Here is a 112,676-nt window from a genome sequence, read left to right on the forward strand (position 1 = left end):
GGCGCCGCACATCCGGACGCATGACGGCCGCAAGCTGACACCGCTGGTAGGCAACTGACCTTCGGCCGGGGATCCCGACCTGTTACAGGTTTCTCTACCTCATCAAGGGCCCGCGCAAGCGCGGGCTGGCCCCTTGGGCCTGGCCCCTCTGCGCCTTCGGCGCCGGGGCCTGGCCCCTGGGGCCGCAAGCATGTTACGGCCCGGACGGTAGAGCCCTAGACGGGCAAGCCACGGTCAAGACGGATGCCTCCGGCGGGGGATCGGCCGGCACCGGGGTGGAGGGGGCGCCGTACGCGACTGCGGGTTCGTAGTGGCGTACGCGGTAGGGCTTCCATCCCGTCCACCATCGACCCAGGCAGAGCCGAGCAGACGCGGCCCATGGCGTCCAGGTCGTTCGTACAGTGGCGCGCTCCACCTGGACGCCATGAACCACGCCCGCTCCACGGTGTGTGGGTCGACGGCGGACGGGATGGAAGCTGGGGTGAGTGGTGGGTGTTATGGGTGGCCTGTACCGCGGGGAGTAGGGACGCGGCACAGGCCCATGGTTCTCAGTGGTGGTGATTCCACCAGTAGAGCGCCAGCGCTCCGATCCCACTCAGACTGGCCTTCACGCCGACGCGCATGAGTTCATCCGTAGCGGAGTTCATGAGGCGGCGGAAATGATGTCGTGCCGACCGTTGTTCCAGTTCAGCCCGTATGCGCCTTCGCGAGCGGGCAGGCTGAAGAGCCTTCGCAGTGGGGCATTGTCGGACCCGGCACCTACACTTCCTGTAGCTGGGAATCGTGGCCTCCTTTGGTTGACGTCCCAGATGGTGATGGCGGCCTCCTGCGTAGGACCAGGGGGCCGCCGCCATTTCTGACGGAGGCCTGTGACCGCGCTAGAACAGTCTGACGCACGGCACTGACAGTAGGAGGCTCTAGGGGTCAAGCCAGTTCGCACAATTGTGCATGTACTGGATGAAGCGCGACAGGCGACTTGGGCCTCGGGCACTGCACCTCTGCCCTTGACGTCGATCCTCTTGGCCTTCCCTGCTAGGTCCACCACGACGGATATGACTGCGTCAGGGAGAGCCTTTGTACGAGTCGAGGCACAGCAACTTCTGCCTTGAATTTGCCGCTAGCGTGCAGTTCGGTCATGGCTACGTCAGTGCAGAACAGGAGGTCGACTCCTTGTTCGCGAGGAACTGGATGTCGTCGACGGGGAAGATGCCCATCTCGCGGTACCGCTTGCGGAAGCTGTCGCCCTTGCCGTCGTGGATGGAGTTGGCGAACTCGTTGGTGAACTCCTCCTGGCTAGCTTTGTGTTCGACGATGACCGACATGCTTGACCTGAGGTTCTCGTCGTCGGAGTTGTCGATGATCTCCCACAGGCAGTGCAGCAGGACAGGGACGCCGTTGCCCTCACTGGCCAGCTCCCTCGAGTCGGCACGCACCGCGAAGGCCTGGAGGCCTTGACTAGGCGCAATCGAATGGATGTTTCACGTGAAACACGACTCGGAGATGCGGCGGACGGTGATCGCTTCGATCTCGTGCAGGACCCAGTCGAAGAGGTACGTGAAGTGCTCGTTACACACAGTCTTCGTGCCGTCAAGCGGCTCACTGGTGTCTGACATCAGAGGCTGACACCAACAGGGACGGACAGGCGCGCAACGAGACGGACTCCGGCAACCAGTCCGACGCGGCCCGGCTGCGGCCTTATAGGTGCACCGGACGGCAGGGATCGACCTGATAAGGATGAGGCCACAGGTTCAAATCCTGTTAGCCCCACAGACAAAGATCGAGAAGTCGGGTGTCTCCCCAGTGGGAGGCACCCGTTCTTCGTTGTGGCAGCAGCAAGATGACCCCCCGGTCGATAAAGACCGGGGGGTTTCGCTTGTCTGTACGTCCATGCAGCGGGCGGGTACGCAAGTTCGCCGTTACATCGGGGAAGGGACGGCGCCGTCAGCGCTGGAGGGGTGTGGCCGGCTCTGCGGCCGAGTCGTCACAGGGGGGCGTGGCCCCCTCGGCCCCCTCGGCGTCCTCCGTGTCCGTGGGCGGGCGGTGGCGGCAGCTGGGGGTCTTGCCGTGGGCCTCGGCTCGGATGCGCTGCTTCATCGTGGGGGGCAGGGCCCTGGTGGCGGACCAGGGCCAGAGGGATGGCGCCGGTGTCTTGGCCTCGGTGCTGCTGTTGCGGGTCGGCTCGGTCTGCGGTACGGCCGCGGCGGCGGTCGTGGTGATGAGTCCGAGCGTCGTGCACAGCGCCAGGAGGGCGGTGACGATGGCGGTCCACAGGTTCATGACCTTGTTCTGGGCCATGGCCCCTCACTTTCGGGTTGGGCGATTTGCGTACTTTCCTCATGATGTGTATGGGGGCGGCGAAATCATGGACCGACGCCCGTGGCGCGTCGATGTTCAGATGAACACCACTCGGATGGGTGCAAGAACCCTGAAAAGTGGAGGAGAGTGGAGGAGAAGGCTCAAAGTGACCGTCCGTGGAGGTGTGATCACCCTCCGATCGGAGTGGTGTCATCCGCTTCTACTGCGGTGTCCAGGGCGGAAGTTGAGGGGCTGACGCAGGTCACCGATCGGTATCGGTCGGTGTGTATAGTCGGGCGCCAGAGGTCCCCTACGTCAAGGAAAGACGAGGTCGCACGGTGAAGAAGCTTCTCCTGGTCGCACTGGCCGCCATCGGCGGGCTCCTCGTGTACCGCCAGATCCAGGCGGATCGCGCCGAGCAGGATCTGTGGACGGAGGCGACCGACTCCGTGCCCACGGGTTCGTGAGTACCGACATTCGGTTCTGAACAGACCCCGGCCGCCTCGCGGTCGGGGTTTTGTGTTGCGCGAGACGCAGCCGGGCAGGATGAGCCACGATCAGGCGACGGCGAGGGGTGGCGCGTGATGGGGCGGCGTACGGTGCGGTGGCGCGGCGTGTGCGCGGCTGTCGTGGGAATGGCCCTGGCCGCCCTGCTGCCGGGACAGACGGCCCTCGCCGCGAGCACGCCCACTCCCTCGTATGCGTTCGCCCCCGACGCCCGGCCGGTCACTGGCTCCGCGACCTCCTCGGACGCCGAGTCCCTCGACATCGGCGAGACGTACCGGAGCACCCTCCCCGCGGGCGGCAAGCTCTACTACCGCCTCGTACTCGACAAGACGTCGGACACGTACGTCTCCGTCACGGCCGTCCCGCGCGCGGGCACGACGGTCTCCACCGGCGGCGGCATCAGGGTGTCCCTGCAGGACGCCGACAGCCGCTCCTGCTCCTTCGAGAGCGCCTACTTCAAAGCGAGCCGCAGTCCGCGGCCGATCGTCGCCTGGGGAGCGAGAGAGGCCTTCTCCCAGCGCGCCCTGTGCAAGGGTGCCGGCGTGTACTACGTGCGCGTGGAGCGCATCGACGGCACGGACGTATCGCCCGGCGAATGGGAGCTGGAGCTCGCTCCGGTGTCGGAGCCGGGCCTGGAGCGGGCCGAGGGGACGAGCGCGCCGCAGAGCTGGAACTCCACGCCCCCACAGCCCCCGACCGGTCAGGCCGTACGACGTCCGGGCGGCGCGGGCTTCGACGAGGCCGTGCCGGTGAAGGAGGGGGTCTGGAGCGCCGATGTGGCGCCCGGGCAGACGCTCTTCTACAAAGTGCCGGTCGACTGGGGGCAGCAGCTCCACGTCACCGCCGAACTGGGCAGCACGACTCGCGGCCGTTATGTGGCCGGCGCGCTCATCACGTCGCTGTACAACCCCGCACGCATGCCCGTCGACGACGTGGCCATCGGCTACAACGGCACCCAGAAGACGGACTCCCTCGACCCCTTGGCGCCGGTCGACTACACCAACCGCTACGACTCCTCCCGCCAGGTCAGAGCGATGCGGTTCGCCGGCTCGTACTACCTCGCCCTCCATCTCTCGTCGGCGATGGCCGAGAAGTACGGCGACAAGCCGTTCGGCGTGACGCTGCGGGTGGGGATCGACGGCACGGCCGAGACGGCACCCGCCTACGCGGCGCCGTCCAAGCCGCAGGGCCTCTTCGAGGTGTCGGCACAGGACCGGGCGGCAGCGGCAGCGGGCGGGGGCGCGGGAGGCGACGCGCTGATGAAGGTGGTCGCCGTGGCGGGCATCGGAGGCGGGAGCCTGGTGCTGGTGGTACTGGGGGCGTGGACGGTGGTGGCCCGGCGGAGGGCGGCCGGGCTCGTCGGGTAGGAGCGGAGGTTCTGGTGCCCGTGGGTGCTCAGATCCGGGTCAGTGCCCAGAAGCCCACGGCGTAGCAGGCCAGCGCGAGAAGCAGCATCGGGACGACCACCTTGGCCGGAAGGCCGGGACGCCGCCGCGCCCTGCGCGCTCCTCTGCCTGCGCGGTGCCGCGAAGTTTCCTGGGCCGGAGGTGGAACCTGCGGGACCTGAGCGGTGTACGAAGCAGTAGAGGCATCGGCGCGATGGAGCGGCGGTGACGCCAGGGGCCGCGTCGGGTAGGGCGGCGCCTGCGGCCGGGGGGAGGGCAGGACATGCGTGGCGTCGTCGGGGGAGACGTGGGAGGGCTGCTGCTGCGCGCCCTGCTGTGTCTGTGGCGGTGTCTGGCCGTCCGGGGGACGCACTTGAGGAGAGGAGCCAGTGGCCTGCGGGGGCGGCAGCGGGAAGCTGCCGGTGTCCGACATGCCGGTCGACCGCGCACCACCGGAGGACTCGGAGAGGTACGCCGCCGGCTGCGGCCCGGTGCTCTGACGGGGATCGGGTGGTACGGAGTCGGTGCCGGGCCATGCGGAGGCGGAGGCGCCGTCCCGCGCGGACTGCGGGAAGCCGGTACTCGGTTCCGGAGTGTCCGAGAGCCCCGCCCGCACCCCCGGCGCGGGCTTGAGCGGCCCTGCTGGGCCGAACCCCGGTGGCAGTGGCCCCAGTTGGTCGAAGATCTCGATCAGCTCGTCGTCGGGGCCCGGCTCCGGCAGAAGCTCCGCGGCCGCGGCGAGCGCCTTGCGCGCCCCGGTGGCGGTGCGGAACCGCGCCTGCGGATCCGGCTGCACCAGCGTCGCCACGACCTGCCACAGCGGCTCGGGAATGCCCTTGGGCGCACTCGGGGTGCCATGCGCCGCGAAGTACTGGACGAGAGCCTTGGCGTCCGGCTTGGCGCCCTCCAGGAGATACAGCGCGACCAGGCCGACGGCGAACAGATCGGCGGGAAAGTCCGGCTCCGAGCCCATCATCTGCTCGGGCGAGATGTAACCCGGCGTCCCCACCACGAGGTTGGTCTCCGTCAGCCGCGGCTCGCCCAGCCGCATCGCGATGCCGAAGTCGGACAGCCGCAGCCGGGGCCGAGCGGTGCCGGTGGCCTCCAGCAGCACGTTGGCGGGCTTGATGTCCCGGTGCACCACACCCTCCGCGTGCACCGCCGCCAGCCCCGACAGGAGTTGGTCGAGGAGCGTGCACACGAAGGGCGGTGGCAGGGGACCGTAGTCCCCGATCAGATGGGCCAGCGAACCTCCGCCGACCAGATCCATGGTGAACAGGACCTTGTCGTCGTCGGCGGCCCAGCTGGCGGGCGCGAGCACATGGGGGTGGTCGATCCGCAGCGCCTGTTCGCGGACGAAGCGCAGCAGCGAGTGCGCGTCGCTCTGCTGCAGCACCTTGGCGGCGACATACCGACGGCGGCGGTGGTCCCAGGCGCGCCATACGGCGCCGACACCTCCGCGCCCGATCGGATCGACGAGTTCGTACCGGCCGGCGAAGACCTCACCCATGGCAGTGCGTCGCTCCTCCCCCTGCGGTCTCCCCCCTTGCCTCCCCCTCCACGAGCGATACGACTCCCGCCGCACCGCTCCAGGATGAGTGACACCCCTCGCACCGCTCCCCGGCGAGCGACACGGCCCGTCTCCCGGCCGGTGAGTGACACGCCCCCACGTGTCCCTCCCCGGATGAGTGACGACTCCCGTGCCCTCTCCAGCGGCACGACTCCCCCGTGCCTCCTCGGCCGTCGTCCCGGCTGCCGAACCCCCTTCGGTGACCGGGCCGCGGAGTCAGCTCTGGTGGGACTGGTAGTGCGCGACCGCGTCGGAGGTGCGGCCCGCGCCGTAGACCCGGAGGAACTCTGCCAGTTCCGGATGGGTCGGGGCGAGGGTGTCCGCCGCCTCGATGATGTCCCCCGCGGCCGCGACCGACCGGAGCAGTGACTGGATCTCACGGACGACCCGCTTGACCGTCGGCGCTCCCGAACTGCTGGTCGTGGTCGTGGCGTTGCTGAGCACCGAGCCCCCTTGCGACTTCTTGATCTCGTCCATCCGCTCGGTCGCCTCGGCCGCGCTGACGCTGCCGTCCGCGACCTGCCTCGCCAGATCCTGCAGCAACTGCACCCGCTGGACCACGGCCGGATTGCCGATCTTCGCCCGCTGACCGCTCATCAGCTGCGACAGCATCGGTGCCGACAGTCCCAGTACCCCCGCGAGACGAGCCTGGTTGAGACCAAGATCGTCTATGAGCTTACGGAAGAGCGCCCCCAGCGGCTCCCCGTACCAGTTCCGCTGCAGTTCCCGCGCTCTCGCGGTCGCTTCCTGCTGTGCGGCGTCCATTGCGTCTCCCCATCGCTTCCCCAAATACCGCGGTTCGCTGTAGCGAACCACGCCGAGCATCTTACGGAGAGTGGTCGTTCATCGGGACCCCCAATCTTTTTGCGAGATACCGGGGGCGACCCGGTACTCTGGTCTGCGACGCCCACCGGTATGAGTCACTTCCGGTTGGACGCTCCCCTCCCGGGGCCTTAGCTCAGTTGGTAGAGCGCTGTCTTTGCATGGCAGATGTCAGGGGTTCGACTCCCCTAGGCTCCACACCTCGGACCGGTCAGACGCCCTTCACGGCGGCTGGCCGGTTCTTGCATGTGCGGGTTTTTCACGTCACGGATCCACGCGGGCGCCAGGTGTGGACGGAGAAGGTCCTCCGGGGTGACGTGCGTCACTCGACGGCATCTGAGCCGTTGCAGATATTTGCGCAAACGCGATAGCCGCAGGGTGCCCGAACCCGTCGTGTGAGTAGCCGACCAGCTGCCGGAGTCGATGATTCCGCTGGTGGAGGCCTTGTGGGGACTGGTGGGAACGTGTGCTCGTAACCAGGGCGATGCTCTCCGTCAGCGCAGTCTGGGCGGAACTTGCACACCTGAACCGTTGCAAACGTCATCGTGGGTGCAGAGGGCAAGCATCCGCCGTTCCACGTGAAACATCGCTGTGGGGCAGGAGACCCTCAAGTCTCCTGCCCCACAGCGATGTTCGCAGTGCCGGACGTCAGTGCCGGACGTCAGTGTCGTTCGTCGCGGTGCGCGGCCTCTTCCTCGGCTTCCTTGACCTGCACCTCCGGGTCGAGCACGGACTGACCGCTGCCGTCGACCGACGTCAGCCGAGTCGACTCCGGGACCTCCGTCGCGGCGGGCGGCTCGACCAGCCAGTCGGGGTTGGCCTGCTTGTCCCACCACTTCCAGGCGGCGTAGGCGCCGCCCGCGACGACGCCCGCAACCGCCAGCGCCTTGGCGAGACGGCCTACCCTCGCCCGACGTTCCTGCTTACGGACCAGCTTCTCGATCTGCTTGGCCGAGACCTGACCGCGCAGCGCGAGCAGCGCGGCCGTACCGCGGGATGCGGCCTCGTCCCTCACGGGCCCGGCCGCGGCCACGGCCTGCTCGATCTTCGGACGTGAATAGTCGGCGGCCTGCCGGGCAGCCTTGCGGGTGCGGACGGCGGCCTCGTGGGCGGCCTGGTCGACCTTCGGCGGCACATGCGTCAGGGCCTGTTCCAGACGCGGCGCGAGATGCGCGTCGTACTGGACGCGGGCCTGCTCGGCCGCCTGTGACACCTTCGGCGCGAGCCGTACGCGTGCCTCGTGTGTGTAGTGAGCGGCCCTGTCCTTGGCCGTGTCGGCGTAGGGCGCCACCACTTCCGCGGCGTGCAGCACGCTGTCCTTCGCCGAACCGGTCGCGGCGCGCACGCTGTCGATGCGGGTCACGGGAATCCTCCTCCTCGGTGGCGTACGGTAATTCGACTTTCCACCCTTTTACGGATCATGCCTGCCAACGGGCACCTGGGCATGTGTGGGCAGGCATCCGGGTCATGGGCGGTGACTCCGGACGATCTCCGATCAAGCGCTGCTGAAGGATCGATCACATGCAATAGCGGATGAATACGGGCAACGGGAGCTTGTCGTCGACAATGCCACGGATCGTCGGCGAACGCCCCCGGCCCGGAACTACTCGACCGGTTTTCTGCAGACGACAGCCCGCAACGGACACCCGGAGAAGGGCGACGGGGTCGGATCGCGTCGACCGTGCAAGGATCGGGGGAGTTACAGAAACAACGGAAGGCACATCGTGGCCGAGCAGCTCTACGCCACCCTCAGGACCAACCACGGCGACATCGAGGTCCAGCTCTTCCCGAATCACGCGCCGATGACGGTCAAGAACTTCGTCGAGCTCGCCACCGGCCGACGCGAGTGGACCAACCCCACCACCGGCGAGAAGTCCACGGCCAGGCTCTACGACGGCACAGTCTTCCACCGGGTCATCAGCGGCTTCATGATCCAGGGCGGCGACCCGCTGGGCAACGGCACCGGCGGCCCCGGCTACCAGTTCAAGGACGAGTTCCACCCGGACCTCTCCTTCGACAGGCCCTATCTGCTGGCCATGGCCAACGCCGGACCGGGTACCAACGGCTCGCAGTTCTTCCTCACCGTCGGCACCACGGCATGGCTGAACCGCAAGCACACCATCTTCGGCGAGGTCACCGACCCGGCCAGCCAGAAGGTCGTCGACGCCATCGCGGGCACGGAGATCCACCCGCGCACCTCCCGCCCGCTCAACGACGTCGTCATCGAGTCGGTCTTCGTCGAGACCCGCAAGGGCTGATCACCGAGCCGGGCAGGGCCGAGGCGAACGCCCCGGTCCGTCGGCGCCGGGCCCACCAGGGAACCAAACGCCCCGCTCGTCCGTAAGGATGGGCGGGGCGGTTTCATTGCATACGACGACTTAGGGGACCCCGATGGACCAGGCGCCAGGCAGCCCACAGGGCCCGGAGGAGCAGGGACCCCAGCAAGCCGAGGGCCTGCCCGGCTGCTACCGCCACCCCGACCGCGAGACCGCCATCCGCTGCACCCGCTGCGAACGCCCGATCTGCCCCGAGTGCATGGTCAGCGCCTCCGTCGGCTTCCAGTGCCCCGACTGCGTCCGCGGCGGCTCCGGTACCGGCCACCGCCCCGACGCCGCCATCCCCCGCACGATCGCAGGCGGCACGATCGCGGCCGACCCCCGGCTGGTCACCAAGATTCTCATCGGGATCAACCTCGCCGTGTTCATCGCCGTCCGGGCCTCGGACTCACTGCTCAGCGATCTGGTCCTCATCGGCGCCTGGCCGCCGGCCCCCTTCACGGCCACCGAGGGCGTCGCGGACGGCCAGTGGTACCGCATGGTCACCTCGATGTTCACGCACCAGGAGATCTGGCACATCGCCTTCAACATGCTGAGCCTGTGGTGGCTCGGCGGACCGCTGGAGGCGGCCCTCGGCCGGGCCCGCTACCTCGCGCTCTACCTGGTGTCCGGCCTCGTCGGCAGCGTCCTGGCCTATCTGCTGGAGTCCCCGACCACGGCCACGCTCGGCGCCTCCGGCGCCATCTTCGGCCTGTTCGGCGCCACCGCCGTCCTGATGCGCCGGCTCAACTACGACATGCGTCCGATCATCGCGCTCCTGGTGATCAACATGATCTTCACCTTCAACCCGGCGTTCGACATCTCCTGGCAGGCCCACATCGGCGGCCTCGTCGGCGGCGTGGTCATCGGCTACGCCATGGTGCACGCCCCGCGCGAACGACGGGCCCTGATCCAGTACGGCACGTGCGCCCTGGTCCTCGCCCTGGTCGTCGTATTGACGCTGGTGAGGACGGCTCAGCTCACCTGAGCGGGAGCAGTTGTCCACAGCGAGTGGCGAATCTTGTGCATAGTGTGCGCGAACAAGCGTGCCCCCTGTCGCTGACCTGTGTTTCCGCAGGTCGGACAGGGGGCGAACATGCTTTCGGGTGACCGGTAGTTCCGTCACACCGGCGTCAACGCTGGATGAGTTATCCACAGATCGTCGTTCTTTTTCCCCACTGTGGAAAACGCTGTGGATAACTCAGCGGATAGCCCTGGGCAGAGCTGTGTTCACCGCGAAGCAGTCACTACTTCCACTGCGTGGAGACGCCGAAGCCCGCGGCGATGAAGCCGAAGCCCACCACGATGTTCCAGTTGTCGAGCGAGTCGATGGGCAGCGAGCCGTCCGTCACATAGAAGACGACGATCCAGGCCAGCCCGATGACGAACAGGGCCAACATGACGGGTGCGACCCAGGCGCGGTTGGTCAGCTTGATGCTGGTCGCCTGCTTCGCAGGCGGCGGCGTGTAATCGGCCTTCTTGCGGATACGTGACTTCGGCACGAGGGTCTCTCCTGTCGATGCGCTGCGTGGCCGCGCAGGTAACTAGGTCGGGCTCGGGGCAGCGTACAAGGGGACACTGAGTGCTCCCCCGGGCGTCCGTTAGCGTAGTGCTTCCGCGGCGCCGAAGGAGATAAGGGTACGTTGAGCAATTCTGCCGACTCCCCCCAGGCCGGATCCAGCCCTGTCCGCGGACGGAGATTCCGGCCCGTGCGGCTGCTCACGGTGGCCGTCTTCGCTCTCGCGGGCCTCATCTTCTTCACCAGCTTCAATACGGCCAAGGGCACCAATATCCGTACGGATGCCTCACTGCTGAAGCTCTCCGACCTCATCCTGGAGCGCAGCCACAAGAACGGTCAGCTGGATGAGACCACCGGGACGCTCAGGGACGACGTCGAGGCGCTGGCCGAGCGGGACGACGGCAGCACCAAGGCCGAGGACGACAAGCTGGCGGCGCTGGAGAAGAAGGCGGGGACGCAGAAGCTGAGGGGCGAGGCGATCTCCGTCACGCTCAACGACGCCCCGCCGGACGCCACCGCCAAGCTCCCCGGCTATCCCGAGCCGCAGCCCGATTACCTGGTCATCCACCAGCAGGACCTGCAGGCCGTGGTGAACGCGATGTGGCAGGCCGGCGCCCAGGGCATCAAGGTCATGGACCAGCGGCTGATCTCCACCAGCGCCGTGCGCTGCGTGGGCAACACGCTCATCCTCCAGGGCCGGGTCTACTCACCGCCGTACAAGATCACGGCGATCGGGGACCCGGAGAAGCTGCGCACGTCGCTCGCGGCGAGCCCGGCGATCCAGAACTACATGGTCTACGTCAACGTCTACGGACTCGGCTGGAAAGTCGAGAACGAAGGGACGGTGACTCTGCCCGGCTACTCGGGCACAGTGGATCTGCAGTACGCCAAGCCTGTGGAGTAGGCCTTCTGGAGCCGCCGGTGCGTGTTGTCGTCAGGACCGTCAGCGAACTCTGCATCACCGTCGGCACCGTCATCGTGCTCTTCGTCGTCTACGTGCTGTTCTGGACCGGCGTGAAGGCCGACGACGTCATGGGCGAGCAGATCGACCAGTTGCAGGACCAGTGGTCGAGGGGGAGCGTGCGGCAGCCGACGGGGGGCGCCTCGTCCGGAACGCCGGAGCCGACGGCGTACAAGAGCGGCAAGCCCTTCGCGATCATGTACATCCCCCGGCTTGGTTTCACGTGGAACAAGCCCGTGCTGGAGGGGACGGCCGTCGGCACCCTGAAGAAGGGGCTCGGGCACTACGCGCGGACCGCGCGGCTCGGGGAGAAGGGCAACTTCTCGGTGGCCGGTCACCGGCGTACGTACGGCGACCCCTTCAAGGACTTTCCCAAGCTGCGGCGCGGGGACGCGGTGGTGCTGACGGACGGGACCACCTGGTTCACGTATCGGATCGACAAAGGCCCCTACAAAACCGTGCCCACGGACGTTGAGGTGATCGATCCTGTGCCACGTAAGTCGGGGTATACGCGCTCGGGCCGCTATCTCACCCTGACCACGTGCGATCCGGAGTGGGGGCACAGTCACCGGCTGATCGTGTGGGCGCATCTGGACTCCACACAGCCTGTGGAGAAAGGGAAGCCGACGGCCCTGCGCCGTTAGTCTGGTGCGGTACGGCGTGAGTCTGGTGCCGTGGTGCGACGGAAGGGACGGCATGTACGGCTGGATCTGGCGGCATCTGCCAGGGAACGCGTGGGTGAGGGCTTTCATCTCACTCGTGCTGGTGCTTGCTGTGGTCTACGTCCTTTTCCAGTATGTCTTCCCGTGGGCCGAACCGCTGCTGCCCTTCAACGATGTGACGGTGGACAACCAGTGAGTGCGCGGATTCTCGTCGTCGACAACTACGACAGCTTCGTCTTCAACCTGGTGCAGTACCTGTACCAGCTGGGCGCCGAGTGCGAGGTGCTGCGCAACGACGAGGTGTCGACGGCGCACGCCCAGGACGGCTTCGACGGTGTGCTGCTGTCGCCGGGCCCGGGAACGCCGGAGGAGGCGGGCGTCTGCATCGAGATGGTCCGCCACTGCGCGGCCACCGGGGTGCCCGTCTTCGGTGTGTGCCTGGGGATGCAGTCGATGCAGGTGGCGTACGGCGGTGTCGTGGACCGGGCGCCGGAGCTGCTGCACGGCAAGACGTCGTTGGTGGAGCACGAGGGCAAGGGTGTCTTCGCGGGTCTGCCGACGCCCTTCACGGCGACCCGCTATCACTCCCTCGCTGCCGAGCCGAAGACGGTGCCGGCCGAGCTGGAGGTGACCGCGCGGACCCACGACGGGATCATCATGGGGCTGCGCCACCGTGAACTGCGGGTCGAGGGTGTGCAGTTCCACCCCGAGTCGGTGCTGACGGAACACGGGCACCGGATGCTGGCCAACTGGCTGGTGGAGTGCGGCGACCAGGGTGCGGTGGCGCGAAGCGCGGGGCTGGCCCCGGTGGTGGGCAGGGCCTCGGCGTGACCGCACTGCGCCCCGAGCGCGAGTCCGGGACCTCGTACGGGAAGCAGTCGTACGAGGATGCCGGTGCGCTTGGGGACTGGTACGGCAGCGCGTCGTACGGCACGGGCGGCGGGGCGGGTGTGGATGAGCCCTGGGTGCCGCCTGCCGACGACGAGACGGTGGCGCTGCGGATACCGGAGCCGCCGCCGACGCGAATAGACGGGTCCGTACCGGCGTCTGGACCGGTGTCTGACGCCTCGTCCGCCACAGGAGCCCCTGGATCCCCTGCGGGGGGCCGTGCGGCCCGGAGAAAGGCCGCCAAGCGCCGTGGTGGGCGTCATGGGGGTGGAGCGAGGCCTTCCGTGGAGTCGGCGGAGGCGTCGGACGACGGGAAGTCGTCGGCTCCGCTCTCCCGTGTCGAGGCCCGGCGGCAGGCGCGGGCGAGCAAGCCCGGTCCGGCGGTGCTGGCGAGCCGGGCGGTCGGTGAGGTGTTCATCACGACCGGCGTCCTGATGCTCCTGTTCGTCACCTACCAGTTGTGGTGGACGAACGTGCGGGCGCACGCGCAGGCCGGCAGGGAGGCGAGCTCGCTTCAGAACGAGTGGGCGAGCGGGAAGCGGGCGCCGGGCGAGTTCGAGCCGGGACAGGGGTTCGCGCTGCTGCACATTCCCAAGCTGGACGTGGTCGTGCCGATAGCGGAGGGCGTCAGCAACAAGAAGGTGCTCGACCGCGGCATGGTCGGGCACTACTCCGAGGGTGCGCTGAAGACGGCGATGCCGAGCGCGAAGTCCGGGAACTTCGGGCTCGCGGGACACCGGAACACCCATGGCGAGCCGTTCCGGTACATCAACAAGCTCAGCGCGGGCGACGAGATCGTCGTGGAGACGCAGGACGACTACTTCGTCTACAAGATGACGTCGTCGCTGCCGGTGACGGCGCCGAGCAACACCAGTGTGCTCAATCCGGTTCCTCCGCAGTCGGGTTTCACCGAGCCGGGCCGCTACATCACCCTGACGACCTGCACGCCGGAGTTCACCAGCAAGTACCGGTTGATCGTCTGGGGCAAGATGGTCGAGGAACGGCCGCGCAGCAAGGGCAAGCCGGATGCGCTCGTCCAGTAAGGGCAGATGAACAGTGGCAGCGACCGCGGAGCAGCAAGAGGTCACCGACACCACCCACGCCCCGCGCCGCCGCGGCATGGGCCCGATCGCCACGGCGGTCAGTGTCTTCGGTGAACTCCTTATCACGGCGGGTCTGATCCTCGGCCTGTTCGTCGTCTACTCGCTGTGGTGGACGAACGTCATCGCCGACCGCGCGGCGGGCAAACAGGCCGACAAGGTCCGCGACAACTGGGCCCAGGACAGGGGGCCGGGCGCGCTGAACACGAGGAACGGCATCGGCTTCCTGCATGTCCCCGCGATGGGCGGCGGCGAGGTCCTGGTGGAGAAGGGCACGTCGTCGAAGCAGCTCAACGACGGTGTCGCCGGCTACTACACCGACCCGGTCAAGGCGACGCTGCCGATGTCCGGCAAGGACGGCAACTTCTCCCTCGCGGCCCACCGCGACGGCCACGGCGCCAAGTTCCACAACATCGACAAGATCGACAAGGGCGACGCGATCGTCTTCGAGACGAAGGACAAATGGTACGTCTACAAGACGTACGCGATCCTTCCGGAGACCTCGAAGTACAACGTCAAGGTGCTCGGCGCGATCCCCAAGGAGTCGGGGAAGAAGAAGGCCGGCAAGTACATCACCCTGACGACCTGCACGCCGGTGTACACGTCCCGGTATCGGTATGTGGTGTGGGGGGAGCTGGTGCGCGTGGAGAAGGTGGACAGCGAGCGGACACCGCCGAAGGAACTGCGCTGACCTGCGTCCTCAAAGGACGTCGTAAAAGGCTTAGCTGCCCTTACGAGCAATGGAACGCGCCGGAATTGTACTGCGCAAAACTTCCGTACACTCTGGGGCTCAGAAGCGTACATACGCTGGCCGGTGAGGTTTGCGTACACTTTTCGATGCTGACGCTCGTGTACGTGGAGGTGCCGTACCCGCCCGTCGATGAGTCGTAGTAGAGGTACGCCGTGCCGAACGTGGTCCCGCCGCTCGTTTTGACGGCGTAGGCGCCGATCTGCGACCCGCTGCACCCGTAGTCGGCAGCGCTGGCCGCTCCCTTTATGAGGGTCCCCTATTGATGCGCGTGGAGCATGCCACTCCCGTTGATCACGGGATAGCTTTTTCCGATTCCTGGAATTCCGGTTCTATTTCGCTATTCGTGGAATTGTGTGAGCAAAAAGGACGCGCCCCGTATGTTCGAGGCGCGTCCATTTTTGTATTGATGCTGGTGGCGCGTTCTGCTAACCGGTAGTGCCGCCGAAGAAGCCGCCGCCGTTGTTGCCGCCGTTGTTGTTCTGTTGGGCAATGGCGGTCAGATTGACCGTGGTGCCCTTGGGGACCGTGGTGCCGGGCTGCTGGTCCTGGGCGAGGACGATGGCGTTGTCGTCCTGGGCGCCCGTGACGTTGACCGACAGACCGAGGTCCTGGAGGGCCTTCCGAGCGTCCTTCAGCGTCTGCTGCGTCACCGACGGCACCTGGACCTGCTCCTCGGCCTTCTTCTTGCCCAGGTGGATCTTCACCGTCGAGTCCTTGTCGACCGAGGCGCCGATCTGCGGGTCGGTGCTGATGACCTTGTCGACCAGGTTGTCGTCCTCGGTCTCCGTGTCGGTGACGCAGTTGCCGGTGAGGTTGTTCTGCGTCATCAACGCCTTGGCCTCGTCACACGTCTTGCCCGTGACGTCCGGGACCGTGGACTTCGCGATTGCCTTGGCCACGGTGAGGGTGATCGTCGTGCCCTTTTCCTTCTCTGTGCCGCCCTCGGGGTCCTGGCCGGTGACGACGCCCGGGGTCCGGTCGGATTCCTCAGTCTTCTGCTCAACCCTGAAGCCCTTGTCCTCGAGATCGGACTTGGCCTGCTCGAACTGGATGCCCTCGACATCGGGCACGGTGACCTTCGGGGCGCCCGTCGAGACCACCAGGTTGACGGTGGACTGCTTCTCGACCTCAATGCCTGGCTTGGGGTCCTGCGTGCAGACGTTGCCCTTGGGCTGGTTCTCGCACTCCTTCTTGGTGACCGACACCTTCAGATCGCTGTTGGTCGCCATCTTCTCGGCGTTTTCCTGCTTCTCGCCGATGAAGGTCGGCACCTGCACCTTGTCGTCCGCGCTGTTGTTCCCGCTGAACGCCCACTTCCCGATCAGGATCGCGCCGATCAGGACCAGCACCGCCGCGACGACCAGCAGGATCGTCGAGGTGTTGTTCTTCTTCTGCTGGCGGCGGCGGTCGGGGCGGTCGTCGTAGCCGCCGTAGCCCGGGTCGTCCGGGTTCATGGGCGGGAGCATCGACGTGGCGCCGGCGTCCGTGGAGCGCAGGGCGGTGGTCGGCTGGTCGTCCGGGTAGGCGCCGTAGCCGACCGAACCCATCGCCGCGGTGGCCGCCACCGGCTGGCCGTCCAGGCACGCCTCGATGTCGATGCGCATCTCGTCGGCGGACTGGTAGCGGTAGTTCGGGTCCTTGACCAGGGCCTTGAGGACGATCGCGTCCATCTCGGGCGTGAGCTCGGGGTCGAAGACCGACGGGGGCTGCGGCTCCTCGCGGACGTGCTGGTAGGCCACGGCCACGGGGGAGTCGCCCACGAACGGCGGGCGTACCGTCAGGAGCTCGTAGAGGAGACAGCCCGTCGAGTAGAGGTCGGAACGCTGGTCGACCTGCTCGCCCTTCGCCTGCTCCGGCGAGAGGTACTGGGCCGTGCCGATGACCGCCGAGGTCTGGGTCATCGTCATGCCGGAGTCGCCCATGGCGCGGGCGATGCCGAAGTCCATGACCTTGACCTGGCCGTTGCGCGTGAGCATGACGTTGGCCGGCTTGATGTCACGGTGGACGATGCCGGCCCGGTGCGAGTACTCCAGGGCCTGGAGGATGCCGATCGTCATCTCCAGCGTGCGCTCCGGCAGCAGCCGGCGGCCGGAGTGCAGCAGCTCACGGAGCGTGGAGCCGTCGACGTACTCCATCACGATGTACGGGATCGAGACCCCGTCGATGTAGTCCTCACCCGTGTCGTAGACCGCGACGATCGCGGGATGGTTGAGCGAGGCGGCCGACTGGGCCTCCCGGCGGAACCGGGCCTGGAAGGACGGGTCGCGTGCGAGGTCCGCGCGCAGCGTCTTCACCGCCACGGTGCGGCCGAGCCGGGTGTCATGCGCGAGGTAGACCTCCGCCATGCCACCACGGCCGAGCACCTGGCCCAGCTCGTACCGGCCGCCGAGGCGACGCGGCTCTTCCATAGCTACCTACCAGCCCTCTCCGTCGGTCCCGACCGGCACTGGTGTGCGGTCGGGGGCTGCCGTCCGGGCCTACCGTACCCGGCTGGCTTTGTGTGACCTGGCCAAGCCCGTCACCCGATACAGGACCGGTATCGCAACGTGCACCGATGTGAAGGGGACGTGATCGGGGTCACTTGTTGGAGTTGATGACGGCCTCCATCACGCTCTTGGCGATGGGTGCCGCGAGGCCGCTGCCGGAGATGTTCTCGCGGACCGCGTTCTCGTCCTCGACGACCACGGCCACGGCGACCGGCTTGCTGCCGTCGCCGAGCTTGGCGTACGAGATGAACCAGGCGTAAGGGTTCTTGCTGTTGTTCTCACCGTGCTGGGCGGTACCGGTCTTGCCGCCGACCGTGACGTCGCCGCCGATCTGGGCCGTCTTGCCGGTGCCCTTCTCGACGACCGTCTCCATCATCGACTGGAGGATCTGCGCGTTCTTCGCCGACAGCGGCTGGCTGTACTCCTCCGGGTCGGTCTTCTCGATGACGTCGACATTGCTGGCCTGGAGTTCGTCGACCATGTACGGCTTCATGAGGGTGCCGTCGTTGGCGACCGCGGAGGCGACCATGGCCATCTGCAGCGGGGTCGCGGCGGTGTTGAACTGGCCGATGGAGGACAGGGCGACCTGCGAGGGCTCCATGTTGTCCGAGAAGACGGAGGCGCTGGAGCGGACCGGCGTGAACTGCTCCTCGGTGAAGCCGAACTTCTTGGCCTCTTCCAGCATCTTCTCGTTCTTGAGGTCAGCGCCGATCTTGCCGAAGACGGTGTTGCAGGACCACTGCAGAGCGACGCGCAGGGTGGCGTTCTTGCAGGGGATGTTGCCCTCGTTCTTCAGCTCCGTCGTCGTGCCCGTCATGACCCAGGGCAGCGGAGAGTCCGTCTTTTCGTCGGCGTCGCCGTACAGGCCGTTCTCCAGCGCGGCGGCCGCGGTGACGACCTTGAAGGTGGAGCCGGGCGGGTAGACCTCGCGCAGGGCCCGGTTGAGCATCGGGTCGGCCGGGTTGTTCTTCTTGTCGAGGGCCTTCCAGGCCTTCTCGTCCGACTCGCCGCCGCCGGCGATCGTCCCGGGGTCGTACGACGGGTAGGAGGCCATCGCCAGGATCTTGCCGGTGGACGGCTCGAGAGCGACGACCGCACCCTTGCCGCGCTGCTTGAGGCCGTCGTACGCGGCCTTCTGGGCGGCGGCGTTGAGGGTGGTGACGACGTTGCCGCCTTCCTTCGGCTTGCCCGTGATCATGTCCAGGGTGTTGCGGAAGAAGAGCCGGTCGTCGTTGCCGGTGAGGATGCCGTCCTCGAGGTTCTCCAGCTGGTTGGCGCCGTAGGCCTGCGAGACGAAGCCCGTGACGGGCGCCCACATGGCGCCGTCCTTGTAGGTGCGCTTGAACTTGAAGTCGCCGCTGGTGGTCTCGGTGTGGCCGGTGATGGCCTTGCCGTCGACGATTATGTCGCCGCGCGGGGTGGCGTACCGCTCGATGGCGACCCGGCGGTTGTCGCTGTCGGTCCTCAGCTCGTCGGCCTTGACGTACTGGAGCCAGTTGTCACGGATGAGCAGGGCCATGACGAGGAGGCCGCAGAAGATCGCGATCCGGCGCAGGGGCTTGTTCATGACGGGCGGACCACCTGGGTCATCTCGGCGTCGGGGCTGGGGGCGGGCGCGGGCGCCGGACGGCGTGCGGTGTCGCTGATGCGCAGCAGGATGCCGATCAGGGCCCAGTTGGCGATGACGGACGAACCGCCGTAGGCCACGAACGGGAGCGTCATACCGGTCAGCGGGATGAGGCCCATGACACCGCCGGCCACGACGAAGACCTGGAGGGCGAAGGCGCCGGACAGGCCGACGGCCAGCAGCTTGCCGAACGGGTCGCGGGCCGCGAGGGCCGTACGCACACCGCGCTCGACGATCAGCCCGTAGAGCAGCAGGATCGCCATGACGCCTGCCAGGCCCAGTTCCTCGCCGAACGTGGCGAGGATGAAGTCGGAGTTGGCGGCGAAGCCGATGAGGTCGGAGTTGCCCTGCCCGAGACCGGTGCCGAGGGTGCCGCCGGAGCCGAAGGCCCAGAGGGCCTGCATGGACTGTTCGGTGTGGCCCCCGACGCCCTGACGGGAGAGCGTGTACTCCTTCATCGGGTCGAGCCAGGCCTGGACGCGCTGCTGGACGTGCGGTTCGAAGCTGGCCACGCCGACCGCGCCGGCCGCGGACATCAGCAGACCGAAGACGATCCAGCTGGTCCGCTCGGTGGCGACGTACAGCATGATGATGAACATCCCGAAGAACAGCAGGGATGTACCGAGGTCGGTCTCGAAGACCAGGATGAGGATCGAGATCATCCAGACGACGATGATCGGGCCGAGGTCGCGGCCGCGGGGCAGGTACAGGCCCATGAAGCGGCGGCTGGCCAGCGCCAGGGCGTCTCTCTTGACCATGAGATAGCCGGCGAAGAACACCGCCAGGGCGATTTTCGCGAACTCACCGGGCTGGACCGTGCCGAGGCCCGGAATCTTGATCCAGATCTTGGCGCCGTAGATGTTCGCGCCGAGTCCCGGCACGAGCGGCAGGACCAGCAGGAACAGCGCGCCGGCCATGGAGATGTAGGTGTAGCGCTGCAGGACGCGATGGTCCTTCAGGAAGACGAGCACGGCCACCAACAGGGCGACGCCCAGTGCGGAGTAGAGCAGCTGGCGCGGCGCGGCCTCGACGTAGAGGGGGCTCCGCTGGAGCCGCTTCGACTGGTCCAGACGCCAGATGACGACCAGACCGAGCCCGTTCAGCAAGGTGGCCAGCGGCAGCATCAGCGGGTCCGCGTACGGCGCGAATTTCCGTACGACGAGATGACCGACGCCCGCGAGCAGGGCGAGGCCCAGGCCGTAGCCCAGGAGGCCGGTGGGCATCTCGTCGTTGATGGCGAGGCCTACGTTGGCGTAGGCGAACACCGGGATGACCACGGCGAACACCAGCAGCGCGAGCTCGGTGTTGCGTCGGCTCGGTGTGCCGATCGAGCCGATCGTGGACGTGTGGTGCGTCGACGTGTTGGAAGTACTGCTCATCGTGTGACAGGGCCTCTCACGGCTTGCCTACTGCGTACCGCACTGCCCGACGACCTGCTTCTCTTCGTCCGAGAGGGTGGGGCCGGGGGTGGGAGTGGGCGCGGTCGGGGAGGCGGAAGCGTTCGGGGACGGTGAGGTCGAGGTGGACGGGGTCGGTGAGGCCTTGGACGTGAGGGAGGTCTTGGTGGTTCCCGTGGTGCCTCCGGCCTCGCCCTCGCCGGTCTTGGAGTTCTGCTCGCTCTCGACGGCCTGCTGTTCGGCGCGCTTCTTGCACGCGGAGGCCTGCAGCGAGAGTTCGTCGATCTTCTTCTGGGCGGTCTTGAGGTCGCCTTCGGCGATGGTGCCCTCGACGAGCTTCTGCTGGTACGGCGGCAGGTACTTGAGTTCGATCTCGGGGTGGTCCTTCTCCACCTTCGACAACGACACCCAGGCCAGGTCCTGGCTGATGCCCCGGTACAGCGCCACGTGCTCGTCGTTGGCGGCCACGTAGTACTGCGTCTGGGTCCAGCGCCAGCCGCCGTAGAGGCCGCCGCCGACGACGGCGAGCGTGAGGGCGATGTAGAAGGATCTCTTCAGCCACTTGCGGCCCTTGCGGGGCTTGACGAAGTCCTCGTCGCTGTAGTCGCCGAAGCCGTCGGTGGGGATGAAGCCGGTGACGTCGCCGGAGCCGGGCGGGCCGAACTGTCCGCCCCCGCCCTGTCCGGGCACCTGGCGGCCGAGCCCGGAGGCGCGGCCGGCGGGGGTCTGCATGATGCCGTTGTCGTGCAGTGGGTGCTGCTGGTTCTCGGCGACCGCGCCGACGACGACCGGGGTGTCGGAGAGCTGCCCGGCGAGGGTGTCCCCGGTGTCCAGGTCCAGTACGTCGGCGACGATGACCGTGATGTTGTCGGGGCCGCCGCCGCGCAGCGCGAGCTGGATCAGCTCCTGCACGGTCTCCTGGGGGCCCTGGTAGCTGGCGAGGGTGTCCTCGAGCGTCTGGTGGGAGACGACCCCGGACAGCCCGTCGGAGCAGATCAGGTAGCGGTCGCCGGCGCGGACCTCGCGGATGGAGAGGTCGGGCTCGACGTGCTCGCCGCTGCCCAGCGCGCGCATCAGCAGGGAGCGCTGCGGGTGGGTGGTGGCCTCTTCCTCGGTGATGCGGCCCTCGTCGACCAGGCGCTGCACCCAGGTGTGGTCCTGTGTGATCTGGGTGAGGACGCCGTCGCGCAGCAGGTACGCGCGCGAGTCGCCGACATGGACGAGGCCGAGGCGCTGGCCGGTCCACAGCAGGGCGGTGAGCGTGGTGCCCATGCCCTCGAGCTGGGGGTCCTCCTCGACCAGGGAGCGCAGCTGGTCGTTGGCGCGCTGGACCGCGGTGCCGAGGGAGGTGAGGACGTCGGAGCCGGGGACGTCGTCGTCGAGGGCGACGATCGTGGAGATGGCCTCGGAGGAGGCGACCTCACCGGCGGCGGCGCCGCCCATGCCGTCGGCGATGGCGAGCAGGCGCGGACCGGCGTATCCGGAGTCCTCGTTGCCCTCCCGGATCATGCCTTTGTGCGATCCGGCGGCGAAGCGCAGTGACAGACTCATGCGCACCTCGCCCGTCGGCTCCGGATACATCCGCACGGTGCCCACCCTCCGGTCGGGAGCGCGCCGGGGCCCGGGGTGGGGGCCCACTCCGCGTGCTCGCTCCGCTCGCGCCTATTCATGATGTAGCACTACTTCCGCAGCTCGATGACGGTCTTGCCGATGCGGATCGGCGCGCCCAGCGGAATCGGTGTGGGGGTCGTCAGCCGACTCCGGTCCAGATAGGTGCCGTTGGTGGATCCGAGGTCCTCGACGATCCACTGGCCGTCCCGGTCCGGGTAGATCCTGGCGTGCCTGCTGGAGGCGTAGTCGTCGTCCAGCACGATGGTGCTGTCGTGCGCCCGGCCCAGCGTGATGGTCTGGCCCTGGAGCGCGACGGTGGTGCCCGTGAGGGTGCCCTCGCTGACGACCAGCTTGCTGGGGGCGTTACGGCCGCGACGGCCGGCGGCGGGCTGCTGGCGCTGCTGCGGGGGCGCCTGTTGGCGCTGGGCCTGCTGCGGCCGGGCGGCCTCTCGCCTGGCCCCGCGCTGGGTGACACGCGTACCGAACAGATCGCTGCGGATGACCTGCACGGCCACGATCACGAACAGCCACAGTACGGCTAGGAAACCCAGCCGCATGACCGTGAGGGTCAGCTCTGACATTGCCCCCGCTTCACCCTTCGGCTTGCCGGTAAATGATGGTGGTGTTGCCCACGACGATCCGCGAGCCGTCGCGGAGCGTAGCGCGGGTGGTGTGCTGTCCGTCCACCACGATGCCGTTGGTGGACCCCAGATCCTGGACGGTCGAGGGCGTTCCGGTCCGGATCTCACAGTGCCGGCGGGAGACGCCGGGGTCGTCGATCCGCACGTCGGCCTCGGTGCTGCGGCCCAGCACCAGCGTCGCGCGGGAGATCTGATGGCGGGCGCCGTTGATCTCGATCCAGTGGCGGGTGCGTCCGCCTGCCGCGGCTGCGGGAGCGGGTGCGACAGGGGGCCGCTGACCGCTCGCGGGCTGCGGGTATCCGTAGCCGCCGGGGCGGCCGCCGGGCGGCGGCGCGGCCGGCATGGGCGGGGCGCCCGGGGCTCCGGCGGGAGCCGCGGCCGGCGGGTATCCGTAGCCGCCGGGGGCCGCGGGCCGGCCCGCCGGGGCGGCCGCGCCGGGGGCCTGCTGGTCGGTGGAGGAGGCGAGCGTGCGGCTGCGCACCCGGTACAGGCCGGTGTCGAGGTCGTCGGCCTTCTCCAGGTGGACCTTGATGGGGCCCATGAAGGTGTAGCGCTGCTGCTTGGCGTAGTCGCGCACCATGCCGGCGAGTTCGTCGCCGAGCTGGCCGGAGTACGGGCTCAGGCGCTCGAAGTCCGGTGTGCTCAACTCCACGATGAAGTCGTTGGGGACGACCGTGCGGTCGCGGTTCCAGATGGTCGCGTTGTTGTCGCACTCGCGCTGGAGTGCTCCCGCGATCTCCACGGGCTGTACCTCGGACTTGAACACCTTGGCGAAGGTGCCGTTGACCAGACCTTCGAGGCGCTGCTCGAACTTCTTCAGGACTCCCATGGGGCACCTCCTCCGTAGCTGCTGCCGTCCTGCACCCCGCAGAGCGGGTACTGCCTTACCTGGTACTGCTTACTGATCGTATCCACGCGCCGGTCAATCGGCTGGTTCCCCCTGTCGGCCTCGTCGACGGGTGTCGACGCCTCCGAGGTTCCCTGTGGAGCTCCTCTTCGAACTCCCCCGGCCGACTCCTCCTGTCAAGGATCGTAGAGGCGGCCGCAGACAAGTGTCCCGCACCTGACTGTGCACCCTGACCGGCTCCTGGGGAGACGGGCGGTACCGGTACGAGGTTGATACGTGAACAGACACGTGTTGATACGTAGCCGGAAGGACGGCGGGTCGGTGCGGGATGTCTACGGCCCTGGTGAGCGGCTGCCCCTGGATAAGGGATGTGAACCCACCCCTGCCCGCGTGCTAATGTTCTGGGTGTCGGAAGGCGCCAGCCCCTAGGGGAAACAGCCCGAAGACACACCCAATGCGCGGGTGGCGGAATAGGCAGACGCGCTGGATTCAGGTTCCAGTGCCCGAAAGGGCGTGGGGGTTCAACTCCCCCCTCGCGCACAGCTGAAAGCCCCGCAGGTCTCAGACCTGCGGGGCTTTTGCGTTGTCCTCCGGCGCTGTCCGCCGTGAGGACAATCACACGGCGTCGTCCCGGCCGTGGGCTTACGCGGCCACGCGCTGGGCGAGGTGCTTCGCCCTGGTCTCCGCGTCCTGGTGGGCACGCGCGCGGGAGGCCTCGTAGAGGGGGACCAGTTCGGTCATCGCCGGGTTCTGCGGGGCCATGGTCAGCTCCGGGACGATGAACTCGAGGTCCAGGCCGAGGGAGTCGCCGAGTGCCGCCTGCAGGTAGTTCTGCACGTACTCGAAGCCCTCGCGCGGCGTGCCCGGCGCGTAGGAGCCGCCGCGGCTGGCGACGACGGTGACCGGGGTGCCGGTGATCTTCGAGTCCTCGGTCATGAAGGTGCGGCCGACGAGCATCACGTTGTCCAGCCAGGCCTTGAGGGTCGAGGGGATCGCGAAGTTGTACATAGGGGCGCCGATCAGCACGGCGTCCGCCCCCTCCAGCTCCTCGATCAGCTGCACGCGCGCGTGGAAGGCGGCGGCCTGCTCAGGCGTGTGCGTCGCGGGATCGGTGAAGCCGGCGAGGTGGGCGTCGGCGGTGATGTGCGGCACGGGGTCCGTGGCGAGGTCGCGGTAGATCACCGTGCCTTCGGGGTGCTGCTCCTCCCAGGTCCTGCGGAAGGCGTCCGTGACGGAGCGGGACGAGGAGGCGCCGTGGGGGAACACGGAGGAGTCGATGTGCAGCAGCGTGGCCATGGGGGTCTCCTGACGAGCGGTGCGTGGCTAATAGTTCGTACACGGCTATTGATAACACAGCTACTTACTTTTTTTCACCCCCATACGTGAGCGCAGTACTCTGAAAGGCATGACGGTCGAGGCGAAGCACGGCACGGAGGCCTGCAAGCAGGTGGACGACGGGATCACCCGTGTCTTCCAGCTGCTCGGGAAGCGCTGGACCGGGCCGATCGTGGCCGTCCTGACCCCCGGACCGGCGTACTTCGTCGACCTGCGCCGGGCGATTCCCGGCATCAGCGAGCGGATGCTGTCCGACCGTCTGACCGAGCTCGCCGCCGCGGGGCTCGTGCTGCGCGAGGTCGACGAGGGGCCGCCGCTGCGGGTGTCGTACCGGCTGACGGCGGCGGGGGCCGCGCTGGAGCCGGCGTTCGCGGAACTGAAGAAGTGGGCGCAGCGGCACCTGCCGGAAGTGCCCGGGGGCAGCTGCTGAGGGACTCCGGCGCGGGGCGGGTGCCGAGGAGGGCGGCTGCGGGGCCGGTTTTCCACAGGCGCGCGGTTGTCCACAGGGTCTGACGCGTTTCGGCCACCGGCTGTACGGTCTGCACGAGTTGATGTTCGGGCGGATGCTGGTTCGGGAAGGCGGTCGCGATGACCGAGGTCGGGGTGGAGGCTTCCGCCGAGGTTTCCGCAGGCGCGGGGCGCAGGCTGCCGCGGGTGCGGGGCTTCGCCGAGTGGCCGGTGCAGGGGTCTCCCAAGCGGGAGGGCAAGGCGCTGCGCAAGCGGGTCCCACGTGGTGCGCACACCGCGCTCGACCTGGACGGTTCGCGGCCCGACGCGGTGAGCGCGGTCGAGGAGTCCAACCGCGACCGCATCCCCGGACTCACCCCGCTGCGCGTCGGTCGGATGGCGGCCACGCCCTTCGCCTTCCTGCGCGGCTCGGCGGGCCTCATGGCCTACGACCTGGCGCGCACCCCCATGACCGGGATCCGCGCCCAGATCTGCGGCGACGCCCACGCGGCCAACTTCGGTCTGTACGGGGACGCGCGCGGCGATCTGGTCATCGATCTCAACGACTTCGACGAGACGGCCCAGGGCCCCTGGGAGTGGGACCTCAAGCGGCTCGCGGCCTCGTTGGTGCTCGCCGGCCGGGAGGCGGGCGCGGACGAGGACACCTGCCGCAGTGCGGCGCACGGCGCGGTGGGCGCCTACCGCCGCACCATGCGGCTGCTGGCCGGGCTCCCGGTGCTGGACGCCTGGAACGCCATCGCGGACGAGGAGCTCGTCTCCCACACCGACGCCCACGACCTCGTCGGCACGCTGGAGCGGGTCTCCGAGAAGGCGCGGGCCAACACCAGCGGACGGTTCGCGGCGAAGTCGACCGAGCAGACCGAGGGCGGCGGGCGCCGCTTCGTCGACGCCCCGCCGGTGCTGCGGCGCGTGCCGGACGCGGAGGCCGCGGCGGTGGCCGGGTCTCTGGAGGCGTACCTGGAGTCGCTCTCCGAGGACCGCCTTCCGCTGCTGTCCCGGCACGCGGTGCACGATGTCGCGTTCCGCGTCGTGGGTACGGGCAGTGTCGGCACCCGGTCGTACGTCGTGCTGCTCCTCGACCACCGCGGTGAGCCGCTGGTGCTCCAGGTGAAGGAGGCCCGCCCCTCGGCGCTGCTGCCGCACCTGGTGGCCGCCGGGTTCGAGGCGCCGGCCGTCGAGCACGAGGGCCGCCGGGTCGTCCTCGGACAGAAGCGGATGCAGGTCGTCAGCGACAGCCTGCTGGGCTGGACGTCGGTGGACGGACGGCCGTTCCAGGTACGGCAGTTCCGCAACCGCAAGGGCAGCGTCGACCCTGCCGCGCTCGCCGCCGACCAGATAGACGACTACGGGCGTATGACGGGGGCGCTGCTGGCCCGCGCCCACTCGCACAGCGCCGACCCGCGCCTCGTCGCCGGGTACTGCGGCAAGAGCGAGGAACTGGACGAGGCGATGGCCGCGTTCGCCGTGGCGTACGCCGACCGTACGGAGGCGGACCACGCGGACCTGGTGGCGGCGGTGCGGTCGGGGAGGCTCGCGGCGGAGACGGGGGTGTGAGGGGCTCGCGGCCGGTGCGGGGTCTTCGGTGAGGTACATGGATCTCGGCGGGCGGGACGGGGGCATCACGGGGATCGTCGACCCGCGGCCCTACCTCGCGAAGCTGCCCGGAGGTCTGTGACGTGGCCGGACCGGGGGACGTGGTCCTCGACGAGGTGCTGCCGCACGACGGGGGCTGACACCGGCGTCGGAGGACCGACCCGGCCGTGGCCTACGCTGGTCGGGTGACGACCCCGGAAGCTGAGCAGGGTGGTGTCGCCGGCGGTACGCGGGCGGCGCCCGAGGATGGCGCGCCCCGGCCCGAGGAGCGGCTGGAGCGGGCCGTGCGGGCCGCCGAGCAGGCGCTGATCGAGTACGAGATCGCGGTGGAGACCTTCCGGGTCGAGGTCGAGAACTTCTCCCGGCTGCACCACCAGAGACTCGGCCCGATGTACACCCGGCTCGACGAACTGGACGCCCAGATCGCCGAGGCCACGGCCGAGCGCACCGGTGACCCCGAGGACCGGCGCAAGGCGGACGAGGCCCGCGCCCGGGTGATGCCGATGCCGGCGGTGGAGGAGCTGTTCCACGGCTGGATGGACGGGGACGGGCTGTTCCCGGAGGCCGTGGCGATGCTCACGGAGCAGCCGGTGCAGCCCCCGCAGCGGGTGCGGCCCAGCGACGAGGCCCGCAAGCTCTACCGGGAGCTGGTCCGCAAGGCCCACCCCGACCTGGCGCAGGACGACACCGAGCGGGCGCGCCGCGACGAGTTCATCACCCGGGTCAACGCCGCCTATGCCCGCGGTGACGAACCGCTGCTGCGGGAGCTGGCCGAGGAGTGGGCCGCCGGGCCGAAGCCGCCGGAGCAGGGACCGACGCCGAGCGAGGAGCTCTACGCCCGCCTCGAGTGGCTCTCCCGGCGCAAGGAGCTGCTCAGCGTGGTCGCGCGGGAGCTGGAGGAGAGCGCGATCGGGGCGATGCTGCGGCTGGCCCCGGACGATCCCGACCGGCTCCTGGAGGAGATCGCCGAGCAGTTGCTGGCGCAGCTCGAGGAGCGGGAGCGCGAGCTGGCGGAGCTGCTCGGGCAGTAGGCGGCCGTGGGCCGGGCCGTGGGCCGGGCGGGCGCCTGTGGACGTCGGGTGTCGCCACGGTGTGCGCGGATTCCTCGGCCGGGGGCTCGCCCGTCGCTCAGGTAGCCTCGGGCCATGAGTTTCGGAGCTTCCCTGCCCTCGGTCGACGTCGCCGGTGTTCCGGCCGACGGCCTCGTTCTGGATGTCCGTGAGGCCGACGAATGGGCCGCGGGGCATGTCGAGGGTGCGCTGCACGTGCCCATGAGTGACTTCGTGGCCCGGTTCGGCGAGGTGACCGAGGCGGTGGCGGACGGTCGGCGGGCCTATGTGATGTGCCGCGTCGGCGGTCGCTCCGCGCAGGTCACCCAGTACCTGGTCCAGCAGGGCATCGACGCCGTGAACATCGACGGAGGCATGCTCGCCTGGGACGGCGCCGGCCGCCCCATGATCACGGACAACGGTTCGCCAGCGTTCGTCCTCTAGGCCGGGCACCCGGCCGCGCGCGTCAGGCCAGGGGGTGCGCCGCCAGCAGGTCGCCCAGCGCCTCCTCGTGCGCGGCTGCCGGGCCGAGCGACAGTTCCAGGTGCTTGGCCCAGGCGTGATAGCGGTGCAGCGGGTAGTCGGTGTCGGCGCCGAACCCGCCGTGCAGATGCTGTGCCGTCTGCACGACCCGCCGCACGCCCTCCGAGGCCCAGATCTTCGCGACGGCGACCTCGCCGGAGACCGGCAGCGCGCCCTGTGTCCCGGAGCCGGTCCGCCAGGCCGCCTGCCACAGCGTGGCCTCCATCGCCTTCAGGTCGATGTAGCGGTCGGCGGCCTGCACGGCGACGGCCTGGAACGTGGCGACCGGGAAGCCGAACTGCTCCCGCTTGCTGGTGTATTCACTGGTCATCCGCAGGACCTGACGCCCCAGGCCGAGTGCCTGCGCACACGTTCCGACGGTCAGCAGATGCCGTAGCGACTCCCACGCCCCGTCCGCGTCGAGGACGTCCCGGGCCGCGATCCGCGCCGACTCCAACCGCAGTTCGCCGAGCCGCTCGCCCGTCGTGGAGATCTGCTCGGCGAGGGCGACCCCGTCGCCGGCGGGTGCCACCAGCGCGAGCACGGTCTGTCCGGCCGCCGTGTGCGCCGGTACGACGATGTGGTCCGCGTCGAACGCCCAGGGCACCGCCGTCTGCACGCCGTCCAGGATCCACTCCGCGCCCTCCTGCCGTGCGGTCACGGCGAGTTCGGCGGGGTCGTGGCCGGTGCGGCCGCTCGCGGCGACGGTCAGCACGACCTCGCCGCGGCCCGCCCGGGCGAGCAGGCCGGACCGCAACTCCTCGGTGCCATGGGCCTGTACGGCCGCCGCGGCCGCGCTGCTCTCCAGCAGCGGCACCCGCGCCAGCACCTTCGCCGACTCGGCCAGCACCAGGCACAGCGCGACCGCGTCCAGACCGGCCCCGCCGTACTCCTCCGTCAGCAGCAGGCTCAGCAGGTCCGCGTCGGCGAGCCTGCTCCACAGCTCGCGGTCGAAGTGGTCGGCGACGGCGCCCGTGGCGAGCGCGGGGCTCGGCACCCCGTCCGGCGCGACCCCGGCGAACACGCCCCGTGCCGCCTCGGCCGCCGCCTGCTGCTCCTCGGTGAAGGTGAAGTCCACGGTCCCTGTCCTCCCGACGCGTCAGCCGATCGACGGGTGAGCCGATCTGACGGACCGTCAAGATAGAACAGGTTCTAGAAGAAGGGAACGGGGCGGCCCGCCCCGGGTCCCCTCACCTGTCGAAGTCCAGCTCCACCGTCTCCGTCGCCGGATGCGACTGGCACGCCAGCACGTACCCGGCCTCCGTCTCCTCCGGCTCCAGCGCGAAGTTGCGGTCCATGCGGACCTCGCCGGAGACGAGGAAGGCGCGGCAGGTGCCGCACACCCCGCCCTTGCAGGCGTAGGGCGCGTCGGAGCGGTTGCGCAGGACCGCGTCGAGGAGGGACTCGCCGTCCTGGACGGGCCAGGTCCCGCCGCGGCCGTCGAGACGGGCGGTCACCGTGCTGTGCGCGGGCGCCGGGGTCCTGGGCGCCGGGGCCGCTCCCTCGTCGACGTGGAAGATCTCCTCGTGGACGCGGCTCCGGGGGACGCCGAGCTCCCTCAGCGCTCGTCCCGCGCCCTGCACCAGCCCGAACGGCCCGCACAGGAACCAGCCCGCCACATCCGCCACCGGCAGCAGCGCGGGCAGCAGTCCCGTCAGCCGCTCCCGGTCGAGCCGTCCGGACGGCAGTCCCGCCTGCTGCTCCTCCCGGGAGAGCACGGTGACCAGCTGGAGCCGCTCGGGGTAGCGGTCCTTCAGGTCGGCGACCTCGTCCAGGAACATCGTCGAGGCGGCCGTACGGTCACTGCGGATCAGACAGAACCGGGCCTCGGGCTCGCGCGCCAGCAGCGTCGACACGATCGACAGCACCGGGGTGATGCCGCTGCCGCCGACGACCGCCGCGTACAGGCCGGGTGCGGGGGTGAGGGTGAAACGTCCCGCGGGAGTCATCACCTCCAGCTCGTCGCCGACGGCGATCTCCTTGAGCGCGTACGTGGAGAAGGCTCCGCCGTCCACCAGCCGTACACCGACGCGCAGTCGGCGGGGGGCTTCGCCGTCCGGTGCCGGGGAGCAGATCGAGTACGTGCGCCGGATCTCCTCGCCGTCCGCGGTGCGGCGCACGGCGAGGTGCTGGCCCGGGGCGTAGCGGTAGGCCTCGCCGAGCTCCGGCGGCACGGTGAAGGTGAGGGCCACGGAGTCGTCGGTGAGCCGGTCGACCGCCGCCACCCGGAGCGCGTGGAAGCGGGCCATCACAACTCCTTGAAGTGGTCGAAGGGTTCACGGCAGTCCAGACAGCGCCGCAGCGCCTTGCAGGCCGTGGAGGAGAAACGGCTGAGCAGCTCGGTCTCGGCGGATCCGCAGTGCGGGCAGCGGACCGGGTCGGTGCTGTCGAGCGTCCGGGTCGTGCCCAGGGACACGGTCACCGGGCCCGCCGCGTGCTGCGTGCGCGGCGGGGCTATGCCGAACTCCCGCAGCTTGCGGCGGCCTTCGGCCGAGATGTCGTCCGTCGACCAGGCGGGCGCGAGGACCGTGCGCACGGTGACCTCGCGGACGCCGTGGGCGTGCAGCACCCGCTCGATGTCCACGGCCATCGCCTCGATCGCCGGGCAGCCGGTGTACGTCGGGGTCAGTTCGACCTCGGCCGTGTCCTGGCCGCGGACGTGCACCGCGCGCACGACTCCCAGTTCCCGCAGGGTGAGCACGGGCAGTTCGGGGTCGGGCACCGACCCCGCGACCTCCAGGAGTTCCGCCTCCAGCGGTGTCACGGTCACCATGACGCCCCCGGGTGGCTGCGGTGCAGATGCTGCATCTCGGCGAGCATCCGCCCGAAGGACTCGGTGTGCAGGCCCTGCCGGCCCGCACCGGCCGTCCACGCGCCCGTGCGCGGGCCCTCGGGGACACTCAGGGTGGCCCGGCCCAGGATGTCCGTGACGGACGCCAGCCACATGGTCTCCAGGGCGGCCCAGTCGACGTCGACGCCCTCCACCGGCTGGAACATCTCGCCGGTGAACCGCCACAGCGCCTCGCACGCCCGCCGCATCCGCTCGTGGCTGACGTCGGTGCCGTCGCCCAGCCGCAGGGTCCACTGCTCGGCGTGGTCGCGGTGGTAGGCGACCTCCTTGACGGCCTTCGCGGCGAGCGGGGCGAAGGGGCCCTCGCCCGCGGCCAGTTCGGCGTGGAGCAGGTGCTGGTAGGTGGAGAAGTACAGCTGGCGGGCGATGGTGTGGGCGAAGTCGCCGTTCGGCTGCTCCACCAGCTGGAGGTTGCGGAAGGCGCGCTCCTCGCGCAGATACGCCAGTTCGTCCTCGTCGCCGGCCATCGAGAGCAGGACGCGGGCCTGGCCCAGGAGGTCCAGCGCGATGTTGGCGAGGGCGACCTCCTCCTCCAGGACGGGGGCGTGGCCGGCCCATTCGCCGAGGCGGTGGGAGAGCACCAGGGCGTCGTCCCCGAGGGCCAGAGCGGTGGCGTGCGTGGTCAGGTCGACGGTCACAGGTGCTTCACCCCGTCCGGGATCTCGTAGAACGTCGGATGGCGGTAGGGCTTGTCGGCGGACGGTTCGAAGAACGGGTCCTTCTCGTCCGGCGAGGACGCGGTGATCGCGGAGGACGGGACGACCCAGATCGAGACGCCCTCGCCGCGGCGGGTGTACAGGTCGCGGGCGTTGCGCAGGGCGAGGTCCGCGTCCGGTGCGTGCAGGCTGCCGGCGTGGGTGTGCGAGAGGCCGCGGCGGGAGCGTACGAAGACCTCCCACAGAGGCCAGTCGGTGTTCGTCATGCGCGTGCGGCTCCCGTCTCGGTGTGCTTGCCGGCGTAGGCCGAGGCGGCCTCGCGGACCCAGGCGCCCTCGTCGTGGGCCCGCCTGCGCTGGGTGATGCGCTGTTCGTTGCAGGGGCCGTTGCCCTTGAGGACGTTCTTGAACTCGGTCCAGTCGATCTCGCCGAATTCGTGCCGGCCCAGCTCCTCGTTCCACTTCAGGTCCGGGTCGGGGAGCGTGAGGCCGAGGGACTCGGCCTGGGGGACGCAGATGTCGACGAAGCGCCGGCGCAGCTCGTCGTTGGAGTGCCGCTTGATCTTCCAGGCCATCGACTGCGCGGAGTGCGCGGACTCGTCGTCGGGCGGACCGAACATCATCAGGGACGGCCACCACCAGCGGTCCACCGCGTCCTGGGCCATCGCGTGCTGCTCGGGGGTGCCCTTGCTGAGCGCCAGCAGGAGCTCGTAGCCCTGGCGCTGGTGGAAGGACTCCTCCTTGCAGATGCGGACCATCGCGCGCGCGTACGGGCCGTAGGAGCAGCGGCACAGGGGGACCTGGTTGGTGATCGCGGCGCCGTCCACGAGCCAGCCGATCGCGCCGACGTCCGCCCAGGTCAGCGTGGGGTAGTTGAAGATCGAGGAGTACTTCTGGCGGCCGGTGTGGAGCTTGTCCAGCAGCTCGTCGCGGCCGGTGCCGAGGGTTTCGGCCGCGCTGTAGAGGTAGAGGCCGTGCCCGGCCTCGTCCTGGACCTTGGCCATCAGGATGGCCTTGCGGCGCAGCGAGGGCGCGCGCGTGATCCAGTTCGCCTCGGGCTGCATGCCGATGATCTCGGAGTGGGCGTGCTGGGCGATCTGGCGGACCAGCGTCGCGCGGTAGGCGTCCGGCATCCAGTCGCGCGGTTCGATGCGCTCGTCGGCGGCCACGGCGGCGTCGAAGGCGCGCTCGTACACGTCCTGGTCGACGGCGTCCTCCCGGCCGTACGCCTGTGCTGCTGTTGCCATGTGGCCCCCTCGACCCTGTGCGCTGCCCGGAGCAGGCTCCCGACCGATCGTTCGGTTCGTCGATTCCATGGTGTGCCGGGCGCCGTAAGGTGTCAACCGCTGTGGATAACCTGCCGACGGGCTGTGCGGGCGGGACGGCCTGAGTACCGTTCCCGTGCGAGCGCCGCGGAGGGGTGCGCGAGGGTGGCGGCGGGCCCTGCGGCCTCGTGGCCGAAGGCGGGGCGGACATCGGGAGACGGGGCGGAATGGACGCGTACGACACAGGCTCGGGCGCCCGGAGCGGGCCTGCCGACGAGCCGCGGGCGCCGGAAGGGGGCGCCGGGCAGCGGGCCGCCCTGCCCGCCGCCGATCCCGCCGACGTGGCTTCCCCGCCCTCGCCGTACGATCTGCCTCCCCCGCTCGGCACCGGACCCCGCATCGGGGTGGCCGCCCTCTCGCTCCGCTACCAGATCGGTGCCGCGCTGGCCCTCGCGCTCGTGGCGGTCACCGTCTGCGTCCATCTGGGGATGACGTTCCTGCACGTCGCGCCTTCCAACGCGGTCACCAAACAGCACGGCAAGGCGATCGACGACTGGATCTATCCGGAGTTCGAGCAGAACTGGAAGCTCTTCGCGCCGAACCCGCTGCAGCAGAACATCGCGGTCCAGGTGCGGGCCCAGGTCCTCGCCGCGGACGGCACCGTGCGGACCACCGGCTGGTACGACCTGTCCGCCGAGGACGGCCGGGCCATCGACGGCAATCTGCTGCCCAGCCACACCCAGCAGAACGAGCTGCGCCGCGCGTGGGACTTCTTCACCGCCACCCACGGCACCGACAACCGCCCCGTCGGGCTGCGCGGCGCCCTGTCCGAGACGTATCTGCGCCGCATCGTGGTGATGCGCCTGGACCGGGACGACGCGGCCGGGTCCGACGGCAGCGTCGAACGTGTACAGGTCCGCTCCCGTACCACCAGCGTGCGACCGCCGAAGTGGAGCCAGGAGCAGGTCTCCGAGAAGCCTCTGTACCGCGAGCTGCCCTGGTGGTCGGTCACGCCGGCCGATCTGCCGGGAGGTGAGCAGTGAACCGCTTCGCCCTGGCGCTCTCCACGGCCATCGCCCGCATCACCGAGTCGGCGCTCGGCCCGTACCAGAGCGCCGTGGTCCGCATCGGCTTCAGCGCGACCTGGCTGCTCTTCCTGCTGCGCGAGCTGCCCCACCGCCAGGAGCTGTACGGCCCCGACGGCCCGTGGAGCTGGGACCTCGCCGAGCAGCTGATCGCCGGCAACGGCGCCTTCACGGCGCTGATCTGGTCCGACAGCCGGATCTGGTTCGAGAGCGTCTACGGCCTCGCCGTGCTGTCGAGCCTTCTTCTGCTGCTGGGCTGGCGCACCCGCACCATGTCGGTGCTCTTCATGGTCGGCGTGCTGTCGCTGCAGAACCGCTCCATCTTCATGGGCGACGGCGGCGACAACGTCCTGCATCTGATGTGCGTCTACCTCGTCTTCACGCGCTGCGGCCAGGTCTGGTCACTGGACGCGCGCAGGGCGCGGCGCGAGAACGAGGCACGCGCGCGTGGCGAGCGGGTCGTGGACCGGGTCGGCCCGGTCCTGTGGATCGTGCTCGGGCTGATGCTGATCGCCGTGACCGGGGCGGGACGGCTGCTGGAGGGCGATCCGGTCATCCCCGCCCTGCTGTGGGCGGTGTGGCTGGGGCTCGGCGTGTGGTGGACGGTCGGGCGACTGGCGCGGACGGACCAGCCGCGGATCCTGCTCGACGTCATCGGCAACATGGTGCACAACGGCGCCCTGCTTGTGATCATGGCCGAGGCCTGTCTGATCTACGCCACGGCCGGCTGGTACAAGATCCAGGGCACGCGCTGGCAGGACGGCACCGCCGTCTACTACCCGCTGCACCTGGACTACTTCTCGCCCTGGCCCGCCCTCGCCGACGCGTTGTCGTCCAGCGCCACGATGGTGCTGCTCGTGACGTACGGGACCGTCGTGGTCCAGGTGGCCTTCCCGTTCACCCTGTTCAACCGGCGGGTCAAGAACGTCCTGCTGGCGGCCATGATGACCGAGCACGCGGTGATCGCGGTCGTCCTCGGGCTGCCGTTCTTCTCGTTGGCGATGATCGCCGCCGACGCGGTGTTCCTGCCGACGTCGTTCCTGCGCCGGGTGGGCGGCCGGGTGGCACGCGCGCGTGAACGGCTGACGGCGGGACGGGGCGGTCCCGCGCCGGTGCCGCAGACGCGCGCCCCGGAGGGCGCCGAGGAGACGCACGTAGGCTTCACGGCATGACCGACCCCGCCGGCCTCTGGCACCGGCTCGCCGACTCCTGCGTCCTGCTCGACGGCTTCCACGCCCTCAAGCACGCGGTGCGCTTCGGCGCCGAGGTCACGGTCGCGGTCACCGTCGACCGGGGGGCCACGCTCGCCCTCGCGGACGAACTCGCCCCCGATGTGCGCCGGGCGCTGGACGCGCTGCTGACCGAGGTGCCGGAGCCGGTGTACGCCTCGCTGGTGCCGCGCCCGCATCCGACCGCGGTCGCCGCCCTGGCGGTACGACCGTCCCGCGCGGCCCACCTGGAGCGGCTGGCCCTGATGCCGCGCACCGCCCCGGTGGTGGTCCTCGACCAGCCGCGCAACCTCGGCAACGCCGGGGCCGTGATCCGGCTGGCGGCGGGCTTCGGCGCGACGGGGGTGGTCACCACCGGCACGCTCGACCCCTGGCATCCGACGGTGGTGCGTGCGGGCGCCGGGCTGCACTTCGCGACGGCGGTGGAACGGGTGACGGTCGGGGAACTGCCTCCGGGCCCGCTGTTCGCCCTGGACCCGGAGGGCGACGACATCCGGGGCACGAAGCTCCCGGACGACGCCGTCCTCGCGTTCGGCTCGGAGCGCAGCGGTCTGTCGGCCGACCTACGCGCGCGTGCCGACCATCTGCTGTCCCTGCCGATGCGCCCCCAGGTCTCCAGCTACAACCTCGCGACCAGTGTGGCCATGACGCTGTACCACTGGAGCCTGGACGGCGGGGTCTAGGACCTGTCCGGGCGTCCTAGACCTCCCGGCGGACCTCGACGACCCGGAACCGGTTGGCCACGAACGCCCCGTCGCACAGCGCGGCGTTCGCCGCCGGGTTGCCGCCCGAGCCGTGGAAGTCGGAGAACGCGGCCGTCTGGTTGACGTACACCCCGCCCGTGAGGTTCAGCGACAACTGGGCCGCCTCCTCCAGGCAGACCTCCTGCACGGACCGCTCGACCTCGTCGTCGGTGGTGTACGCGCCGACCGTCATCGCGCCCTTCTCCCGGATCGTGCGCCGCAGCAGCTCCACGGCGTCGGCCGACGAGTCGACCGCGACGGCGAAGGAGACGGGCCCGAAGCACTCGCTCATGTAGGCGGCCTCGTCGTCGGGCTTGGCGCCGTCCAGCTTCACGATGACAGGGGTGCGCACGACCGCGTCCGGGAACTCCGGGTTGCTGATCTCCCGTGAGGCGAGGGCGACTTCGCCGAGCCCGGTCGCGGCCTCCAGGCGGGCCTTGACGTCCGGGTTCACGATCGCGCCGAGCAGCGCGTTCGCCCGCGCGTCGTCGCCCAGCAGGCCGTCCACGGCGCGGGCGAGGTCGGCGGCCACCTCGTCGAAGGTGCGGGGGCCCTCGTCGGTGCGGATGCCGTCGCGGGGGATCAGGAAGTTCTGCGGAGTGGTGCACATCTGGCCGCTGTAGAGCGACAGCGAGAAGGCCAGGTTGGAGAGCATGCCCTTGTAGTTGCTGGTGGAGTCGACCAGCACCGTGTTGACGCCGGCCTTCTCCGTGTAGACCTGCGCCTGGCGGGCGTTGGCCTCCAGCCAGTCGCCGAACTCGGTGGAACCGGTGTAGTCGATGATCCGGATCTCCGGGCGGCCCGCCAGGGTCTTGGCGATGCCCTCGCCGGGGCGCTCGGCGGCCAGCGCCACCAGGTTCGGGTCGAAGCCCGCCTCGCTCAGGACCTCACGCGCGACCTGGACCGTGAGCGCGAGCGGCAGCACCGCGCGCGGGTGGGGCTTGACCAGGACCGCGTTGCCGGTGGCGAGCGAGGCGAACAGGCCCGGGTAGCCGTTCCAGGTCGGGAAGGTGTTGCAGCCGATGACCAGGCCGATGCCGCGCGGGACCGGCGTGAACTGCTTGGTGAGCGCCAGCGGGTCGCGCTTGCCCTGCGGCTTGCTCCACTCCGCGGTGTCGGGCGTGCGGACCTGCTCCACGTACGCGTACGCCACCGCCTCCAGACCGCGGTCCTGCGCGTGCGGGCCGCCCGCCTGGAACGCCATCATGAAGGCCTGACCGGAGGTGTGCATGACCGCGTGCGCGAACTCGTGCGTCCGGTCGCTGATCCGCTTGAGGATCTCCACACAGACCACCGCGCGGATCTCCGCGCCCGCCTCGCGCCACGCGCGCTGCCCCGCGCGCATGGCGGGCAGCAGGGTGTCGATGTCCGCGTGGGGGTAGGTCACCCCCAGCTCGATGCCGTACGGCGAGACCTCGCCGCCCACCCAGTCGTCCGTGCCGGGCTGGCCGAGGTCGACGCGGGTGCCCAGCAGCGCGTCGAAGGCGGCCTTGCCCGCGGCCGCGTCCAGGCTGCCGTTCTCCCCGTAGGCCTTGGGGTGCTCGGGATGCGGCGACCAGTACGCGCGCGTGCGGATCGCTTCGAGCGCCTGGTCGAGGGTGGGCCGGTGCTTGGCGATCAGCTCGTGGGCGGTCAGTTCGGCGGCCATGCGGGACCAACTCCTCGTCTTGTGAACTCTTCGTCGAGCTCATGACCTGGGCAGAACCTGGGCAGATACAGCCGGACAGAGTTAGAGTAACCGAACGATCGGTCGGGACAAGGGGGTCCGCCGCAACTGTGGAAAACCCCGTGCGGGAGGATCGCGCACATGACAGCACTCGACCTCAGCAGCCCCGTGGCCGTCGTCGGCACCGGCACCATGGGCCAGGGCATCGCCCAGGTCGCGTTGGTCGCCGGCCATCCCGTACGGCTCTACGACGCCGCCCCCGGGCGGGCCCGGGAAGCCGCTGACGCGATCGGCGCGCGGCTCGACCGGCTCGTCGAGAAGGAGCGCCTGTCCGGCGCCGACCGGGACGCGGCACGCGCGCGTCTCACGGCCGCCGACAGCCTCGCCGACCTCGCGGACTGCGCCCTGGTCGTCGAGGCGGCCCTGGAGCGGCTGGACGTCAAGCAGCAGCTCTTCCGGGAGCTGGAGGACGTCGTCGGCGAGGACTGTCTGCTCGCCACCAACACCTCGTCCCTGTCGATCACGGCCATCGGCGGCGCCCTGCGCAACCCGGGCCGTTTCGTGGGCCTGCACTTCTTCAACCCCGCACCGCTGCTGCCGCTCGTCGAGGTCGTCTCCGGCTTCGCCACCGACGTCACCTCGGCCACGCGCGCGTACGAGACCGCACGGCTCTGGGGCAAGACGCCGGTCGCCTGCGCCGACACCCCCGGTTTCATCGTCAACCGCATCGCCCGGCCCTACTACGCCGAGGCGTTCGCGGTGTACGAGGCCCAGGGCGCCGACCCCGCCACCATCGACGCGGTGCTGCGTGGGTCGGGCGGCTTCAAGATGGGCGCGTTCGAGCTCACCGACCTGATCGGACAGGACGTCAACGAGTCCGTCACGCACTCCGTCTGGCAGTCCTTCTTCCAGGACGTCCGCTTCACGCCCTCGCTCGCGCAGCGGCGGCTGGTGGAGTCGGGCCGGCTCGGCCGCAAGAGCGGACACGGCTGGTACGTGTACGGACCCGAGGCCGAGCCCGCCGAGCCGCACACCGCCGAACCGGCGCAGGCGCCCGCGTACGTCGTCGCCGAGGGCGACCTGGGCCCCGCGTCCGAGCTGCTCGCGCTGATCCGCGAGGCGGGCATCCCGGTGCGCGAGGACGACGAGGACCACGGCACCCGGCTGGTGCTGCCGAGCGGGGGCCAGCTGGCGCTCGCCGACGGGCAGACCTCGGTGGAGTTCCGGGACGTCGTCTACTTCGACCTCGCGCTGGACTACCGCCGGGCCACCCGGATCGCCCTGTCCGCCTCCCAGGACACCGCGCAGCAGACCCTCGCCGAGGCGATCGGCCTCTTCCAGGCGCTCGGCAAGGACGTCAGCGTCATCGGTGACGTGCCCGGCATGATCGTCGCCCGCACGGTCGCCCGGATCGTCGACCTGGCGCACGACGCCGTCGCCAAGGGTGTGGCCACCGAGGAGGACATCGACACCGCGATGCGCCTTGGCGTCAACTACCCGCTGGGCCCCTTCGAATGGAGCCGCAGGCTCGGCCGCAACTGGGCCTACGCCCTCCTCGACGACCTGCACCTGCGTGATCCGAGCGGCCGCTACGCACCGTCCCTCGCGCTGTACCGCCACGCGTACGCCACCGACAAGAGGGAGGGCAGCACCTCATGACCACCGCCAAGCGCGACACGTACACCCCCGAGACGCTGCTGTCCGTCGCCGTCCAGGTCTTCATCGAGCGCGGCTACGACGGCACCTCCATGGAGCATCTCTCCAAGGCGGCCGGCATCTCCAAGTCCTCTATCTACCACCACGTCGCGGGCAAGGAGGAACTGCTGCGCAGGGCCGTCAGCCGCGCGCTCGACGGGCTCTTCGGGATCCTCGGCGAGGAGCCCGCGCGCGTGGGGCGGGCGGTCGAGCGCCTGGAGTACGTCGTGCGGCGCATGGTCGAGGTGCTGATCACCGAGCTGCCGTACGTGACGCTGCTGCTGCGCGTGCGCGGGAACACCGACACCGAGCGCTGGGCCCTGGAGCGGCGCCGCGACTTCGACCACCGGGTCGCCGAGCTGCTGAGGGCCGCGGCCGCCGACGGCGATGTGCGCGGCGATGTCGAGGTGCGGCTCGCGACGCGGCTGGTCTTCGGGATGATCAACTCGATGGTGGAGTGGTACCGGCCGGACGGGCGGGGCGTGAGCGAACGCGAAGCGGCCGACGCCGTCGTGCAGTTGGTGTTCTCGGGGCTGCGCAAGCAGCACTGAGCCGCACGCACGGGGCCGCCCGCACAAGCGCCGCGAATAGGGTTCGCCCGGTCCGGCGCGGCCCCGTTCAGCCCTGCGGCTCCAGGTCCTCGTCCTCGAAGACCAGCAGGGTGCGGGTGCTGAGGACCTCCGGGATGGCCTGGAGGCGGGTGAGGACCAGTTCGCGCAGGGCCCTGTTGTCCGGGGTGTGGACCAGGAGCAGGACGTCGAAGTCGCCGCCGACCAGGGCGATGTGGGAGGCGCCGGGCAGCTGGATGAGCTGTGCGCGGACCGTGCGCCAGGAGTTCTGGACGATCTTCAGGGTGATGTACGCCGACGTACCCTGACCGGCGCGTTCGTGGTCGACACGGGCGCCGAAACCGCGGATCACGCCGTCCTCGACGAGGCGGTTGATACGCGCGTAGGCATTGGCGCGCGAGACGTGCACGCGTTCGGCCACCGACCTTATCGACGCGCGGCCGTCCGCCTGGAGCATCTTCAGGATGTCCTCGTCGATGGCGTCCAGGGGACGAGGGGGCGGCAGCGGGCGACCGCCGTCCGGGCTCTCGGCCATTTGTTCAGGTGCCATGTCCCCCCGCCTCCCTACCATGGACGTACTGCGTTCATTGCAGGCTGTGGAGAACCGTTTGTCCACAGCCTGAGGGTGCCTGTAGCCAAAATGTGCCGACGACCGAACAATCGGTAGGTGAGGCGCATCACAAGCCGTGACGCGTCTGAAGCCGCTCCCACGAGGAGGTGCCGTCATGACGGTCATGGAGCAGCGGGGCGCGTACCGGCCATCGCCGCCGCCCGCCTGGCAGCCCCGTACCGACCCCGCGCCGCTGCTGCCCGACGCGGAGCCGTACCGCGTCCTCGGCACGGAGACGGCGGCGAAGGCCGACCCGGGCCTGCTGCGCCGCCTGTACGCCGAACTGGTACGCGGCCGTCGGTACAACACGCAGGCCACCGCCCTCACCAAGCAGGGCCGCCTCGCCGTCTACCCCTCCAGCACCGGCCAGGAGGCCTGCGAGGTCGCCGCCGCGCTGGTCCTGGAGGACCGTGACTGGCTCTTCCCCAGCTACCGCGACACCCTCGCCGCCGTCGCCCGCGGCCTGGACCCCGTCCAGGCGCTGACCCTGCTGCGCGGCGACTGGCACACCGGCTACGACCCGCGCGAACACCGGGTCGCCCCCCTGTGCACCCCCCTCGCCACCCAGCTCCCGCACGCCGTCGGCCTCGCCCACGCGGCCCGCCTCAAGGGCGACGACGTGGTCGCGCTCGCCATGGTCGGCGACGGCGGCTCCAGCGAGGGCGACTTCCACGAGGCGCTGAACTTCGCCGCCGTCTGGCAGGCGCCGGTCGTCTTCCTGGTCCAGAACAACGGCTTCGCGATCTCCGTCCCGCTCGCCAAGCAGACCGCGGCCCCGTCGCTGGCCCACAAGGCCGTCGGCTACGGCATGCCCGGCCGGCTGGTCGACGGCAACGACGCGGCCGCCGTGCACGAGGTCCTCGCCGCCGCCGTACGCCGCGCGCGCGAGGGCGGCGGCCCCACCCTCGTCGAGGCGATCACCTACCGCGTGGAGGCCCACACCAACGCCGACGACGCGACCCGCTACCGCGGCGACGCGGAGGTCGAGACCTGGCGGCAGCACGACCCGATCGCCCTCCTGGAGCACGAGCTGACCACGCGCGGGCTCCTCGACGACGACGCCATCCAGGCCGCGCGGGACGCCGCCGAGACCATGGCCGCCGACCTGCGCGAGCGCATGAACCAGGACCCGGAGCTCGACCCGATGGACCTGTTCGCCCACGTCTACGCCGAGCCGACCCCGCAGCTGCGCGAGCAGCAGGCGCAGTTGCGGGCGGAGCTGGCGGCGGAACAGGAAGGGGCGCACTGATGACGACCGTCGCCCTCAAACCGGCCACCATGGCGCAGGCCCTCACGCGCGCGATGCGCGACGCGATGGCCGCCGACCCGACCGTGCACGTCATGGGCGAGGACGTCGGCACCCTCGGCGGTGTCTTCCGGGTCACCGACGGCCTCGCCAAGGAGTTCGGCGAGGACCGCTGCACCGACACCCCGCTGGCCGAGGCCGGCATCCTCGGCACGGCCGTCGGCATGGCGATGTACGGCCTGCGTCCGGTCGTGGAGATGCAGTTCGACGCGTTCGCCTACCCCGCCTTCGAGCAGCTGATCTCGCACGTGGCGCGCATGCGCAACCGCACCCGCGGCGCGATGCCGCTGCCCATCACCGTCCGGGTGCCCTACGGCGGCGGCATCGGCGGCGTCGAGCACCACAGCGACTCCTCCGAGGCGTACTACATGGCGACTCCGGGGCTCCATGTCGTCACGCCCGCCACCGTCGCCGACGCGTACGGCCTGCTGCGCGCCGCCATCGCCTCCGACGACCCGGTCGTCTTCCTGGAACCCAAGCGTCTGTACTGGTCCAAGGACTCCTGGAACCCGGACCGTCCGACCGACGTCGAGCCGATCGGCCGCGCGGTGGTGCGGCGCTCCGGGCGGAGCGCCACGCTCATCACGTACGGGCCGTCCGTGCCCGTGTGCCTCGAAGCCGCCGAGGCGGCACAGGCCGAGGGCTGGGACCTCGAAGTCGTCGATCTGCGCTCGCTGGTGCCGTTCGACGACGAGACGGTCTGCGCGTCGGTCCGGCGGACCGGGCGCGCGGTCGTCGTGCACGAGTCCGGCGGGTACGGCGGGCCGGGCGGCGAGATCGCGGCCCGCGTGACGGAGCGCTGTTTCCACCACCTGGAGGCGCCGGTGCTGCGCGTGGCCGGGTTCGACATCCCTTACCCGCCGCCGATGCTGGAGCGCCACCATCTGCCCGGCGTGGACCGGATCCTGGACGCCGTGGGGCGTCTGCAGTGGGAGGCCGAGGGCTGATGGCACAGGTCTTGGAGTTCAAGCTGCCCGACCTCGGGGAGGGCCTCACCGAGGCGGAGATCGTGCGCTGGCTGGTGGAGGTCGGCGATGTGGTCGCCGTGGACCAGCCGGTCGTCGAGGTCGAGACGGCCAAGGCGATGGTCGAGGTGCCGTGCCCGTACGGCGGTGTCGTCACGGCCCGGTTCGGCGAGGAGGGCACGGAGCTTCCCGTGGGATCGCCCCTGATCACGGTGGCGGTCGGGGCAGCCGTCGCCGACGGTTCCACCGACGGCGCCGCCGCGAAGAGCGAGGGCTCCGGGAACGTGCTGGTGGGGTACGGCACGTCCGAGGCGCCCGCGCGGCGGCGCAGGGTGCGGCCGGGACAGGGGGCGCCCGTGGCGTCCCCGGCGGCGAACGGACAGGCCGCGGTGCGCGAGGTGGTGGAGGGCCCGGTGCCCGTGATCTCGCCGCTGGTGCGCAGGCTCGCCCGGGAGAACGGCCTGGATCTGCGGGAGTTGACCGGTTCCGGACCGGACGGGCTGATCCTGCGCGCGGACGTGGAGAACGTCCTGCGGTCCGCCGCGCAGGACAAGGTCGCCGAACCGGCGCCGACAGCACCACCGCAGACCTCGGCTCCCGCCCCCGGAGGCATCCGCGTCCCGCTCAAGGGCATCCGCGGTGCCGTGGCCGACAAGCTCTCCCGCAGCCGGCGTGAGATCCCCGACGCCACCTGCTGGGTGGACGCCGACGCGACGGAACTGATGCGCGCGCGGACCGCCATGAACGCGGCGGGCGGGCCGAAGATCTCCCTGCTCGCGCTCCTCGCCCGGATCTGCACGGCCGCCCTCGCCCGGTTCCCCGAGCTCAACTCCACCGTCGACATGGCGGCCAGGGAGGTCGTCCAGTTCGACCATGTGCACATCGGGTTCGCGGCGCAGACCGAGCGCGGGCTCGTGGTGCCCGTCGTACGGGACGCGCACGCGCGGGACGCCGAGTCGCTGACCGCGGAGTTCGCCCGGCTGACCGAGGCGGCCCGGACCGGAGGCCTCACCCCCGGGGAACTCACCGGCGGGACCTTCACGTTGAACAACTACGGGGTCTTCGGCGTCGACGGCTCCACACCGATCATCAACCACCCCGAGGCCGCCATGCTCGGCGTCGGCCGGATCATCCCCAAGCCGTGGGTGCACGAGGGCGAGCTGGCGGTGCGGCAGGTCGTCCAGCTGTCGCTCACCTTCGACCACCGCGTCTGCGACGGCGGCACGGCGGGCGGCTTCCTGCGGTACGTGGCGGACTGCGTGGAACAGCCGGCGGTGCTGTTGCGCACCCTCTGATCCCACGGACCGCACACGCACTGATTGCACGGCCTCCCCTGCGTTCCCTGTGATCGCCACGGCACGCATACTCGGGGGGTGACCGCTTACGACGTCGTCGTGCTCGCCGGGGGTGCCGCCCGGCGGCTCGGCGGTGCCGACAAACCCGGGGTGCGGGTGGGCGGCCGGGCGCTGCTCGACTGGGTCCTGGCGGCCTGCGCCGACGCGCGCACCACCGTCGTCGTCGCCGACCCCCGGCCCACCGCACGGCCCGTGACCTGGGCCCGCGAGGACCCGCCCGGCGGCGGCCCGCTCGCCGCGCTCGGCGCCGGACTGAGCCGCACCACCGCGCCGGACGTCGTCGTCCTCTCCGCCGACCTGCCCTTCCTCGCCGCCGACACCGTCCGGCACCTGCTGGCCACCCTGCGGACGGGCGACACCGAAGGCGCGCTGCTCACCGATGCCGACGGCCGTGACCAGCCGCTCGTGGCCGCGTACCGCGCCGCCGCCCTCCGCCGCGAGCTGGTCGCGCTCGGCACGGAGCACGACGGCCTCACCGGCCTGCCCGTGCGTCGCCTCACCGCAGGCCTCCACCTCACTCGGGTCCCGGACCCCGTCGCGTCGTTCGACTGCGACACCTGGGACGACATCGCCGCCGCCAGGGCACGCATCAGGGAGCATGGGCACGTGTTGGATGAATGGATTTCCGCAGTCAAGGACGAGCTGGGCATCGAACTCGACGTCGACACCGGCGTCCTGCTCGACCTCGCCCGCGACGCCGCCCACAACGTGGCCAGGCCCGCGGCGCCGCTGACGACCTTCCTCGTCGGCTACGCGGCCGCGCAGGCCGGGGGAGGCCCGCAGACGGTGGCCGAACTCGCCCGCAAGGCCGCCGACCTCGCGCTCGGCTGGTCCGAGGAGAGCGCCCCGGACGCCGGCCCCCAGCCCGACACGGACGCCGGGTGACCGCCCGCACCGGCTCGGACGCCGAGGACGCCGAGGATCTGGACGTGGAGGAGGTGCTCGCCCTCGTGAACGGCGACAACGCCCGCACCCCCGCAGACCGGACGCCCCCGCCGCAGCACGCGCCGCCCACCGGCGGCCACAAGCCCGACACCCACCACCGCGCCACCTCCTGGCCCGAGGCCCGTGCCGTCGCCGGACGCGCCGCCCGTGCCGGCACCCGGGCCGCCCACCGCGCCCCCGTCTCCGTCACCCTCGACACCGCCCTCGGCCTCACCCTGGCCGGCCCCCTCACCGCCCTCACCGACCTGCCCTCCTTCGACACCTCCGCGATGGACGGCTGGGCGGTCGCCGGACCGGGCCCCTGGGACGTACGGGACGAGGGCATCCTGGCCGGGCACGCGGAGCCGCAGCCGCTCACCGACGGGGAGGCCGTCCGGATCGCCACCGGCGCCCGCGTCCCCCTGGACACCACCGCGGTCATCCGCAGCGAACACGGCCGTACCGACGCCCAGGGCCGGCTGCACGCCACCCGCGACACCCGCCACGGTCAGGACATCCGCCCGCGGGGCCAGGAGTGCCGTAGCGGAGACCAGCTCCTGCCCGTCGGCACCCTCGTGACCCCGGCCGTCCTCGGGCTCGCCGCAGCCGCCGGATACGACACCCTCACCGCGGTCCCCCGCCCCCGCGCCGAAGTCCTCGTCCTCGGCGACGAGTTGCTCACCGAGGGCCGCCCGCACGACGGCCTCATCCGTGACGCGCTCGGCCCGATGCTGCCGCCGTGGCTGCGCGGACTCGGCGCCGAGGTCATCGCCGTACGCCGGCTCGGGGACGACGCCCAAGCCCTGCACAAGGCGATCACCACCTCCGACGCCGACCTGATCGTCACCACCGGCGGCACCGCCTCCGGTCCCGTGGACCACGTCCACCCCACACTCCGGCGGATCGGCGCCGAACTCCTCGTCGACGGCGTCAAGGTGCGCCCCGGCCACCCCATGCTGCTGGCCCGCACCAAGGAGAACCAGCACCTCGTCGGCCTGCCCGGCAACCCCCTCGCCGCCGTATCCGGTCTGCTCACGCTCGCCGAACCGCTGCTGCGGACGCTCGCCGCACGCCCCGCCCCCGAGCCGTACGCCCTGCCCGTGCGGGACGAAGCGCACGGGCACCCGTACGACACCCGGCTCATCCCCGTCGTCCTGCGCGGCGACAGCGCCGTCCCGCTGCACTACAACGGGCCGGCCATGCTGCGGGGCATCGCGGCGGCGGACGCGCTGGCCGTCGTACCGCCCGGTGGTGCCCGCCCCGGTCAGGAGCTGGAACTGCTCGACCTGCCCTGGGCGTCCGCCGGAATCGAGGTGTGTTTCACGTGAAACTTCCGGGCCATGACGCGATCGCCCGCCAGGCGGACGAACATCTCGTGACCTATCGGGTGAAACTCCCGAGGAAAGTGGTGGAGCACCCGTTCCGGCAGGTCGCCAGGCGGGTGATCATGGCCTTGCTGCTCCTGGTGGGCACGGCACTGATCGTGTACGCCGACCGCGGCGGTTACAGCGACAACTCCGACGGCTCCGTCGACCTCCTCGACGCCTTCTACTACGCGACCGTCTCCCTCTCCACCACCGGATACGGCGACATCACCCCGGTCAGTGACGCCGCCCGGCTCACCAACATCTTCCTCATCACGCCGATGCGTGTGCTGTTCCTGATCATCCTGGTCGGCACCACGCTCGAGGTCCTCACCGAACGCACCCGGGAGGAATGGCGCCTGAATCGCTGGAGGTCCACCTTGCGCGACCACACCGTTGTCGTCGGCTTCGGTACGAAGGGGCGCTCGGCGATCCAGACCGTCTGTGCGACGGGCCTCAAGAAGGAGCAGGTCGTCGTGGTCGACCCCAGCTCCAAGGTGATCGAGGCGGCCACGGCCGACGGCTACGCGGGGATCGTCGGCGACGCGACGCGCAGCGAGGTGCTGAAGCGGGCCGAGGTGCACAAGGCCCGGAAGATCATCATCGCGACCCAGCGCGACGACACGGCGGTGCTGGTGACGCTGACGGCCCGGCAGCTCAACAAGGGCGCCAAGATCGTGGCCGCGGTGCGCGAGGAGGAGAACGCGCCGCTGCTGAAGCAGTCCGGCGCCGACGCGGTCATCACCAGTGCCAGTGCCGCCGGCCGACTGCTCGGGCTCTCCGTGCTGAGCCCGGCCGCCGGCATGGTGATGGAGGACCTCATCCAGCAGGGCACCGGGCTCGACATCATCGAACGGCCGGTCATAAAGGCCGAGGTGGGCAAGAAGCCGCGGGAGACGGAGGACCTGGTGGTGAGCGTCGTACGCGGGCACCGGGTGCTCGGATACGACGATGTGGCCGTCGGGACGCTGGAGCTGACGGACCGGCTGATCACCATCGTGCGGGCGACGCCGGGCTCGCAGATCGCGCCCGACGTCCGCCCGCTTTCCCAGGACTGAGACCCGCTGAGACCTACTTCCTGTTGTAGAGCCGCATCGTGACGGGTCCGAAGACCGCCACGAACAGGCCCGCCCACCCCAGTGACCAGGCGATCTCGTCCGCGGGCCAGTCGCCCGCCATCAGTTCGCGGACGGCCGAGGAGAGATGGGTGATGGGGCTGTTGTTGACGAAGGCCTGCAACCAGCCCGGCATCGTCTTCGGGTCGACGAAGATGTTCGACAGGAAGGTCAGCGGGAACATCACCATCATGCTGACGCCCATCACCGACTTCTCGGTGCGCAGCAGCAGCCCGAACATCGTCCAGATCCACGAGAACGCGAACGAGAAGACGATCAGCAGCGCGACTCCGGCGAGCACGCCGCCGAGCCCGCCGTCCGGGCGGTAGCCGAGGATCAGGCCGACGGTGAGCATCACGACGGACGCGATCGTGTAGCGCAGGGCGTCGCCGAGCAGATAGCCGACCATCGTCGACGGCCGCCAGATCGGCAGCGTCCGGAAGCGGTCGAAGACGCCCTTCTCGATGTCGGTGTTCACCGAGACACCCGTGTACATCGTGATCATCACGACCGACATCACCATGATGCCGGGCAGCAGGAACTGGATGTACTCCTTCGGGGAGCCCGCCAGGGCGCCCCCGAACAGGTACGTGTACATCAGCACCATCATGATCGGGAACGCGGTGACGTCGAAGAGCTGCTCGGGCACGTGCTTGATCTTGAGGATCGCCCGCCAGCCGAAAGTCAGCGAGGCCGACAGGGCGCTGGGCCGCGGCGGCCGTTCCCCGGAGACCAGCAGCGCGGCGAGGGACTCGGCGCTGACGGGGGCGAGGTCCTGGCTCTCGGTCTGTGTCACGGTGCTCATGCCGCGACCTCCTCGTCCTTGGAGGGCTTCGGGTCGCTCTGCGAGTCGTCGCGGGTGTCGTGTCCGGTGAGGGCGAGGAACACCTCGTCCAGGCTGGGCTGGCCCAGGGAGAAGTTGTCGACGGTGATGCCGGTGCGGGCCAGTTCGGCGAGCGCCCGGGAGGCCTGCTCGGCCGCGCTGTCGCTGGTCGTGCCGCCGAGGCGGGCGGTCAGGGCCACGGGATCGGGCTCCAGCTGTACGTCCGTGTCCAGCGCCAGCCGCAGCACCTGTTCCGCCGCGGGCCGCTGAGCCGGGTCGCGCAGCCGCAGATGGACGGATCCGGCGCCCACGGACGCCTTCAGCTCGCCCTTGGTGCCCTCGGCGATCACCTTGCCGCGGTCGATGACGGCGATCCGGGACGCCAGCTGGTCGGCCTCGTCCAGGTACTGCGTGGTCAGCAGCACGGTGGTGCCCTGGGCGACCACCGCGCGCACGATGTCCCACACCTGGTTGCGGCTGCGCGGGTCGAGGCCGGTCGTCGGCTCGTCGAGGAACAGCAGGTCGGGGGTGTTGAGGATGGACGCGGCGATGTCGATGCGCCGCCGCATGCCGCCCGAGTAGTGCTTGACCTGCTTCGCGGCCGCGTCCGTCAGCCCGAAGGCCTCCAGGAGCTGCCCGGCGCGCATCCGCGCGGCCTTCTTGTGGTGGCCGAGGAGACGGGCGAGCAGGATCAGGTTCTCGGCGCCGGTGAGGTCCTCGTCGACGGAGGCGTACTGACCGGTGAGGCTCACCCGGCCGCGCACCTCGTCGGCCTCGCGGACGACGTCGTGGCCGAAGACGTGGGCCTGGCCGCCGTCGGGGCGCAGGAGGGTGGCGAGCATCTTCACGGTGGTCGTCTTGCCGGCGCCGTTCGGGCCGAGGACGCCGTAGACCGTGCCGGCCGGGACGGAGAGGTCGACTCCGTCGACGGCCCGCGTCTCGCCGAACGTCTTCACCAGTCCCGCCGTCTCGATGGCCAGGCCGGAGGTGTGCTGGCTCATGGTGGCTTGTCCTTCCGCGTGCTTGGGCTAGCGCGTGCTTGGGCTACGCATGGGGAGACCTTTACCGTCGCGCAAACTCATCGGTCGCGCACAGGGATTTCCGAGTGGATCCGCCCAATGACGGGGGGCCGCTCCGTCCGACGACCGAGGGGACTGCGACCGAGGGCGGAGGAGTAGCGTCGCCCTCATGCGTGCGATCACGATTCCCGAACCTGGTGGGCCCGAGGCGCTGGTGTGGGACGAGGCCCCCGATCCGGTGCCCGGCGAGGGCGAGGTGCTGGTCGAGGTGGTGGCCAGTGCCGTCAACCGGGCCGACATCCTGCAGCGTCAGGGCTTCTACGACCCGCCGCCCGGCGCCTCTCCCCACCCCGGCCTGGAGTGCTCGGGCCGTGTCGTCGAAACCGGACCCGGTGTCTCCGGCTGGGCGGTGGGCGACGAGGTGTGCGCGCTGCTGTCGGGCGGCGGGTACGCCGAGAAGGTCGTCGTGCCGGCCGGTCAGCTGCTGCCCGTGCCCAAGGGCGTCGACCTCCGGCAGGCCGCCGCGCTGCCCGAGGTGACCTGCACGGTCTGGTCGAACGTCTTCATGATCTCCCACCTGCGCCCGGGCGAGACGCTGCTCGTGCACGGCGGCTCCAGCGGCATCGGCACGATGGCGATCCAGCTGGCCAAGGCCGTCGGTGCGAAGGTCGCGGTCACGGCGGGCACGAAGGAGAAGCTGGACCACTGTGCCGGGCTCGGCGCGGACATCCTGGTCAACTACCGGGAGCAGGACTTCGTGGCCGAGGTGAAGCAGGCGACCGGCGGCGCGGGAGCCGACGTGATCCTCGACAACATGGGCGCGAAGTACCTCGACCGCAACATCCAGACCCTCGCCGTCAACGGCCGCCTCGCGATCATCGGCATGCAGGGCGGCATCAAGGGCGAACTGAACATCGCGGCGCTCCTGGGCAAGCGCGCCGCCATCAGCGCGACGTCGCTGCGGGCCCGTCCGCCTGCCGAGAAGACGGCGATCGTGGCGGCGGTACGGGAGCACGTCTGGCCGTTGCTGGACGGGGGCCATGTCCGTCCCGTGGTGGACCGCGAGATCCCGATGAGCGACGCGGCGGCGGCGCACCGGGTGGTGGAGGAGAGCGGGCACGTGGGAAAGGTGCTGCTGGTCGTGGAGTAGGGGTACGCCGGGCAGGGCGGCCTCACGGCCCTCAGCCCCGGCGCACCCGCAGGCCGACGAACGCGAGCCCCAGACCGAGCCCGATCAGGACCAGACCGCTGCCGAGCGGCAGGATCCGCAGGACGGGCTCGGTGGGGCTCTCGGCACGGGTGACGCCCTGCCGCCCGGGCCGCTGCGGCGGCGGGGAGGCGTCCGGTACGGCTTCCCGCGACGGCTCCGCCACGACGGTGGCGTCCCCGTCGGCGGGCGGCTCGGCCTCGCTCTCGCTCCCGACGCCCGCACCAGCGTCCTCCTCGCCGGTCTCCGCAGCCTCCCGCCGCCCCGGCCGCTCCCGCCCCTCACCCGCCCGGCTACCGGCCCGCGAGGGCTCGGCCGAGGGGGACGCGGTGGCTTCGGCGCGCGGGACGGGCCGGGAGCCGTGCAGCGCCGGTTCGGACGGGGCGTTCACCGCCCTCGGCGTCACGCTGGTGTCCGGAACCGCCGACGCGGTCGCGCTGCCTCGCACTCCGGGTGCGGCCTGGCCGCCCGGCACCGGCGACGCCGATGGGACGTATCGCATCCCCGGGCCGACCGCACCGCCTCGCGCCCACCCCGGCCGGTCCGTCGCGGCCCGGCCCTCCTGCGCCGTGGGGGCGAACGCGCTCTTCCATGCATCGTGTGCGGGCTCACCACCCCGCACCGCCTCGGCCCCGTACGACGTCCCCGCCCCGCACGGAACCGCGACCGCTCCCGCCCCCAGGGCGATCACCAGTCCCGTAGTGCGCACTGTGCGCAGCCATCGCGTCACGGGACCAGCGTCACACCGGGCCGGGCTCGCGGCATTCCGGGCGCCGCCGAAGTGTCGAAAAGGCCGCACAATCCGCACCGCAAACGGTGGATCACCCTCCATGGGGGGCACCTCAGTGGTGAGGTGTACCGGTGCGAGAGAATGGCGGCATGGAGATGCCGAGGAACGAACGGTCGCCCGAGCAGCCCCAGATCCTGGTCGTTGGCCAGGACGGAATGGCGCTCGGCGGCACCGGGGACGAGGACTCCCGCGAGATTCCGGTGACGGAGATGGTGGAACAGCCCGCCAAGGTCATGCGGATCGGCAGCATGATCAAGCAGCTTCTGGAGGAAGTGCGAGCGGCTCCCCTGGACGAGGCGAGCCGGGTCCGGCTCAAGGAGATCCACCGCAGCTCGGTGAAGGAGCTGGAGGACGGCCTGGCCCCTGAGCTGGTCGAGGAGCTGGAGCGGCTCTCCCTGCCCTTCACGGACGGGGCGACCCCGAGCGATGCCGAACTGCGGATCGCGCAGGCCCAGTTGGTCGGCTGGCTGGAGGGTCTCTTCCACGGGATCCAGACCACCCTGTTCGCCCAGCAGATGGCCGCGCGGGCGCAGTTGGAGCAGATGCGGCGGGCGCTGCCGCCCGGCGTCGGCCATGACGGCGAGGACGGCCCCGCGGCGGGCCGTTCGGGCGGCCCCTACCTGTAAACCACGTAAACGAAGGGGCCGGCGAAGAACGCCGGCCCCTTCACTCATGCCTGACGGCACTCAGGCCCCATGGCCCTGATGCCTCACGCCCAGGTGATCAGCCGCTTCGGCTGCTCCAGGATCGCCGCCACGTCCGCCAGCACCTTGGAGCCCAGTTCGCCGTCGACCAGCCGGTGGTCGAAGGAGAGCGCCAGCGTCGTCACCTGACGCGGCTTCACCTTGCCCTTGTGGACCCACGGCTGGAGCTTGATCGCGCCGACCGCGAGGATCGCGGACTCGCCGGGGTTGAGGATCGGCGTACCGGTGTCGACGCCGAAGACGCCGACGTTGGTGATGGTGACGGTGCCGCCCTGCATGGCGGCGGGCGAGGTCTTCCCGTCCTTCGCCGTCACCACCAGCTCACCCAGCGCCTGAGCCAGCTGCGGCAGCGTCTTGGCGTGCGCGTCCTTGATGTTCGGCACGATCAGACCGCGCGGGGTGGCCGCGGCGATGCCCAGGTTCACGTAGTGCTTCTGCACGATCTCCTGGTTCGCCTCGTCCCAGGACGCGTTGACGTCCGGGTTCCGCTTGATGGCGACCAGCAGGGCCTTGGCGATCAGCAGCAGCGGGTTCACCCGCAGCCCCTGCATCTCCTTGTCCTGCTTGAGCTCCTCGACGAGCTTCAACGTGCGCGTCACGTCGACGGTCACGAACTCCGTGACGTGCGGCGCGGTGAACGCCGAGCCGACCATCGCCGCCGCCGTCGCCTTGCGGACGCCCTTGACCGGGATACGGGTCTCCCTGGCCGTGTCGTACGTCGGTACGGGCGCGGGCGCCTGGGCGGGGGCCGCGGTGGGCGTCGGCGTCTCGACGACCGCCGGCTCCGGGGCCGCCGCCGCGTGGACGTCCTCGCGGGTGATGATGCCGTCGGGGCCGGACGGGACGATCGTCGTCAGGTCGACGCCGAGGTCCTTGGCCAGCTTGCGCACCGGCGGCTTGGCCAGCGGGCGCTCCGTGAGCGCCGCCACCGGTGCCCCGTGCCCGTTCAGCTCGGTCCGGATCACGGCCGGGGTCTCCTGGACCGGCGCGGGCTCCTGGACCGGGACCTGGGGGCCCTTGCGGGGGCGCCGCTTGGTCGAGGACGCGGCGACGCCGTACCCGACGAGTACGGGCTGGCGGCCCTCGGGCTTCTTCTCGGGCTCGGGCTCGGGTTCGGCGGCGGGCGCCGGTGCCTCGGCGGGAGCCGCCCCGCCCGACACGTCCACCGCGATGATCGACATGCCCACGGCGACCGTGGTGCCCTCGGGGAAGTGGAGGTCCCGGACGACACCGTCGTAGGGGATGGGCAGTTCGACGGCCGCCTTGGCGGTCTCGACCTCGCACACCACCTGGCCGTCGGTGACCTCGTCACCGGGCTTGACGTACCACTTGAGGATCTCGGCCTCGGTGAGGCCCTCGCCCACGTCCGGCATCTTGAACTCGCGTACGGACGCTTCCGTCATCGTCGTCACGACCCTCTCCTCAGTACGCCAGGGCACGGTCGACGGCGTCGAGTACCCGGTCCAGGCCCGGCAGGTACTCCTCTTCCAGGCGGGCCGGCGGGTAGGGGGCGTGGTAGCCGCCGACCCGGAGCACCGGGGCCTCCAGGTGGTAGAAGCAGCGCTCCGTGATCCGGGCCGCGATCTCCGCGCCCGAGCCGAAGAACACCGGTGCCTCGTGGACGACGATCAGACGGCGGGTCTTCTCGACCGAGGCCTGGATGGAGTCGAAGTCCAGCGGAGACACCGAGCGCAGGTCGAGGATCTCGAGGTTCCTGCCTTCCTCGGCGGCCGCGTCGGCGACCTCCCGGCAGAGCTTCACCATCGGGCCGTAGGCGACCAGGGTGAGGTCGGTGCCCTCGCGGACCACCTGTGCCTTGTGCAGCGGGCCGGGGATGGCTTCGGTGTTGACCTCGCCCTTGTCCCAGTAGCGCCGCTTGGGCTCGAAGAAGATCACCGGGTCGTCGCTCTGGATGGCCTGCTGCATCATCCAGTACGCGTCGAAGGAGTTGGAGGGGCTGACGACCTTGAGGCCCGCCACGTGCGCGAAGAGGGCCTCGGGGGACTCCGAGTGGTGCTCGACCGCGCCGATGCCACCGCCGTAGGGAATGCGCACGACGACGGGGAGCTTGACCTTGCCCAGCGAGCGGGCGTGCATCTTCGCGAGCTGCGTGACGATCTGGTCGTAGGCCGGGAAGACGAAGCCGTCGAACTGGATCTCCACCACCGGGCGGTAGCCGCGCAGCGCGAGGCCGATCGCGGTGCCGACGATGCCCGACTCGGCGAGCGGGGTGTCGATGACCCGCTGCTCGCCGAAGTCCTTCTGCAGTCCGTCCGTCACCCGGAACACACCGCCGAGCTTGCCGACGTCCTCGCCCATGATGAGGACCTTGGGGTCCGTCTCCAGGGCGCGGCGCAGCGATTCGTTGATCGCCTTGGCCAGGGCCAACTTTTCGGCTGCCATGGTCAGACCCCCTCTTCCTCTGCGAACGACGCCTGGTAGGCGGCGAACTGCGCGCGCTCCTCGTCGACGAGCGCGTGTCCGTCCGCGTACGCGTGCTCGAAGATGGCGAAGTGGTCCGGGTCCGGCATGGCGCGGACCGCTTCACGTACTCGCTTGCCCAACGCCTCGCTCTCGGCCTCGAGTTCCGCGAAGAATCCGTCGTCCGTGTGGTTTGAGGCCTCCAGGTACCGGCGAAGGCGCAGGATCGGGTCCTTCGCCTCCCAGGCCACGCGCTCCTCGTCGGCCCGGTACTTGGTCGGGTCGTCGGAGGTGGTGTGGGCGCCCATCCGGTAGGTGTACGCCTCGACCAGCGTCGGGCCCTCGCCGTTGCGGGCGCGCTCCAGGGCCCACTTGGTGACCGCGAGGCAGGCCAGCACGTCGTTGCCGTCCACGCGCACGCCCGGGAAGCCGAAGCCCTGGGCGCGCTGGTAGAGCGGCACGCGGGTCTGCTTCTCGGTGGGCTCGGAGATCGCCCACTGGTTGTTCTGGCAGAAGAACACGACCGGGGCGTTGTAGACCGCGGAGAAGGTGAAGGACTCGGCCACGTCGCCCTGGCTGCTCGCGCCGTCGCCGAAGTAGGCGATGACCGCGCTGTCCGCGCCGTCCTTGGCGATGCCCATGGCGTAGCCGGTGGCGTGCAGGGTCTGGGAGCCGATGACGATCGTGTAGAGCTGGAAGTTGTTGGTGTTGGGGTCCCAGCCTCCGTTGTTCACGCCGCGGAACATGCCCAGCAGGTTGCTCGGGTCGACCCCGCGGCACCAGGCGACGCCGTGCTCGCGGTAGGTCGGGAAGACGTAGTCGTCCTCGCGGGTGGCCCGTCCGGAGCCGATCTGGGCGGCCTCCTGGCCGAGCAGCGAGGCCCACAGGCCCAGCTCGCCCTGGCGCTGCAGGGAGGTGGCCTCGGCGTCGAAGCGGCGGGTGAGCACCATGTCGCGGTACAGACCGCGGAGCTCTTCGGGGGTGATGCCGGCGACGTACTTGTCGTACGTGGCGTCCTTGACGCGCTTGCCCTCGGGCGTCAGCAGCTGCACGAGCTCGGGCTCGGTGCCCGGCTGCTTCTTGGCGGTCGTGCGCTTGCCGGCCGTGCTCTTGGTACTGGCGCTGCGTCGCGGTGTGCGCGCGGCAGTGCTCTCCACGGTCACGTGTGCTCCTCCGTCGGTCCGGCTACCCGGGTTCGCCGGGGGCCTGGGGTTCCCCTCGGCTCGTTCAGAGCCTGGGGGAGCGGCTCACCTGTAGCCCTGCGGACGCACGGGGTGGGTGCGACTCGGTCGGGAACAGGCGTGACAGGTGCCCCGGCGAGCGCCCTGCACAATGCACGTTACCCAGTGCCTCACATTTCTGTGAAACCCCTCCTGACCTGCGATTTTGCTTGGATTTCCAAGTAAATCGCGAAAGTCGGGAACAACTCCTGGTCACAGCCTTGCAGGGGGCCGGAACAACGGCACGTTAACCCGGTGACCCAGGTCACGGGAAGAGCCTGCCTCAAGCGAGCTCTCAGAGGCCGTGTGACACTGACCTCGTGCGCGAAGACGGAAAAATCCGGGTATTTCTCCTGGACGACCATGAGGTCGTCCGGCTCGGCGTCCATGAGCTGCTCTCGGTGGAGGACGACATCGAGGTGGTCGGCGAGGCCGGTACGGCGGCCGACGCGCTGGTCCGGATCCCGGCCACCCGGCCCGACGTGGCCGTCCTGGACGTACGGCTCCCCGACGGCAGCGGGGTGGAGGTCTGCCGGGAGATCCGGTCCCGGGACGAGAACATCATGTGCCTGATGCTGACGTCGTTCGCCGACGACGAGGCCCTCTTCGACGCGATCATGGCGGGTGCCTCGGGATATGTCCTGAAGGCCATCCGGGGCAACGAACTCCTGGCGGCCGTACGGGACGTCGCCGCCGGCAAGTCCCTCCTCGACCCGGTGGCCACCGCGCGCGTGCTGGAACGGCTGCGGGGCGGCGGCACCGCCAAGGGCGACGACCGGCTCGCGCACCTCACCGAGCAGGAGCGCAGGATCCTCGACCTGATCGGCGAGGGGCTCACCAACCGCGCGATCGGCGAGCGGCTGCACCTGGCAGAGAAGACGATCAAGAACTATGTGTCGGGTCTGCTGTCCAAGCTCGGTATGGAGCGCCGCTCGCAGGCGGCGGCGTTCGTGGCGCGGGTGCAGGCCGAGCAGGAGCTTCGCTGAGACCGCGGCGGGCGCTTCGCGGGCGTATTGGAGACCGTATTAGGGACCAAAGACCCCTGCTCCGGGACGCGTGCACGGCCGACATTGGTCGTATGCCCTCCGACGAACGGCTCGCCGTCGAACTGCTCGCCCGCACCGACTACGGCCGGGTGGCCACCAGCATGCGCGCCCTGCCCTTCCTCGCCTTCGCCCGGCACGTCGTGCACGACGGGCGGGTCCTGCTGCGGCTGCCCAGGAACTGCGGCTACCACCGCGCGTGCGCCGGCGGTGTCGTCGCCTACGGCGCGGACAACCTGGGCTCGGCCCGGCCGGGCGCGGGGCTGTGGTCCGTCCAGGTGGTGGGCGAGTGCTCGGCGTACGAGCCGACGGCCGCCGAACTCGACCGGTTCGGTCCGGCGCCCCGGCTCGTCGACGGGGAGCCCTATGAGCCCGTCTATCTGATCGTCGAGCCGCAGTTCGGCACGGTCCACTCGACCGACGGCGCCCTGGAAAGTCGCTTCGCGCACATGCCGTGACCGAAAGCGACTGTCTGTGACAACGCCCAGCTCACAGGCTCGTCCCGTGCCCTAGCATCTGGCGCGTGCCGCGCCCTTGTGTACCACCCCCCATGCCTCACGCGCCCCCGTTGCGGGCCCTCCTCAGCCAGTACGCCGCCGGCTCCGCCGTCACCTGCGAACCCGTCGACCAGGGGCTGCTGAACCGCGGCTACCGCCTGCGCACGACCCGCGGCCACTACTTCCTCAAGCACCACTTCGACCCCGAGACCGCCGACCCGGCCGCCATCGCCCGCCAGCACCGCGCCACCGAGCGGCTGGCGGCCCTGGGCGTCCCGGTCGCCCCTCCCCTGCCCGACCGCGACGGCCGCACGGTCGCGGTCGTCGGCGGCCACTCCTACGCCCTGCATCCATGGATCGAGGGCCGCCACCGCCACGGGGGCCAGCTCACGCCGCAGCAGTGCGGACGGCTGGGGGCGCTGCTCGGAGTGGTGCACGCGAGCCTGGAGCGGGTGATGCCGGTGCAGGGGCGAGTGCCGGGCGCGCGCGGTGAGGCGGGTACCGGGCCGCCGGGCGGCGCGCCCGCCGCGGACCCCGGCGCCGGGAGCGCCGGCCCCGCCGACACCTTCGCCCTCATCGACGACCTGCTCGCCCGCGTACGCCGGCACCGTCCCGCCGACTCCTTCGACGAGCTGGCCCGGCACCGGCTCCTGGAGCGGCGGGCGCTGCTGGAGCGGCACGCGGACCGGCGGCCACCGCGGGGCGGATGCGTGGGGTGGGTGCACGGGGACTTCCACCCGTTCAACCTGCTCTACCAGGGGGACGCCCCGGCCGCGATCGTCGACTGGGACCGGCTGGGCGTGCAGCCCCGCGCGGAAGAGGCCGTACGCGCCGCCGCGATCTTCTTCGTACGTCCCGCGGGGGCGCTCGACCTGCCGAAGGTGCGGGCGTACGCGCGCGCGTACCGGCGTACGGCGGGTGCCCCGCCCTCGGAGCTGGCGGCGGCCGTCCACCGGGTCTGGTGGGAGCGCCTCAACGACTTCTGGATGCTGCGCTGGCACTACGAACGCGGCGACACCCGCGCGGACCCCCAGTTCCCGGCGGCCTCGGCGCTGGTGGTGTGGTGGACGCGGGAGTACGAGGCGGTGTGCGACGCCTTCGCCGACTGAGCCGCCCGCCCGGGAAAACGCCACGCGCGCGTGCGGTCCGTTTCCGGTCCGTACGCGCGCGTGGCGGTGTACTGCTGCGTCAGGTGCCGTCTTCTTCGCCGCCGGTGCCGCCCGCGTCGGCGCCGCCGTCCGTCTCCGTCGGCTCCTCCGTCGGCTCCGTGGGCGTCGGCTCGGCGGTGGTCGGCTCCGCGCTCGTCGGGTCGCCCGTGGGCTCCGTGGCCGTCGGCGTGGGGGTGGGCGAGGGCGTGTACGACGGCGAATAGGACCGGGTGTAGGACGGGTCGGCGCCCGTGGACCCGTCGTCGGTCTGCGTATCGGTCGGGTCGTCCGTCGGCTCGGCGCTCGGCGACTCGCTGGCCGTCTTCGAGGGCGTCGTGGAGGTGGTCGGCTTCTGGGTGGTGTCGTCACCGCCACCACCCCCGCCGCTCCCGTTCAGCGCCAGCGCGACGCCCGCCGCTATGGCGACCACCGCGAGGACGGCGAGGATCCACAGCTTGCCGCGGCCGCTGCCCCGGTTGCCGTGGCCCTCGAAGCCGCCGTCGTCCCCGCCGCCGTAGCCGCCGGGCAGGATCGGCTGCGGGATCTGGCTGGTGCCGGAGGCGTCACCGGGGTGCTGCATGACGGTGGTGCCGGCGAAGCCGCCCGAGGGGGTGTTCCGGCCGTCGTGCAGGGCGACAGGGCCGGTGTTCCAGGTGCCGGTGTGACCGCCCTGCTCGTACAGCATCTGCAGCCCGTACTGGACGAGCCCGCGCATCTCCTCGGCCGTCTGGAACCGGTCGTCCGGCTCCTTGGCGAGCGAGCGCATGACCAGCCCGTCGAGCTCCGGAGGCGTGGCGTCGGACACCTCGGACGGAGGCGTCGGGATGTCCTGGACGTGCTGGTAGACCACGGACAGCGGGGTCTCACCGGTGAACGGCGGCCGCAGCGCGAGGAGTTCGTACAGGAGGCAGCCCGTCGCGTACAGGTCGGAGCGGTGGTCCACCGCCTTGCCGAGCGCCTGCTCGGGCGACAGGTACTGAGGGGTGCCCATGACCATGCCGGTCTGCGTCATCGTCGACTGCGCGCCGTGCAGTGCGCGGGCGATGCCGAAGTCCATCACCTTCACGGCGCCGCTGTGGGTGATGATGACGTTGGCCGGCTTGATGTCCCGGTGCACGATGCCGTGCTGGTGCGAGTAGGCGAGCGCCTCCAGGACCCCGGAGACGATGATCAGCGCCTGCTCGGGCCCGGGGGCCTCGGCGTTGAGCAGAAGGTCCCGGATCGTCCGGCCCTCGACGATCTCCATGACGATGTACGGAACGGCATGGCCGTTCACGAAGTCCTCGCCGGAGTCGTACACCGCGACGATCGCGTGGTGGTTGAGGCCGGCCACGGACTGGGCCTCGCGGGTGAAGCGGGCCTTGGAGACCGGGTCCTCGGCGAGGTCGGAGCGCAGCAGTTTGACCGCCACGGTGCGGCCGAGACGTACGTCCTCGGCGGCGAACACCTCGGCCATGCCGCCCCGGCCGAGTCTGTGGGTCAGCCGGTACCGGCCGTCGCCGACCAGTCCGCCGTTGCCCCACATCTCCGGCGCGTCTGACATTCCGCCGCCAGCCGCCTCGGGGTCGGACGGGCCCTGAGCGCGCTGCTGCTGTGCCATCGGTCCTCGCCGTCGTTTCTGCCCGCGGTGCGCGCGGTGTTGTTACGGTCTCCGTCGGCCACGCTACAGCCTTTGCGCAAGCCTCCGGTCCGGGATGAGCCCGGGGACCGGTCCGAGCCGGACCGGTCATCAAAGCGGTAGCACGCGCTGTCGTGCAAATTCTGTGTACCGGCCGTAGGCCCCCTGTAACGCTTCCGCGACGCTTCTTTCGCGTACGGTCACGGAACGGGCACCCGGCTTGACCTGTCAGTGCCGTCGGGCAGACTTGGCCGGGAATGAGCCATTCGATCAATGACAGTCGGGCCGGCGCCTGATGGCCGATGGGGGACGCGGAACATGAGCCAGGACGGCGCACACGGCCGGTATGCGGGGCGGGCGATCGCCAACAACCGCTATCAGCTGCGCGACTTGCTCGGTGAGGGTGGCATGGCCTCGGTGCACCTCGCGCACGACACCGTGCTCGACCGCCCCGTCGCGATCAAGACCCTGCACACCGAGCTGGGCCGGGAACAGGCCTTCCGTGAGCGCTTCCGCCGCGAGGCCCAGGCGGTGGCCAAGCTCACGCACACCAACATCGTCTCGGTCTTCGACACCGGCGAGGACAATCTCGACGGGATGACGATGCCGTACATCGTCATGGAGTACGTCGAGGGCCGGCCGCTCGGTTCGGTGCTCGACGAGGACGTACGGCAGTACGGCGCGATGCCCGCCGACAAGGCGCTGAAGATCACCGCGGATGTGCTCGCGGCGCTGGAGATCAGCCACGAGATGGGCCTGGTCCACCGCGACATCAAGCCCGGCAACGTGATGATGACCAAGCGCGGCGTCGTCAAGGTCATGGACTTCGGCATCGCGCGCGCCATGCAGTCGGGTGTCACGTCGATGACGCAGACCGGCATGGTCGTCGGCACCCCCCAGTACCTCTCCCCCGAGCAGGCGCTGGGCCGCGGTGTGGACGCGCGCTCCGACCTCTACTCGGTCGGCATCATGCTGTTCCAACTGGTCACCGGGCGGCTGCCGTTCGACGCGGACTCGCCGCTGGCGATCGCGTACGCGCATGTGCAGGAAGAGCCGGTGGCCGCGTCGCAGATCAACCGCGCGCTGCCGCCCGCGGTGGACGCGCTGATCGCCCGCGCCCTGAAGAAGAACCCGAACGAGCGCTTCCCCAGCGCCGACGCCATGCGCACCGAGTGCCTGCGGGTGGCGGCGTCCTTCCAGGCGGCCGCGCCGAGCATCGTCCCCGGCGCGCAGACGTCGAGCGGGGCGGGCGTGGGCTCGGCGGTGTTCCCGCCGGTGGACCAGGGGACCCCGGCGCCGACGGGCCCGGTCCAGACGCCGTACCAGCCGACGCCGAACCCCTACGGCACCCCGCCGCCCTCCCCGGCGTACGGCTATCCGCAGCAGGGCGGGTACCAGACCCCCACGCCGGCGCCGAACGCGTACGCCTCGACTCCGCCGCCGTACAACATCACCCCGCAGCAGGCACCGCCTTCGGGCGGCGGCCGCAAGAGCAACAAGCCGGTCGTCCTCGGCTCGATCATCGTGTCCGTCGTGGCGGTCGGCGGCCTGATCGCGGCGCTGACGCTGAGCGGGGGCGGGACGGACGACGACGCCGGCGGCGACACCACGCCGACCACCTCGTCGAAGCCGTCGGACTACCGGACCGGGGATGCGAACCGGACGGTCGAGACGACCGATTGCACCGAGCCGCAGGAGTCGAACAACGACCCCGACCAGGTGCAGATGCCGGACTTCGCGTTCAAGAACTGGGACTCGGTCAAGCTCTGCCTGCAGAAGGCGGGTTGGCAGTACGACCCGACCTTCGTGGACGAGAACACCTACGGCCAGGGCACGGTGATGAAGCAGTTCCCGGCGGCGGGCACGGACTTCGACCCGAAGGAAGCGCCGGAGATGCAGTTCGACGTCTCCACGGGCAACCCGGCCGGTTAGCCGACAGCCTGTTACCCCCGTCACAGGAACGTCGATCACGGGGGTGGCATGGTCATGCCCCTCGTAGGATCCCGCCTGCAAGACAATCGATCTTGGAACACAGGGGGGACCCTTGAAGAAGAACCTCAGCAGAATCCTGGCGGTGGGCGCCGCGGCCCTGGGCGCGTTCGCCTTCTCCGTGAGTCCGGCGGCCGCCGGCGGCGTCGGCGAGTCGATCTCCGGGGCCCGGGGCACCGGCGACTTCTACTACGCGAGCAAGACCGTGGCCAACAAGATCTACCTGACGGTGACCGACACCGCCCCCGACGGACACCACGTCCGCATCCGGGCGCAGTCCCTCACCCCGGAGCGCGTGGTGACCAGCTACGCCTGGCGCTCGGTCACCGCCGGCTACGAGCACTCCGACACCTGGGTGACGTCCCTGACGGACACCCGTGGCATCTGGGCGATGCGCATCCAGGTCTGCGTCTACGAGAAGGACGACCAGCTGGGCTGCAACGAGTCGAGCTGGGACGGCAACACCTACTACTAGGCCGAAGCGGATGCCGGGCGCGAGGCGGGTGCACCTACACCGGTACGTGCACCGTCTCCACCCGGCTCACCACCAACCGCTCCCGCTCCCGGCGGATGGCCCGCTTGCGCAGCCGCAGGATCTGGCTGATCCCCAGCGCCTGCAGCACGAAGACCGCGGAGAAGGCGATCCGGTAGTTGTTCCCGGTCGCGTCCAGCAGCACCCCGACCGCGAACAGGGTCGTCATCGAGGCGACGAAGCCGCCCATGTTGGTGATGCCGGACGCGGTGCCCTGCCGCTCCGGCGGGTTCGCCGGACGCGCGAAGTCGAAGCCGATCATCGAGGCCGGCCCGCACGCGCCCAGCACCGTGCAGAGCACCACGAGCAGCCACATCGGCGCATGCTCGCCCGGGTACGCCAGCGTCACCGCCCACATCAGCCCCGTCGCCCCCACGGTCCCCAGCGCCAGCGGCAGCCGCGCCTCGTGGTGCCGGGCGACGACCTGGCCGTAGACCAGCCCGATCACCATGTTCGACAGCACGACGAGGGTCAGCAGCTCACCGGCGACCGCCCGGGACAGCCCCTGCGCCTCGACCAGGTACGGCATGCCCCACAGCAGCAGGAACACCATCGCCGGGAACTGGGTCGTGAAGTGCACCCACAGGCCGAGCCGGGTGCCCGGCTCCCGCCAGGAGGCGGCGATCTGGCGTCGTACGTAGGCCGCGCCCTGGTGCGGGAAGGGCTCCGGCTCGTGTCCCTCGGGGTGGTCCTTGAGGAAGAGCAGCAGCAGGACCAGCACGACCACACCCGCGACCGCGCTGCCCGCGAAGGCCGCCGTCCAGCCGATGCCGTGCAGCAGCCGGGCCAGCACGAGGGTGGAGACCAGGTTGCCCGCCATGCCCACCAGCCCCGCGAACTGCGCGACCATCGGCCCGCGCCGGGCCGGGAACCAGCGGGTGCCGAGCCGTAGCACGCTGATGAACGTCATCGCGTCACCGCAGCCCAGCAGCGCGCGCGAGGCGAGGGCCATGCCGTACGAGGGGGAGAAGGCGAAGCCGAGCTGTCCGGCCGTGAACAGCACCACCCCGATGGTCAGCACCTTCTTGGTGCCGAGCCGGTCGACGAGCAGACCGACGGGTATCTGCATGCCCGCGTACACGAGCAGTTGGAGGATGGAGAAGGTCGACAGCGCGGAGGCGTTGACGTGGAACCGGTCGGCGGCGTCGAGGCCGGCCACCCCCAGCGAGGTCCGGAAGATGACGGCGACGAAGTAGACGGAGACGCCGATGCCCCAGACGGCCATCGCGCGGCGGCCGCCCGGCGGGTCGCCCGGCAGAGTGGCGCTCATCGGACCTCGCCCCGCGCCAGATGCGAGAACCACTCGACGTGGCCGTGGATGAGCCCGACGACCGCGTCCGCGTCGCCGGAGCGCAGCGCGTCGAGGATCTGCTCGTGCTCGACGAGGGTCTTGGTGATGCGGTCGGGGTGGGCGTGCATCACGGCGACGCCCATCCTCAACTGCCGGTCGCGGAGCTGGTCGTAGAGCCGGGACAGGATCTCGTTGCCCCCGCTGCGGACGATCTCGGCGTGGAAGCAGCGGTCGGTGACGGCGGCGCCGGCCAGGTCCCCGGCGGCGGCCTGCTCCTTCTGCTGGGCGAGGAGTTCCTCGAGCCGTGCGATGAGCCGCGGCGACGCTGGTACGGCCTTGCGCGCGGCGTGTTCCTCGACGAGCTGGCGGGTCTCCACCACGTCCGCGATCTCCTGTGCGGAGACGGGCAGGACCAGCGCGCCCTTCTTCGGGTAGAGCTTGATCAGCCCCTCCACCTGGAGCCGCAGCAGCGCCTCGCGCACCGGTGTCCGCGAGACGCCGACGGCCTCGGCGAGCTCACCCTCGGTGAGCAGGGTGCCGCCCTCGTAGCGGCGCTCCAGGACGCCCTGCTTGACGTGGTCGTAGACGCGGTCGGCGGCGGGCGGCTGCTTGGTGTGAGCGACGGACGGGGCGGGTGGGGCTGAAGGCATGCGCACATCATAGATACAACACGTACTCATCCCGAAGACCCGTCCATATTGCGGACCTCAGGGGTCCCGCAGGCGCACCAAAATCAAACCCGCCCCAGCGGCCGCACAACCTTCTGTGCTACTTACGAGTCAGACACGTGCGGCCCCAACAGCTTTTAGGTCAACTCGGCCGCACGCCAGGGGCATTCAACGTATTCGGGGTACCTCACTTGATTACCGGCATTCAGGGCATCCGTATCCGCAGAGCTGTAGCCGTGGCCGTGACCACCGGCTCGCTGCTCGCCACCGGAGCCCTCACCGCGGCGCCGGCGCAGGCCGTCACCGCGCCCACCATCACCGCCAAGGGCGGGTTCCTGATGAACAGCGCCACCGGCACGACGCTCTTCTCGAAGTCCGCCGACACCAAGCGGCTCACCGCGTCCACCACGAAGGTCATGACCGCGAAGGTCGTCCTGTCGCAGTCGAACCTGAACCTGGACGCCAAGGTCACGATCAAGAAGGCGTACAGCGACTACATCGTCGCCAACGGCGCCTCGTCGGCGGGTCTGATCGTCGGTGACAAGGTCACCGTCCGCCAGCTGCTCTACGGGATGCTGCTGAAGTCGGGCTGCGACGCCGCGATGGCGCTCGCCGACAAGTACGGCTCCGGCACCACGGTCGCGGCCCGCACCAAGAGCTTCATCGGCAAGATGAACACCATGGCCACGAGCCTGGGCATGAAGAACACGAAGTTCGACTCGTTCGACGGCATCAGCAGGGGCGCCAACGCCTCGACGCCGCGCGACCTGACGAAGCTCGCCCGCAGCGCGATGAAGAGCTCCACCTTCAAGTCCGTCGTCAAGACCAAGTCGTACACGGCGAAGACGATCACGAAGACGGGCTCCACCCGCACCATGGCGGCGTGGAAGAACACCAACCTCCTGCTCGGCTGGAACGGCACGCTCGGCGTGAAGACCGGCTCCGGCACCGAGGCCAAGTACTGCCTCATCTTCGCCGCCACGCTCAACGGCGAGTCGGTGATCGGCACGGTCCTCACCGCGCCCAACGAGGCCAGCCGCACGTCGGACGTGAAGAAGCTGATCAACTACGGTTACGCGAAGATCAGCTGACGCGGAAGCACCAGGACACGAGAAAGGGGCCTGCCACGGCGGGCCCCTTTCCCATGCCGTCCTCTCAAGCCGTCATACGGGCAGAAAGAACCGCAGCTTCTCCTTCGAGACGGCGCCGATCCGGTCGTAGAACCGAATGGCCCCCTCGTTCCACGCGGGCGTCTGCCACTGCACCTGCCCGAGCCCGAGGGCCCGCGCCTCGTCCCGTACGGCAGCCATGAGCGACTCCCCGATGCCGAGCCCGCGGTGCCCGTCCCGCAGGAACAGACAGTCCATGTAGAGGTACTCGGTGCCGTCCCAGGTGGACACCTCGGTGGAACAGGTGGCATACCCGACGACGGTCCCGCCCCACTCCGCGACGAGACACCGCAGCCGCTGTTCGGGGCTCCCGAACAACAGGGACCGCAACCGCTCCTCGAGCCCGGGGGCGGGCGGCTCGGCCTTCTCGTACACGGCGTGCTCGGTGATCAGCGCGACGACGTCCGCCAGCTCCTCGGGCCGCACCCGCCGCACCACGGGACCACCGCTCACCGGACCTCCCCCTCCAGCACATCCGCGGACCAGGCGGCGAGCCGTTCACCGATCTCCCCGTCCCCGTCCAGCACATGCCGCACCCAGGCGTCCCGCTCGTACGCGAACACGGCCGCCTCCCACACGCAGGGAGCCAGCCCCTGCCGACCCGGCCGCAAACCCTCCGGCTCACCCACGGGCCCGACGAAGACGGCGAGATCGGACATGTCCCCCTCGATCCACGTGTGCACGAGCACGTAGTCGCCGTCGCCTCCCGCATGCACCAGCAGCACGGCGACCCCGAGGGAGCCTCGGAGCCCGGCGGTGGCAAGGTGCGCCTCGGCGATCGCCAACGCCGCGTCCGCCCCCTCGACCTCCCGCCCGGGCGCTTCGATGCCGTACGCCTTCACCAGGTGGCCGGCGACGTCATGCGTCCCCAAGGGCCTTACGGCGCGGGCGTGATGAGTGTCGGCGAGGTTCTTCATCGCGGACACGTCCATGGCTGCGGGCACCGTTGCGACTGTTCGAAGATCGGCCATACCGCCATGATGCCCGGTCACGCCACATGGCCAGGTGAATCGTTCAGCCACTCCGTCATACACCGCCCGGCCACGCCCCGTAGCGGAATCGCTGATTTTTTCCCTCGCAATCGCGAACATCCCAGCGCAGGCTGGATAATTCGATTTGCTCCGCTCTACGTTCCGCAGCGGAGGTGGTTCATATGATCGAACCCAGCAAGCATCAGCCCGACCCTCGGACGCAGCGTGACGCGATCGACGTCAGCGACTTCGTGTACGCGGCCACCGGAGCCCGCGTCCGGAGGCTGACGATGCCGGACGGGACGCATTGGTTTCCGGCGGTGGATGTCTGTAAGGAGTTGGGGCACACCAACTCTCGGCAAGCACTCGCAGACCATGTTCCCGACGACCATCGAGAGATTCTCGAGACCGTAACTGGAGCTTACGGTCTCAGCGTTCCCGCAGGTAGAGAGTGGCGTCGAGACCTGAATGTCATCTCTCTCCGAGGTCTCATCCTCCTCGTCAACGCCTGCACCAAGCCGGCCTGTGCCCCCTTCAAGGAGTGGGCCACGGAGGTCATCGTGACCGTCCAGCAAGAGGGTTCCTACACCCTCGAAGAGGCCGAGGTGCAGTCCGCCGAGCCGGGTGCGCCGATCGCCTACGCGATGCCGGAGCAGGTCGCGGACGCCATCGTCCGGCTGGAGGCGCACAACCTTCAGGTCGACGAAGAACTCACCGCTGCCCAACACGAATCACTCGCGGTGCAGAAGGAGATCCTGGCGACGCAACGAGACATGCTGGGGTTGCAACGCGCAACACTGGCCGCCCAGCAGGCGATGGCCCACGCCATGGAACGGATCGCAAACCGGCTCGACGCCCTCACCGTCGACCGTCCGGCAACCGCCGACCTCTCCGCCCACCCGACCACCGAAGCCGTACTGGCCGACTGGCGGCAGCGGCTCTCCGTGACCGCGGACGTCTGGGCGGTGGCGGTGGTGATCGCTCCCGTGCTGGTCGAAGAGGGCGAGCTGCGGCAGCCGCTCGACTCGATCGCCGCTCGCACCGGCTTGTCCGTCCACCGCGTCAACGAATGCCTGCGCCTGCTGCGCAAGCACGCCTGCATCCACCCCCGGGGCGGTGACGAGGACGGGACGCCGATCTACGTGCTCAGGCGTTCTTGACCGAGCCTCGCTCGTAGGTGCTCATAGGCGAAGGGGCGGCCGCAGTCCGAAGTTGCGGCCGTCCCTTCGGGTGGCAATCTACTGCTTCGGAGCGCCTCGGCGTGGCCACCACTACCGCGTCACCGTGAAGTTCCGCAGGATCGCCGCCGTCAGGGCCGGGTCGCCCTCCGCCTTGACCCGGTCCGGTACCGCGTCCGCCGTCACCCGGCCGCAGGCCAGGCGGACGTAGGTCTCCCAGTCGAGGGTGAGGGTGGCGGCGGGGCCGAGGGCGGGGGCCGTTTCGAGGGTGCCGCGGCCCTGGATGTCGACGCGGATCGTGCGCAGGAACTCGATCGGGCCGTGGACGTCGAGGACGATCGCCGAGCTGCGAGGGGCGTCGGCCTTCTCGGCGACCACGGCGGGCAGCTCGGCGAGCAGGACGTCACGGGCGATGTGCGCGCCGGGGGAGTCCAGGTTGCCGGGACGGCCGAGGGCGGTGCGGAGGTCCTGCTCGTGCACCCAGACGTCGAAGGCGTGCTTGCGCATGGACTCTTCGAGCGTCAGTTCGCTGCCGAGGGGGCCGCGCACCTTCGTGCCCGGATCCCGCGACTCGTTGCGCAGCTGGCGGTTGCGGCGGATGATCACGTACTCCAGCTCGGACGTCATCTCCGGCGCGGTGTGGTGACGGCGGACGTCGACCTGCATCTCCGTGTACCGCTGGTGCTCATTGGTGACGTGGTAGAGGTCGCGAGGCAGTGAGTGGATGGGGCGCGGGTCCCCCAGCATCTCGGTGTCCAGACCGATGACATGGGACACGATGTCCCGCACCGACCAGCCGGGGCACGGGGTACGCCGGTTCCACTCTCCCTCCACGAGCGGGTTCACCAGCTCGGATATCGCGTCGATGGAGTGGGTCCAGGCGTCGGCGTAGGGCTGGAGGGTGGGATGCAGACTCACGGAACGGGACCCCTCGGCGGTCGGTGCACGGGCTGGTGATGGCGTCGTTGCCAGTGGGAGTGTGGCTGTCGGCGGGTGTCTTGGAACGCTAAGTTACGCTGCTGTGAGGCACCCCGGCAGTGCTTTCGTGTGACGATCGTAGGCCCGTGTGAACGGCTCGAATGCCAGGACGGTGGTAGTGTGCGCGCCTCGTTGATTCAGATCGCCGTAAGTGAGGGCGAATCGGTCGAATCGCGCCGACGGCGGGTGGCCTCGCTGGTACGGGACCAGGCCGGTGCCGATCTGGTCGTGCTGCCGGAGCTGTGGACCACGGGCGCGTTCGCCTACGAGGGGTTCGCCGACGAGGCCGAGCCGCTGGAGGGGCCGACGCACGAGGCCATGGCGAAGGCCGCGAGCGACGCGGGCGTCTGGCTGCACGCGGGCTCCATCCCGGAGCGCACCGCCGACGGCACGCTCTACAACACCTCTCTCGTCTTCTCCCCCTCCGGCGACCTGATCGCCGCCTACCGCAAGATCCATCGCTTCGGCTTCGACAAGGGCGAGGCCGTGCTGATGGGCGCGGGCCGGGACCTGGTGACGGTCCGTCTGCCCGAGACCACCCTCGGCTTGGCCACCTGCTACGACCTCCGGTTCCCCGAACTGTTCCGCGGTCTCGTCGACGCCGGCGCCGAGACCCTGGTGGTCCCCGCGGGCTGGCCGGAGCGCCGCCGGGCGCACTGGACGCTGCTGGCCCAGGCGCGGGCGGTCGAGAACCAGGCGTTCGTGCTTGCCTGTGGAACGGCCGGGACGCATGCGGGAGTTCCACAGGCCGGTCACTCGATCGTGGTGGATCCGTGGGGCGAGGTGCTGGCCGAGGCCGGCGCCGGCGAGGAGGTCCTCACCGTCCAGTTCGACCCCGCGAAGGTCGCCGTGACACGGGATCAGTTCCCGGCGCTGAAGGACCGGATGCTGGGACTGGACGCACCCCGGCGCTAGGCCTGTCCGGCGGGCCCTAGTCCTCCCTCTCCTTCTCGGCGAGGTGGATCACGCACACCGTCACCGCGATCAGCAGTGCCGGGTCCGTGTCCTCCCGTACGACGTCGACGCCGTAGGTCTCCCGCACGTGCAGCCACCGCCGGGAGACCACGGCGAGCAGCTCACCGTCGTACTCGACCGCGAACTCCCGGTCGAGGATCTTCCCGCTGACGTCGAGCTCGGTGCTGCCGTCCGCCAGGGACACCCGGTAGTGGTTGCGCAGCAGGGACAGCCGCTTGCGCCTGATGGTGGCCAGCGGTTCGCCGTCCCGCTCGATGAGCATCGTGTCCCGCAGGGCGAGCATCTTCTGCCGGATGTCGATCAGTACGCGCCCACGGGTGTCCTTCAGCTCGAAGGTGTCCCGCAGCCGCATGGCCTTGCCGTCGACGAGGAAGACCTTGTTGCCCTGGTCGTCCTCGATCCAGTAGTCGTCACCGAAGCCGAGGAGCCGGTCGCGTACGAGGAATCTCATGCCGTTACGGCTTCCCCGCCCCGCGCGGCGGGACGCAACCGCTAGGCCGTAGGGATGGTCGGCACGCCGGGGTCGGTGTGGTGTTCGAGCTGCGACAGCTCAGGTCCGAGGCCGCGGCACCTCCGGCGCCGATGTCCCGAACCGCCTCCGGTACGCCGACGGGCTGAGCCCGGTCGCGTGCCGCACGCGCGCGCGGAGGTTCGCGGCCGTCCCCAGGCCGCTGCGGGCGGCCACCACGTCCAGCCGTTCCTCGCCCCGCTCGATCAGTCGGCAGGCCAGTGCCACGCGCTCCCCCGTCAGCCAGGCCAGCGGCGTCGTGCCGAGCTGGGCCCGGAAACGGCGGTGCAGGGTGGCGGGGGAGACGGCCGCGCGGGCGGCGAGTTCCGCGACCGTCAGCGGCTCCCCCAGCCGTTCCCGCGCCCACGCCAGCAGGGGCGCCAGCGACTCGTCCGGCACCTCGGGCACCGGACGCTCCACGAACTGCCGCTGCCCGCCGTCCCGGTGGGCGGCGAACACCAGCCGCCGGGACACGGCGTTGGCTACCTCGGCACCGTGGTCGCGCCGCCAGATGTGCAGCCCGAGGTCGAGCGCGGCGGCACTGCCGGCGGCGGTGAGGAGGTCGCCCTCGTCGACGAAGAGGACGTCGGGCTCCAGGAGGACCTTTGGATGCAGCTCGCGGAACGCATCCGCCCACAGCCAGTGGGTGGTGGCCCGTCGGCCGTCCAGCAGCCCCGCCTCGGCGAGCGCGAAGCTGCCGGTGCACAGGCTCATGACGCGGGCGCCCCGCGCGTGCGTGCGGCGAATGGCGTCGAGTACGGCGGCCCCGCGCGGTACGACGTTGTCCGGGCGCCCCGGCACGACCAGGGTGTCGGCCTCGTCCACGGCGTCGAGCCCGGGCACCCCGCTCAGCGTGAAGAACCCGTGGTTCATCCGCACCCCGGGCGTGGGCGCGCACAGCGTCACCTCGTACAGCGGCCCCGGCAGCCCCAGTTCGGGCCGCGGCAGCCCGAACAGCTCGGTGGCGACGCCGACCTCGAAGGGGTTGGTGCCCTCGTCGACGATGACCGCGACTCGGTGCGGACGCCCGTTCGCTTGAGAGGATCCTTGCGGCATGTGCGATTCCTAGCACTCGCGCGCGTGCCGGGCCACGGCCGACGATGACGGACATGAGCGAACCCGTCTCCCCCGAGCCGATCTCCCTGGAAAAGGCCCTCGCGTCCTTCACGGACCGGTGGAGCCCCCGCATCGTCACCACCGTCAACGACTACGACGTACGCGTCGCCAAGGTCGAGGGCGAACACCTCTGGCACACCCACGACCACACCGACGAGTTCTTCCTCGTCCTCGACGGCGAACTCCACATCGCCCTGCGCGATCCGGCCGGCGAACGCACCGTCGTCCTCCCCAAGGGCTCGGTCTTCACCGTCCCCCACGGCACGGAACACAAGCCGTACGCCCCCGTCCCGTCGTCGATCCTCCTCCTCGAACCCACCGGCACCCTCACGGTCGGCGATCGCCACGAGGACGTACCGGAGCATGTGGATGCGACCACGGGACATGAGCTGCGCCAGGCGTAGGCGCAGGACGGCGGTGGGATTTCATTACCTTCGACTCCCCTGTTCGTTGACAGAGTGATCAACTCTGGGAGGGGACTTGCAGCAGAGCCATGCCTGCGCCGGTCTCTATCTCCGGCTGTCGCTGGATCGAGAGGGAAAGACCGCGATCGAGCGGCAGGAAGCAGAATGCCGGGACTGGGCGGAGCACAACGGGCTGACTGTCCGTGAGGTGCACGTTGACCGTGGACGGTCCGGATACAAGGACGTTGCGCGGGAGGGGTTCAAAGCGGCCCGGTCAGCGGTTGTGTCCGGGGCCGTCCGGACACTCATCGTCTGGAGACTCGACAGGCTCAGTCGCAAAGGAATGGCCGAGGTCGGTCCCCTTCTGGACGAGTTCGAGTGTGCAGGCGGACGGCTGATCTCCGTCATGGATGGGCTGGACTCGAGCAGTCGGGCAGACCGGATCGTCATGGCGTCCTTGTCGGAATGGGCACGTGAGGAGGAGGAAGTCCAGGGCCAACGCATCCGTCATGCGAAGCAGTACCTGCGGGGGCGTGGCAAGTGGATCGGAGGGCAACCACCGTACGGACTCCGCGTGGCCTCCGAGTCCGGTCGGCTCCTGCCGGACCCGGAGACATCCGTGTACGCGCGCCTCATTGCCGACGAGGCCCTCACGGGGAGGCCTCTGGTGAGGATCGCCCGCATGCTCAACGAGTACGAGATCCCTTCGCCGAGAGGGGGCCTGTGGCAAGTGGGTTCGCTGTCCCAACTGTTGAAGGCCCCGGCGTTCGCGGGGCTCCTCCCGGAGACCGAAACCGTATGGGACGAGCAGCGCGGCTGCCGCAGATACACCGGCGTGGTGCTGCCCTACAGGGACCCGGAAACAGGACAGCCCGTCGTGGTGGGCGAAGGCATCGTCACCGTGGAGGAGCGGCGGCGGATCATCGCCCAACTCGAATCCAGAACTCGAATGCGGGGCGGAGGAGTGAGACAGCCGGTTCGGAGCGCGGCTCACTTGCTGACCGGACTTCTGCGCTGTGCCGTCGACGGCTGCGGGACGCGCATGAGCAGGAACGGCAACTCCTACGTCTGCCAGGGTGTGCGGCTGGGGCACGTGTGCCCGGGCGCGCGAGCCATGGCGGTGAGAGTCGAGGACGCCGTGGTGTCAGCCTTCCTGGCCAGGAACCCCGCCAAGGTGACCATGTGGGAGCGCTGCGAGACACGGCAACGAAGGGAGCTGCTGTCAGTGGCCGTCGTGTGTGTCTGGGTCACCAAGGCCGACGGACAGGGGCGGCGATTCGACGCCGCGAAGCGGCTGCGGATCGTGTGGGTGGAGGAACGTCCCGCGGAATGACCGCGAGTCGTGTGGTTGGCTTCCGCCATGACAAAGCGCGTACGTGTCCGCGCCCCCGAACTGATCGGCAAGGGCGGCTGGATCAACGCCGGTGACAAGGAGCTCAGTCTTGCGGAGCTTCGGGGGCGCATCGTAATTGTCGATTTTTGGACATTTTGTTGCGTGAACTGCCTGCACGTCATCGACGAGCTCCGCGAGCTGGAGCACCGGCACCCCGACACCGTCGTCGTCATCGGCGTGCACTCGCCGAAGTTCGTGCACGAGGCCGAGCACGCGGCGGTCGTGGATGCCGTCGAGCGGTACGGGGTGGAGCATCCCGTGCTCGACGACCCGGAGCTGGCCACGTGGAAGCAGTACGCGGTGCGTGCCTGGCCGACGCTCGTCGTGGTCGATCCGGAGGGGTACGTCGTCGCGCAGCATGCCGGTGAGGGGCATGTGCACGCCATCGAGCGGCTCGTGAGGGAGCTGGAGACCGAGCACGGGGCGAAGGGCACGCTGCGGCGGGGGGACGGACCCTATGTGGCGCCGGAGCCGGAGGCGACCGTGCTGCGGTTCCCGGGGAAGGCGGTGCTGCTGCCCTCGGGGAACTTCCTGGTCAGTGACACCACCCGGCATCAGCTGGTGGAGCTGGCGCCCGACGCGGAGACCGTGGTGCGGCGGATCGGCCAGGGCGAGAACCGGGGGATGACGGACAGTACGTGGGTCCGCTCGCGGTTCAACGAGCCGCAGGGGCTGGCGCTGCTGCCCGACGGCTCCGTGGTCGTCGCCGACACCGTGAACCACACCCTGCGCCGCTACGACCCGGAGTCGGGCCGCACCACCACCCTCGCCGGCACTGGCCATCAGTGGATGCGGGGCGACGACACCTCGGGACCGGGGCGCGAGGTCAACCTCTCCTCACCCTGGGACGTTGCCTGGTGGCAGGGCAAGGTGTGGATCGCCATGGCCGGCATCCACCAGCTGTGGACGTACGACCCGGCCGACGAAACGGTCGCGGTCGCGGCCGGCACCACCAACGAAGGCCTGGTCGACGGCCCCGCCGCCGAGGCGTGGTTCGCCCAGCCCTCCGGGCTCGCGGCCACCCCCGAGCGGCTCTGGGTCGCCGACTCCGAGACGTCCGCCCTGCGCTGGCTGGACCCCGACGGCACCGTCCACACCGCCGTCGGCACCGGGCTCTTCGACTTCGGACACCGCGACGGCGCCGCCGAACAGGCCCTGCTCCAGCACCCGCTGGGGGTCACCGCGCTGCCCGACGGCTCGGTCGCGGTCAGCGACACGTACAACCACGCCCTGCGCCGCTACGACCCGGCGACAGGCGAGGTCACCACCCTGGCCACGGATCTGCGCGAGCCCAGCGGCGCCGTTCTCGTCGGAGGCGACCTCGTGGTCGTCGAGTCGGCCCGGCACAGGCTCACCCGGCTGCGGCTCCCGGAGGAGGCCGTACGCGTGGCGTCGGTCGCCCATCGCACCCCGCGCGCCGCCACCGAAGTCGCCCCGGGCAGGCTGCGGTTGGACGTGGTCTTCCAGGCCCCGGCGGGTCAGAAGCTCGACACCCGCTACGGTCCCTCGACCCGGCTGCTGATCTCCGCCACCCCGCCCGGACTGCTCGTCGAGGGCGAGGGCGCGGGCACCGAGCTCTCCCGCACCCTGCACCTCGATCCGGCGGTCGCCGAAGGGGTGCTGCATGTCTCCGCGATGGCCGCCTCCTGCGACGACGACCCTCGCAACGAATACCCCGCCTGCCATGTCCACCAGCAGGACTGGGGTGTGCCGGTCCGTCTCACCGAGGGCGGTACGGACCGGCTGCCCCTCGTGCTGGCCGGTATGGACGATCAGGCGCCGTAGCCGCCCCCGCGCCGGTGGTCGTCCTCGACCACGGTCGTCGTGGGCGGCGGTACGACCACCCGCCTGCGCCGGGCGATGCTGCTGAACGTGCTGACGCCGATCAGGCCGACGATCATGAAGATGACGCCGACCAGGTCGAGATTGACTCCCTGCATATCCCAGTCGGTCGCGAACGTGAGAATGGCTCCCGCGGCGATGAGGATGATGCATCCGCCGAGGCCCATAGTGTCGCCTCCCTGTCCGGTGGTTCCGGTTGCAGGCGGGTACCCGGCCTCGCGGGGGCTATCCCTCGCTGTGTCTCGCTATCCCTCCAGGAACCCCACCAGCGCGTTCGCCAGCAGGTGCGGGTCGTCCGTGCCGCACAGCTCGCGGGCGCTGTGCATCGACAGGATGGCGACGCCGATGTCGACGGTCTTGATGCCGTGCCGGGCCGCCGTGATGGGGCCGATCGTGGTGCCGCAGGGCATGGAGTTGTTGGAGACGAAGGACTGGAAGGGGACGCCGGCCTTCTCGCAGGCGGCGGCGAAGACCGCGCGGCCCGAACCGTCCGTGGCGTAGCGGTTGTTGACGTTGACCTTGAGGATCGGGCCGCCGTTGACCCGCGGGTGGTGCGTGGGGTCGTGGCGCTCCGCGTAGTTGGGGTGGATCGCGTGGCCCGTGTCGGAGGACAGACAGACCGTGCCGGCGAAGGCGCGCGCCCGGTCCTCGTAGGACCCTCCGCGCGCGAACACCGAACGCTCCAGCACACTGCCGAGCAGCGGCCCGTCCGCGCCGGTGTCCGACTGCGAGCCGTTCTCCTCGTGGTCGAAGGCGGCGAGTACGGGGATGTGGGACAGCGCCGAGCCGGTGGCGACGGCGCTCAGCGCGGCGACCTCGGCGTGCACGGACAGCAGGTTGTCCATGCGCGGGCCGGCCACCAGCTCCTTGTCGCGGCCCAGGTAGGCCGGGGGCTCCACGGAGTGCACCATCAGGTCCCAGCCGGTCACCTCGCCCGCCGGGAGCCCGCTCTCCTCCTCCAGGAAACCGATGAGGTCCCCCTCGCGGACGTCGTCGCCGAGCCCCCAGATGGGCTGCAGATGCCGCTGCTTGTCGAGCTTGAGGCCCTCTGTCGACACCGAGCGGTCCAGGTGGACGGCGAGCTGCGGGACCCGCAGCAGCGGCCGGCCGACATTGACCAGCCGCGTCGAGCCGTCCCGCAGGGTCAGCCGGCCGGCCAGGCCCAGGTCGCGGTCGAGCCAGGAGTTCAGCAGCGGTCCGCCGTAGATCTCCACGGCCACCTGGCGCCAGCCGTGCGCCCCGGCGTCCGGCAGCGGCTTGACCCGCAGGTTGGGGGAGTCGGTGTGCGAGCCGACGATCCGGAACGGCGTGTGCGGCTCGGCGCCCTCGGGGACGTACCAGGCCACGATCGCGCCACCGCGCAGCACGTACTTGCCGCCGGTCGTCCCGTCCCAGGCGTCCGTCTCCGCGACCTGCCTGAAGCCCGCCTTCTCCAGTCGCTCGGCGGCGTTCGCCACGGCGTGGTACGGCGAGGGGGAGGCAGCCAGGAAGGACATGAGGTCGTCGGTGTGACCGCGGTCGAAGCGGGAGGGTTCGCTCATGGGGTTCACCTTAACGACGTACGAAGGCCCGCTCCGATGATGGGAGCGGGCCCTCGGGAGAGCTGTGCGGGTGTGTCCTAGAACGCGGCCTCGTCCAGCTCCATCAGGTCGAGCTCGACGCCCTGGGCGAGCTTGCGGGCGCCGGTGACGCCGGGCAGGACGTTGGCCGCGAAGAACTTCGCCGCCGCGATCTTGCCGGTGTAGAACGCCTTGTCCTTGGCGGAGGCCGTCTCCAGCTTCTCGGCGGCGACCGCGGCGCCCTTGAGGAGCAGGTAGCCGACGACGACGTCGCCGGAGGCCATGAGCAGGCGGGTGGTGTTCAGGCCCACCTTGTAGATGTTCTTGACGTCCTGCTCGGTGGCCGCGAGGTCGGTCAGCATCAGACCGACGATGGCCTCCAGCTCGACGGCCGCCTTGGCCAGGTGCTCGCGGGCGCCCGCGAGGTCCTCGCCGCCCGTGCCGAGCGCCAGGAACTTCTTGATGTCCTCGGCGAGACCGTTCAGGGCCGCGCCCTGGTTGCGGACGATCTTCCGGAAGAAGAAGTCCTGGCCCTGGATGGCCGTGGTGCCCTCGTACAGGGTGTCGATCTTGGCGTCGCGGATGTACTGCTCGATCGGGTACTCCTGGAGGAACCCGGAGCCGCCGAAGGTCTGGAGCGACTGGGCGAGCTGCTCGTAGCCCTTCTCGGAGCCGTAGCCCTTCACGATCGGCAGGAGCAGGTCGTTGAGCGCGTGCTCGGCCTTGGTGTCCTCGCCCGCGGCCTCCTTGACGGCGATCGCGTCCTGGATGGAGGCGGTGTAGAGGACGAGGGCGCGCATGCCCTCCGCGTACGCCTTCTGCGTCATGAGCGAGCGGCGTACGTCGGGGTGGTGGGTGATGGTGACCTTGGGCGCGGTCTTGTCGCCGAAGGCGGCGAGGTCGGAACCCTGGACGCGCTCCTTGGCGTACTCCAGCGCGTTCAGGTAGCCCGTCGACAGGGTGGAGATCGCCTTCGTGCCGACCATCATGCGGGCGAACTCGATGATGCGGAACATCTGGCGGATGCCGTCGTGCTTGTCGCCGATCAGCCAGCCCTTGGCGGGGTGCTGGTCGCCGAAGGTCATCTCGCAGGTGTTGGAGGCCTTCAGGCCCATCTTGTGCTCGACGTTGGTGGCGTAGACGCCGTTGCGCTCGCCCAGCTCGCCGGTCTCGAAGTCGAAGAGGTACTTCGGGACCATGAAGAGGGACAGGCCCTTGGTGCCGGGGCCGTGGCCCTCGGGGCGGGCGAGGACGTAGTGGAGGATGTTCTCCTCCATGTCGTGCTCACCGGACGTGATGAAGCGCTTGACGCCCTCGATGTGCCAGGAGCCGTCCTCCTGCTGGACCGCCTTGGTGCGGCCGGCGCCGACGTCGGAGCCCGCGTCGGGCTCGGTCAGCACCATGGTCGAACCCCAGGTCTTCTCCACGGCGATCTGGGCGATCTTCTTCTGTACGTCGTTGCCCTCGTCGTAGAGGATCCCGGCGAACGCCGGGCCGGAGGAGTACATCCACACGGCCGGGTTCGCGCCCAGGATCAGCTCCGCGTACGACCAGATCAGGGACGGCGGGGCGGTGGTGCCGCCGATGGCCTCCGGGAGACCCAGACGCCAGTACTCGGAGTCCATGAAGGCCTTGTAGCTCTTCTTGAAGGACGCCGGGACCGGCGCGGTGTTGGTCTCCGGGTCGAAGACCGGCGGGTTGCGGTCGGCGTCCGCGAACGACTCCGCGAGCTCGTTCTCCGAGAGGCGCGTCAGTTCGTCGAGGATGCTCTTCGCGGTCTCGACGTCCATCTCCTCGAACGGACCCGTGCCGTACAGCTTGTCGCGTCCGAGGACCTCGAAGAGGTTGAACTCGATGTCGCGGAGATTCGACTTGTAGTGCCCCATGGCGACGGCTCCGTAGAGAGACGGGCGAGGGACTGGATCCTCGCGCTAGTTCACGTACCAACAAGTAGCTTCGATACGATGATGCTACCCGCCGGTAATAAACCGCAACCCTGATCCAGTCATCTGTGACGGTTCACACCGGAATCGTGAGGGTGGCGGTGTAACCCCTGTCGACACTTCCGGTGACGGCCGCCATCTGCTGGTCGAACCCATCACGGAAAACCATGTCCGCATCGAGGGAGAGCCGACCGAGGTTGGACACACTCTCGCTGTAGCCGTCCGTCGCGTACACCGTGTCGCAGACGTCCTTGGGGAACGCGAGCTGTGAGGTGTTGGTGATGGAGGTGGCCGCAGTCGCGTCCTCCAGATCGGCGTAGACCTCGAAGTGGACGTGCGGCCAGCGGCCGGGGTAACAGCCCGGGAAGATGCTGGTGAAGGTGACCTGCCCCTTGTCGTCGGTCTCCTGCACACCCCGCAGATAGTTCTCGTCCGTGACGCCCTCGGTGTACAGGGAGTAGCTCCCCTCGCGGTCGCAGTGCCAGACGTAGACCGCGGCGCCCACTCTCGGGGTCCCGCAGCCGGAGGCGGCGTCCACGAACGTCAGCGTGAACGTCAGGGGCACCCCCTCGGCGGTGCCGCCCGCGGAGTCGCCGAAGCTCGTGCGGATGTCGCTGCGGACGACACCGCTCTCCCTGAGGACGTTCACACCGTTCGATCCGTCGCCGGGATAGGGCCCGGCGGTCTCCTCGGGAATGGTGGCGCACTCCGAGGAGGACGACGAGCCGGCCGTAGCGGAGGACGAGGAAGAGGACGAAGAGGAAGAGGCGGACGCGGTGGAGTCGTCGTCGGCGGAACAGCCGACCAGCGGCACCAGGCCCGCTCCCGCCATCAGCCGGATCATCCGCCGGCGGGCGAGGACGGGAAGATCGTGGGCGAGTCCTCCGTCGTGCTCGTGAGCTGCGTCGTCGTGGTGTCCGCGCATGGCTGTCCTCTTGGTGGTGGGCCGCTGTCCGTGCCGCTCCCCCCGGCACTACAGACGCTACGAGGGGCGGCCGCCGGAAACCACGGCCGCCGCCTGTCAAGCCGCTGTCGGTCTGCCGGCCACCGTTGCCGCCCACCGCCCTGCCCCGATCGGTACTCTTGCGCCCATGTACGGCTACGACCAAAGCGCGGGTACGCAGCAGCAGTACGCCACGCCACAGCAGCAGATGCCGGGCGGGTACGGCCAGCAGCCGCCGCTGTATCCCGAGCCGTCCCCGCCGTCCCTCGCGGACGCCGTGCGGGCCTTCACCACGGGCCAGCTGGCCGCGGAGGACTTCCAGCAGGTCTTCGCCACGTCCAAGGTGTACTGCCCACGCGGCGACAACCCCGGATTCCTCGCCCTCCACAACACCCAGCAGCCGGTGATCCCGATGTTCACCTCGCTCAAGGAACTGCGCCGGTACGCGGGCAAGGAGTCCAAGTACTTCGTGATCACGGGGGCGGAGGTGATCGACCTGCTGCCCACCGGCTACGGCTTCGTCCTCGACATGGAGGGCGAACACCGGATGGTCTTCGACGCGAAGGCCGTGGAGCAGATGGTCGAATTCGCGATGCGCCGGATGTACGGCTGAGTGCCGCATCCACGACCGCTCCGACTGAACCGCTCCTTCCGGTCGCCCGGCTCGCCTACTGTGCCCGCGTGACCGAGATCGACACATCGCCGCTGGTCCTGCACGGCCGGCGGCGTTCTGTTGCCCGCCTCCGAGCGGGCGTCGTGCTGCTGGAGACCGGTGGCGTACGCCACCGGATCCCCGTCGCGGCGATCACCCGCGTCGACACGACCGGCCCCGGAGGCCGGGTCCTGACGGTCGTCGTGGCCACGACACCCACCGACCCGGTGACCTGCTCCTACTCCCTCACCTCCCGCAGTGCACCGGCCGTACAGGCGTTCGCCGAGGCGGTACGCCGGGCGCTGCCCGTGCGCGACGCCGACGAACCGCGTCCGCAGGTGTCGGCGGAGCCGGTCGAGCGGACCGGCCCGCACCTGGGATACGCGATCCTCGGCGCGCTGCTCCTCACTTACGTGCTGGTCGCCGTGGTGCTGGTGAACCGCGGTGCGGGGGACCAGGCCGTCGTCTACTGGCTGGCCGGTCCGATGCTGACGGGCGCCGGGAGCACCGTCCTGCCGGGCGCCGTGCGCACGGTGCGGGAGGCTGTCGTGCTGCGCCGCCGGGGGATCACGGTGGAGGGGCGGCGCGAGGGGTCGTACGAGGTCGGGGCCGGCGAGGACGCCGTCACGCATCACACGTACGCGTACGTCGACGCCCTGGGGAACGCGCGTACGCGCAGCGGGCGGCAGGGCGGGGCGGACGAGGTCGACATCCTGTACGACCCCGAGGATCCGGAGGGCACCACCAAGGTCGGGCACCGTACCGCCGGGCACCTCGCCCTCGGTCTGTTCCGCTTGGTCCTCGGGTCGGCCACGGTGTCGGCGGGCCTGTGGGCGATGGGCGTCGGGGCGGTGGCCCTGCTCCGTTGACGGCGGCGGGAATGTGCCTGCGGACCTCATGGTTAGGGGTGGCAGGAAGTTCAATGCTCAACTAAACTGGACGCACCAAGGAGGTACCGACATGCCCGCAGTGACCGTGGAGAACCCGCTGACGCTCCCCCGCGTGGCCGCCCCGGCCGACGCCGTGGCTCGTCCCGTGCTCGGCGTCACGACCGCGCCGAGCGGTTTCGAGGGTGAGGGCTTTCCGGTGCGCCGTGCGTTCGCCGGGATCCATTACCGGCAGCTGGATCCGTTCATCATGATGGATCAGATGGGTGAGGTTGATTACGCGCCTGGGGAGCCGAAGGGCACCCCTTGGCACCCGCACCGTGGCTTCGAGACCGTCACCTACATCATCGACGGCGTCTTCGACCACCAGGACAGCCAGGGTGGTGGCGGCACCATCACCAACGGCGACACCCAGTGGATGACCGCCGGTTCGGGCCTGCTCCACATCGAGGCGCCGCCGGAGTCCCTGGTCATGTCCGGCGGTCTCTTCCACGGCCTCCAGCTGTGGGTGAACCTCCCTGCCAAGGACAAGATGATGGCCCCGCGCTACCAGGACATCCGTGGCGGCAACGTCCAGCTGCTGACGACCCCCGACGGTGGCGCACTCCTTCGAGTGATCGCCGGTGAGCTGGACGGCCACGACGGTCCCGGTATCACTCACACCCCGATCACGATGGTCCACGCGACGCTGGCGCCGGGTGCGGAGCTCACGCTGCCGTGGCGGGAGGACTTCAACGGACTGGCGTACGTCCTCGCCGGCCGGGGGTCGGTGGGTGCCGAGCGGCGTCCGATCCACCTCGGCCAGACCGCGGTCTTCGGCGCCGGTGGGTCCCTGACCGTCCGCGCGGACGAGAAGCAGGACTCGCACACGCCGGACATGGAGGTCGTACTCCTGGGCGGCCAGCCGATCCGCGAGCCCATGGCCCACTACGGCCCGTTCGTCATGAACACCCGTGAGGAACTCCAGCAGGCGTTCGACGACTTCCAGAAGGGGCGGCTGGGGACGATCCCGGCCGTGCACGGGATGTCGGAGGGTGGCCTGTAAAGCGGGCTGAGACTCGGTAGGTTGTGAGAAGGCCCGAAGCCGCACGTTCGAGGTGCGGCTTCGGGCCTTCTCTACGTGGGCGCTACCGGATCACGGCAGTACGTAGAACGGCGCGCCGTCCGGAGCGCGACCCACCTGCCGCACGCACCCGTTCTCCGACAGCAGCTCCAGGCTGTTCTGGACCCGGGAGGGCGACAGCCCGGTGCACACGGCGATCTCCTCCACGCTGTAGTCGGCGCCGCCGTGCAGGAGGGCGGGGGCCAGGTGAGCGGTCACCGTGTGGATGTCCTCGGTGACGACCAGGTTCCTGGTCCTCCAGTTGGACAAGAGCTGCTCGGAGTCTGGGCGATGTCCCGGAGTACCTCGACGATCGTGTTCTGGCTGTTGTTGATCTGCTGGAGTGCCTCGTTCGTCTGGATGCTGCGCTCTTCGAGCCGGACCAGGGCGTCAGCGAGCTGTTGGGGCACGGAGTACGCGGTGCAGTCGGTGGGGAGGGGTTGCACCGGGGCCGGTTCCCGAGCTGGGACTCCGCCTTCGTGCAGCCGTTGACCAAGCGGATCAGGCCCTGGAGATTCACGAGATTCATGTCTCGCCGCCACTCTCGACCTGCGGGAACGCTGAGAGTGTGCCTCTGAAGCACACTCTCTACGCTGGAAAAGTTGGCTGTGTCGGCGACGTTCCGCAGTGCGGATCCGACGTGTGTGTAGCCCAGGTGCCGACATACATCGACGGCCGGGAACCAGTACGTCCCGTCCGGCAGGGTTAGCCTTCGGACCCGTGCGCCTGTCGCGGCGAAAGGTGGACAGAAGTACCGATTCTGCCGACCGCGTTAGTCCGTCGTCTCCGCGGACGCGGACTCGTAGAGTTCGAACCAGATGCTCTTGCCCTCGCCCTGGGGGTCCACGCCCCAGGTGTCGGCCAGTAGTTCGATGAGGACGAGGCCGCGGCCGGAGGAGGCCAGTTCGCCGGGGCGGCGGACGTGGGGGAGGGCGTCGCTGGTGTCGGTCACCTTGACGTGCATACGGCGGGCGCCCTGTTCGCCGCGTACCTCCGCCAGGAGCAGCGCGTCCGCGTCGGTGTGGACCAGGACGTTCGTCAGCATCTCGGACAGCAGCAGTACCGCCGAGTCCACCTGGTCCTCCGAGGGCCAGTCGTGAAGGAGTTCCCTCAGCTGCTGGCGGGCCACCGCCACGCGTTCCGGTTCCGCCTGTGCGACCGACAGCATCGTGCGGCGGACCTGCGGCGTCGCCACGACGGTGTCGCCGCAGCCGCAGCCCTCTCCCTCGCGGCACAGCAGCAGGACCGCTATGTCGTCCTCGCGGCGGTCCGCCAGGGGGCCCGTCGTGTGGTGGGAGGAGGGGCCGTGCACTGCCTGGACCAGGGCGTCCGCCAGTTCCTCCAGGTCGCCCTTGTGTTCCTCCAGGATGCTGCGGACCCGCTGCCAGCCCGACTCCAGGTCGTGGCCGCCCGTCTCGATCAGGCCGTCGGTGCAGACCATCATCGTCTCGCCGGGCTCGAGGGTGAGGCGGGTGGTGGGGTAGTCGGCGTCGGGGTCGATGCCGAGGGGGAGGCCGCCGTCCGTGCGGCGGACCAGGACCGTGCCGTCCGCCATGCGGATCGCGGGGTCGGGGTGGCCGGCGCGGGCGATGTCGAGGCGGCCGGTGGCGGGGTCGACCTCGACGTAGAGGCAGGTCGCGAAGCGCTGGTCGGCGGGGTCGTGGGAGTCGTAGGTCATGCCGTGCAGGAAGCGGGAGGCGCGGGACAGGACCGCGTCGGGACGGTGGCCCTCCGAGGCGTAGGCCCGCAGGGCTATGCGCAGCTGGCCCATCAGGCCCGCCGCGTGGACGTCGTGGCCCTGCACGTCGCCTATGACCAGGGCGAAGCGTCCTTCCCCGGGCAGCGGGATCATGTCGTACCAGTCGCCGCCCACCTGGAGGCCGCCGCCGGTGGGGACGTAGCGGGCCGCCACGCTCATGCCCGGTATCTCGGGGCCCAGCTTGGGGAGCATGGAGCGTTGGAGGCCGTCGGTGAGCTCTCTGGCCGACTCGGCCGCCTCCGCGCGGGACAGTGCCTGGGCGAGCATCCGGGCGACCGTCGTGAGCACGGATCGCTCGTCCGGGGTGAAGGCGACCGGGTAGGCGAAGGCCGCCATCCACGCGCCCATCGTGCGGCCCGCGACCGTGAGGGGGAGGAAGGCCCAGGACTGGCGGCCGAAGTTGGCCGCGAGGGGCCAGGTGACCGGGTAGCGGTTGCGGTACTGCTCGGGGGTGGAGAGGTAGACCGCGCGGCCGGTGCGGACCACCTCGGCGGCGGGGTAGTCCGTCTCCAGGGCCATGTGGGAGAAGGGGCCCTCGTCGCCGGGCTGCTGGCCGTGGTGGCCGATGATCTTCAGGCGGTCGCCTTCGACGCCGAAGACCGCGAGGCCGTCCGGGGAGAAGCCCGGCATCGACAGGCCCGCGGCGACCCGGAGGACCTCCTCGGTGGAGCGGGCCTCGGCCAGGGCGCGGCCCGCGTCCAGCAGGAACGCCTCCCTGGAGCGCCGCCAGTCGCCGGTGATCGCGCTGCGGCCGGCCGGGGTGCCGGGCGAGGGCTCGGTGACCTCCTGCAGGGTGCCGATCAGGACGAAGGCGCGGCGCTCGGCGTCGTAGGAGGGATTCGAGCGGCTGCGGACGACCCGCACGACCCGGTTCTGCTCGTCCATGATCCGGATGCGGACCTCGGCGAGGGTGCCCTCGGCGACGGCGAGCTGGATGACGCCGGTGATCTCGTTCCAGTCGACGGCGTGCATACGCGCGCGTGCCTGGACCTCCGTGAGGGTGGTCGGCTCGGCGGGCAGCCCGAGCAGCCGTGCGGCCTCGGCGTCCACGGTGACCAGGCCCGTTGCGGTGTCCCAGTGCCACAGGCCGGTCGCGAGGGCGGCGAGGACGTCCCCCACGGCGGGCAGGGGCTCACCAGTGCGCATTGCCCCACTGTAGGGAGAGGTGATCGGGGGCTGCCACCGATGGCCTGGCCCACGGCCCCCCGAATAATGGTGGGGAGCCGATCTTGGGGCGGCCGGTACCCTTGGGAGGTCCGGGCACCATGGCCCGTTCCTTGTCGGGGAGTGACCCTCGGCACAGCCCAAGATGTAAGGACGATGAACGACGATGCATCGGTACAGGTCCCACACCTGCGGCGAGCTCCGCGCCTCTGACGTCGGTACCGACGTCCGGCTGAGCGGCTGGCTGCACAATCGGCGCGACCTGGGCGGCATCCTCTTCATCGATCTGCGCGACCACTACGGCATCACGCAGCTCGTCGCCCGTCCCGGCACCCCGGCCTACGAGGCCCTGGACAAGGTCTCCAAGGAGTCCACGGTCCGGGTGGACGGCAAGGTTGTTTCACGTGGAACCGACAACGTGAACCCCGACCTGCCCACCGGCGAGATCGAGGTCGAGGTCGGCGAGGTCGAGCTGCTCGGCGCGGCCGCCCCGCTGCCCTTCACGATCAACACCGAGGACGGGGTCAACGAGGAGCGGCGCCTGGAGTACCGCTTCCTGGACCTGCGCCGCGAGCGGATGCACAAGAACATCCTGCTGCGTACGTCGGTGATCAGCGCTATTCGGCACAAGATGACGGCTCTCGGGTTCAACGAGATGGCCACGCCGATCCTGTCCGCCACCTCTCCCGAGGGCGCGCGTGACTTCGTCGTGCCGTCGCGTCTGAACCCGGGCAAGTTCTACGCCCTCCCCCAGGCGCCGCAGCAGTTCAAGCAGCTGCTGATGATCTCGGGCTTCGACCGGTACTTCCAGATCGCGCCCTGTTTCCGTGACGAGGACGCCCGTGCGGACCGTTCGCCGGGCGAGTTCTACCAGCTCGACGTCGAGATGAGCTTCGTCGAGCAGGAGGATGTCTTCCAGCCGATCGAGAAGCTCATGACCGAGCTGTTCGAGGAGTTCGGCAACGGCCGTCACGTCACGTCTCCGTTCCCGCGGATCCCGTTCCGTGAGGCGATGCTGAAGTACGGCTCCGACAAGCCGGACCTGAGGGCCCAGCTGGAGCTCGTCGACATCACCGATGTCTTCGAGGGCTCGGAGTTCAAGGCGTTCGCCGGCAAGCACGTGCGGGCGCTGGCGGTGCCGGACGTCTCCGCGCAGCCGCGGAAGTTCTTCGACCAGCTCGGCGACTACGCCGTCTCGCAGGGTGCGAAGGGTCTGGCCTGGGTGCGGGTCGCCGAGGACGGTTCGCTGTCCGGGCCGATCGCGAAGTTCCTCACCGAGGAGAACGTCGCCGAGCTGACCAAGCGGCTGTCGCTGGCCGCCGGGCACGCCGTGTTCTTCGGCGCGGGCGAGTTCGACGAGGTCTCGAAGATCATGGGCGCGGTGCGGGTCGAGGCCGCCAAGCGTGCCGGGCACTTCGAGGAGAACGTCTTCCGGTTCTGCTGGATCGTCGACTTCCCGATGTACGAGAAGGACGAGGAGACCGGCGCGATCGACTTCTCGCACAACCCGTTCTCCATGCCGCAGGGCGGTCTTGAGGCCCTGGAGACCCAGGACCCGCTGGACATCCTCGGCTGGCAGTACGACATCGTCTGCAACGGTGTCGAGCTGTCCTCCGGCGCGATCCGGAACCACGAGCCCGAGATCATGCTGAAGGCGTTCGAGATCGCGGGCTACGACCGCGAGACGGTGGAGGAGAAGTTCGCCGGCATGCTGCGGGCGTTCCGCTTCGGCGCCCCGCCGCACGGCGGGATCGCGCCCGGTGTCGACCGCATCGTGATGCTGCTGGCCGACGAGCCGAACATCCGCGAGACCATCGCCTTCCCGCTCAACGGCAACGCCCAGGACCTGATGATGGGTGCGCCGACGGAGCTGGAGGAGGCGCGGCTGAAGGAGCTGCACCTGTCGGTGCGCAAGCCGCAGCCGAAGTAAGGCAAGCCTTGTCACTAGGTTGATCGCAAAGGGACTTGAAATCGACGGACGATTTCAAGTCCCTTTTGCGTGCGCGCCGGAAAGGGGCTGTTTTCTCAGCTCGCTGACAGCTTTCTTACCTAGCTTCCAGCCGCATGACAGCGAATCACCAGCCTCAAGAAGCAGCGGAAGTACGGGATGTGACGCGCCGCAAGGTCGTCGCGGTGGGCGCCGGAGCGATCGCGGCGGCGGGCCTGGGCGGCAGCGCGTACGCGGCGAACGCCGGTGCGGGGGAGCGGAGACGGCCCCCGGCGCAGGCGGCCGAGGAGTGCTACGTGCTGACCTCGGAGACCATCGAGGGCCCGTACTACATCGACGCGGACAAGATCCGCCGGGACGTCACCGAGGACCGGCCGGGTATCCCGTTCGTCCTCACGATCAAGGTGATCGACAACGAGACCTGCCGGCCGGTCCGGAACGCGGCCGTGGACATCTGGCACTGCGACGCGGTGGGCGTCTACTCGGGGTACGAGGACATGGGCAACGGGGGCGGCGGCGGGCCGGCTCCCACGGGTGCGCCCACGGGTACCCCGACCGGCGCCCCGACCGGCCCTCCCCCGGGCGGTGGCGGCGGGCACCAGGAGCCCACCGACGACACCCGCTATCTGCGCGGCACCTGGCGCACGGACCGGCACGGGTTCGTCACGTTCAGGACGGTCTTCCCGGGCTGGTACCGGGGCCGTACCGTCCACATCCACACCAAGGTGCACGTGGGCGGTGAGTGGACGGACGCCGGGTACGAGGGCGGCAACACCTGCCACACCGGCCAGTTCTTCTTCGACGAGGAGTCGGTCCTGGCCTCGGCGGTCGTGGAGCCGTACGCCTCCAACACGACGGAGCGGACCACGCTCGACGAGGACTTCATCTACGACGGCAGCGGCGCGGCGGGCGGTCTGCTGAAGCTGCGCTACCGCAAGGACGGTATCGCCAAGGGCGTCCGCGGGTCGATCACGGTGGGCGTGGACCCGGAGGCGACCAACGAGGGGCAGGACAGCGGCCCGGCGCCGAGCGAGTCGGCCTCGCCGTCCGCGTCCGTGAGCTGATCCGTCCGGCATTCTGCGAATCCGCTTTCCCCGACGCGCCTTCGGGGAGAGCGGAGGGTCGTTTTGGACTGAGGGGCGAGTGTTCGCTCGTGCGGGTGATGTTGGTCGAAGAGGTGCGCGGGTGGGGAACGGGGTGGCTAGTTTCGCGGCATGTCCCGTTTCCGGATGTATCCGACGCCCGCCCAGGAGCAGCTGATGCTGCTGCACTGCGCGCACGCCCGGTACGTGTGGAACCTGGCGGTGGAGCAACATGCACACTGGCGGCCGGGCCGCAGGTCGGCTCCCGGTTTTGCCGAGCAGTGCCGTCAGCTGACCGAGGCCCGGCGAGAGAACGCATGGCTGGCAGCGGGGAATGCGGATGTGCAGCAACAGGCTCTGAGGGACTTCGCCAAGGCCGGGCAGGCTCGCTTCACCTCAGGGTTTGGTGAGCCGACCTGGCGCAGGAAGCACATGCACGAGGGCTTTCGTGTCATCGGTACCGACCGTGTCCCAGAGTTCGAGCCGGACGGCAGCCCGAGGCTGAATACCAGGGGCAGGCAAGTCATGGGCCGCTCGGTGGTCGTCGAGCGACTGAACCGACGGTGGGCGCGGGTGAAGGTGCCCGGCTGTGGCTGGGTGCGTTTCCGTCTCACCCGTGCCGGGCGGCCCGCCGCGAAGACGTTCCGCGTCACGTTCAAGAATAACCAGTGGCATATCGCGTTCGCCGTGATCCCCGAGCCGATCGGGGCGCCCGCGACGGGCGAAGTTATCGGCATCGACCGGGGTGTGACCGTCACAGCCGCTCTGTCCGACGGCCGGAAGCTGAACTGCCCGCAGCTTACGGTCAAGGAGCACGCACAGATCCGCAAGCACCAACGGCGGACCGCCCGTGCCCCGAAGGGGACCGAGGCCAAGACCGCCGGGCATGCCAAGGTCGCCAGGTTGAAGGCGCGGGAGACGAACCGTCGCAAGGACTGGTGCGAGAAGACGTCCACCATGCTCGCCAGGACCTGCAGTCTGGTGCGGTTTGAGAAACTGAACATCAAGAGCATGACCCGCTCGGCGAAAGGGACCGTCGAGCAGCCTGGTAAGAGCGTGGCGCAGAAGGCCGGGCTGAACCGGGCGATTCTCGCGCAAGGGTGGGGCTTGCTGCGGCAGCGCACCGGGCAGAAGGCCCCCGGCCGGGTCGAGGACGTGCCAGCACCTTTTACGTCCCTGCGGTGCAGTGCCTGCGGGTGGATCGAGAAGAAGTCGCGTAAGAGCCATGAAAACGCCAGCATCAACGTCGCGGCAGGACAGGGCGGGATCCCCCGCCCCCGGCGCTCAGCCGGTGCCGGAAAGAGCTGTTCGAGCGCCCGTGAACCTCGACCTGCCTGGGTTGTAATCCCCCTCTTCTAAGAGCGGGAGGATGTCAAAACGTCACGATGTTCTACGCCCTGCGGTGGCTCTGCTGTTGACGGCGGGCAAGTAGCGGGTGAGCTGAAATTAAGGCAAGGCTTAGCTATCTCTATTCTATGAAAAGATCACAGCCTATTCCCGTGGCTCTCCCAGTCTTCTTACCTAAGTTCGGTGCCCATGACGGGAAACCAGCAGAACAACGAGCCGAAGCACAAGCGGGACCTGACGCGTCGCAAGGTCGTCGTGGCGGGCGCGGGTGCCGCCGTGGCCGTGGGCGCGGGCGCCACCCTCGCCTCGGGTGCCTTCGCCGACGAGACGACGAGCACCGCTTCCGCGAGCGGCACCTCCTCCGCCGAGGTCTGCTACAAGCTCACCTCGGAGACCACCGAGGGTCCGTACTACATCGACGCCGACAAGCTCCGCCGCGACATCACCGAGGACAAGGAGGGCATCCCGCTCGTCCTCGACCTCAAGGTGATCGACTCGGAGACCTGCAAGCCGATCCGCAACGCCGCCGTGGACATCTGGCACTGCGACGCCCTGGGCATCTACTCGGGTTACGAGAGCCTGTCGACCGGCGGTGGCGGCACCGCTCCCACGGGCGCCCCCTCCGGCACGCCGACCGGTGAGCCGCCGTCGGGCGCGCCGTCCGGCGGCACCGGTGGCGGGGTCCACGAGGAGCCGACGGACGACGAGCGCTATCTGCGCGGCACATGGCGGACGGACAAGAACGGCAAGGTCACCTTCAAGACCGTCTTCCCGGGCTGGTATCGGGGCCGTACCGTCCACATCCACACCAAGGTGCACGTGGGCGGCGAGTGGACGGACGCCGGGTACGAGGGCGGCACCACCTGCCACACCGGCCAGTTCTTCTTCGACGAGGAGTCCGTGCTCGCCTCCGCCGAGGTGGAGCCGTACTCGACCTCGACGACCGAGCGCACCACGCTCGACGAGGACTCCATCTACGACCAGAGCGGCACCGCGGGCGGCCTGCTCAAGCTGAAGTACGACAAGAAGAACATCGCCAAGGGCGTCGTCGGCTCCCTCACGATGGGCGTCGACCCCGACGCGACGAACGAGGGCACCTCGCTGTAATCACCGATCCACGCAAGGGCGCCCGGGACGGTCAGGTCCCGGGCGCCCTTCGCCGTGAGCCGCCATGGCGTCCTCACAGGGGCCGTACAGACGGCTCGGCGCCGGCGCACAGCGGCCCGGGGTCTCATGGGGAGACCGCAAGCGCTGGAGGAAGCGATGGGATACGTCGTACTCGCACTGTTGCTGATCGTCGCAGCGGCCGTCGCGGTCGCCGCACAGCGGAGGCAGGGCGGCCGGGCGGAACCTGTCGTGCCGGTGGCCGCGCCGCCCGCTGTCCCCGACCTCGGCCCCGGGGCCGGTGCCCGTGTCGAGGCCGAGCGGTGGGTCGAGCGGCTCGGGGCCGGTCCGGCGGGGATCGACGCGGCGGGTGACAAGGCGGCCGTGCAGGCCCTCGCGGACGCGACCGGGCGGTACCGCGCCGCGAAGGGGGAACTCGCCGCCGGGCGGTACGACGCGGCCACGGCGGCCGCCGTCGAGGGCCTCCACTACGTCCGCGCCGCCCGCACCGCGCTCCGCCTGGACCCCGGGCCCGTCCTGCCGGGTCTGGGCACGGGCGCGGTCACCGCCCGCGACGGCCGGGTCATCGTGGCGGACCGCACGTACACGGTCTCCAACCGTTGGCGGGACGGGGTGACCCCGTACTACTACGCGGGCGGCGTCGTCGCCGGACGCCGGGTGCCGGCGGGCTGGTACAGCGCGCCCTGGTGGAACCCGGCACTGGCGGTGGCCTGAGCGGCCGGACCACCCAGGAACTCCTCGTGCGGCAGCGGAACTTGTCGCCACGGGACCCCGACGGCCCGGCCCTTGTGAGCGCCCGGGGCGACGGACTGAAGTCCGACAACACCGAGGACACGGGGAGACCGGCGGGATGTACCCGGCGGGCGACGCCCCCGAAGGAGGCTTCGGAGGTGGCCTGGGCCCTGAAGGGGCGCGGGGAACTGCGCGATCAGCCACGTTGGTGCCGCAGACGATCGACGGCATGTCGCCGCACCCCCGGCGGAGCGCCTAGCGCGCGACGTACTGGGTGAGGATCGCCTGCACCTCGTAGATGTCCACGCCCTTGGTGAAGGTCTTCTGGATCGGCACGGAGTTGCCGGAGACCCAGATCTTCAGCTCGGCGTCGAGGTCGAAGGTGCCGGCCGTCTCCACCGCGAAGTGCGTGATGCTGCGGTACGGGATCGAGTGGTACTCGACCTTCTTGCCGGTGATGCCCTGCTTGTCGACCAGGATCAGCCGACGGTCGGTGAACATGATGACGTCGCGCACCAGCTGGTACGCCGCCTGCACAACCTCACCGGCGCCCAGCAGCTTGCCGAAGTCCGATGCCGCCTGGCCCGGGTCGATGGTGTGCGCGTTGCCGAAAAGTGCCATGGATGAAACCCCCCACTAGTGATCTTCGGCATGTATAGCGCCTTGTGGGGGCGTCTGCCTAGATCAGGTGTCGTAACTGCCGTCCCAGGGCGGCCCGAAGCCCAGATTGTCCGGGTACAGCTCGGCCCAGAGCTCGTCCTCGTCCTCCCCGGTGACCAGCCCGAACAGGACATCGTCGACGGTGAGCTGGAAGGGCCGTACGGCGATGTCGGTGTACGTGCGCCGGGGCAGACTGCGCAGCAGCGTGGCGAGGTGGGCCCGCGCCCGGGCGAGTACCGAACCGTCGCGCTGCTGCTCCGCCCAGGTGCCGGCGCACCAGATCCGCGAGTCGCGGTAGTGGCCCTCCGCGTCGAAGGTGTGCAGCACGGCGTAGAGGCGCTTGTGCTCCTCCCAGCCGCTGTCGAGCCGGAACCCCTTGGGGAAGGCGTACGAGACCGACCCGAGGAACTGCCCGTCCGCGTATAGACCGATGGCCTCGGTACGGCCGTGCGGCTCGTAGGCGATCGGGATGAGCCCAGGTACTGCCATGGCGCAAACCATACGTAGCTTCTCTGGCAAGTTCCGCCCCCCATCCATCAGTTGATCACCGATGAGACGAAATTTTTACGGCAACCTTTTGGATCTCCACGACCACAGAAGAGTCGGAACTACCCCCCAAGTACGTAAGGACTCATCCGTGGCTGCTCCCGCACACCGCCGGTCTCTCCGCAAGCGCCGCACCCTCGTCGTCTCCGCCGCCGTGGTGGCGGCCGGTGTCGGTGCGGGCGCGCTCGTGCTGAACGCGAACGCCGGGACCGTCGACCTGTACCACGAGACCCTCGCCGCCAAGGACGGCTGGGCCTCCTCGGGGACGGGCACGACCGGTGGCACGAAGGCCGACGCCGCGCACACCTTCACGGTCTCCACCCGTGCCCAGCTGGTCAAGGCGCTGGGCTCGGCCTCCGACACCACGCCCCGGATCATCAAGGTCAAGGGCACGATCGACGCCAACACCGACGACGCGGGCAAGAAGCTGACCTGCGCGGACTACGCGTCGGGCACGGGCTACTCGTTCTCCGCCTATCTGAAGGCGTACGACCCGTCGACGTACGGCCGCTCCAAGCTGCCCTCCGGCACCCAGGAGAAGGCGCGCGCCGCCGCCCAGACCAAGCAGGCGAAGAACATCGTCTTCAAGGTCCCGGCGAACACCTCGGTCGTCGGCGTCCCCGGCACCAACGCCGGGATCACCGGCGGCATGCTCCAGATCCAGAACGTGGACAACGTCATCGTCCGCAACCTCGCCTTCGCCGCCACCGAGGACTGCTTCCCGCAGTGGGACCCGACCGACGGTGACGACGGCAACTGGAACTCCAACTACGACTCGGTGACCCTGCGCGGCGCCACCCACGTCTGGGCGGACCACAACACGTTCACCGACGCGCCGCACCTGGACTCGGCGAACCCCAAGTACTACGGCCGCGAGTACCAGATCCACGACGGCGCGCTGGACATCACCAAGAGCTCCGACCTCGTGACGGTGTCCCGCAACCAGTTCACCAACCACGACAAGACCACGCTGATCGGCAGCAGCGACAGCGAGCCCGCGGGCAAGCTGCGTGTCTCGATCCACCACAACATCTACAAGGGCATCACCCAGCGCGCCCCGCTCGCGCGCGTGGGCCAGGTCCACATCTACAACAACTACTACGACGTGACCCCGCTGAACGGCTACGCGGTGCAGTACAGCATCAACTCCCGCGCCAAGGCCCAGGTCGTCGCCGAGAACAACTCCTGGAAGGTCCCGTCGTCGGTGAAGGTCGCCAAGCTCCTCAGCGGCGACGGCACCGGCTCCGTCAAGGGCTCGGGCAACCTGGTGAACGGCACGGTCACGGACCTGGTCGCGGCGTACAACGCGGCGTCCTCCAAGGACCTGAAGACGACCGTGAACTGGACCCCCACCCTGACGGCGGGCCTGGAGTCCTCGGCGAAGAACCTGCCGACGACGCTGGGCACGACGGCGGGCGCGGGCGCCCTGAAGTAGGGCCGATCACGCAAGGAAGGGCCCGGGACATGCTGTCCCGGGCCCTTTCTCGGTGCGTACGTGACCGCTTACGCGGCCGGCTCGCCGCCGAAGCGCTCCTTGTACGTCTCCAGGTCGTCCTCCGTGAGCTTGGCGAAGAGGACCGGCGGGACGGTGAAGGGGGTGCCGACCGGGACGGCGGTGAGGGCGCGGGCGGCTTCCGGGCTGATCCAGGTGGCCGTGTCGTTCTCGAGGGCGAAGGCCTGGCGCATGGCCGCCGAGGTGGCCGGGATGAAGGGTTCCGAGACCACCGCGTAGAGGTGGATCAGGTTCATCGCCGTGCGCAGGGTGAGGGCGGCGGCCTCCTGGTCGGTCTTGATCTCCAGCCAGGGAGCCTTCTCCTCCAGGTAGGAGTTGCCGGCCGACCACAGGGCGCGCAGGGCGGCCGCGGCCTTGCGGAACTGGAGGGCCTCCATCTGCTCCTCGTACTCGGCGAGGAGGCGGGAAATCTCCTCGCCCAGCTTCGTCTCCGCGGCGCCCGGCTCGCCGCCCGCGGGGACCTCCTCGCCGAAGCGCTTCTTGGAGAAGGACAGGACGCGGTTGACGAAGTTGCCGAGGGTGTCGGCGAGGTCCTTGTTCACCGTGGCGGTGAAGTGCTCCCAGGTGAAGGACGAGTCGTCGGACTCGGGAGCGTTGGCGATCAGGAAGTAGCGCCAGTAGTCGGCCGGGAGGATGTCCAGGGCCTGGTCGGTGAAGACGCCCCGCCGCTGGCTCGTGGAGAACTTTCCGCCGTAGTACGTCAGCCAGTTGAAGGCCTTGACGTAGTCGACCTTCTTCCACGGCTCCCGGACGCCGAGCTCGGTGGCCGGGAACATCACCGTGTGGAAGGGGACGTTGTCCTTCGCCATGAACTCGGTGTAGCGGACCGGGTTCTCACCGGAGTCGGCCTCGTACCACCAGGACTTCCAGTCCCGGTTCTCCGGGTCCAGGTCCGACCACTCCTTGGTCGCGCCGATGTACTCGATCGGGGCGTCGAACCAGACGTAGAAGACCTTGCCCTCGGCCGCCAGCTCCGGCCACGTGTCCGCCGGGACCGGGACGCCCCAGTCCAGGTCACGGGTGATGGCGCGGTCGTGCAGGCCCTCGGTCAGCCACTTGCGGGCGATGGAGGAGGCCAGCTGGGGCCACTCGTCCTCGTGCCGGGCGACCCACTCCTCGACCTCGTGCTGGAGCTTCGACTGGAGCAGGAAGAGGTGCTTGGTCTCCCGGACCTCCAGGTCCGTGGAGCCGGAGATCGCCGAGCGCGGGTCGATCAGGTCGGTGGGGTCCAGGACGCGGGTGCAGTTCTCGCACTGGTCGCCGCGGGCCTTGTCGTAGCCGCAGTGGGGGCAGGTGCCCTCGACGTAGCGGTCCGGGAGGAAGCGGCCGTCGGTCGGGGAGTACACCTGGCGGATCGCCCGCTCCTCGATGAAGCCGTTCTCGTTGAGGCGGCGGGCGAAGTGCTGGGTGATCTCGACGTTCTGCTCGCTGGAGCTGCGGCCGAAGTAGTCGAAGGCCAGCGCGAAGCCGTCGTAGACCGCCTTCTGGGCGTCGTGCGCCTGGGCGCAGAACTCGGCGACGCTGAGCCCCGCCTCCTTCGCGGCGAGCTCGGCGGGGGTGCCGTGCTCGTCGGTGGCGCAGATGTAGAGGACGTCGTGGCCGCGCTGGCGGAGGTACCGGGAGTACACGTCCGCCGGGAGCATGGACCCCACCATGTTGCCCAGGTGCTTGATCCCGTTGATGTACGGAAGGGCGCTGGTGATGAGGTGTCGAGCCATCGGGGGCTGCTCCCAGGTCGGATTTCGTGGTGCTGGATTTCGTGATGCTTTACGAACCAAGAAATCCTAGCCGACATGGGCAGGCCGCCCGCTTTCCGTATTGAGGGATGGGAAGCGGGCGGCCCGGGGTGTGCCGGTCTTCGGTGACTACGGGCGCCAGTCGATCAGTACGCCGTCGTAGAGCTCCGCGTCCGTGAGCTCCTTGGGGGTCGGGCCCGCGTGGAAGAAGGCCGTGTTGTCGGTCTTCAGTTTGCGGAGGTAGTCGAACGCCTTGTTCTCGTGCTCGCCGAACGCGACGAAGGAGAAGAACACCGAGGGGTGGCTCTTCGCCGCGTCGGTCAGGGCCTGGGTGGCGGGGGTCTTCGCGTCGGGGGCGCCGTCGGTCTGGAAGACGACCAGGGCGGGGACCTTCGCGTCGGGGGTGTGCTTGTCGTAGTGGGCGAGTACGGCTTCCACGGCCGCGTGGTAGCTGGTGCGGCCCATGCGGCCGAGACCGGCGTGCGCCTCGTCGATCGCGTCCTTCGGGGAGGCGGGGGTGAGGTCGGTGGTGCCGTCGACCTCGGTGGAGAAGAAGACGACGTGCACGGAGGGGGTGCCGGCTTCGCCGTCCGGGGTGAGGTGGGCCGCGAGCGCGAGCGTCTGGTCGGCGAGGGCCTGTGCGGAACCGTCCTTGTAGTACGGGCGCATGCTCGCGGAGCGGTCCAGGACGAGGTAGGTCCTGGCGCGGGCGGTGGTGAGACCGGCCTTGGCGAGGGCGAGGGCGGCGGCGTCGTGGTCGACCGCGGCCGGCTCCTGCGGGGCGGACCCGCCGTCGGCGGCCGCGGCGACCGGTTCGAGGACGGCGGGCTCCTCGACGACCGTCTCGGGCTGAGGGGCGGGCGCGGGCTCGGTCTCGGCGACCGTCTCGGCCTCGGGCTCGGGTGTCGGCTCCACGACCGGCTCCGGCTCCGTCTCCGCGGCGGGTTCCGGGGTGGGCTCCTCCGCGACCGGCGCCTCCGGTGCCTCGGCGGTGGCCTCGGCAGAGACCGCCTCCGGTGCGGTTTCGTCGGCGACCGTCTCGGGCTGGGTCTCCGCGACCGGCTCGGTCTCGGCCACCGCGACGGGCTCCTCGACCGTCGGCTCCGGCTCCGGCTCGGGTGCGGCTTCGGCGGCGGGCTCCGGCTGGGTCTCCGCGGCCGGTTCCGGGGTGGGCTCTTCCGCGACCGGTGCCTCGACAGAGTCCGTCTCCGGCGCGGTTTCCTCGGCGGCCGTCTCGGGCTCGGCTGCCGCTGCGGGCTCCTCGGCAGTCGCCGGCTCCTCCGCGACGGCCGCCTCAGACGCGGACTCCTCGACCGCCGGCTCCGTCTCGGGCTCGGGTGTGGGCTCTACGACCGGCTCCGGCTCCGTCTCCGCGGCGGGTTCCGGGGTGGGCTCCTCCGCGACCGGTGCCTCGGCGGTGGCCTCGGCAGAGTCCGCCTCCGGTGCGGTTTCCGCGACCGGCGTCGGCTCCTCGGTCTTCTTTTCTTCCGCGACCGGTTCCGCTACGGCGGTCTCCGTCACGGTTTCCTCGGCGACCGGCGTCGGCTCTTCCGCCACGGCGGTCTGTGCCGCAGGCTCGGGCTCCCGCTCGTCCACCGGGCCCCCCGGCTTCGGTACCGCCACGTTGTCGAACGCCGCCGACACGAGGTCGTGCTCGTCCTTCGTCGACAGGGTCGCCGACGTCGACGGACGCTGCTCCGGGACCTGGGCCGTGGCCGAGGTCGGGGTCGAGGGCTCGGGTGACGGGGAGGGCACCGTCGGCTTCGTCCCTTCCGCACCCTCTGCCTCGGCGCTGCCCTTGCGTGACCGGCCGAACGCGTTCCGCAGGAGAGTGAGAATGCCCATGTGCGCAACCCTTCGCGTGAGTTGATGCCCGTAAATCCCTGGCCAGGACGGACACGTAAGGTTAGCGGCCTCCGATGGTGATCTTGGGCGGGGGCTGCCACAGGACCCTGTCTCCGTCAAGACCGCCAACCGGCCACAGGCCGGTCCCCATCCTCCCCCGGGCCGCCAACTCTCCTACCGCCACCTCGGATTCACCGGCAGTTCACCGGCAGTCCCCGCTGCCGCACAGACGGGCTCCTAGCGTCCGTGACGCGGGTTCAAGGGGATCCCATGGGGAAGCAAGGGGAACACAAAATGCGCAAACTGCTGCCGTTGATCAGGACGTCGTCGTCCGACGCGCACCCGGGCGGCCGCTCCGCCCTGACGTGCCTGTACCGGTGCGGCAACGCCTGCTTCCACGAGGTGCCCAACACCAGCGCCAACGAGTACGTCGGCGACGTGATCGCCGGTGCCGTCAGCCGGCGGTCGGTCATGCAGGCCGCCGCCGTCGTCACGGTCGCCGCGGCCGCCGGTTCCGCCACCGTCGCGGCGGCGCCGCAGGCCCACGCCGCCACCGACGCGACCGCCGCCTCGTACAAGCCCGGCAGCGGCAAGGCCGCCCGCGGGCTCCGTTTCACCCCGGTCGCGCCCAACACCGCCGACCAGGTCACCGTCCCGGACGGCTACGCCCAGAACGTGGTCGTCCGCTGGGGCGAGCCCATCCTGCGCGGTGCGCCCGCCTTCGACCCGGACAACCAGAGCGCCGCCGCCCAGGCCGGACAGTTCGGGTACAACAACGACTACCTGACCCTGCTCCCGCTGGGCCACGGCAAGCAGCTCCTCGTCGCCAACCACGAGTACACCGACGAGGTCCTGATGTTCCGCGGCTACGACGCCGCCGACCCCACCCGCGAGCAGGTCGAGATCGCCTGGGCGGCACACGGGCTGTCCGCGGTCGTGGTCGAGGAGAGCCGTAAGACCGGCAAGCTGACCGTCGTACCCCGCCATCCCCTCAACCGCCGGGTCACGGCCACCACCGAGTTCCGGCTCACCGGCCCGGCCGCCGGCTCCCACCTCCTGAAGACCTCCGCCGACCCGACGGGGACGAAGGTCCTCGGGACGCTCAACAACTGCTCGGGCGGGACGACCCCCTGGGGCACGAGCCTGCACGGCGAGGAGAACTTCAACCAGTACTTCGCCAACAGCAGCCGGGCCACCGACAAGCGGTACGGCATCGGGACGGGCGCGACCGAGCGCAAGTGGGAACGCTTCGACAAGCGGTTCGACGTCGCCCAGGAGCCCAACGAGGTCCACCGCTTCGGATACGTCGTCGAGTTCGACCCGTACGACCCGACCTCCACGCCCCGCAAGCACACCGCCCTGGGCCGCTTCAAGCACGAGGGCGCCACCGTCCGGCTCACCGGCGACGGGCGCCCCGTCGTCTACTCCGGTGACGACGAGCGCTTCGACTACTTCTACAAGTTCGTCAGCAGCAAGCGGATGAGGAGGGGGACGGGCCGCGCCGTCCGCGAGCACAATCTCTCGCTGCTGGACGAGGGCACGCTCTACGTCGCCAAGCTCACCGGCGACTCCCCCGCCATCGAGATCGACGGCACCGGCAAGCTGCCCTCCGACGGCGAGTTCGACGGCAGCGGCGAGTGGATACCGCTGGCCACCGCGACCGCCAAGGGCGCCGTCTCGCACGTCGACGGCATGAGCGCCGACGAGGTCTTCGTCTTCACCCGCCTCGCCGGTGACAAGGTCGGCGCGACCAAGATGGACCGGCCCGAGGACATCGAGCCGAACCCGCACACCGGCAAGGTGTACGTCGCCCTCACCAACAACACCAACCGCGGTGTCGGCGGCAACGCCCCGGCGGACGAGGCCAACCCGCGCAATGCCAACAAGCACGGCCAGATCCTGGAGCTGACCGAGCGCTGGAACCGGCCGGAGAGCACGAAGTTCGCCTGGCTCCTGTTCCTCGTCGCCGGTGACCCGGCCGACCCGGCCACCTACTTCGCCGGCTTCCCCAAGGACCGCGTCAGCCCCATCTCCTGCCCGGACAACGTCGCCTTCGACCCGCACGGCAACCTGTGGATCTCCACCGACGGCGCCCAGCTCGGCCACCACGACGGCCTCTTCGGCGTCGCGACCAAGGGCGACCGGCGCGGTGAGCTCAAGCAGTTCCTGACCATGCCGATCGGCGCCGAGACCTGCGGCCCGATCGTCCAGGACCGCCGTGTCCTGGTCTCCGTCCAGCACCCGGGCGAGATCAGCGGGGCGACGGTGGAGAACCCGGCGAGCGTCTGGCCCGACGGCCCGGGCCGGATCGTCCGCCCGGCGGTCGTGGCGGTGTGGCGCAAGGACGGCGACGACATCGGCGTCTGAGCGAGGCCCGGAGCGGCCGGAACCATGCGTTCCGGCCACCCGGGGACGAGAGCACCCGGGTGTTCAGTGCGGCGACGCGATCGCCCGGGCCGCCGCCACCTCCTGGCGCAACGGCTCCAGCACGCTCCCCGACGGCCCGGTCAGGTCGGTACGGACGGTGTAGAGCGTCTCGGCCTCCCGTACGCCCTGCGCCAGTTCCCGCAGTTGCAGGACCACTTGGGCGACCTCGGCGTCCGAGGGCAGGGCCGCTCCGTGCTTGGTGCGCACCCTCGCGGCCGTCGTCGCGTCGACGATCCGTTCCACGGCGACGACCAGCGGCCACCACGCGGCGGCCCGCCGCCCCGTCGGCGGGGGCTCGGTCAGGGCGCGCTGGAACTCCGTACGGATGACCGACAGGTCGCGGTACAGACCGCGGCGCATACGAGCCCGGGCCGGCGGATCCACGGCCTGCTCGCCGAAGGCGCACTCCACATAGCGCGCGGTGTCCGCCACCGCGTCCGCCAGCCGGTCGCCGACCCTGGTGTGCCAGCTCTCCGGCCAGAGCAGATAGCCCGCGACCAGGGCGATCGCACAGCCCATCAGCGAGTCCACCAGGCGGGGCAGGAGCAGACCGGTGCCCTGGTGGTTCAGCACGTCCGAGAGCAGCAGGATCACGGGGGTGATCGCCGCCGTCTGGTAGCCGTATCCGCGAGGGGTCAGTGCCGGGATCAGCGGGGCCAGGAGCAGCATCACGGGTACGTCCCACCAGCCCCGCGGCACCTGCGACAGGACCGCGGCGGCGAGCACCAGGCCCGCCACCGTGCCCAGGGCCCGCAGCAGCGCCCGCGAGAAGACCGAGCCGAAGTCCGGCTTCAGGACGAAGGTGATGGTCAGCGCCACCCAGTACGAGCGGGGCACCGGGATGATCGAGACCAGCACCTGGGCCACGCCGATGCAGAGCGCCAGGCGCAGGCCGTAGCGCCAGGAGGCCGCCGAGAGGGCCACGTCGCGGGCGGCCCGCGCGGCGCGGGTGCGCAACGCGGCCGGGCGGCCGAGGCGGTCGGCGATGGCGCGGGGGTCCACGTCGGGGGCCGCGACGACCTCGGCCGCGTGCCGCAGGGCGTGGTCGACTGCGCGGGTCGTCTCGGTCACGGCCACCGGCAGCCGGAGCCCTATGGGGCCCGTGTAGCCCGTCTCCACGGCCTGGGCGAGGTGACGTACCGCCTCCGGGACCTCCGCCGGGAGCGGCTTTCCCGTCAGGTGGGCCGCGGGGGCCGCCTCCACCACCGGGGTGATCGCGTTCAACTGGGCGAGGAGGCGGGTGAGTTCGGGGCTGCGGCCGTGGTGGCGGGCGCGACGGGCGAGGATGAGGTCGTACGACTGGTTCAGGGACTGCGTGACGGTCTGGCGGGCCTCGGCGTAGTCCGGGGTACCGCACGCCGTCAGCAGGTCGGCGACCGTCCGGTACGCCCCGGCCACCGCCGCCCGCTCCGGCACCCCCGACCTCAGCGGCCAGGCCAGCAGGGCGAGAACGAGGACGAGCAGGCCGCCGCCCGTCATCAGCACCGGCGCCAGCCACCACGGGCCCGGCATCGGCAGACCCGCTCCCACCACGGAGTTCAGCAACAGCAGCAGACCCGACACCGAGGCGACCGCGCCGATCGTCGAGATCATTCCGGACACGAGGGCCACGCCCGTGACCACGGCCACCGCCAGCCATCCCTGGCCGTACACCAGTGAACCCAGCGTCACCCCCACCGCGCCGAACAGCTGCGGGATCGCGATGTTGAGGATCCGCATCCGGTAGGCGTCGGCGGTGTCGCCGATGACGCCTGAGAGGGCGCCCATGGAGGCGAGGGCGCCGTACTCCGGCTCGCCCGCCGCCAGTCCGACGGCCAGCGGCAGGGCCATCGCGACGGCCGCGCGGGCCACGGCCGCCCGGTTGACGGGTGCGGGCTGGGTCTGGAGGTTCCGGACCAGCCAGTCGGGCGGTGTGAGGCCGATGCGGGACATGGGCCTATTCAACGTCATCCCCGCCTGTCACTTCCGCGCGTCACTCCCGCACGTGGTGGCCGGACGTCATGGGCGTACGTGCAGCGTGATCCCCACCAGCAGGGCCCGGTGGTCGGTGTCGGCCAGGTCCAGGAAGCGGGCCGTCTCCGCGGAGAAGTCCGGGGACAGCAGGACGTGGTCGATCTGCGCCCCGAGCGTCGGCGCGGTCCGGGCCGGCCAGCTCGGCGCGCGGTCGTCGCCGGCGAGCCGGGCGGCGTCGCGCAGCCCGGTGTCGAGGATGCGGCGGAAGGCGGCGTGGTCCTGGGAGGCGTTGAAGTCGCCGGCCAGCAGGGTCGTCCCGCCCGCCTGTTCCGCCGCGAAGTCCCGCAGTGCGCCCAGCTCATGCCGCCACACGTCCACCTGCCCGGGGAGCGGCGGCATCGGGTGCGCGAGCTGAAGCCGTACGGCGTGCCCGCGCACGTCGGCGACGGCTCCGGGCATCCCCATCGTGCCGGGGACCGGATCGGTGGCCTTCAGCGGAAACCGGCTGAGGACGACGGACCCCGCGGAGCCGCCGCCCTCGACGGCCCGCCGGTGCGGATAGGTGCCGCCCAGGGTCCGCTTCAGCTCGGCGTCGCAGGTGTACTCGCACTCCTGCACGAACACCAGCTCCGGCCTCTCCCGCCGTACGGCGTCGATCAGCGCCCCGGTGGCCTGCCCGAACTCCACGTTCGAGGTCAGCACCCGGAAGGAGGCGACCGCGGGCCCGCCCGGCTCGGTGGTCTTGCCGTACGGCTCGATGAACCAGGCCAGCAGTCCGAGCAGGGCGACGCCCCACACCGCACCCGGCCACCAGCGGGCGAGCAGGACGAGGGCCAGGCCGGCCGCGGTGGGCGCGACCAGCCAGGGCAGGAAGGCGAGGAACTGGGGGACGGGCGTGATCCCGTCGACGTCGGCGAGCCGGCACCCCATGACGACACTGACGACGACGAACAGCACGGTGGCGATCCGGATGCCGAGCCTGTGCCGTGCTCGCCGTTCCCGTCGTACGGGCCGTTCTTCGGTGCTGCTCACCGCTCCGAGACTAGGAGGACGCGTCCACCTTTGTCAGAAACTCCCCCAGCGCCTCGTTGAACTCCGCCGGCCGCTCCAGGTTGGGCATATGGGCGGCGCCCTCGATCACCACCAGGTGTGAGGAGGGCAGGGCCGCGTGCATCGCCTCCGCGTCGGCGACGGGGGTGTACGCGTCGTCCGTGCCCACGACGACCAGGGCGGGGACCGTGACGCGGGTGAGCAGGTCGCGGTAGTCGGGACGGGCGGCGCGGGCGCGCAGGGCCGCCGCGGCGCCCTGCGGGGAGGTGGCCGTCATCATGCGGTGGACGTGGGCCTTCACCTCGGCATCCGCGTACGGGGCGACCATCTTCTCCAGCACCTCGTCGGCGTAGCCCCGCAGGCCCTCCCGCAGCAGGCGGTCCGCCATGGCGTGCCGGACTTTGACGCCCTCGGGTGTCTCCGGCGCCGGGAACGTGTCGGCGAGGACCAGCCCCCGGACGCGTTCGGGGAACTGGCGGTAGCAGTCCATGACGATCTGGCCGCCCATGGAGAGGCCGGCCAACACGCATTCCCGTACATCCAGTTCGTCCAGCAGTTCTCGGATGTCCTGGGCGAACTGTTCGAAGCGCGTGACCTCGGGGACTCGTGGTGAGGTGCCGTAGCCGCGCAGGTCGGGGGTGATCACCTGACGGTCGGCGGAGAAGGCAGCGCGCTGCGGGTTCCACATCGTGTGGTCGAAGGGGTGGCCGTGGACCAGGACCAGAGGGACTGTCGCCATGACGTCGACCCTAGGCCGCCCCAACTCCTCGGTGCAATAAGATCTTTGCCCTCGGTGCAATCCCGAGAACGTACAGAGCAGTGACGCAAGAGGGGGACCCGTGGACGACTACCGGCGCATCGCCGACCGACTCGCCGACGACATCGCCGCCGGCCGGCTCAAACCCGGTGAACGGCTGCCGCCGCAACGGCAGTTCGCCCGGCGGCGCGGGATCGCCGGATCGACGGCGGGGCGGGTGTACGGCGAACTCGTGCGGCGGGGGCTGGTGGTGGGGGAGGTCGGACGCGGCACCTTCGTACGGGCCGCCCCGGCCGGGCCCGCCGGGCGGGCACTGACCGAGCAGGCGACCCGGGCGCCCGTGAACATGGAGCTCAACTACCCTTCCGCGCCCGGCCAGTCGGAGCTCCTCGCCCCCGTCCTCGAACCCCTGCTGCGCCCCGACGTCCTCGCCGAGGCGCTCCTCCCGGCCGCCGCCAACGGCACCGCGGCGGCGCGCGAGGCGGTGGCCGCACTCCTCGCGACCCCCGGCTGGCACCCCGACCCGGCCCAGGTGCTGTTCACCGGAAACGCCCGTCAGTCCATCGCCGCCACCCTCGCCTCCCTGGTCCGGCCGGGCGGCCGGGTGGGGGTCGAGTCGCTGACGTACCCCCTGGTCAAGGAGATCGCCGCGCGGCTGGGCATCACCCTGGTCCCGCTGGCCGTGGACGAGGACGGACCGCTGCCGCAGTCCATCGCCGCCGCCCATCGCACGGCCCCGCTGTCCGCGCTCTACCTCCAGCCGACGCTGCACAACCCGACCTCCCTGACGATGAGCTGGGACCGGCGCCGCGAGATCGCGCTCACCGTGGCCGACCTGAACCTCCCGGTCGTCGAGGACCGCATCTGGTCCTTCCTCCACCCGCACGCCCCCGACCCCCTCGCCGCCCACGCGCCCGGTCTCACCCACGTCGTCGACAGCCTGTCCAAGCGGGTCGCGCCGGGACTCACCGCCGGCTTCGTCGTCGTACCGAAGGACCGCCGCCACGCGGTGGCCGCGGCGATCCGCTCCGGCGGGTGGAGCGCGGGACGGTTCGCGCTGGAGGCGGCCGTCCGGCTGGTCGGGGCGGGGGTCGTCCAGCGGCTGGTGGAGGCCAAGCGGGCGGACGCGGCCATGCGGCAGCGGCTCGTCGCCCAGGAGCTCCACGGGTTCGTCGTACGGGCTCACCCGCAGGTCTACTACGCCTGGTGGGAGCTGCCCGCGCCCTGGCGTGCCGACACCTTCACGGCCGCCGCGGCGGCGCTCGGGATCGCCGTGACGCCCGGGCCCGCCTTCGCCGTCGACCCGAACCGGACGCCGGACGCGGTCAGGCTCGGGCTCGCGTCGGCCGCACCGCGGGATCTGGAACGGGCGCTGCGGACGCTTGCCGGCGTCGTGCGCAGACGGCCGTGAGCCAGGTGGCGCAGGCCGCGGTGAGGCCGAGGGCGACCAGCAGCCAGGAGACCGTGCGCAGGGTGACGGTGAGGGCGTCGTAGATGGCGCCGGCGGCGGGGCGGCGGGCCTCGTGCAGGTCGGAGAGGGTCAGATGGCGGCCGAGTGTCACCGCGAGGCCCAGGAACGCGCCGCCCAGCGCCGTGCCCAGCGAGGTCGCCGTGACCGCGCGGCGGCGGCAGGCGGCGACCGCGATGCCGGTGGCGGCGAGGGCCAGCGCGGTGACGGGGAGCCAGAATCCGGCGACCTCGAACGGCAGGTAGGGGTCGGCGAGTTGATGCCTGAGCCGGGGGAGCTGGGCATTTCTTCCGTAGGTCGCCCAGGCCGCGAGCACCCCGAACGGGACGAGCAGACAGGCCAGGGCGATCAGGGCGGCCGAGACGGCGTTGCGGAGGGGTGGGCGCACGGTTCCAGGCAAGGGCGCCGGGGGCGGGTGCGCGACCGGGGTGACTGCATACGGGTGCATGACGGCACCCCCGGCCGGGCTCTCCGGTGGAGGGTTCACCCGAACGGGTGTTTCCTGGATCTGGGGAGAAGGAGGCCGAATCCATGCGCACCACTCCGGCCCTGCGGACCCTGGCCGCGGCCCTGCTCACCGGCGGCACTCTGGCCGTCGCGGCAGCGGGCACCACGGCAGCAGCCGCCGCCCCGCCGACTTATGCCGACGGGCATGGCGGTGGCGGATCCGGCGGTCCGATCTGGGGCACCATCGTCTCCGGCGTCGACCTCAATGTGAGAGCCGCGCCCACCACTCACTCGCCCGTCGTCGCACAGCTCTCGCCGTGGAGCCAGGACCGCGTGGACTGCAAGGTCCAGGGGCAGCGAGTCAACGGCAATCGGTACTGGTACTGGCTCGAGGGCGCCCAGGGCTGGGCCAGCGCCGTCTTCGTCGACACCGGCGGTCGCCCGGTGCCGAACTGCGCCGATCCGTGTCCCGAGTGGAAGGACGGGGCCTGGAGCAACTGGGACGACCCGTACTGGAACGACTCGTGGAGCGCGTCGGGGTCCGGAACCTGGAGTTTCTCCGGCTCGTGGAGCTGGAGTGCCACCGGGTCCTCGGCGGACGCCTGGGACATGTTCCCGGGCGGTGGGTGAGAGAGGGAAGACGAAGGGGCCCGGCAGCGGCTGCCGGGCCCCTTCGCCGAGGTCACGCGGGGTCAGCGCAGACGGTTTCCGGCCCCGTCCTCGCGGGTGTAGTAGCGGTAGAAGAACACGCCGAAGACGCCCGCCGTGACCACCAGGCCCAGGACCGCGGACCGCAGCACGCTCTCGCCGGTCTGGCTGTAGAGGAAGCCGACCGCCGCGCCCGCGAAGGCGGACTTCACCAGAGAGTGCAGCTCGCGCTTGAGCAGCGGCGCGAACGTCGCCACCGCGAGGCACAGCACGATGAACGTGAGCGCGGTCACGAAGCCGAACAGGATGTTCCAGCCGGTGATCTCGCCGCCGCCGCGGCGGTTGGCCGCGGCCCAGTAGCCGTAGACCAGGCCGAGGACGACGGGGATGCCGAACCGCGCCGCCCTGTGGACCCGCTCGCTGAAGACATCGGGCGTCCCACGGGTGATTCCGCGGGACGCGGGTGCCGCATGAGCCATGAGAGGACTCCTCTCTCTCGCCCCCGGATTGCCCCCGGACTCCAGAGCACACCTGGGAGGAGGCGCTGGCAAGTCGGCGGAAGGGAGTATCCGGCACCGGATGGCGACCCCGGGCGCCCCGTGCTTCGCTGAACGGCATGAAGGGCGACGTCCGCAGCCGCGGCGAGCTGCTGCGGGTCCGCGGCCACAGCGTCGCCTGGGTGCCGCCGCTGCTGCTGCTCATCGGCATCACGGTGATCGACTTCAACACGGCCGGCGAGTTCCGGATGATCAGCTGGGTCGTGCTGGTGCCCGGTATCGCCGCCGCGATCTGCGGGGTGTGGGGCACCGCGGTCTTCGCCGTGCTCGCGCAGCTGAACTATGTTCTCGCGGACACCTCGTACCCGAACCGGTACCAGAGCGGACTGCCCGACTTCATCCTCGTCGGCGTCGGCGGCGTCCTCGCCGTGCTGGCCTGCGCGGTCCGGCTGCGCGGTGAGCGGCTGATGCTGCACATGCGGGACATCGCCGACACCACGCGCCGCACGGTGCTGCGCCCGATCCCCGCGGACTGGGGCGGTCTGGAGCACGCGGCGGTCTATCTCGCCTCCGACGTGGAGGCCCGGGTCGGCGGCGACTTCTTCGACATCCAGCCCGGTCCGCACGGCACCCGGGTCCTCGTCGGCGACGTCCAGGGCAAGGGCCTCGGCGCGGTGGAGGCGGCCGCGGCGCTGCTCGGTACGTTCCGCGAGGCCGGGTACCACGAGGCCGACCTCACGACGGTCGCGGAGCGCCTGGAGGTACGGATGGTGCGGCACCGCGGGCACATCAAGGCGCTCGGTCGGGGCGGCGGCGACGGAAACCGTTTCGCCACGGCGGTGCTGCTCGGCTTCCCCGACGACGACACCGGCGCCGTCGACGCCGTCGTCTTCGGTCATGAACCCCCGCTGGTCGTCGGCCCCGGCGGCGTACGGCACCTGCCGCCCGGCGAGGCGCTCCCGCTCGGGCTCGGCGAACTCGCCCCCGGCGGCCCGCCCCCGGTGCTGCGGGTGCCCCTGGCGCCCGGTGAGACCCTGCTGCTGACCACGGACGGCGTGACCGAGGCCCGTGACCCGGGCGGCCTCTTCTACCCGCTCGCCGCCGAGGTCGCCGACGCCGTCGCCGCCGATCCGCGCATCGCCGAACCGCACCGTCTGGTCGCGTTCGTGCGCGACGGCACACTGCGGCACTGCGGGGGACGGCTGGCCGACGACACCACGGTGTTCGCGGTACGGCGGCCGGTGGGCAGTCCGTCAGGAAAGGGACGTTCGCCGTCCTGAGGTCCACCTTCGCAGCCGCAGCGGTTACGGTGCTGCCGTACGTGATCGACGGGGGATGGGGAGGGACCGATGCCCGGAACCGTGCTGCTGCTGGCCGCCGCACCGGCGGGCCGGGGGTGTTTGGTCGACGCGGCCTCCGTGCTCCCGGTCCTCGCCGCCGTACCGCCCGCCGTCCTGTCCGGCACGGACACGGCCAACGTGGTCGAGCTCGCGGACCCGGTGGAGCCCCAGGCGGTCCTGACCCGGCTGCGTGCCGCCGCGGCGGCCCCCGGCCCGCTCACCGTGTTCCTCACCGGCCAGCTCCAGCTGGACCGCCGCCAGCACCTGCCCCACCTCGCGCTGGCCCGCACCACCCCCTCGACGGTCCGCTACACCGCCTTCCCCTGGCACTGGTTCCGGGACGAGCTGCGGCTGCGTCCGGCCGGCGCCACGACCTTCGTGCTCGATCTGCACGCCGACCAGGAGACCTGGGAGTGGCTGCGGACCAACCCCCTGGACACGGGCCGCAACAACGCCGTCCACGGTCGGATCGCCCCGCCGCCGTCCCGGCGCACGGTGTCGACGCCCGCGTACATGAAGGCCGTCGCGACGATCCTGCGCAGTGGACACCGGCCCCCGCTGGAGGAGTTGCACCAGCAGGCGCTGAGCCGGACCCCGCAGGAGGGCCTGGGACACGTCCTGAGCGCGCGGGGGCCCGCCGCGGGCGACCCGCACGCGCTGATCTCGGCCGCCGTCGCGGCCCGGCGGCACGGGGACGCCGACTCGCTGGCCGCGCATCACGAGCTGACCGCCGTACGCGCGCACGGTCCTGCCTCCGAGGAGGCGCTGCACTGGAGTGAGGTCCGGGCGGATCTGGCGATGTTCGCCGGGGACCCGGCGCGCAGTTGCCGGGCCTGGCTGTCCGTGGCCACCACGCGGCTGGCCGCGGGCCAGGCCCCGGACGCGCCCGCCGTGGAGGCCGCCGCCGACCGGGCCCACCATCAGTGGGGGCGGATCGACGACCCGGCGCGGGCCCGGGAACTCGGGCCCGCGCTGGCCGATCTGAGGGCGCGGGTGCCAGGGCGCCGCGAGGGCGCCCTGGACCATGTGCACCGGCAGCTGGGCCGGCTCCAGACGATCAGCTCGTGAAGATGAAGTACTTCCACGCGCCGTGCGTCGTCGAGTTCACGGTGTCGCCCGACGAGGAGTTGATGTACGAGGAGCGGACCCGCATCCGGTAGCCCGTCTCGTGCTCACCGGTGAGCTGCACCTTCGAGACGCCCGAGGAGCCCAGCGCGAAGTACTCCGAGCCGAGGTCGTACCACGTGCCGTCGTAGTAGAACTCGAACTCCATGCGCTGCCTGCGGTCCGGGTACGCCGTCATCGTGGTCGTGAACAGCGGGTTCGTGGACTTCTTGAAGTAGTAGTAGGTGTGGCCCCACGTGTACTTCGTCTTGTAGTGCCTGCTGACGGCCGTCGACACCTTCACCTTGGCGCCGACCGTGCTCGACACCGTCTTCGGCGCGTACCGGGCGTCGCCCGCGAACTTCGCCGTGACCTTGGTGTCCCGCTTCAGGTCGAGGGTGACGGACAGGTTGCCGCTGGAGTTGACCGTGCCGGACTTCACCAGCTTGTTGGCCTTGTCCCCGCCGAACGGGTCGGCCCAGATCTCCACCTTGCGGTTCTTGTACGTCGTACCGAGGTGCGCGGTGAACTTGACGTCCTGGCCGTACGAGTAGACCTTGCCGTTGTTGTTCAGCGTCAGGGTCGTCTTGGCGCGGGAGACGGCGACGCTGTCGGAGCCGGTGCCGGCCGCGTGGTCGGCGTCACCGGCGTACTTCAGCGTGTACGTGACCTTGCCGCCGACCGTCGGGGTGTCGGTGAAGGAGTACGTGCCGTCGGACTTCACCGTCACCGCGGGGAGCGCCTTGCCGGAGGTGTTCTCCAGGTCGGTGCGGGTCGCCGTGAGCTTGATGCCGGCGGGCAGCGCGACCTTGGAGGAGATCTTGCCCTTGACGGTGAGCTGCTTGGCGCGGGTGGCGGTGTCCGGTGCGGTGACCGTGATGGCGGTCGTCGCCTTGGTGGGGGCGTTCAGGACGCGCAGCCGGTAGACGCCGTCGTAGTTGGACGACACCGCGAACAGCCGGGAGGCGTCCGGCGCCCAGCCCAGGCCCCGGTCGACGAGCAGGTCGGCGTTGCCGCCGCTGCTGGTGGACGGGAAGTCGTACTCCCGCACCGAGGTGGCGGAGCCCGGCTTGAACACGTACACGTCCGGCTCGTACGCCCCGTCGATGCCGGCCGCGACCGAGCCGTCGGGCGCGATGTCGACGGCGTTCGGGTAGGCGTCGGTCGGGTACTTGCCGTCGGCCGTCAGGTCGGAGGTCTTGTAGACCGCCTGGTAGTACGGCGCCCCGCTGGCCACGACCACGTGCTGCCCGTCGGGCGTGAGGGCGAGGTCGCGCATGTTGCCGCCCTCGACGTCACTGTGGGCGGTACGGGTGAGGGCGCCCGAGGAGGTGTCGTAGACGGCCAGTTCGGACGGGCTCTGCACCGGCATGCCCGCGACGATCCTGCCGGGCGCGCCCGGGCTGGTGTCCAGCATCGGGGCGGCGCCGAACCAGGTGTTGTCGGTCTCCTGGTCCAGGGCCACCGGGTGCTCCGGGGCGGCGAGGTCGACGTAGCCGATGTCGCCCGGGTAGCCGAACCACAGCCGGTCGCCGTCCAGGGCCGGGTACTTGGGGTCGGTGGAGGTGCCCACCGGGTAGCGGGCGGACTCGGTGGCGGTCGCCGTGTCGAAGGCGACGATCGCGTCGGTGCCGCCCGGCACCGCCGCGTACAGGGTGCCCGAGTCCGCGGACAGTTCGAGTCCGGTGACGCCGGGCAGCGACGTGAGCTGCTTGACGACCGTCCCGGCGTAGTCGGTGACGACGATCTTGCCGTTGCTCGGGTCGCTGACGAAGACCCGCTGGTGGACCCCGTCCACCACGACGTCGCCGACGGACTTGACCGGCAGGATCTTGGCCGAGTCCGCGGACGCCGGCGTGGCGGTCAGGACCGCCGAGCTGAAGAGGACCGCCAACGTGGTGGCGGCCGTGAGGGAGCGCATGCGCACTTCTGGTTCGAACCCCCCGGTACGAAAGTGGAGGCCCACGCGCACAGCCATGTGTGGAACCTGTGGGGCGCGTGTGGCGAGTGAGCGAAGAGTAAGTCATGCCACCGACAACGTCGGCACAGGGGTCCCGTACAAACCCTCCCGTGCACACAACTCCGCTGCCATGATGGTGAGTTATGGCTGAGGGGGATGGAGTGGCCGACCAAGGCATACGCGTACGGCTGGACGGGACCGCGAGCGAGAGCGACATCGACGCCCTGCGCAAGTGGCTGGAGCGGGAGCAGCGGCTCGACGAGCGGGTGCGCGCCGGCGAGCTGCAGATCCTGGAGCGGCCGCGGACCGACGAGTCCGGCACCCCGATGGGCATCGGCATGGACATCGTCGTGGCGATGGCGGGCGGCGCGGGGGCCGCGCTCTGCAAGGAGCTGCTGGAATACGTCAGACGATCGGTGGAGGAGTGGCGGGACGTCCGCCGGGGCGTGGAGAACGGGGATCCGCCCACGGGTCGCGTCGACATCGTGGACCTCCACGACGACAGGTAGGCCGGTGACCCGCTTCGACCCGCGAGGACGGGTCAACCGGGCGCTGCTGGTGGGTGTCTCCGAGTACGAGTTCACGGACCCGCCGCACGGGGTGCCCGGCGACCTGCCGGCCGTCAAGCACGACGTGAACCGGCTGCGGGACGCGCTGCTGCGCGGCCGGGTGTTCGGCGAGCACGACGTCGTCGTCTCCCGCTCCCCGTCCCAGGACGAGTTCAACCGGGCCCTGCACACCGCCGCGGGCGAGGCCGAGGGCCTGCTCCTGCTGTACTTCGCCGGGCACGGGGCCATCCCGAGCGCGGGCGACGAGCTGTTCCTGCAGATGCACAACGCGCGCGTGGTCCCGGGGCGGCACGCGGTGTTCCCGGGCGCGGAGATGTTCACCACCGTGCTGACGGTGCTCGCGGGCAGCCCGGCCGAGCGGGTCGTGGTGATCCTCGACTGCTGCTTCGCGGGCAACGCGGCCTGGCTGTGGGAGCGGTTCGAGAGCAAGCGCCGGGTGCTGCTGCTGATGAGCGTGCAGGCCAACCACCGGGTCGACGCGGGCGATCCGGGCACGCCGACGCCGTTCACCGGCGAGCTCGTACGGCTGCTGGACGAGGGCGGCGAGCTGGGGTTCCGGGAGCTGTCGGACGCGTTACGGGCCCGGATGGCCGCCGACGGGTACCAGACCGTGCGGGGCGATCCATGGGAGCCGCAGAGCAGATCCGAGCCGGACGAGGAC

Annotated in this window: 105 protein-coding genes, 2 tRNA genes and 2 pseudogenes (2 of these 109 cut by a window edge); 57 read left to right on the forward strand and 52 right to left on the reverse strand. The window is 70.3% G+C overall.

Annotated elements, in window-relative coordinates; translation table 11 throughout:
- On the forward strand, window positions 1-58 hold the 3' portion of the coding sequence (locus OG381_RS24255; protein ID WP_327722542.1) for an NUDIX hydrolase. 416 nt of this gene lie to the left of the window's left edge; the window shows 58 of its 474 coding nt (coding positions 417-474); its start codon lies off the left edge, out of view; its stop codon occupies window positions 56-58.
- 1,102 nt (window positions 59-1,160) lie between these two features.
- Here the strand turns inward: OG381_RS24255 and OG381_RS24260 are convergent.
- Both OG381_RS24260 and OG381_RS24265 read right to left on the reverse strand, forming a co-directional pair.
- A pseudogene (locus OG381_RS24260) lies at window positions 1,161-1,295 on the reverse strand (DnaA ATPase domain-containing protein); the annotation flags it as partial.
- A 646-nt stretch (window positions 1,296-1,941) separates the two neighbouring features.
- Window positions 1,942-2,295, reverse strand: a complete 354-nt coding sequence (locus OG381_RS24265; protein ID WP_327718155.1) for a DUF6344 domain-containing protein — start codon at window positions 2,293-2,295, stop codon at window positions 1,942-1,944.
- 338 nt (window positions 2,296-2,633) lie between these two features.
- Here OG381_RS24265 and OG381_RS24270 point away from each other — a divergent pair, with 338 nt between their 5' ends.
- Together OG381_RS24270 and OG381_RS24275 are read left to right on the forward strand one after the other, a co-directional pair.
- The gene (locus OG381_RS24270; RefSeq protein ID WP_003999697.1) at window positions 2,634-2,762 is read left to right on the forward strand and encodes a DLW-39 family protein; all 129 of its coding nucleotides are present in this window, start codon (window positions 2,634-2,636) and stop codon (window positions 2,760-2,762) included.
- A 117-nt stretch (window positions 2,763-2,879) separates the two neighbouring features.
- Window positions 2,880-4,169 carry a hypothetical protein gene (locus OG381_RS24275; RefSeq protein WP_327718156.1) on the forward strand — a complete coding sequence of 430 codons (1,290 nt, stop codon included), beginning with the start codon at window positions 2,880-2,882 and terminating at the stop codon, window positions 4,167-4,169.
- 28 nt (window positions 4,170-4,197) lie between these two features.
- Here the strand turns inward: OG381_RS24275 and OG381_RS24280 are convergent, their stop codons facing one another.
- Both OG381_RS24280 and OG381_RS24285 read right to left on the reverse strand, forming a co-directional pair.
- A complete protein-coding gene (locus tag OG381_RS24280) occupies window positions 4,198-5,697 on the reverse strand; it encodes a protein kinase domain-containing protein (protein WP_327718157.1) in 1,500 nt (499 codons plus the stop codon).
- 276 nt (window positions 5,698-5,973) lie between these two features.
- On the reverse strand, window positions 5,974-6,522 hold the full coding sequence (locus tag OG381_RS24285) for a helix-turn-helix domain-containing protein (protein WP_327718158.1): 549 nt from the start codon (window positions 6,520-6,522) through the stop codon (window positions 5,974-5,976).
- Window positions 6,523-6,704: 182 nt separating this feature from the next.
- Here OG381_RS24285 and OG381_RS24290 point away from each other — a divergent pair.
- Window positions 6,705-6,777: transfer RNA gene (locus OG381_RS24290), tRNA-Ala, on the forward strand.
- Window positions 6,778-7,240: 463 nt separating this feature from the next.
- Here OG381_RS24290 and OG381_RS24295 read toward each other — a convergent pair.
- Window positions 7,241-7,942 (reverse strand): DUF5324 family protein, encoded by a 702-nt coding sequence (locus OG381_RS24295; RefSeq protein WP_327718159.1) that lies wholly within the window; start codon window positions 7,940-7,942, stop codon window positions 7,241-7,243.
- Window positions 7,943-8,303: 361 nt separating this feature from the next.
- Here OG381_RS24295 and OG381_RS24300 point away from each other — a divergent pair, with 361 nt between their 5' ends.
- Together OG381_RS24300 and OG381_RS24305 are read left to right on the forward strand one after the other, a co-directional pair.
- Window positions 8,304-8,837 carry a peptidylprolyl isomerase gene (locus OG381_RS24300; RefSeq protein WP_327718160.1) on the forward strand — a complete coding sequence of 178 codons (534 nt, stop codon included), beginning with the start codon at window positions 8,304-8,306 and terminating at the stop codon, window positions 8,835-8,837.
- A 133-nt stretch (window positions 8,838-8,970) separates the two neighbouring features.
- Complete coding sequence (locus tag OG381_RS24305; RefSeq protein ID WP_327718161.1) at window positions 8,971-9,882, forward strand: rhomboid family intramembrane serine protease; 912 nt, start codon at window positions 8,971-8,973, stop codon at window positions 9,880-9,882.
- 259 nt (window positions 9,883-10,141) lie between these two features.
- On the opposite strand, the gene crgA is transcribed toward OG381_RS24305, so the two are convergent.
- Window positions 10,142-10,396 carry a cell division protein CrgA gene (gene crgA, locus OG381_RS24310; protein WP_307028434.1) on the reverse strand — a complete coding sequence of 85 codons (255 nt, stop codon included), beginning with the start codon at window positions 10,394-10,396 and terminating at the stop codon, window positions 10,142-10,144.
- A gap of 141 nt (window positions 10,397-10,537) precedes the next feature.
- On the opposite strand from crgA, the gene OG381_RS24315 reads away from it, so the two are divergent.
- Genes OG381_RS24315 through OG381_RS24340 form a run of 6 tightly spaced genes read left to right on the forward strand, consistent with a single transcriptional unit; the run spans window position 10,538 to window position 14,715 of the window.
- Window positions 10,538-11,317, forward strand: coding sequence for a DUF881 domain-containing protein (locus OG381_RS24315; protein ID WP_327718162.1), 780 nt, complete (start codon window positions 10,538-10,540; stop codon window positions 11,315-11,317).
- A 17-nt stretch (window positions 11,318-11,334) separates the two neighbouring features.
- Window positions 11,335-12,018 (forward strand): class E sortase, encoded by a 684-nt coding sequence (locus OG381_RS24320; protein ID WP_327718163.1) that lies wholly within the window; start codon window positions 11,335-11,337, stop codon window positions 12,016-12,018.
- Between the two features lie 16 nt (window positions 12,019-12,034).
- Window positions 12,035-12,232: a hypothetical protein gene (locus OG381_RS24325; protein WP_307028428.1), complete on the forward strand. Its 198-nt coding sequence runs from the start codon at window positions 12,035-12,037 to the stop codon at window positions 12,230-12,232.
- Window positions 12,229-12,867, forward strand: a complete 639-nt coding sequence (locus OG381_RS24330) for an aminodeoxychorismate/anthranilate synthase component II (RefSeq protein ID WP_327718164.1) — start codon at window positions 12,229-12,231, stop codon at window positions 12,865-12,867. The genes OG381_RS24325 and OG381_RS24330 overlap by 4 nt, the downstream gene beginning before the upstream one ends.
- Window positions 12,864-13,967, forward strand: a complete 1,104-nt coding sequence (locus OG381_RS24335; RefSeq protein WP_327718165.1) for a class E sortase — start codon at window positions 12,864-12,866, stop codon at window positions 13,965-13,967. Before OG381_RS24330 ends, OG381_RS24335 begins: the two co-directional genes overlap by 4 nt.
- Before the next feature lie 13 nt (window positions 13,968-13,980).
- Complete coding sequence (locus tag OG381_RS24340) at window positions 13,981-14,715, forward strand: class E sortase (RefSeq protein WP_327718166.1); 735 nt, start codon at window positions 13,981-13,983, stop codon at window positions 14,713-14,715.
- A gap of 485 nt (window positions 14,716-15,200) precedes the next feature.
- Here the strand turns inward: OG381_RS24340 and pknB are convergent, their stop codons facing one another.
- The 6 genes from pknB to OG381_RS24370 all read right to left on the reverse strand — a co-directional run bounded on the left by pknB (window position 15,201) and on the right by OG381_RS24370 (window position 23,366).
- Window positions 15,201-17,183, reverse strand: a complete 1,983-nt coding sequence (pknB, locus tag OG381_RS24345) for a Stk1 family PASTA domain-containing Ser/Thr kinase (RefSeq protein ID WP_327718167.1) — start codon at window positions 17,181-17,183, stop codon at window positions 15,201-15,203.
- A 169-nt stretch (window positions 17,184-17,352) separates the two neighbouring features.
- Window positions 17,353-18,828: a peptidoglycan D,D-transpeptidase FtsI family protein gene (locus OG381_RS24350; RefSeq protein ID WP_327718168.1), complete on the reverse strand. Its 1,476-nt coding sequence runs from the start codon at window positions 18,826-18,828 to the stop codon at window positions 17,353-17,355.
- On the reverse strand, window positions 18,825-20,267 hold the full coding sequence (locus OG381_RS24355) for an FtsW/RodA/SpoVE family cell cycle protein (RefSeq protein ID WP_327718169.1): 1,443 nt from the start codon (window positions 20,265-20,267) through the stop codon (window positions 18,825-18,827). Before OG381_RS24355 ends, OG381_RS24350 begins: the two co-directional genes overlap by 4 nt.
- Before the next feature lie 27 nt (window positions 20,268-20,294).
- Entirely contained in the window at window positions 20,295-21,866 is a 1,572-nt protein-coding gene (locus OG381_RS24360; protein WP_327722543.1) for a Stp1/IreP family PP2C-type Ser/Thr phosphatase, read from the reverse strand.
- 98 nt (window positions 21,867-21,964) lie between these two features.
- Window positions 21,965-22,477, reverse strand: coding sequence for an FHA domain-containing protein FhaB/FipA (locus OG381_RS24365; RefSeq protein ID WP_266824712.1), 513 nt, complete (start codon window positions 22,475-22,477; stop codon window positions 21,965-21,967).
- Between the two features lie 10 nt (window positions 22,478-22,487).
- Window positions 22,488-23,366 (reverse strand): DUF3662 and FHA domain-containing protein, encoded by an 879-nt coding sequence (locus OG381_RS24370; protein ID WP_327718171.1) that lies wholly within the window; start codon window positions 23,364-23,366, stop codon window positions 22,488-22,490.
- A gap of 474 nt (window positions 23,367-23,840) precedes the next feature.
- On the opposite strand from OG381_RS24370, the gene OG381_RS24375 reads away from it, so the two are divergent.
- Window positions 23,841-23,924 (forward strand) — tRNA-Leu (locus OG381_RS24375).
- Between the two features lie 102 nt (window positions 23,925-24,026).
- On the opposite strand, the gene OG381_RS24380 is transcribed toward OG381_RS24375, so the two are convergent.
- Window positions 24,027-24,680 (reverse strand): FMN-dependent NADH-azoreductase, encoded by a 654-nt coding sequence (locus OG381_RS24380; RefSeq protein ID WP_327718172.1) that lies wholly within the window; start codon window positions 24,678-24,680, stop codon window positions 24,027-24,029.
- A 109-nt stretch (window positions 24,681-24,789) separates the two neighbouring features.
- Here OG381_RS24380 and OG381_RS24385 point away from each other — a divergent pair, with 109 nt between their 5' ends.
- From OG381_RS24385 to OG381_RS24400, 4 genes are all read left to right on the forward strand, one after another.
- Window positions 24,790-25,149, forward strand: a complete 360-nt coding sequence (locus OG381_RS24385; protein ID WP_327718173.1) for a winged helix-turn-helix transcriptional regulator — start codon at window positions 24,790-24,792, stop codon at window positions 25,147-25,149.
- 158 nt (window positions 25,150-25,307) lie between these two features.
- A complete protein-coding gene (locus OG381_RS24390) occupies window positions 25,308-26,741 on the forward strand; it encodes a DUF2252 domain-containing protein (RefSeq protein ID WP_327718175.1) in 1,434 nt (477 codons plus the stop codon).
- A 224-nt stretch (window positions 26,742-26,965) separates the two neighbouring features.
- The gene (locus OG381_RS24395) at window positions 26,966-27,811 is read left to right on the forward strand and encodes a J domain-containing protein (RefSeq protein WP_443061932.1); all 846 of its coding nucleotides are present in this window, start codon (window positions 26,966-26,968) and stop codon (window positions 27,809-27,811) included.
- Between the two features lie 114 nt (window positions 27,812-27,925).
- Window positions 27,926-28,273 (forward strand): rhodanese-like domain-containing protein, encoded by a 348-nt coding sequence (locus OG381_RS24400; protein WP_327718176.1) that lies wholly within the window; start codon window positions 27,926-27,928, stop codon window positions 28,271-28,273.
- Between the two features lie 22 nt (window positions 28,274-28,295).
- On the opposite strand, the gene OG381_RS24405 is transcribed toward OG381_RS24400, so the two are convergent.
- The 6 genes from OG381_RS24405 to paaA form a co-directional block, all read right to left on the reverse strand.
- Window positions 28,296-29,429: an acyl-CoA dehydrogenase family protein gene (locus OG381_RS24405; RefSeq protein ID WP_327718177.1), complete on the reverse strand. Its 1,134-nt coding sequence runs from the start codon at window positions 29,427-29,429 to the stop codon at window positions 28,296-28,298.
- 112 nt (window positions 29,430-29,541) lie between these two features.
- The gene (locus OG381_RS24410) at window positions 29,542-30,600 is read right to left on the reverse strand and encodes a 2Fe-2S iron-sulfur cluster-binding protein (RefSeq protein WP_327718178.1); all 1,059 of its coding nucleotides are present in this window, start codon (window positions 30,598-30,600) and stop codon (window positions 29,542-29,544) included.
- Window positions 30,600-31,124, reverse strand: a complete 525-nt coding sequence (gene paaD / locus OG381_RS24415; protein ID WP_327718179.1) for a 1,2-phenylacetyl-CoA epoxidase subunit PaaD — start codon at window positions 31,122-31,124, stop codon at window positions 30,600-30,602. Before paaD ends, OG381_RS24410 begins: the two co-directional genes overlap by 1 nt.
- A complete protein-coding gene (gene paaC / locus OG381_RS24420) occupies window positions 31,118-31,840 on the reverse strand; it encodes a 1,2-phenylacetyl-CoA epoxidase subunit PaaC (RefSeq protein WP_327718180.1) in 723 nt (240 codons plus the stop codon). Before paaC ends, paaD begins: the two co-directional genes overlap by 7 nt.
- Complete coding sequence (gene paaB, locus OG381_RS24425; RefSeq protein WP_046256561.1) at window positions 31,837-32,124, reverse strand: 1,2-phenylacetyl-CoA epoxidase subunit PaaB; 288 nt, start codon at window positions 32,122-32,124, stop codon at window positions 31,837-31,839. Before paaB ends, paaC begins: the two co-directional genes overlap by 4 nt.
- Entirely contained in the window at window positions 32,121-33,104 is a 984-nt protein-coding gene (gene paaA, locus OG381_RS24430) for a 1,2-phenylacetyl-CoA epoxidase subunit PaaA (protein ID WP_327718181.1), read from the reverse strand. The genes paaB and paaA overlap by 4 nt, the downstream gene beginning before the upstream one ends.
- Before the next feature lie 245 nt (window positions 33,105-33,349).
- Here paaA and OG381_RS24435 point away from each other — a divergent pair, with 245 nt between their 5' ends.
- From OG381_RS24435 to OG381_RS24445, 3 genes are read left to right on the forward strand one after another with little or no spacing between them, the layout of a single operon-like run.
- The gene (locus tag OG381_RS24435) at window positions 33,350-34,165 is read left to right on the forward strand and encodes a DUF5819 family protein (protein WP_327718182.1); all 816 of its coding nucleotides are present in this window, start codon (window positions 33,350-33,352) and stop codon (window positions 34,163-34,165) included.
- Complete coding sequence (locus OG381_RS24440) at window positions 34,162-35,379, forward strand: HTTM domain-containing protein (protein ID WP_327718183.1); 1,218 nt, start codon at window positions 34,162-34,164, stop codon at window positions 35,377-35,379. The genes OG381_RS24435 and OG381_RS24440 overlap by 4 nt, the downstream gene beginning before the upstream one ends.
- Window positions 35,376-36,119: a TrmH family RNA methyltransferase gene (locus OG381_RS24445; protein WP_327718184.1), complete on the forward strand. Its 744-nt coding sequence runs from the start codon at window positions 35,376-35,378 to the stop codon at window positions 36,117-36,119. The genes OG381_RS24440 and OG381_RS24445 overlap by 4 nt, the downstream gene beginning before the upstream one ends.
- 16 nt (window positions 36,120-36,135) lie before the next feature.
- On the opposite strand, the gene paaN is transcribed toward OG381_RS24445, so the two are convergent.
- Window positions 36,136-37,827, reverse strand: a complete 1,692-nt coding sequence (paaN, locus tag OG381_RS24450) for a phenylacetic acid degradation protein PaaN (protein ID WP_327718185.1) — start codon at window positions 37,825-37,827, stop codon at window positions 36,136-36,138.
- A gap of 159 nt (window positions 37,828-37,986) precedes the next feature.
- Between paaN and OG381_RS24455 the strand changes: the two genes are divergently transcribed.
- Both OG381_RS24455 and OG381_RS24460 read left to right on the forward strand, forming a co-directional pair.
- A complete protein-coding gene (locus OG381_RS24455) occupies window positions 37,987-39,504 on the forward strand; it encodes a 3-hydroxyacyl-CoA dehydrogenase (protein WP_327718186.1) in 1,518 nt (505 codons plus the stop codon).
- On the forward strand, window positions 39,501-40,091 hold the full coding sequence (locus OG381_RS24460) for a TetR/AcrR family transcriptional regulator (RefSeq protein WP_307028378.1): 591 nt from the start codon (window positions 39,501-39,503) through the stop codon (window positions 40,089-40,091). The genes OG381_RS24455 and OG381_RS24460 overlap by 4 nt, the downstream gene beginning before the upstream one ends.
- Before the next feature lie 67 nt (window positions 40,092-40,158).
- On the opposite strand, the gene OG381_RS24465 is transcribed toward OG381_RS24460, so the two are convergent.
- Entirely contained in the window at window positions 40,159-40,644 is a 486-nt protein-coding gene (locus tag OG381_RS24465) for an Lrp/AsnC family transcriptional regulator (RefSeq protein ID WP_046256569.1), read from the reverse strand.
- A 190-nt stretch (window positions 40,645-40,834) separates the two neighbouring features.
- Here OG381_RS24465 and pdhA (OG381_RS24470) point away from each other — a divergent pair, with 190 nt between their 5' ends.
- From pdhA (OG381_RS24470) to OG381_RS24495, 6 genes are all read left to right on the forward strand, one after another.
- On the forward strand, window positions 40,835-41,968 hold the full coding sequence (gene pdhA, locus OG381_RS24470) for a pyruvate dehydrogenase (acetyl-transferring) E1 component subunit alpha (RefSeq protein ID WP_327718187.1): 1,134 nt from the start codon (window positions 40,835-40,837) through the stop codon (window positions 41,966-41,968).
- Window positions 41,968-42,972 carry an alpha-ketoacid dehydrogenase subunit beta gene (locus tag OG381_RS24475; protein ID WP_327718188.1) on the forward strand — a complete coding sequence of 335 codons (1,005 nt, stop codon included), beginning with the start codon at window positions 41,968-41,970 and terminating at the stop codon, window positions 42,970-42,972. Before pdhA (OG381_RS24470) ends, OG381_RS24475 begins: the two co-directional genes overlap by 1 nt.
- Window positions 42,972-44,285, forward strand: a complete 1,314-nt coding sequence (locus tag OG381_RS24480) for a dihydrolipoamide acetyltransferase family protein (protein ID WP_327718189.1) — start codon at window positions 42,972-42,974, stop codon at window positions 44,283-44,285. The genes OG381_RS24475 and OG381_RS24480 overlap by 1 nt, the downstream gene beginning before the upstream one ends.
- Before the next feature lie 78 nt (window positions 44,286-44,363).
- Window positions 44,364-45,230, forward strand: a complete 867-nt coding sequence (locus OG381_RS24485) for an NTP transferase domain-containing protein (protein WP_327718190.1) — start codon at window positions 44,364-44,366, stop codon at window positions 45,228-45,230.
- On the forward strand, window positions 45,227-46,597 hold the full coding sequence (locus OG381_RS24490) for a molybdopterin molybdotransferase MoeA (protein WP_327718191.1): 1,371 nt from the start codon (window positions 45,227-45,229) through the stop codon (window positions 46,595-46,597). The genes OG381_RS24485 and OG381_RS24490 overlap by 4 nt, the downstream gene beginning before the upstream one ends.
- A complete protein-coding gene (locus tag OG381_RS24495) occupies window positions 46,594-47,691 on the forward strand; it encodes a potassium channel family protein (protein ID WP_327718192.1) in 1,098 nt (365 codons plus the stop codon). The genes OG381_RS24490 and OG381_RS24495 overlap by 4 nt, the downstream gene beginning before the upstream one ends.
- A gap of 13 nt (window positions 47,692-47,704) precedes the next feature.
- Here the strand turns inward: OG381_RS24495 and OG381_RS24500 are convergent, their stop codons facing one another.
- Together OG381_RS24500 and OG381_RS24505 are read right to left on the reverse strand one after the other, a co-directional pair.
- Window positions 47,705-48,553 (reverse strand): ABC transporter permease, encoded by an 849-nt coding sequence (locus OG381_RS24500; protein WP_327718193.1) that lies wholly within the window; start codon window positions 48,551-48,553, stop codon window positions 47,705-47,707.
- Window positions 48,550-49,572: an ATP-binding cassette domain-containing protein gene (locus tag OG381_RS24505; RefSeq protein WP_327718194.1), complete on the reverse strand. Its 1,023-nt coding sequence runs from the start codon at window positions 49,570-49,572 to the stop codon at window positions 48,550-48,552. The genes OG381_RS24500 and OG381_RS24505 overlap by 4 nt, the downstream gene beginning before the upstream one ends.
- A 187-nt stretch (window positions 49,573-49,759) precedes the next feature.
- Here OG381_RS24505 and OG381_RS24510 point away from each other — a divergent pair, with 187 nt between their 5' ends.
- Window positions 49,760-50,740, forward strand: coding sequence for an NAD(P)H-quinone oxidoreductase (locus OG381_RS24510; protein ID WP_327718195.1), 981 nt, complete (start codon window positions 49,760-49,762; stop codon window positions 50,738-50,740).
- Between the two features lie 31 nt (window positions 50,741-50,771).
- On the opposite strand, the gene OG381_RS24515 is transcribed toward OG381_RS24510, so the two are convergent.
- A complete protein-coding gene (locus OG381_RS24515) occupies window positions 50,772-51,527 on the reverse strand; it encodes a hypothetical protein (protein WP_327718197.1) in 756 nt (251 codons plus the stop codon).
- A 149-nt stretch (window positions 51,528-51,676) separates the two neighbouring features.
- Between OG381_RS24515 and OG381_RS24520 the strand changes: the two genes are divergently transcribed.
- Window positions 51,677-52,213 (forward strand): bacterial proteasome activator family protein, encoded by a 537-nt coding sequence (locus OG381_RS24520; protein WP_307028359.1) that lies wholly within the window; start codon window positions 51,677-51,679, stop codon window positions 52,211-52,213.
- A gap of 83 nt (window positions 52,214-52,296) precedes the next feature.
- On the opposite strand, the gene OG381_RS24525 is transcribed toward OG381_RS24520, so the two are convergent.
- Genes OG381_RS24525 through pdhA (OG381_RS24535) form a run of 3 tightly spaced genes read right to left on the reverse strand, consistent with a single transcriptional unit; the run spans window position 52,297 to window position 55,875 of the window.
- Window positions 52,297-53,703 (reverse strand): dihydrolipoamide acetyltransferase family protein, encoded by a 1,407-nt coding sequence (locus OG381_RS24525; RefSeq protein WP_327718199.1) that lies wholly within the window; start codon window positions 53,701-53,703, stop codon window positions 52,297-52,299.
- A gap of 10 nt (window positions 53,704-53,713) precedes the next feature.
- On the reverse strand, window positions 53,714-54,694 hold the full coding sequence (locus OG381_RS24530) for an alpha-ketoacid dehydrogenase subunit beta (protein WP_327718201.1): 981 nt from the start codon (window positions 54,692-54,694) through the stop codon (window positions 53,714-53,716).
- Between the two features lie 2 nt (window positions 54,695-54,696).
- Window positions 54,697-55,875: a pyruvate dehydrogenase (acetyl-transferring) E1 component subunit alpha gene (gene pdhA, locus OG381_RS24535; RefSeq protein WP_307028354.1), complete on the reverse strand. Its 1,179-nt coding sequence runs from the start codon at window positions 55,873-55,875 to the stop codon at window positions 54,697-54,699.
- A 377-nt stretch (window positions 55,876-56,252) separates the two neighbouring features.
- On the opposite strand from pdhA (OG381_RS24535), the gene OG381_RS24540 reads away from it, so the two are divergent.
- From OG381_RS24540 to OG381_RS24550, 3 genes are all read left to right on the forward strand, one after another.
- Window positions 56,253-56,918, forward strand: a complete 666-nt coding sequence (locus OG381_RS24540; protein WP_327718202.1) for a response regulator transcription factor — start codon at window positions 56,253-56,255, stop codon at window positions 56,916-56,918.
- A gap of 92 nt (window positions 56,919-57,010) precedes the next feature.
- Window positions 57,011-57,433 (forward strand): pyridoxamine 5'-phosphate oxidase family protein, encoded by a 423-nt coding sequence (locus OG381_RS24545; RefSeq protein ID WP_327718203.1) that lies wholly within the window; start codon window positions 57,011-57,013, stop codon window positions 57,431-57,433.
- A 92-nt stretch (window positions 57,434-57,525) separates the two neighbouring features.
- Window positions 57,526-58,581, forward strand: a complete 1,056-nt coding sequence (locus OG381_RS24550) for a phosphotransferase (protein WP_327718204.1) — start codon at window positions 57,526-57,528, stop codon at window positions 58,579-58,581.
- Window positions 58,582-58,660: 79 nt separating this feature from the next.
- Here the strand turns inward: OG381_RS24550 and OG381_RS24555 are convergent, their stop codons facing one another.
- Window positions 58,661-60,220: a protein kinase domain-containing protein gene (locus tag OG381_RS24555; protein ID WP_327718206.1), complete on the reverse strand. Its 1,560-nt coding sequence runs from the start codon at window positions 60,218-60,220 to the stop codon at window positions 58,661-58,663.
- A gap of 336 nt (window positions 60,221-60,556) precedes the next feature.
- On the opposite strand from OG381_RS24555, the gene OG381_RS24560 reads away from it, so the two are divergent.
- Window positions 60,557-62,170, forward strand: a complete 1,614-nt coding sequence (locus OG381_RS24560) for a protein kinase domain-containing protein (RefSeq protein ID WP_327718207.1) — start codon at window positions 60,557-60,559, stop codon at window positions 62,168-62,170.
- A gap of 112 nt (window positions 62,171-62,282) precedes the next feature.
- The gene (locus OG381_RS24565; RefSeq protein WP_327718208.1) at window positions 62,283-62,702 is read left to right on the forward strand and encodes a hypothetical protein; all 420 of its coding nucleotides are present in this window, start codon (window positions 62,283-62,285) and stop codon (window positions 62,700-62,702) included.
- A 34-nt stretch (window positions 62,703-62,736) separates the two neighbouring features.
- Here OG381_RS24565 and OG381_RS24570 read toward each other — a convergent pair whose 3' ends face one another.
- Together OG381_RS24570 and OG381_RS24575 are read right to left on the reverse strand one after the other, a co-directional pair.
- A complete protein-coding gene (locus OG381_RS24570) occupies window positions 62,737-64,029 on the reverse strand; it encodes an MFS transporter (protein WP_327718210.1) in 1,293 nt (430 codons plus the stop codon).
- Window positions 64,026-64,700 (reverse strand): GntR family transcriptional regulator, encoded by a 675-nt coding sequence (locus OG381_RS24575; RefSeq protein WP_327718211.1) that lies wholly within the window; start codon window positions 64,698-64,700, stop codon window positions 64,026-64,028. The genes OG381_RS24570 and OG381_RS24575 overlap by 4 nt, the downstream gene beginning before the upstream one ends.
- Before the next feature lie 260 nt (window positions 64,701-64,960).
- Between OG381_RS24575 and OG381_RS24580 the strand changes: the two genes are divergently transcribed.
- Window positions 64,961-65,809, forward strand: coding sequence for a D-alanyl-D-alanine carboxypeptidase family protein (locus OG381_RS24580; protein WP_327722545.1), 849 nt, complete (start codon window positions 64,961-64,963; stop codon window positions 65,807-65,809).
- A gap of 72 nt (window positions 65,810-65,881) precedes the next feature.
- Here the strand turns inward: OG381_RS24580 and OG381_RS24585 are convergent, their stop codons facing one another.
- Both OG381_RS24585 and OG381_RS24590 read right to left on the reverse strand, forming a co-directional pair.
- Entirely contained in the window at window positions 65,882-66,340 is a 459-nt protein-coding gene (locus OG381_RS24585; RefSeq protein ID WP_327718212.1) for a GNAT family N-acetyltransferase, read from the reverse strand.
- Window positions 66,337-66,831, reverse strand: coding sequence for a hypothetical protein (locus OG381_RS24590; RefSeq protein ID WP_327718213.1), 495 nt, complete (start codon window positions 66,829-66,831; stop codon window positions 66,337-66,339). The genes OG381_RS24585 and OG381_RS24590 overlap by 4 nt, the downstream gene beginning before the upstream one ends.
- Window positions 66,832-67,040: 209 nt before the next feature.
- Here OG381_RS24590 and OG381_RS24595 point away from each other — a divergent pair, with 209 nt between their 5' ends.
- Window positions 67,041-68,018: a BRO-N domain-containing protein gene (locus tag OG381_RS24595; RefSeq protein WP_327718215.1), complete on the forward strand. Its 978-nt coding sequence runs from the start codon at window positions 67,041-67,043 to the stop codon at window positions 68,016-68,018.
- A 111-nt stretch (window positions 68,019-68,129) separates the two neighbouring features.
- On the opposite strand, the gene OG381_RS24600 is transcribed toward OG381_RS24595, so the two are convergent.
- The gene (locus tag OG381_RS24600; RefSeq protein WP_327718216.1) at window positions 68,130-68,954 is read right to left on the reverse strand and encodes a maleylpyruvate isomerase family mycothiol-dependent enzyme; all 825 of its coding nucleotides are present in this window, start codon (window positions 68,952-68,954) and stop codon (window positions 68,130-68,132) included.
- A 180-nt stretch (window positions 68,955-69,134) separates the two neighbouring features.
- Between OG381_RS24600 and OG381_RS24605 the strand changes: the two genes are divergently transcribed.
- Window positions 69,135-69,929 (forward strand): carbon-nitrogen family hydrolase, encoded by a 795-nt coding sequence (locus OG381_RS24605; protein WP_327718218.1) that lies wholly within the window; start codon window positions 69,135-69,137, stop codon window positions 69,927-69,929.
- A 16-nt stretch (window positions 69,930-69,945) separates the two neighbouring features.
- On the opposite strand, the gene OG381_RS24610 is transcribed toward OG381_RS24605, so the two are convergent.
- Together OG381_RS24610 and OG381_RS24615 are read right to left on the reverse strand one after the other, a co-directional pair.
- Window positions 69,946-70,440: an LURP-one-related/scramblase family protein gene (locus tag OG381_RS24610; protein ID WP_327718219.1), complete on the reverse strand. Its 495-nt coding sequence runs from the start codon at window positions 70,438-70,440 to the stop codon at window positions 69,946-69,948.
- Between the two features lie 99 nt (window positions 70,441-70,539).
- Window positions 70,540-71,553, reverse strand: coding sequence for a helix-turn-helix domain-containing protein (locus tag OG381_RS24615; RefSeq protein WP_327718220.1), 1,014 nt, complete (start codon window positions 71,551-71,553; stop codon window positions 70,540-70,542).
- A gap of 53 nt (window positions 71,554-71,606) precedes the next feature.
- Between OG381_RS24615 and OG381_RS24620 the strand changes: the two genes are divergently transcribed.
- The 3 genes from OG381_RS24620 (at window position 71,607) to OG381_RS24630 (ending at window position 75,195) form a co-directional block, all read left to right on the forward strand.
- Window positions 71,607-72,017 (forward strand): cupin domain-containing protein, encoded by a 411-nt coding sequence (locus tag OG381_RS24620; protein ID WP_327718221.1) that lies wholly within the window; start codon window positions 71,607-71,609, stop codon window positions 72,015-72,017.
- Window positions 72,018-72,093: 76 nt separating this feature from the next.
- Entirely contained in the window at window positions 72,094-73,350 is a 1,257-nt protein-coding gene (locus OG381_RS24625; protein WP_327718222.1) for a recombinase family protein, read from the forward strand.
- Between the two features lie 27 nt (window positions 73,351-73,377).
- Window positions 73,378-75,195 (forward strand): NHL domain-containing thioredoxin family protein, encoded by a 1,818-nt coding sequence (locus OG381_RS24630; RefSeq protein ID WP_327718223.1) that lies wholly within the window; start codon window positions 73,378-73,380, stop codon window positions 75,193-75,195.
- Here OG381_RS24630 and OG381_RS24635 read toward each other — a convergent pair.
- The 4 genes from OG381_RS24635 to OG381_RS24650 all read right to left on the reverse strand — a co-directional run bounded on the left by OG381_RS24635 (window position 75,183) and on the right by OG381_RS24650 (window position 79,679).
- Window positions 75,183-75,419, reverse strand: a complete 237-nt coding sequence (locus OG381_RS24635) for a DUF6458 family protein (RefSeq protein ID WP_327718224.1) — start codon at window positions 75,417-75,419, stop codon at window positions 75,183-75,185. The two genes, OG381_RS24630 and OG381_RS24635, sit on opposite strands and share 13 nt — an antisense overlap.
- 78 nt (window positions 75,420-75,497) lie before the next feature.
- Window positions 75,498-76,793, reverse strand: a complete 1,296-nt coding sequence (locus tag OG381_RS24640) for a M18 family aminopeptidase (RefSeq protein WP_327718225.1) — start codon at window positions 76,791-76,793, stop codon at window positions 75,498-75,500.
- Between the two features lie 77 nt (window positions 76,794-76,870).
- The gene (locus tag OG381_RS24645; RefSeq protein ID WP_327718226.1) at window positions 76,871-78,697 is read right to left on the reverse strand and encodes an acyl-CoA dehydrogenase; all 1,827 of its coding nucleotides are present in this window, start codon (window positions 78,695-78,697) and stop codon (window positions 76,871-76,873) included.
- 133 nt (window positions 78,698-78,830) lie between these two features.
- Complete coding sequence (locus OG381_RS24650; RefSeq protein ID WP_327718228.1) at window positions 78,831-79,679, reverse strand: intradiol ring-cleavage dioxygenase; 849 nt, start codon at window positions 79,677-79,679, stop codon at window positions 78,831-78,833.
- A gap of 166 nt (window positions 79,680-79,845) precedes the next feature.
- Between OG381_RS24650 and OG381_RS24655 the strand changes: the two genes are divergently transcribed.
- From OG381_RS24655 to OG381_RS24665, 3 genes are all read left to right on the forward strand, one after another.
- On the forward strand, window positions 79,846-80,310 hold the full coding sequence (locus OG381_RS24655) for an SseB family protein (protein ID WP_059194285.1): 465 nt from the start codon (window positions 79,846-79,848) through the stop codon (window positions 80,308-80,310).
- A gap of 68 nt (window positions 80,311-80,378) precedes the next feature.
- Window positions 80,379-81,218, forward strand: a complete 840-nt coding sequence (locus OG381_RS24660) for a hypothetical protein (RefSeq protein WP_327718229.1) — start codon at window positions 80,379-80,381, stop codon at window positions 81,216-81,218.
- Window positions 81,219-81,309: 91 nt separating this feature from the next.
- Window positions 81,310-82,281 (forward strand): pirin family protein, encoded by a 972-nt coding sequence (locus tag OG381_RS24665; RefSeq protein ID WP_327718230.1) that lies wholly within the window; start codon window positions 81,310-81,312, stop codon window positions 82,279-82,281.
- 90 nt (window positions 82,282-82,371) lie between these two features.
- On the opposite strand, the gene OG381_RS24670 is transcribed toward OG381_RS24665, so the two are convergent.
- The 3 genes and pseudogenes from OG381_RS24670 to OG381_RS24680 form a co-directional block, all read right to left on the reverse strand.
- Window positions 82,372-82,608 (reverse strand): hypothetical protein, encoded by a 237-nt coding sequence (locus tag OG381_RS24670; RefSeq protein WP_327718232.1) that lies wholly within the window; start codon window positions 82,606-82,608, stop codon window positions 82,372-82,374.
- A 259-nt stretch (window positions 82,609-82,867) separates the two neighbouring features.
- A pseudogene (locus tag OG381_RS24675) lies at window positions 82,868-83,041 on the reverse strand (BRO-N domain-containing protein); the annotation flags it as partial.
- A 69-nt stretch (window positions 83,042-83,110) separates the two neighbouring features.
- Window positions 83,111-85,243 (reverse strand): ATP-binding SpoIIE family protein phosphatase, encoded by a 2,133-nt coding sequence (locus tag OG381_RS24680; RefSeq protein ID WP_327718233.1) that lies wholly within the window; start codon window positions 85,241-85,243, stop codon window positions 83,111-83,113.
- Between the two features lie 184 nt (window positions 85,244-85,427).
- On the opposite strand from OG381_RS24680, the gene aspS reads away from it, so the two are divergent.
- The 5 genes from aspS to OG381_RS24705 all read left to right on the forward strand — a co-directional run bounded on the left by aspS (window position 85,428) and on the right by OG381_RS24705 (window position 91,477).
- A complete protein-coding gene (aspS, locus tag OG381_RS24685) occupies window positions 85,428-87,191 on the forward strand; it encodes an aspartate--tRNA ligase (RefSeq protein ID WP_307028310.1) in 1,764 nt (587 codons plus the stop codon).
- 134 nt (window positions 87,192-87,325) lie between these two features.
- On the forward strand, window positions 87,326-88,273 hold the full coding sequence (locus OG381_RS24690) for an intradiol ring-cleavage dioxygenase (RefSeq protein WP_327718234.1): 948 nt from the start codon (window positions 87,326-87,328) through the stop codon (window positions 88,271-88,273).
- Between the two features lie 150 nt (window positions 88,274-88,423).
- Complete coding sequence (locus OG381_RS24695; RefSeq protein ID WP_327718235.1) at window positions 88,424-89,650, forward strand: RNA-guided endonuclease InsQ/TnpB family protein; 1,227 nt, start codon at window positions 88,424-88,426, stop codon at window positions 89,648-89,650.
- Window positions 89,651-89,827: 177 nt separating this feature from the next.
- A complete protein-coding gene (locus OG381_RS24700; protein ID WP_327718236.1) occupies window positions 89,828-90,745 on the forward strand; it encodes an intradiol ring-cleavage dioxygenase in 918 nt (305 codons plus the stop codon).
- A gap of 156 nt (window positions 90,746-90,901) precedes the next feature.
- Window positions 90,902-91,477 (forward strand): hypothetical protein, encoded by a 576-nt coding sequence (locus tag OG381_RS24705; RefSeq protein WP_327718237.1) that lies wholly within the window; start codon window positions 90,902-90,904, stop codon window positions 91,475-91,477.
- A gap of 273 nt (window positions 91,478-91,750) precedes the next feature.
- Here the strand turns inward: OG381_RS24705 and OG381_RS24710 are convergent, their stop codons facing one another.
- Both OG381_RS24710 and OG381_RS24715 read right to left on the reverse strand, forming a co-directional pair.
- On the reverse strand, window positions 91,751-92,116 hold the full coding sequence (locus OG381_RS24710; RefSeq protein ID WP_327718238.1) for a PH domain-containing protein: 366 nt from the start codon (window positions 92,114-92,116) through the stop codon (window positions 91,751-91,753).
- 63 nt (window positions 92,117-92,179) lie between these two features.
- Window positions 92,180-92,644, reverse strand: a complete 465-nt coding sequence (locus tag OG381_RS24715) for a hypothetical protein (protein ID WP_327718239.1) — start codon at window positions 92,642-92,644, stop codon at window positions 92,180-92,182.
- A gap of 148 nt (window positions 92,645-92,792) precedes the next feature.
- On the opposite strand from OG381_RS24715, the gene OG381_RS24720 reads away from it, so the two are divergent.
- Window positions 92,793-94,136, forward strand: a complete 1,344-nt coding sequence (locus tag OG381_RS24720; protein ID WP_327718240.1) for a pectate lyase family protein — start codon at window positions 92,793-92,795, stop codon at window positions 94,134-94,136.
- A gap of 68 nt (window positions 94,137-94,204) precedes the next feature.
- On the opposite strand, the gene metG is transcribed toward OG381_RS24720, so the two are convergent.
- Entirely contained in the window at window positions 94,205-95,932 is a 1,728-nt protein-coding gene (gene metG, locus OG381_RS24725) for a methionine--tRNA ligase (RefSeq protein ID WP_327718241.1), read from the reverse strand.
- A 147-nt stretch (window positions 95,933-96,079) separates the two neighbouring features.
- Window positions 96,080-97,795 (reverse strand): VWA domain-containing protein, encoded by a 1,716-nt coding sequence (locus OG381_RS24730; RefSeq protein ID WP_327718242.1) that lies wholly within the window; start codon window positions 97,793-97,795, stop codon window positions 96,080-96,082.
- A 294-nt stretch (window positions 97,796-98,089) separates the two neighbouring features.
- Between OG381_RS24730 and OG381_RS24735 the strand changes: the two genes are divergently transcribed.
- Entirely contained in the window at window positions 98,090-100,162 is a 2,073-nt protein-coding gene (locus tag OG381_RS24735) for a PhoX family protein (protein ID WP_327722546.1), read from the forward strand.
- A 63-nt stretch (window positions 100,163-100,225) separates the two neighbouring features.
- On the opposite strand, the gene OG381_RS24740 is transcribed toward OG381_RS24735, so the two are convergent.
- From OG381_RS24740 to OG381_RS24750, 3 genes are all read right to left on the reverse strand, one after another.
- The gene (locus tag OG381_RS24740; protein WP_327718243.1) at window positions 100,226-102,154 is read right to left on the reverse strand and encodes an FUSC family protein; all 1,929 of its coding nucleotides are present in this window, start codon (window positions 102,152-102,154) and stop codon (window positions 100,226-100,228) included.
- A 66-nt stretch (window positions 102,155-102,220) separates the two neighbouring features.
- The gene (locus OG381_RS24745) at window positions 102,221-103,147 is read right to left on the reverse strand and encodes an endonuclease/exonuclease/phosphatase family protein (protein WP_327722547.1); all 927 of its coding nucleotides are present in this window, start codon (window positions 103,145-103,147) and stop codon (window positions 102,221-102,223) included.
- Between the two features lie 70 nt (window positions 103,148-103,217).
- Window positions 103,218-103,964, reverse strand: a complete 747-nt coding sequence (locus OG381_RS24750) for an alpha/beta fold hydrolase (protein WP_327718244.1) — start codon at window positions 103,962-103,964, stop codon at window positions 103,218-103,220.
- A 100-nt stretch (window positions 103,965-104,064) separates the two neighbouring features.
- Between OG381_RS24750 and OG381_RS24755 the strand changes: the two genes are divergently transcribed.
- Entirely contained in the window at window positions 104,065-105,393 is a 1,329-nt protein-coding gene (locus tag OG381_RS24755) for an aminotransferase-like domain-containing protein (RefSeq protein ID WP_327718246.1), read from the forward strand.
- Here the strand turns inward: OG381_RS24755 and OG381_RS24760 are convergent.
- Window positions 105,308-105,838, reverse strand: coding sequence for a hypothetical protein (locus OG381_RS24760; protein ID WP_327718247.1), 531 nt, complete (start codon window positions 105,836-105,838; stop codon window positions 105,308-105,310). The two genes, OG381_RS24755 and OG381_RS24760, sit on opposite strands and share 86 nt — an antisense overlap.
- 143 nt (window positions 105,839-105,981) lie before the next feature.
- Between OG381_RS24760 and OG381_RS24765 the strand changes: the two genes are divergently transcribed.
- Window positions 105,982-106,527 carry an SH3 domain-containing protein gene (locus OG381_RS24765; protein ID WP_327718248.1) on the forward strand — a complete coding sequence of 182 codons (546 nt, stop codon included), beginning with the start codon at window positions 105,982-105,984 and terminating at the stop codon, window positions 106,525-106,527.
- Window positions 106,528-106,589: 62 nt separating this feature from the next.
- On the opposite strand, the gene OG381_RS24770 is transcribed toward OG381_RS24765, so the two are convergent.
- Window positions 106,590-107,024 (reverse strand): hypothetical protein, encoded by a 435-nt coding sequence (locus OG381_RS24770; protein WP_327718249.1) that lies wholly within the window; start codon window positions 107,022-107,024, stop codon window positions 106,590-106,592.
- Between the two features lie 137 nt (window positions 107,025-107,161).
- On the opposite strand from OG381_RS24770, the gene OG381_RS24775 reads away from it, so the two are divergent.
- Complete coding sequence (locus OG381_RS24775; RefSeq protein ID WP_327718250.1) at window positions 107,162-108,322, forward strand: PP2C family protein-serine/threonine phosphatase; 1,161 nt, start codon at window positions 107,162-107,164, stop codon at window positions 108,320-108,322.
- A 69-nt stretch (window positions 108,323-108,391) separates the two neighbouring features.
- The gene (locus OG381_RS24780; RefSeq protein ID WP_327718251.1) at window positions 108,392-109,450 is read left to right on the forward strand and encodes a hypothetical protein; all 1,059 of its coding nucleotides are present in this window, start codon (window positions 108,392-108,394) and stop codon (window positions 109,448-109,450) included.
- Here the strand turns inward: OG381_RS24780 and OG381_RS24785 are convergent.
- Entirely contained in the window at window positions 109,440-111,407 is a 1,968-nt protein-coding gene (locus OG381_RS24785) for an Ig-like domain repeat protein (RefSeq protein ID WP_327718253.1), read from the reverse strand. The two genes, OG381_RS24780 and OG381_RS24785, sit on opposite strands and share 11 nt — an antisense overlap.
- A gap of 200 nt (window positions 111,408-111,607) precedes the next feature.
- Here OG381_RS24785 and OG381_RS24790 point away from each other — a divergent pair, with 200 nt between their 5' ends.
- Together OG381_RS24790 and OG381_RS24795 are read left to right on the forward strand one after the other, a co-directional pair.
- On the forward strand, window positions 111,608-111,955 hold the full coding sequence (locus tag OG381_RS24790) for an effector-associated constant component EACC1 (RefSeq protein ID WP_327718254.1): 348 nt from the start codon (window positions 111,608-111,610) through the stop codon (window positions 111,953-111,955).
- A gap of 4 nt (window positions 111,956-111,959) precedes the next feature.
- Window positions 111,960-112,676, forward strand: the 5' end (the start) of a protein-coding gene (locus tag OG381_RS24795) for a vWA domain-containing protein (protein ID WP_327718255.1). The gene runs 1,845 nt beyond the window's last position; 717 of the gene's 2,562 nt are visible here — the first part of the coding sequence; its start codon is at window positions 111,960-111,962; its stop codon lies off the right edge, out of view.

The organism is Streptomyces sp. NBC_00490 (assembly GCF_036013645.1).
In the GTDB taxonomy this organism is placed as follows: Bacteria; Actinomycetota; Actinomycetes; order Streptomycetales; family Streptomycetaceae; genus Streptomyces; species Streptomyces canus_F.

Coding starts and splice junctions, on each gene's coding strand:
- OG381_RS24650 (WP_327718228.1), bottom strand. CDS start 79,679: ATGCGCGGACACCACGACGACGCAGCTCACGAGCACGACGGAGGACTC.
- OG381_RS24630 (WP_327718223.1), top strand. CDS start 73,378: ATGACAAAGCGCGTACGTGTCCGCGCCCCCGAACTGATCGGCAAGGGC.
- OG381_RS24730 (WP_327718242.1), bottom strand. CDS start 97,795: ATGGGCATTCTCACTCTCCTGCGGAACGCGTTCGGCCGGTCACGCAAG.
- OG381_RS24265 (WP_327718155.1), bottom strand. CDS start 2,295: ATGGCCCAGAACAAGGTCATGAACCTGTGGACCGCCATCGTCACCGCC.
- OG381_RS24695 (WP_327718235.1), top strand. CDS start 88,424: ATGTCCCGTTTCCGGATGTATCCGACGCCCGCCCAGGAGCAGCTGATG.
- OG381_RS24785 (WP_327718253.1), bottom strand. CDS start 111,407: ATGCGCTCCCTCACGGCCGCCACCACGTTGGCGGTCCTCTTCAGCTCG.
- OG381_RS24550 (WP_327718204.1), top strand. CDS start 57,526: ATGCCTCACGCGCCCCCGTTGCGGGCCCTCCTCAGCCAGTACGCCGCC.
- paaB (WP_046256561.1), bottom strand. CDS start 32,124: ATGACGAACACCGACTGGCCTCTGTGGGAGGTCTTCGTACGCTCCCGC.
- OG381_RS24770 (WP_327718249.1), bottom strand. CDS start 107,024: ATGGCTCATGCGGCACCCGCGTCCCGCGGAATCACCCGTGGGACGCCC.
- OG381_RS24595 (WP_327718215.1), top strand. CDS start 67,041: ATGATCGAACCCAGCAAGCATCAGCCCGACCCTCGGACGCAGCGTGAC.
- OG381_RS24740 (WP_327718243.1), bottom strand. CDS start 102,154: ATGTCCCGCATCGGCCTCACACCGCCCGACTGGCTGGTCCGGAACCTC.
- OG381_RS24545 (WP_327718203.1), top strand. CDS start 57,011: ATGCCCTCCGACGAACGGCTCGCCGTCGAACTGCTCGCCCGCACCGAC.
- paaN (WP_327718185.1), bottom strand. CDS start 37,827: ATGGCCGCCGAACTGACCGCCCACGAGCTGATCGCCAAGCACCGGCCC.
- paaD (WP_327718179.1), bottom strand. CDS start 31,124: ATGGTGACCGTGACACCGCTGGAGGCGGAACTCCTGGAGGTCGCGGGG.
- OG381_RS24380 (WP_327718172.1), bottom strand. CDS start 24,680: ATGGCCACGCTGCTGCACATCGACTCCTCCGTGTTCCCCCACGGCGCC.
- OG381_RS24620 (WP_327718221.1), top strand. CDS start 71,607: ATGAGCGAACCCGTCTCCCCCGAGCCGATCTCCCTGGAAAAGGCCCTC.
- pknB (WP_327718167.1), bottom strand. CDS start 17,183: ATGGAAGAGCCGCGTCGCCTCGGCGGCCGGTACGAGCTGGGCCAGGTG.
- OG381_RS24775 (WP_327718250.1), top strand. CDS start 107,162: ATGAAGGGCGACGTCCGCAGCCGCGGCGAGCTGCTGCGGGTCCGCGGC.
- OG381_RS24645 (WP_327718226.1), bottom strand. CDS start 78,697: ATGGGGCACTACAAGTCGAATCTCCGCGACATCGAGTTCAACCTCTTC.
- OG381_RS24750 (WP_327718244.1), bottom strand. CDS start 103,964: ATGGCGACAGTCCCTCTGGTCCTGGTCCACGGCCACCCCTTCGACCAC.
- OG381_RS24640 (WP_327718225.1), bottom strand. CDS start 76,793: ATGAGCGAACCCTCCCGCTTCGACCGCGGTCACACCGACGACCTCATG.
- OG381_RS24465 (WP_046256569.1), bottom strand. CDS start 40,644: ATGGCCGAGAGCCCGGACGGCGGTCGCCCGCTGCCGCCCCCTCGTCCC.
- aspS (WP_307028310.1), top strand. CDS start 85,428: ATGCATCGGTACAGGTCCCACACCTGCGGCGAGCTCCGCGCCTCTGAC.
- OG381_RS24560 (WP_327718207.1), top strand. CDS start 60,557: ATGAGCCAGGACGGCGCACACGGCCGGTATGCGGGGCGGGCGATCGCC.
- OG381_RS24635 (WP_327718224.1), bottom strand. CDS start 75,419: ATGGGCCTCGGCGGATGCATCATCCTCATCGCCGCGGGAGCCATTCTC.
- OG381_RS24400 (WP_327718176.1), top strand. CDS start 27,926: ATGAGTTTCGGAGCTTCCCTGCCCTCGGTCGACGTCGCCGGTGTTCCG.
- OG381_RS24655 (WP_059194285.1), top strand. CDS start 79,846: ATGTACGGCTACGACCAAAGCGCGGGTACGCAGCAGCAGTACGCCACG.
- OG381_RS24385 (WP_327718173.1), top strand. CDS start 24,790: ATGACGGTCGAGGCGAAGCACGGCACGGAGGCCTGCAAGCAGGTGGAC.
- OG381_RS24350 (WP_327718168.1), bottom strand. CDS start 18,828: ATGAACAAGCCCCTGCGCCGGATCGCGATCTTCTGCGGCCTCCTCGTC.
- OG381_RS24570 (WP_327718210.1), bottom strand. CDS start 64,029: ATGAGCGCCACTCTGCCGGGCGACCCGCCGGGCGGCCGCCGCGCGATG.
- metG (WP_327718241.1), bottom strand. CDS start 95,932: ATGGCTCGACACCTCATCACCAGCGCCCTTCCGTACATCAACGGGATC.
- OG381_RS24435 (WP_327718182.1), top strand. CDS start 33,350: ATGGACGCGTACGACACAGGCTCGGGCGCCCGGAGCGGGCCTGCCGAC.
- OG381_RS24410 (WP_327718178.1), bottom strand. CDS start 30,600: ATGGCCCGCTTCCACGCGCTCCGGGTGGCGGCGGTCGACCGGCTCACC.
- OG381_RS24555 (WP_327718206.1), bottom strand. CDS start 60,220: ATGGCACAGCAGCAGCGCGCTCAGGGCCCGTCCGACCCCGAGGCGGCT.
- OG381_RS24665 (WP_327718230.1), top strand. CDS start 81,310: ATGCCCGCAGTGACCGTGGAGAACCCGCTGACGCTCCCCCGCGTGGCC.
- pdhA (WP_327718187.1), top strand. CDS start 40,835: ATGACGGTCATGGAGCAGCGGGGCGCGTACCGGCCATCGCCGCCGCCC.
- OG381_RS24715 (WP_327718239.1), bottom strand. CDS start 92,644: ATGGCAGTACCTGGGCTCATCCCGATCGCCTACGAGCCGCACGGCCGT.
- OG381_RS24280 (WP_327718157.1), bottom strand. CDS start 5,697: ATGGGTGAGGTCTTCGCCGGCCGGTACGAACTCGTCGATCCGATCGGG.
- OG381_RS24480 (WP_327718189.1), top strand. CDS start 42,972: ATGGCACAGGTCTTGGAGTTCAAGCTGCCCGACCTCGGGGAGGGCCTC.
- OG381_RS24700 (WP_327718236.1), top strand. CDS start 89,828: ATGACGGGAAACCAGCAGAACAACGAGCCGAAGCACAAGCGGGACCTG.
- OG381_RS24275 (WP_327718156.1), top strand. CDS start 2,880: ATGGGGCGGCGTACGGTGCGGTGGCGCGGCGTGTGCGCGGCTGTCGTG.
- OG381_RS24705 (WP_327718237.1), top strand. CDS start 90,902: ATGGGATACGTCGTACTCGCACTGTTGCTGATCGTCGCAGCGGCCGTC.
- OG381_RS24735 (WP_327722546.1), top strand. CDS start 98,090: ATGCGCAAACTGCTGCCGTTGATCAGGACGTCGTCGTCCGACGCGCAC.
- OG381_RS24370 (WP_327718171.1), bottom strand. CDS start 23,366: ATGGGAGTCCTGAAGAAGTTCGAGCAGCGCCTCGAAGGTCTGGTCAAC.
- OG381_RS24680 (WP_327718233.1), bottom strand. CDS start 85,243: ATGCGCACTGGTGAGCCCCTGCCCGCCGTGGGGGACGTCCTCGCCGCC.
- OG381_RS24505 (WP_327718194.1), bottom strand. CDS start 49,572: ATGAGCCAGCACACCTCCGGCCTGGCCATCGAGACGGCGGGACTGGTG.
- OG381_RS24445 (WP_327718184.1), top strand. CDS start 35,376: ATGACCGACCCCGCCGGCCTCTGGCACCGGCTCGCCGACTCCTGCGTC.
- OG381_RS24390 (WP_327718175.1), top strand. CDS start 25,308: ATGACCGAGGTCGGGGTGGAGGCTTCCGCCGAGGTTTCCGCAGGCGCG.
- OG381_RS24285 (WP_327718158.1), bottom strand. CDS start 6,522: ATGGACGCCGCACAGCAGGAAGCGACCGCGAGAGCGCGGGAACTGCAG.
- OG381_RS24355 (WP_327718169.1), bottom strand. CDS start 20,267: ATGAGCAGTACTTCCAACACGTCGACGCACCACACGTCCACGATCGGC.
- OG381_RS24780 (WP_327718251.1), top strand. CDS start 108,392: ATGCCCGGAACCGTGCTGCTGCTGGCCGCCGCACCGGCGGGCCGGGGG.
- OG381_RS24615 (WP_327718220.1), bottom strand. CDS start 71,553: ATGCCGCAAGGATCCTCTCAAGCGAACGGGCGTCCGCACCGAGTCGCG.
- OG381_RS24520 (WP_307028359.1), top strand. CDS start 51,677: ATGGAGATGCCGAGGAACGAACGGTCGCCCGAGCAGCCCCAGATCCTG.
- OG381_RS24710 (WP_327718238.1), bottom strand. CDS start 92,116: ATGGCACTTTTCGGCAACGCGCACACCATCGACCCGGGCCAGGCGGCA.
- OG381_RS24575 (WP_327718211.1), bottom strand. CDS start 64,700: ATGCCTTCAGCCCCACCCGCCCCGTCCGTCGCTCACACCAAGCAGCCG.
- OG381_RS24305 (WP_327718161.1), top strand. CDS start 8,971: ATGGACCAGGCGCCAGGCAGCCCACAGGGCCCGGAGGAGCAGGGACCC.
- OG381_RS24690 (WP_327718234.1), top strand. CDS start 87,326: ATGACAGCGAATCACCAGCCTCAAGAAGCAGCGGAAGTACGGGATGTG.
- paaA (WP_327718181.1), bottom strand. CDS start 33,104: ATGGCAACAGCAGCACAGGCGTACGGCCGGGAGGACGCCGTCGACCAG.
- OG381_RS24510 (WP_327718195.1), top strand. CDS start 49,760: ATGCGTGCGATCACGATTCCCGAACCTGGTGGGCCCGAGGCGCTGGTG.
- OG381_RS24460 (WP_307028378.1), top strand. CDS start 39,501: ATGACCACCGCCAAGCGCGACACGTACACCCCCGAGACGCTGCTGTCC.
- OG381_RS24610 (WP_327718219.1), bottom strand. CDS start 70,440: ATGAGATTCCTCGTACGCGACCGGCTCCTCGGCTTCGGTGACGACTAC.
- OG381_RS24765 (WP_327718248.1), top strand. CDS start 105,982: ATGCGCACCACTCCGGCCCTGCGGACCCTGGCCGCGGCCCTGCTCACC.
- OG381_RS24530 (WP_327718201.1), bottom strand. CDS start 54,694: ATGGCAGCCGAAAAGTTGGCCCTGGCCAAGGCGATCAACGAATCGCTG.
- OG381_RS24365 (WP_266824712.1), bottom strand. CDS start 22,477: ATGTCAGAGCTGACCCTCACGGTCATGCGGCTGGGTTTCCTAGCCGTA.
- OG381_RS24360 (WP_327722543.1), bottom strand. CDS start 21,866: ATGTATCCGGAGCCGACGGGCGAGGTGCGCATGAGTCTGTCACTGCGC.
- OG381_RS24500 (WP_327718193.1), bottom strand. CDS start 48,553: ATGAGCACCGTGACACAGACCGAGAGCCAGGACCTCGCCCCCGTCAGC.
- OG381_RS24475 (WP_327718188.1), top strand. CDS start 41,968: ATGACGACCGTCGCCCTCAAACCGGCCACCATGGCGCAGGCCCTCACG.
- OG381_RS24455 (WP_327718186.1), top strand. CDS start 37,987: ATGACAGCACTCGACCTCAGCAGCCCCGTGGCCGTCGTCGGCACCGGC.